Raw genomic sequence first — 113,090 nt, forward strand, 5'->3', positions numbered from 1 at the left:
CGGTTCACGAGCGCGGGGTCCTCGCCGCCCTTGATGGCGGCGAACTCGGCGTCGGTGAAGTGGACTGGACGGTGGTGATCGCGAGGCACCGCAGCAGTGTAGGCGTCGCCGGTGACACGCCCGCCGTTCCTGTGCCCCGAACACGGGCCGCCCCCGTCGGGTACCGTTCTCCGGCGAGGGAGGCACTCCTCCCGGACTTGAAGGAGAGGACCCTCATGAACGCCCTGCTCATCATCCTGGCCGTGATCGCCGTCATCCTGCTGTTCGTCGGCGGGTTCGCAGCGAGCCTGAAGTTCCTGCTCTGGGTCGGTGTCGTGCTGCTCGTCATCGCGATCATCGCCTGGCTGCTGCGGACACTGACCGGTCGCCGGAGCTGACGCACCGCACCTCGGTCTGACCTGGAGGCCCTCGCCCGCTAACCTTGCGGGTGAGGGCCTCTAGCTCAGTTGGTAGAGCACCGGACTTTTAATCCGAGGGTCGTGGGTTCGAGCCCCACGGGGCCCACCTTCGTCGCCGTCGTCGCCACCTCGGGGTACAAGTGCTCCTCAGGCTGCTCATGGCAAGCGCACTGCACAGTTCAGGTCCCGTTCAGCGGACTGTTGGGGTGCCGCCGATAGTGTCGTTCCCGGATCCACTCCTCGTGGGTCACGAGCACCACCTGGAACGACAACGAACGGGGTACACCGTGATCGAGCACATCGACGCCACGCAGACCAGCACCACCGGTGACGCGCGCCGCATCGTGGAGCTCGCCGCAGCGACCGGCACCACCATGAGCGACCAGCTGCTGCTGGACACGCTCCGCCGGAACGCGCAGGTCACGACCCGTCACATCCGCAAGGACTTCGCCGAGGTCGCCACCGGCTCGAGCGTGCTCGGCTACGTGTGCCGACAGCGCAAGCAGTTCATCGCCCTCCGCGGGGACGACCCGGCCTGGGCCCAGGAGATCGGCCGCTACGACTCCGAGTCGCTCGCGGTCGAAGCCCTGCGCATGCGCCGCGGCTGACGACCGGCCGGCTCAGGACCAGACACGGCGGATCCCCCACGAGCCCGTCCAGGTCTCGTCGGGCTCCAGCCAGCGGAGACCCTCGCCCGAGTTGAGGGCGTCGGCCGGCGCGGTCATCGGTTCGACCGCGACCGCCAGCCCCTTGCCGTCGCCACGGGGGAACTCCCGTGACGTGAACACCTGGACGTAGGGGAACGAGGCGTCCTGCCAGAGCTGGACACCATCGCCCTCCGGTCCGTGCATCGTCGTCCGGCGGATGCCCTCGGCGTCCGCCGCGACGTCCGTGTACGCGGTGTCGAGGTCCGAGTCGCCCGCCCGTCGCCCGGCCCGCAGATCGAGGTCCGTGCCGTCGACGGGCTCGGTGCCGTTCGGGATCTTCTTGTCGTCGACGGTGAACGCCGTGGCGGCGTCGAGCGTCACGACGAGGTCCTCAGCGGGGGTGTCGCCGGCGCGGAGGTAGGGATGGGCTCCGACCGCGAACGGGGCGCTGACGCCCGAACGGTTCGTGATCTCGTGGGTGATGCGGATCCCGTCGTCCACCAGCTCGTGGTGCACCCGGGTCTCGAGGGTGAACGGCCAGCCGTGCTGCGGGTGGATCGTGGCTTCCTGCAGCACGCTCGTCTCCGTCTGGGTCACGACGCGGTACGGCGAGAACCGGAGCAACCCGTGCGAGGCGTTGCCGTACTTCGGCTCCGAGATGTCGAGCTGCTGCCGCTTGCCCTCGTGCTCCCAGGCTCCCCCGGCGACGCGGTTCGGCCACGGGACGAGCACGATGCCGTTCGCGCCCGCAGGGGCCTCCGACGCCGGGAAGGGCTCGGTCAGGTCGAAGCCGGCGACGCGGAGTTCGCGGATGCCCGCGGCGACCTCGGTGACGATCGCCTCGACGACCCCGTCCGGGCCGGCGTGACGGAGGTGGTACTGGCCCCCGGTGGGTGCTGCGGTCATGCGCTGTGGTTCCTTCCCGATGTGGTGCCGTCGGCCACGACGACCTCGACCCCGGCGGCGCGAACCAGCTCGACGAGCTCGGGTGGCGCTTCCGCGGTCACGATGACGTCGATGTCCTCGAGGCCGCTGACGACCCCGATGTGGGCGCGCCCGAACTTCGAGCCGTCCGCCACCACGACGGTACGCCCGGCAGCGGCCCGGAGCATCCGCTTCGCCTCGGTCTCGGGCAGGTTGACGTTCGTCAGGCCGTGCTCGACGTCGACGCCCGTGCCGCCGAGGAACACCACGTCGGCGGCGATCATGGGCAGGACAGCGCCGTTGAACGGCGCGACGAGGGAGTGCTGCAGCGGCCGGAGCGTACCGCCGGTGACGATCACGGTGAAGCGGGGCACGGCCCGTTCGAGCGCGAGGGCGGTGGTGAGCGAGTTCGTGACAACGGTGACGCCCACCAGGTCGTCCCGAGCGACGAGGGCCTCGGCGACGGCGGCGGGTGTCGTGCCCACGTCGAGGACCACGCACTGTCCGGAGCGGACGAGCGCGGCCGCGGCGCGGCCGATGGCGGCCTTCGCCACCTGCTGCTCGACGGCGGTCTCCTCGAAGGGCCGCTCGGGCGAACCCGCACCGAGCCGGACGGCACCGCCGTGCACCCGCCTGAGCCGTGCCTCCCGGTCGAGGACCGCGAGGTCCTGTCGGACCGTCACCTCGCTCGTGCCGAGCGCGGCTGCCAAGGCGGCGGTGCGGACCATGCCGGGGGCGCCGTCGACGATCGTGACGATGCGGTCCTGCCGCAGCGGCGCCGGCATCGTGCCGGCGAGGAAGAGGTCGTCATCGCTCACCCGAGTAGTTTCGTCTGCTTCCGATCACTTTCGCAATGCTTCGTTCGCCCGCTACGATGGATCGGTGATCACCAAGCGCGCGACGAAGCTCGCGGACGGCCGCGACCTCATCTACTTCGACGATGCGGACACGCAGCTGCCCGCCGAGCGTCGCATCGACGAGCGCACGCTCGACCCGCGTCCAGAGACGGCACGGATGCGACAGGACGTCCTCACCGGCGAGTGGGTGTCGATCGCGAGCAGCCGTCAGAACCGTGTCTTCCTGCCCCCGGCCGACCAGGACCCGCTCGCGCCGCAGTCCGACGCGAACCCGTCGGAGATCCCGAGCCGGTACGACGTCGCCGTGTTCGAGAACCGGTCGCCGTCCTTCGGCCCCGCCCTGCAGGCGGACGACGCTCCGGGTTCGCTCGGCGACCTGACGGACGTCGGGCTCAACCGGACGTTCCGCTCGGTCGGCCGGTGCGAAGTCGTGTGCTTCTCACCGGAGACCTCCGGCTCGTTCGCGTCGATCTCCGAGTCGCGGGCGCGCACCGTCGTCGAAGCCTGGGCGGACCGCACCGCGGCGCTCTCCGCGATGCCCGGCATCCAGCAGGTGTTCCCGTTCGAGAACCGCGGCGAAGCGATCGGCGTGACGCTGCACCACCCGCACGGGCAGATCTACGCCTACCCCTACGTCACGCCGCGCACGCAGCGGCTGCTCGACTCGATCGAGCGTTTCGGGCCCGACCTGTTCGAGCAGCACCTGGCGAACGAGCGTGCCTCGGAGCGGGTGGTCCTCGCCGGCGAGCACTTCACCGCGTTCGTGCCGTTCGCCGCGCGCTGGCCGATCGAGATCCACATGCTGCCGCACCGTCACGTGCCGGACTTCGCCGGACTGACCGGCGCCGAGAAGGACGAGCTCGCGCACATGCACCTCCGCCTCACCCGCGGCATGGACCAGCTGTACGGGGACCCGACGCCCTACATCGCCGCGTGGCACCAGGCGCCCGTGCACACCGCACGCGACACCGTGCGGCTGATGCTGCAGATCACCTCGCCGCGTCGGGCGGCGGACAAGTTGAAGTTCCTGGCCGGCAGTGAAGCCGCCATGGGCGCCTGGATCGGGGACCTCGTGCCCGAGAAGGCGGCCGAGTTCATCCGAGGAGGGATCGAGCGCGCATGACGTTCCAGCAGGTGTTCGGGTACGAGCCGACGGTGCGGTACTCCGCGCCCGGCCGCGTGAACCTGATCGGCGAGCACACCGACTACAACGAGGGCTACGTCCTGCCGTTCGCGATCGACCGACGCACCACTGCGTCGATCGCACCGCGGGACGACCGGGTGCTACGCGTCGCGTCGGCGTTCGACCCGGATTCCGTCGCCTCCCTGTCCCTGGACGACCTCGAGCCCGCCGCGATGGACGGCTGGTCCGCGTACGTGTTCGGGATCGCGTGGGCGCTCCGCGAGCAGGGCGCCGACCTGACCGGCAAGACCGGCTTCGACCTCTTCATCGAGTCGGACGTCCCGGTCGGTGCCGGGCTGTCGTCGAGTGCCGCGATCGAGTGCGGTGTGGCGCTGGCCTTCAACGACCTGTGGGAGCTCGGGCTCGACCGCAAGCAGCTCGCCCGGGTCGGGCAGTACTCCGAGAACCACGCGGTCGGTGCCCCCACCGGGATCATGGACCAGTCGGCGTCGCTCCTCGGGGAACGGGACGCCGTGGTGTTCCTCGACTGCCGCACGCTCGACACCGCCGTGGTGGACATGGCACTCGAAGCGAACGGGCTCGAAGTCCTGGTGATGGACACCCGCGTCGAGCACGCCCACGCCACGGGCGGGTACAAGGCGCGGCGCGACTCCTGCGAGCGCGGGGCACAGGTGCTCGGCGTCGAGGCGCTGCGCGACGTGACCGTGGACGACCTCCCCCGTGCTGCGGAGCTGCTGGACGACGAGACCTTCCGCCGCGTGCGCCACATCGTGACCGAGGACCAGCGTGTCCTCGACACCGTGCGGACGCTCCGCGAGCAGGGACCGCGGGCGATCGGTGACCTGCTCGTCGCCTCGCACGAGTCGATGCGCGATGACTTCGAGATCTCCGTGCCGGAGCTCGACCTCGCGGTGGCCACGGCCATGGCGAACGGTGCCGTCGGGGCACGCATGACCGGTGGCGGGTTCGGCGGCGCGGCGATCGCGCTGGTCGACGCCTCCCAGCGGGAGGCGATCGGCGCTGCCGTCACGGCCGCGTTCGCTGACGCCGGGTACCGGGAGCCCGCCGTGTTCACCGTGCACGCTGCGCAGGGCGCACGGCGCGACGCCTGACACGGCGCGGCGCGGCGGCGCGGCGCGGCGGCGCGGCGGCGCGGCGGCGCGGCACGGCACGGCACGGCACGGCTGCGCAGCATGGCCACTCGGCCGCTGAACTGGTTCGCCAAAGCGACAGTGGTCGGCGGGGCACCCGCCGACCACTGTCGCTTTCGCGTACCGGTTCCGATCCGGCAGCGCGGTTCGGCCTGGCGGACCGCAGCCGGCGTCCGCGACACACGTGGTGCCCGCGACGCCGGCGCCCGCGGGCGGGAGCTGGCGTGGCGGGGGTGGGGCGAGCCTCCAGGCCGGGCGGGTGACGGGCACGCGACGGAAGCGACACGACGCGGCCGTTTGCGCGACGCTTTCGGCGGCGCATTGTCGCTCGATGCGCATGCATCCTCGGGCACGCGACGAAAGCGACAGCACCACGGCAGATGCGCCGCGCAGACCTGTACGTGCTGTCGCTTCCGTCGCGCCACCGCCACCGCCGCACCCGTCCGCCGCCGCCGCCGCCGCTGACCGCCGCCGCCACCGCTACCGCCGTCGCTGACCGCCGCCGACCGCCGCTACCGCCGCCGCTGACCGCCGCCGGCGACCGCCGCCGACCGCCGCCGCCCGCCCGGACCGCGCCCCGCAAGCGCACCTACTTCAGGTGGCGCTCCGCTGCCTCCACCACGTTCTTCATGAGCATCGCGCGCGTCATCGGCCCGACGCCGCCGGGCACCGGCGACATGAAGCCCGCGACGGACGCGACCTCCGGATCGACGTCGCCGCGGAGCCGCGCCTTCCCCGTCTCCGGGTCCACCACGCGGGTGATGCCCACGTCGATCACGGCAGCACCGGGCGCGACCCAGTCCGGCTTGACGAGCCCGGCAACGCCGGCCGCCGCGACGATGATGTCCGCGCGACGGCACTCCGCCGCGACGTCCGCCGTCAGCGAGTGCGTCAGGGTGGCGGTGGCCTCGAGGCGGGTGAGCAGCAGGCCGAGCGGACGCCCGACCGTCAGGCCCTGGCCGATGATCGTGACGTGCCGACCGCGGATCGGGATGTCGTACGCCTCGAGCATCGCGACGATGCCGCGCGGGGTGCACGGCAGCGGCGCGTCGATCGTGCCGGCGCCACCCGGGACGGCGAGCACGAGCTCACCGAGGTTGATCGGGTGCAGGCCGTCGGCGTCCTTCGACGGGTCCATCAGCTCGAGCATGGGGGTCGGGTCGATGCCGTCCGGCAGCGGGAGCTGCACGATGAACGCGGTGACCCGGGGGTCGTCGTTCATCTGCAGGATCGCTGCTCGGATGTCGGCGGCCGAAGCGGTCGCCGGCAGGTCGATGCGGTGCGAGTCGAGCCCGATCGACGCCGAGTCGCGGTGCTTGCCCGCGACGTACGACAGCGACCCGGGGTTCTCCCCGACGAGGATCGTGCCGAGCCCGGGACGGATCCCGTGCTCGTGCAGGCGGTCGATGCGGACGCGGAGCTCGTCGAGCGTGCGGGCGGCGAGGGCGGTGCCGTCGATGCGGACGGCAGAGCCCTCACCGGCCCAGAGAGCACGCGGAAGGACGTCGCTCACGCGTACAGCGGGAACGCGTCGGTCAGGGCCGTGACCCGGGCCGAGAGCGCGTCGATGTCCGGGTTCGGCATGAGGGTCAGCGCGATGATGTCCGCGACCTCGGTGAACTCGGCGTCGCCGAAGCCACGCGTCGCGAGCGCCGACGTGCCGATGCGGACACCGGAGGTGACCATCGGCGGACGCGGGTCGAACGGCACGGAGTTGCGGTTCACGGTGATGCCGACCTGGTGGAGGAGGTCCTCTGCCTGCTTGCCGTCCACTTCTGACGTGCGGAGGTCGACGAGCACCAGGTGCACGTCGGTGCCACCGGTCAGGACGTCGACGCCGGCACCGCGCGCATCCGGCTGCGTCAGGCGCGCGGCGAGCAGCTGCGCGCCACGGATCGTGCGCTCCTGGCGGTCCTTGAACTCCGGGGTGCCGGCGAGCAGGAACGCGGTGGCCTTCGCCGCGATCACGTGCATGAGCGGGCCGCCCTGCTGCCCCGGGAAGACCGCGGAGTTGAGCTTCTTGAACAGGGTCTCGTCGTTGGAGAGGATCAGACCCGAGCGCGGACCGGCGAGGGTCTTGTGCACCGTCGAGGAGACGACGTGCGCGTGCGGGACGGGCGACGGGTGCAGCCCGGCGGCGACGAGGCCGGCGAAGTGCGCCATGTCGACCCAGAGCTTCGCGCCGACCTCGTCCGCGATCTCGCGGAACTTCGCGAAGTCGAGCTGACGGGGGTAGGCGGACCAGCCGGCGATGATCACCTTGGGCTGGTGCTCGACGGCCTTCGCGCGGATGTCGTCGTAGTCGACCTCGAACGTGGTGGGGTCGACGCCGTACGACACGGCGTTGTAGATCCGGCCGGAGAAGTTGAGCTTCATGCCGTGGGTCAGGTGACCGCCGTGGGCGAGCTCGAGGCCGAGGATGGTGTCGCCCGCGGACGCGATGGCGTGCAGGACGGCGGCGTTGGCGGTGGCTCCCGAGTGCGGCTGGACGTTGGCGTACGAGGCGCCGAAGAGCTTCTTGGCGCGCTCGATGGCCAGCGACTCGGCGATGTCGACGTACTCGCAGCCGCCGTAGTAGCGCTTGCCCGGGTAGCCCTCGGCGTACTTGTTCGTCAGGACGGAGCCCTGCGACTCGAGGACGGCGCGGGGCACGAAGTTCTCGGAGGCGATCATCTCGAGGAAGTCGCGCTGGCGGCCGAGCTCCTGCTGGAGGACGGCGGCGATCTCGGGGTCGACCTCGCTGAGGGGGGCGTTGAACGCGGCGCGGGCAGCGGCACGGTCAGCGGCCTGGGTGGCGGCCTGGTCGGTCGCAGCGGGCGCGGGATCGGCCGGCTCGGACGCGACGAATGGGGGCAGATCGGTGATGGACACGGGACTCCTACGGTGCTCGGACGGTCGGTCGGCGCAGCCCAGGCGTACGGCCGCGCACCGTGTCAGGTGTCGCTCCCCGATGGTGACCCATCCAACGCCAGTCGCGACCTGATGATGGTACCGAGCCGCCGTCGCTGTGTCACCCTGGATGCATGACGATGCTGCACCCCGAACTCGACGAGCGCACCGACGTGCGCGCGGACGTTCCGTGGGTCACCGTCGTGTGGGACGACCCGGTGAACCTGATGTCCTACGTGACGTACGTGTTCCAGAGCTACTTCGGGTTCCCGCGGGACAAGGCGGAACGGCTGATGCACCAGGTGGACTCCGAGGGGCGCGCGATCGTCGCGACCGGGTACCGCGAGGAGATGGAGCGGCACGTCGAGGCGATGCACGGCTACGGGCTGCAGGCCACCGTCGACCGGGCCACCGAAGCGTGATCCCCTTCGTCCGTCGCGCCGACGGCATCCACCTCGGGCTGGCCTCCGGCGAGCGCTCGATGCTCACGAACCTCACCGACCAGCTCCGCCAGATCCTCGACGGGGACCTGGACTCCGACCCCGTGACGCTCCGGATGTTCCCGGACGCCTACCCCGGTGACCGCCAGGCCAGCTCCGAGTTCCGCCGCTACACGCGCGACGACCTCCGCACGGCGAAGTCGACGAACGCGGACACCGTGCACGCCTGGCTGACGGGCGAGCGCGACGGCGCGTTCACCGCCGCCGACGAACAGTCGTGGCTCCGGTGCCTCACCGACCTGCGGCTGACGATCGCGGACCGGCTGGGCATCGTGGACGCGGAGACCGAGGAGGCGACCCGGCTCGCCGCCGACGGCGTCGGCCTCCGGGACGTCTACGACTGGCTCGGGTACCTGCAGGAACACCTGGTCACGACGATGACCGGCCCGGCGTGACGGTCACCTTCTCGGCGTGCTCGGTTCCCGGCGACGGACTGGAGGCCGTGCTCGCCTTCACGACGGACGAACCCGTCGCGTGGATCGGTGCGGACCGGTACCGGCAGGAGTCGGCGGCGCACAACTACCGTCCGGAGTGGTCGTGGCTCGCGGTGCGCGACGGGCAGCCCGTGGGGCGGGCGCTCTGGTGGGGCGGCGCCGACGCTTCGATCCCGTCGACCCTGGACGACGTGGTGGTCGCGGTCTCGGACCCCGATGAGCGCGTGGCGATCGCCTCCGGCCTGATCACTGCCGGCGCCGAGTCGTTCGGCACGCTCCCCGAGTGGATCGTCGACGTCGCCGTGGACTGGGAGTCGGATCCGCGGGCGGTCGCGGCCGTGGGCTGGCGCGCGGACGCCGCCCGCGCGGCCGGGCTCACCCGGATGACCGAGCGGGTGAGTGTCGCGTGGACCCCGGCGTCCGACGTGCCGTCGCCCGCCGCGTCCTCGGGGCTGACCTTCCGCGGCGGTGCGGACGATGAGTTCCTGGACCTGTTCCGCCGGGTCACGGTCGGCAGCCTCGACGCACACACGCAGGCGACCGTCGCGCAGCTCGGCCCCAGCGGGACGGCGGCGGACGACCTCGCGTTCTACCGGTCGCTCCCCGGTTCCCGTGACGACTGGCGGATCGCGGCCGACCCGGACGGGCTGACCGTCGGCTTCGTGCTCGCGACCCGGACCGCGTACGACGCGGCGATCAGCTACATCGGCGTGCTGCCCCAGCACCGGGGCCGCGGGGTGGTCGACGCGCTGCTCGCCGAGGGGCTCCGGGTGCACGACGCCGCCGGGGAACCGCGGGTCGTCGCGACGACGGACGCCGCGAACACCCCGATGCGGCGGGCCTTCGAGCGCGCTGGCTTCACCGTGACGAAGCGGCGGATCGTCTTCGACAGCTGAACTTGCAAGGCAGACTTGCAAGGTGCCCTTCCGAAGTCGTAGCATCGAGGGCATGAGCGCGAGCACCGACACCACGGACGTCACCGCGGCCGAGCTCGCCGGCGAAGTCCTGGCGATGCACGGCCGGATGCGGCGAGCGCTGCTGGCCGGCAAGACCGACGACGTCACCGCGTCCCAGTCCGCTGCCCTCGGGCGGCTGCTCCGCGACGGCGAGACCACGATCGCCGACCTCGCACGTGCCGAGGGGGTGCGTCCGCAGTCGATGGGCGCAACCGTACAGGCACTCGTCGACCTCGAACTCGTGGAACGCCGCCCGGACCCCGCGGACGGCCGACGGGCACTCGTCCGCGCGACCCCCGCCGGTGCCGCGGCGCGTGAGGACTCCTGGGTCGCACGGACCCGCGTGCTCGCGGAACGACTCCAGGCCCTCCCGGAAGACGACCGCGTGACGGTCGCCCGGGCCATCGGCATCCTCGGCCCGCTCATCGAGCGCTGACCCACCACCAGGAAGAAGCACCCCGCCACGTCCACGTCCACCGCATCCGTCCCCGTCCAGTCCGGCGGCAGCACTCCCGGCAGCACCGGCAGCGGGTTCGGCCCGAAGCTCCTCATCCCGGTCCTCGTCGGGCCGCTGCTCAACCCGATCAACACGACGATGGTGTCGGTCGCGCTCGCGCCGATCTCCCGTGACCTCGGCATCGGCGCGTCCCAGGCGATCTGGCTCGTCGCCGCGCTCTACCTCGCGAGTGCGATCGCGCAGCCGACGATGGGCAAGCTCGCCGACCGGTTCGGCCCGAAGAAGGTCTTCATGGCCGGGCTGGTCATCGTCGGTGTCGCCGGCGTGGTGCCCGAGTTCCTCACCGGCTTCGGCGGCGCGGTGTTCGCCCGGGTGCTGATCGGCATCGGCACGTCGTCGGCCTACCCCGCCGCGCTGACCACCCTGCGGCAGCACTCGGCGCGCATCGGGAAGCCGACGCCGCCCCTCGTCCTCGGCGCCCTGTCGATCACGTCGCTGGTGTCCGCCGCTGCCGGGCCGCCCCTCGGTGGTGCGCTCATCGCCGGGTTCGGGTGGCACGCGATCTTCCTCGTGAACGTCCCGCTCGCCGCGTTCGGCCTCGTCGTCGCCGGGCTGTGGCTGCCGTCCGACCGGCTCCGCCCGCGCTACGACGCCGACGTGCCGGTGCTCACCGCGCTCGACCCGTTCGGCATGGTCCTGATGACCGGGACCGTCTCGGCGCTCCTGGTGTTCCTGCTCGACATCTCGGCGGGCCTCTGGTGGCTGCTCGGCGTCGCGATCGTGCTGCTCGTCGCCCTCGTGCTGTGGGAACTCCGCGCCACGAAGCCGTTCATCGACGTCCGGATGCTCGCCCGCAACGGTGCGCTCACCCGCACCTACGCCCGCCTGTTCCTCGTCTACATGCTCGCGTACACGATGACGTACGGGTTCTCGCAGTGGGTGCAGGACGTCGCGGGGTACTCCAGCGACCAGGCCGGGTACATCCAGCTCCCCGCCGCGATCATCGCGGGCGTGGTGTCGTTCTTCATCGCCCGGAAGACCACCGTCCGCGGCCCGCTCATCGTCGCCGCGACCGTGCCGATCGTCGGCGGGCTGCTGCTCCTCGGGCTGCACACGGGGTCGCCGCTCGTGCTCCTCGCCCTCGCGCCGGCACTGTTCGGCATCCCCCAGGCGCTGGCGTCCGTGTCGAACCAGGCGGCGCTGTACCGGATCGTGCCGCCGGAGTCGATCGGCACCGCAGCGGGGCTCTCCCGGACGAGCGTGTACATCGGGGCGATCGCCGCGTCGTCGCTCATCGGCGGGGTGTTCGGCCAGGCGCCCACCACGGCGGACCTGCACGTCCTCGGCTGGGTGATCGTCGGCATCGCGGTGCTGCTCAGTGCCCTGACGATCTCCGACCGAGCGCTGCGGACCACCTCGGCGCGCTGACGCGGCGCGCCGCCGCGGAGCCGCGCGGCGCCGCGGCGGCGCGCGGCGCCGCGGCGGCGCGCGGAGGCGCACCGCACAACCAAAAGCGGTCCGAACCACGCGATCGCGCGGTGCCGATTGCATTCGGTTGTGCGAACCCACCCTGCACCGCGGGGTTCGCAGGCACACGGCCCGCGGACGCACGCATCCCCGCGACCGCAGCCGCGTGACGGGGCCGAACCGGGCCTCCCGGCCGGTAGCCTGAAGCCGTGACCGACCCGACCGACGCGACTGCGACGCCGCCCACGCACTGGACCCTGACCCTGGTCTGCGACGACCAGCCCGGGATCGTGCACGCCGTCTCCGGAGCCGTCGTCCAGGCCCAGGGCAACATCACCGAGTCGCAACAGTTCTCGAGCCACGACACGGACACGTTCTTCATGCGCCTGCAGGTCATGGCGCCGGTGGACCGCGCGACGTTCGAAGCGGCCCTCGCACCCGTGGTCGACCGCTACGGCATGCGCGTCCAGCTCGACGTCGTCGGCCGGCCGCTCCGCACGCTGGTGCTCGTGTCGAAGGCGGGACACTGCCTCAACGACCTGCTGTACCGGCAGCGCAGCGGGCAGCTCCCGATCGACGTGCCACTGGTGCTCTCGAACCACACCGAGCTGTCCGAGCTGGCGTCGTTCTACTCCGTCCCGTTCGAGCACCGTCCCGTGACGGACGCCGACAGCAAGGCGGCGATGGAGCGGCGCATCCTCGACGCGGTGGAGGAGCACGACATCGAGCTCGTCGTCCTCGCCCGCTACATGCAGATCCTCTCCCCCGAGCTCTGCGCCGCGCTGCAGGGCCGGGCGGTCAACATCCACCACTCGTTCCTGCCGGGCTTCAAGGGTGCGAACCCCTACCGTCAGGCGCACGCCCGCGGCGTGAAGCTCATCGGTGCGACGGCGCACTTCGTCACGAGCGACCTCGACGAGGGCCCGATCATCGAGCAGAACGTCGTCCGCGTCGACCACACCAAGGACCCGTCCGAGCTGGTCTCCATCGGGCAGGACGAGGAGTCCCGCACCCTCACCCAGGCGGTGCGCTGGATCGCGGAGGACCGGGTCCTCCTCGACGGCGCACGCACGATCATCTTCAAGTAGGCAGCACCATGAGCAACGCCCCGCGATCCCCGATGGACTGGGGAGACACCCCCGACCCGAGTGCGATCGGCAAGCCGCGGCGAGAGTTCGACGGCTGGAAGGTCCTCCGGGTCGTCGTCGCGGTGTTCGGTCTGCTGTCCTTGGCCTTCTGGGGCTACCTCGCGTGGCCGTTCCCGATGCCGGGCATCCTGTTCATGGTCGGCGCCCCGGCGTTCGCCGCGCTGGTCTGGTACCTCTTCCGGTCCGGCAAGTCACCGATCGAGACCGACGTCGTCGGCAAGACCATCGTCGAGGTCGCCCTGATCGTCGCTGCCGGTGGCGCGTGGATCTCGATCGGGCACCCCGTGGTCGGCCTGGTCTTCATCCTGGTCGCGGCGCTGTCCGGCGTGGTCGCGTTCCGACGCGAGTCCCGATGAGCGCACGGCTCGGTGACACCGGACGGGAGGCCCGGCGCACGCTGGTCCGCGCCGCCCACCTCGTCGACGCGGCCGGCTCCACCGCCGACGGCTGGGTCCTGCTCGCCGGCGACACGATCGCCGCGGTCGGCTCCGGTCCCGACGTCCCGGCGGCGGACGAGGTGCTCGACCTCGGCGACGCGACGCTGACCCCCGGGTTCGTGGACCTGCACGGGCACGGCGGCGCGACCGAGTCCCACGAGGACGACTCCTTCGCCGGGTCCCTCGCGATGCACCGGGCGCACGGCACGACCCGCTCGGTCCTGTCGCTCGTCGCGAACCCCGTGCGCACGCTGGCCGCGTCCCTCGAGCGGATCCGCGGCGTGATGACCACCGACCCGCTCGTGCTCGGCGTGCACCTCGAGGGGCCGTTCCTGTCCCCGGACAACAAGGGTGCCCACAACGAGCACTACCTCGTCGCACCCACTCCCGCGTCGGTCGATGCCCTGCTCGAAGCCGGCGACGGCGTTCTCCGCCAGGTCACCATCGCGCCCGAGCTGCCCGGCGCACTCGACGCGGTCCGCCGGTTCGTGGACGCCGGGGTCCGGGTCGCCGTCGGCCACACCGTCGGCACGTTCGACCAGGCACGCGCGGCCTTCGACGCCGGCGCCACGATCCTCACCCACGCGTTCAACGCGATGCCCGGCCTCCACCACCGCGCACCCGGGCCGATCGGTGCGGCCGTGGCCGACGACCGCGTGACGCTCGAACTCATCCTTGACGGCGTCCACGTGCACCCCGTCGTCGCGGACACGCTGTTCCGCGCAGCCCCTGGCCGGGTCGCGCTGATCACCGACGCGATGGGGGCGGCCGGTGCTGCCGACGGCTCGTACCGGCTGGGGTCGCTCGACGTGACCGTGACCGACGGGGTCGCGCACGTCGCCGGGACGGACACGATCGCGGGGTCGACACTCACGCAGGACGTCGCACTGCGGAACGCGGTCGAGCGAGCCGGGCGGACGCTCCCGGAGGCCGTGGCGGCGCTGACGAGCGTTCCCGCCGCCGCGCTGGGGCTCGGGGACCGGCTCGGGCGTCTCGCCCCGGGGTTCGCGGCCGACCTCGTCGCGCTGTCGCCGTCGCTCCGGGTGCAGCGGGTCTGGGCCGGCGGTCACGCGGTTTCCTGAGGTCGACACACGGCATCGACGATGGTGCTTGACTGGCGCCACGGGCGATGGTGCCGAGGAGGCCCTCATGTGTCGGTGGCTGGGGTACGTCGGAGATCCGATCGAGCCGCGTGAGCTGCTCTACGACACGGAACGGTCGCTCATCGAGCAGAGCCGCTTCCACTCGCCCGAGACACCCGCGCCGAACGGCGACGGGACCGGCCTCGGCTGGTACGGACGCCGGGAGCAGCCGACCCTGTTCCGGAGCGCGGCGCCGGCCTGGGGTGACGAGAACCTCCGGGAACTCGCGTCCGAGGTCGCCAGCGGGCTGTTCCTCGCACACGTCCGGGCCGCGACGGGGACACCGGTGCAGGAGACGAACAGCCACCCCTTCCGGTACGGCCGCTGGTTGTTCGTCCACAACGGGTTCATCAAGGAATTCGCCGTGCTCCGACGGGAGCTGCTCATGGCCGTCAGGGCGGACCTGTTCCCGTGCATCCTCGGTTCCACGGACTCCGAGCTGATGTTCTTCCTCGCGCTGACGTTCGGGCTCGAGGAGGACCCGATCGGCGGGCTCGAGCGGATGGCCGGGTTCGTCGAGTCGGTCGCCGCCGACGCCGGGATCGACGGTGCGCTCCAGATGACGATCGGACTCACCGACGGCCGGACCCTGACGGCCGTCCGGTACGCGAGTGCCGGGCCGGCGAACACGCTGTTCGTCAGTTCCGACGTGGGATCGGTCCGGCAGCTGTACCCGGAGGTCGAACGACTGTCCCATCTCCCGGAGAACGCGCGCGTCGTGGTCTCGGAGCCGCTGGTCGCCCTCCCCGGGCTCTGGCGAGAAGTCCCCGCCGGCTCCGCGGTCACGATCGGCGAGCACACCGACGAGCGCCCGTTCGTTCCGACCCCACCGCGCTGACCACACCACCGGACGAGGAGCCCACCATGTCGACCACGCCGACGTTCGAGCAGCGCGCCGCGACCAGCTGCGCGGTGATCAGTGCCGAGGTGACGATGGCGTCGATCGCCGACGATCTCCCACCGCTCATCGGGCGTGTGGCGGGCTTCCTGGCGGAGCACGGACGAGCATCCTCGGGCCCGCCGTTCTGGCGGTACCGCGTCATCGACATGTCCGGAGTCCTCACCGTCGAGGTCGGGTTCCCGGTGGCGGAGACGCTCGACGTACCGACGGGGACGCCGGGAGACGTGGTGCCCGGTGTCCTCCCGGCGGGGACCTACGCGACCATGGTCCACGTCGGACACCCCGACGGGTTGCTCGACGCGACGAGCGCCCTGCTGGCGTGGGCGGACGGTGCCGGCGTGGCGTGGGACCGGACCCTCGGCTCCGACGGTGAGCACTGGGCGTGCCGCCTCGAGGAGTACCTCTCGGACCCCGCCGAGGAGCCGGACCTCACGAAGTGGCGTACTCGCCTGGCGTTCAAGACCGCCGACTGACCCCCGTGGCCGTTCCGCCATCCGTCCTGCGGGACAGCCGAGCGAGGATCGCGCCGTGCGGTGGGTGTCTCAGTCCGCGCTGCGAGCGGGCTGCTCGGCGGCCGTGTCGCCGTGCGCCGCCGCGTCGTCACGGCGCAGGCGCACGACGCTCGCGAGCGTCGACACCGCCATCGCCACGACGATCACCACGAGGGACACCCAGGTCGGGATCTCCGGCGCCCAGGCGATGTGGTCCCCGCCGTTGAGGAACGGCAGCTCGTTGCCGTGGAGTGCGTGCAGCACGAGCTTCACGCCGATGAAGGCGAGGATGAACGCGATCCCGTACTTGAGGTAGACGAGCCGCTCGAGGAGTCCGCCGAGCAGGAAGTAGAGCTGCCGCAGGCCCATCAGGGCGAACACGTTCGCGGTGAACACGATGAACGCGCTCTCCGTGATGCCGAAGATCGCGGGGATGGAGTCGAGCGCGAAGAGCAGGTCCGTCGTGCCGATCGCGATCAGGACGATGACGAGCGGCGTGAAGTGCTTCACGCCGTCGTGCGTGGTGCGCAGCTTCATGCCGTCGAACGTGTCGGTGAGACGCACCCGTCGGCGCAGCACCCGCACGATGAGGCTGTCCTTCTGGTCGTCGTCGTGGTCGTTGCGGAGCTGCTGGATCGCGGTCCAGACGAGCCAGGCGCCGAAGATGTAGAAGATCCAGGAGAAGTCCTCGATGAGCTGGGCGCCGACGAGGATGAAGACGCCGCGGAGCACGAGGGCGATGATGATGCCCAGCATCAGCACTTCTTGCTGGATCTTCTTCGGGACGGCGAACCGCGCCATGATGATCACGAACACGAAGAGGTTGTCGATGCTGAGGCTGTACTCCGTCAGCCACCCGGCGAGGAACTGACCGGCCGGCTCACCGCCGGCGAACGCCAGCATCGCGAGCGCGAAGACGAGCGCGAGGCCGACGTAGACGCCGACCCAGATCGCGGATTCGCGGAGCGTCGGCACGTGCGGACGACGCGCGACGATGATGAGGTCGGCCAGCAGGATCGCGACGAGGGCGATGATCGAGCCGACTTCGAACACGACGGGGAGCTCGGGCATGCCTCCAGTCTGAGGCACCGCTCAGGCCCTGGCGACCACCGGACCGCTTGCCGGCTAGACCCCGGGGTGCACCCGGATCTCGGAGACGAAGGCACGGACCCGGGCGCGGAACGCCGGGTCCGCCGCCGCGCCGGCGACCGGGACGGGGTGCAGGCGACGGTCGCCGCGACGGAGCGCCGGACCGACGAACACGCCCTCCGGCACGTCGTCGGCTGTCGCGGCCCAGAGGGTCGACCGGGCACCGTCCTCGGCGGTCCGGGCAGCGAGCCGCGCGATCCGACCGGCGACCCGCGCCAGGGCCGTCTCGGCCTGCCCGTTCATCCCCGTCGCGGCGATCCCCGGATGCGCGATGACCGAGCGGACCGGCGAGCCGGATGCACGCAGTCGGAGCCCGAGGTCCACCGCGAGGGCGGCCGCCGCGGTCTTCGAGTCGGTGTACGTGGCGAACTGCCGGTAGCCCGCCGCCCGGTTGACGGCGTCGAGGTCGGGCACGCGCGACGTCCGCTGCGACAGGTTCGACCCCACGAGGACCACACGGGGTGCTGGCCCGCCGAGCACCGGCAGCATCGCGTCGGCGAGCACGGCGGGGCCGACCACGTTCGTCGCCCACGTGCGCTCGACGCCGTCGACGCCGAGCGCGAAGCGGGCGGCGGAGACGCCGGCGTTGTTCACGAGCGCGTCGACGACGACGCCGTCGTCAGCGAGGCCCTGGGCGAAGGCCGTGACGGAGGCGACGGACGCGGTGTCGACGAGCCGGGCCTCCAGACCGTCGCCCACGGGGAGGACGCGAGCCGCCTTGTCGAGGTCACGGACCCCGGCGACGACGCGGGCGCCGGCTGCGGCGAGCCGTGTCGCGACGACGAGTCCCAGACCGCCGGTCGCGCCGGTGACCACGACGGTCTTGCCGTGCTGGTCGGGCATCTGGTCGAGTTCCCACGGGAAGGGTTGCATGACGACTCCAGGCTCAAACGGATGATTCATCCGGAACGCTAGCACAACCGGATAGACTCTCCGCATGACCGACCTCGCCCGACCGGACTCGCTGCGCTCGGACGCGCTCCGGAACCGTTCCGCGCTGCTCGGCGTCGCGCGCGAGCACCTCGACCGGGGCGAGCCCGCCCAGCTCAACACGGTCGCGCGCGAGGCCGGCGTCGGGGTCGGCACCGCCTACCGGCACTTCCCGACCCAGCAGCACCTGCTCGAAGCGCTCGCGATCGACGCGTTCGAGGCGATGCTCGACCGTGTCCGGGTCGCCGTCGCCCTCCCCGATCCCGACGCGGCGTTCCGCGGTGTCGTGACGGAGGCGTTCCGTGGCCTCGTGGACGACCCGGCGCTCGGCGACCTCCTCACCGGCGGCGGGTTCTCCTGCTCGGACACGATGGAGCTCGCCGGGGACCTCGTGGACACCGTCGGTGCCCTGCTCGATCGTGCCGCGGACGCCGGGGTGGTACGAGCGGACGTCACGCCGGACGACCTCCGACGGCTGGTCTGCGGGATGCGCTCCGCCGCGACGGCCGGTGGTGTCCCCGTGACCGATCCTGAGCGGTACGTCGAGATCTTGCTCGGAGGGCTCCGACCACTGCGAGGATGAGGCCATGAGCGTCATGGTCTCCCTCTTCGATGCACACCGCAGCCGCACCAGCGAGAAGTACACGGCGTACCCGCCGGAGGTGCTGCCGATGTTCGTCGCGGAGATGGACAGCATGCTCGCCGAACCGGTGCGCGACGCCCTCGTCACCGCCGTCACCGCGGGCGACACCGGGTACGTCGGGCACGGTCGAGCGCTGCCGGAGGCCTTCGCGGACTTCGCCCTCGACCGATGGGGCTGGCAGGTGGACCCCGACCTCGTCCGCACCACCACGGACGTGTCGGTCGCGGCGGTCGAGACGCTCCGCCGGGTGATCGAACCCGGCGACCAGGTCGTCATCATGCCCCCCGTCTACCCACCGTTCTGGGAGTACGTGACCGAGGCCGGCGGCTCCGTGACCGAGGTGCCGCTCATCGCCCCGTCCGGCGAAGCAGACCCGTTCGACACGACGGCCGGGTGGCGGATGGACCTCGAGGGCATCGCCCGGGCCTTCGCCGACGGGGCACGGACCGTCCTGCTCTGCAACCCGCACAACCCACTCGGACTCGTGCACGACCGCGCGGCGCTCTCCGCGCTCGCCCGCCTCGCCGCGGAGTGGGACGCCGTGGTGATCGCGGACGAGATCCACGCACCGCTCGTGCACTCCGACGCGGCCTTCACGCCCTTCCTCGACTCCTGCGCCGAGGCCGCAGCGGTCGGGGTCGCCCTGACGAGCGCGAGCAAGGCGTGGAACCTCGCCGGCACCAAGTGCGCGCTGATGATCGGCGCGTCCGACCGCGCTCGCGGATGGTTCGACGGGATGCCCCGCGAGGTCGTCGAGCGCACCGGGATCCTCGGGTACACCGCGAGCGTCGCGGCGTTCAGCGAGGGCGGCCCCTGGCTGGCGACGCTGCTCGCCGAGCTCGCGGCGAACCGGCGGATCCTCGCGGAGGAGCTCGGCGACGCCCTGCCCGGCGCGGTGTTCCGGCAGCCGCAGGCCTCGTACCTGGCGTGGGTGGACCTGCGCGCGCTGCCGTGGGGCGACGACCCCGCGGCGATGCTCGTCGACGAGGCGCTGGTCGCACTGGGCAGCGGGCCGGACTTCGGCCGTCAGGGGCGTGGCTTCGCGCGACTCAACTTCGGGTGCTCGGCGGAGACGCTCCGTGAGGGGCTGTCCCGGTTGCACGGTGCGTACACCGCGCGCGCCTGAGGTGCGGGGCTACTCGAAGCGCTGCCAGGACGGCTTGTTGGCGTAGGTGTACCGGTAGTAGTCGGCGAGCTCGAGCCCAGCCGCCGCTTCCTCGTCCACGACGACGGTCGCGTGCTGGTGCAGCTGCAACGCGCTCCCGGGGACGAAGGAGGACAACGGTCCCTCGACCGCAGCCGCCACCGCATCCGCCTTCGCCGAGCCCTGCGCCACGAGGACGAGCTGCTCGGCTTCGAGGATGGTGCCGAGCCCCTGCGTCATGCAGTGCGTCGGGACCTGCTCCGGGGTGTCGAAGAAGCGGGCGTTCGCCTCACGCGTCGACGGCGCGAGGGTCTTGATCCGTGTCCGGGACGCGAACGAGGACGTCGGCTCGTTGAACCCGATGTGCCCGTTCGCCCCGATCCCCAGGATCTGCACGTCGATGCCACCGGCGGCACGGATCGCCGCGTCGTACTCCTTCGCCGCGAACTCGATGTCCTGCGCGCGGCCGTCGGGGACCCGGACCCGCGACGCGTCGAACCCGAGCGGCCCGATGACGTCACGTGCGATGACGGATGCGTAGGACTCGGGGTGCTCCAGCGGGATGCCGACGTACTCGTCGAGGGCGAACCCGCGCGCCTGGGCGAAGGAGATCTCCCCCGCCTCGACACGACGCCGCAGATCCGCGTAGATGCCCTGCGGACTCGACCCCGTCGCGAGGCCGATCACCGCGGACGGCTTCACGGCGACCACGGACGCGATCTTCGCAGCGGCGACCCGACCGACCTCGGCGGGCGTGGGCAGGATGATGATCTCCACGGATCACAGCCTACTGGTCATGACCAGTCTCCGACAGGGCGACGAGCTCCGGCGTCGACCCGAGCGCCCGGAGCGCGCCGCGGAGCGACCACGCGGACACCGCGACGATGAGCACGGCGAGCACCACGACGACGATGCCGGCCGAGCCGGCGAACGCCTCGAGCGCCCCGAGCAGCACCCCCACGCTGACGCCGAGGACGTGCACGAGGACCGTGGCCGGCAGCGCCTTCTGCTGCACGCGGGCGAACCGCACGAGCGCACGACGGTCGGTCGGGTCCACGCTCGACGAGTGCCCGGCGGCGATCGCCTGCTGCACGCGCCCGAGTCGCTCCGGATCGACGTCGGAGGCCGCGATGCGACGTCGGTCCGCCATCGTCCAGAGCACGAGTTCGACCGCGACGACGAGGTACGCCAGGAGCGCGGCGGTCCCGACGAGCACCACGACCGAGAGCACCGGCGTGGTGCCGCCGCGCACCAGTCCGACGACGACGGCGACGACGAGCCCGAGCGCGACGACCCCGAGCGACACGAAGAGGACCCGACGCCGCACGGGCGTCACGGCGCGCACCACCCCGGCGAGCGCGAGTCGCCACCCTGCGGCCCAGACACCGTGGTCCGCCCGCACCTCCAGCGCCCTGTCGCCGCGTGCCATGCCCCGAGCGTACCGACCCGTCGGTAGCGTGGCCGCATGCCCACTCCCGACTTCGTCCTGGCCCTCCGCGAGCGGATCGGGACGGCGCCGCTCTGGCTGACCGGTGTCACCGCCGTCGTCACCCGGGGTGAGGGCGATGCGCAGGAGCTGCTCGTCGTCCGGCGTGCGGACAACGGTGCACTGACGCCGGTGACCGGGATCGTGGACCCCGGTGAGGAACCAGCGGTCGCCGCCGAGCGCGAGGTGCTCGAGGAAGCCGGCGTGGTCGCCGTCGCGGAGCGCCTGGTCTGGGTGCAGACCCTGCCCGAGACGACGTACGCGAACGGCGACCGGGCCCAGTACCTCGACCTGGTCTTCGCGTGCCGGTGGGAGTCCGGCGATCCCCACCCCGCCGACGGCGAGAACACCGAGGCGTTCTGGGCGCCGCTCACGGCACTGCCGCCGATGTCGGAGAACATGCGGGAGCGCGTTCGGGTCGCGCTCGCAGGCGCACCGGAGGCGCGGTTCCAGCGCTGAGGGTCCCGTGGACGGTACCGACCACCGGCCTGGAGGCTCGGTGCGGGTCCGCCACGGGCCTCCCGTCCGGTGCACGGTCCGGACCAGGGCCCCGCTAGAGCTCCGCGACCGCGACCGGGGCGCCGAGCAGGCGGACGGCGACGGCGTCGCCGGTGACGCGGCGGTCACCGACGTCGTGCTGCACCGTGACGATCGTGTCGTCGTCGAGGCGGACCGTGGTCCGCCGGATCGATCCGAGGAAGCTCGACGAGACGACGGTGCCGGTGACCCCGTCGTCGGCGAAGGCGACGTCCTCGGGTCGGACGTAGGCGAGCACCGGACCGTCCGACGCCGCACGGTCGAGCGCGGGGACGCGGAACCCGTACACGAACACGTCCCCGCCACGCAGGTCCCCGCGGAGCCGGTTCGACTGCCCGACGAAGTCCGCCGTGAACGCGGAGGACGGCGAGCGGTAGAGCTCCTCGGGCGTCCCGATCTGCTCGACGTTCCCCGCGTTCATCACGGCGATCCGGTCGGAGACGGCGAGCGCTTCCTCCTGGTCGTGGGTGACGAACACCGTGGTGATCCCGAGGTCCGACTGGATGCGGCGGATCTCCTCCCGGAGGGACACCCGCACCTTCGCGTCGAGGGCGGAGAGCGGCTCGTCGAGCAGCAGGACGCGCGGGCGGGTCACGAGCGCCCGGGCGAGGGCGACGCGCTGCTGCTGGCCACCGGAGAGCTGGTGCGGGAACCGGTCGGCGAAGTCGGCGAGGTGCACCAGGTCGAGCGCGTCGACGACACGGGTCTTCCGTTCGGCTGCCGGCACGCGGCGCATCTCGAGGCCGAACGCGACGTTCTGCCGCACCGTCATGTGCGGGAAGAGCGAGTACTGCTGGAACACCATCCCCATGTCCCGCTTGTTCGCGGGGACGCTCGCGACGTCGACCCCGTCGATGCGGATGGCGCCGGTGTCGACGGCCTCGAGCCCGGCGAGCGCCCGGAGCGCGGTCGTCTTGCCGCAGCCGGACGGGCCGAGGAGCGAGAGGAACTCGCCGGGTTCGATGCGGAGCGAGAGGCCGGTCAGGGCGCGGTGGGTTCCGTAGCGCTTCTCGACGGCCTCGAGTTCGACGGTGGTGGTCATGCGGACTCCTTGGGGTGCCGGCGGGTACCGATCCGGCCGATGGCGACGAGCAGCAGGAAGCCGAACGCCAGTGCGCCGAGCGAGAAGACCGCCGCGACGTAGGGGTCGGTCTGCTGGACGAGCACGAGTGCCGTCTGGAACGTCGTGCGGGAGAGGAACGATGCGAGGGTGTACTCGCCGAGGACGACCGTGATGGTGAGGAAGCAGGCGGCGGTGATCCCACGGCGGAGGTTCGGGAGCAGCACCCGCCAGGTGAGCGTCCACCACGACGCTCCGAGCGACCGGGCGGCCTCGGACAGCGTGGTCATGTCGGTCGCGGTGATGGCCGCGGCGATGGGCCGGAAGGCGAAGGGGAGCGCCACGATCCCGACGGCGAACGCGAGGGTCCAGGCGCCGGAGCCGAGGAGCCGCGACACCACCTGGTACACGGGGACGAAGCCGACGACGAGCACCACGGCGGGGACGGTGATCGGCACGATGCAGACGAACTCCAGGAGTCGCCGGAGCCTCGGGTACCGCAGCGCCGTGATGACCTGCGCGGGGAGCAGCACCAGCAGGACGATCCCCACGGTGATCAGGGCGATCACGAGCGAGGCGCCGAGACCGTCGAAGACCGGCTGGTACGTCGCCCGGTTGACGGGATCGGCGATCGCCGCGTAGTGCGCCGTGGTGAGCGTCCCCGACGTCCCCTGGCGGAACGTGAACTGCAGGAGCGCGGCGATCGGGACCGCGAACACCACGCCGACCACGACGAGGACGACGGCGGCCGTGCCCCGGGACGGGGCGGCGCCGAAGCGTGCTGCGGTGGGCCGGGCCGGACGTGGGCCGACCTGCGGGTGGCGGGTCGAGCCTCCCGTCCCGCTCATCGCTGCCACCTGGCGGCGCGACGCTGCAGCAGTGAGTACGCACCCATCACGACCGCCATCACGACGACCATGCCGAGGGCGAGCACCCCGGCGACGTTCTGCAGTCCGATGATCGTCTCGCTGGTCAGCTGCGCGCGGATCGTCAGCGGGACGATGCCGCCCTGCGAGATGAGGGCGGCGGCGGTCGCGAAGGACGAGAACCCGTTCGCGAACAACAGGAGCAGCGAGCCCCAGAACGCCGGCGCGAGCACGGGGAGCGCGACCCGGCGCCAGTACGTCGCACGACTCGCGCCGAGGGTCGCGGCGGCCTCACCCCACTGGGTCTTCACGCCCTCGAACGCGGGCATGAACGTCAGCACCATGAGGGGCACCTGGAAGTAGACGTACGGGATCACGAGGCCGGGGACCGTGTAGAGGAACGCCCCTCCGGCGTTGATGTCCCAGTGGAAGGTCGCGGCGAGCCAGGCGGTGACGAGCCCCTGCGCGCCGATCGTGGCGATGAAGGCGAAGGCGAGCATCACACCGCCGAACTGCGCGAGGACACTGGCGGCGGAGTCGATCATCGAGCGCACGAACCCATCGGGTCGCAGCGCGGAGAGCGCCCAGCACACGAGCGCTCCGACGACCGCGCCGATCACGGCCGACCCGGCGGAGAGCCCGAACGACGCTCCGAACGCCCGGAGGACGCTCGGGTCCGCGAAGGCCGCGAGGTTCGCGAGCGTCGGGTGTCCGGCCGCGTCGAAGAAGCCACTCCCGACCGCGATCGCGGCGGGGACCGCGAGGAACAGGAGCACGTACGCGGCGAACGGGGTGAGCCCGAGCCACGCGACGCCGCCGCGGCGCCGGACACGGGGTCCGGCGCCGCGACGGGTGGTGGCATCGGTCTGCCCGGCCACGCGCTCCGCGGACTGCTCGCTGGTGACGAGCGTCGCGCCGGGGAGCGTCGCGCCGGCGGTGGTCGCGCCGGGAGCCGATGCGGTGGTCATGCCGGTCAGGAACCCATCGTGGCGGACCACTTGGCGGCGAGCACCTTCGCGGCGGCCGTCACCTGGTCGTCCGAGAGCTCGACGTAGTCCTTCGGTGCACCGCCGGCGGCGTCGAGCGCGTCCTGGTCGACCTTGCCGGACTTCTCCAGCGCTGCCAGCGTCGACGGGAAGGCGCCGGCCTGCAGGTACAGGTTCTGCGCGTCGGCGCCGGCGATGTACTCCTGCCACAGGCGAGCCGCGGCGGGGTGCGGTGCGTCGGCGTTGACGGCCTGCGAGTAGTACGAGCCGAGGGCCTGCCCCTCGGGGACGACCGTCTTCCAGTTCGCGTTCCCGCTGGCGCCGGCTGCCGGGCCCCAGGCGAGGTTGTTGTACGACCACTGGATGACCACCGGGGTCTCACCCGAGGCCACCGTGGCCTGCGTGGGCAGGACGTTCTGGAAGTTGCCGGCCTGCTTGAGCTTGCCGAAGTAGTCGACGCCCTTGGTGATGTCGTCCGCCGAGCCGCCGTTCTCGAGCGCCGCGAGGTACACCGCGGACGCGGCCTGGTTCGCCTGCGTCGGGTCGCCCGCGATCGAGACCTTGCCCTTGTACTCCGAGCCGAGGAGGTCGTTCAGGTCCTTCGGCGCCTTCGTGATCTTCGACGAGTCGTACCCGATCGACATCAGGCCGGTGTAGTCACGCGTCCACGCGCCGTCCGCGTCCTTGAGGTTCGTCGGGATGTCTGCCCAGTTCGCCACCTTGTAGTCCGTCAGCAGGTCGAGGTTCTGCTGCAGCACCGCGTTGCCGAGGTCGAGCACGTCGGGGGCGGTCGACTGGCCCTTCTGCGACTTCACGGCCGCGACCTCGTCCGCGCTCGACCCGTTCGGGTTCGCGGAGTTGACCTTGATGCCGTACTCCTTGGTGAAGCCGTCGATGATCTTGCCGTAGTTGGCCCACGACGGCGGCAGCGCGATGACGTTGAGCTGTCCCTCGGCCTTCGCGGCCTTCACGAGGGCGTCCATGCCGCCGGCGCTCTCGGCGCTCGTCGCGGTCTTCCAGTCGGTGTCGCTGCCGGAGCCGGCGGACGCGGAGCTGGCCGTGGAGCATCCGGCGAGGGTGACGACGGCTGCGGCGGCAAGGGCGAGGCCGGCCAGGGTGCGCTTGTACTGCACGGGGAGGTGCCTTTCGGGTGGCGTTCGGTGTGTGCGGTTCGTGGTGGTGTGCGGTTCGCGGTGGTGTGCGGTTCGCGGTGGTGTGCGGTTCGTGGTGCGGTTCCCGTTCTCGGCGACCGGGCACGGGACGATCGTGGCGGCGGGCGGTATCCGGCTCGTGCTGCGCCGGTGAACGCTGGCGGAACGTCGGGTGCGGTTGTACGTTCGGCTCGTGGAGTTCACGACGACGGTGCTGCAGGCGCGCAAGACCGCGACGGGTCTGCCCGTCCCCGCCGAGGTCATCGACGCGCTCGGCTCCGGCAAGCGCCCGCCCGTCGTGGTGACGCTGAACGGCGGGCACACCTACCGGTCGACGGTCGGGGTCATGAACGAGCAGTTCCTCATCCCGCTGTCCGCCGAGCAGCGCGCCGCGTCCGGGATCGGTGCCGGGGACATCGTCGAGGTCAGGCTCGAGCTCGACACGATGCCGCGGACCGTGGACCTGCCGGAGGACCTGGCGGCAGCGCTGACCGAGGCGGGCGTCCGTGCGGCGTTCGACACGCTCTCGAACTCCCGGCAGCGGGCGCTGGTCGACCCGGTGCTGCAGGCGAAGGCCCCGGAGACCCGGCTCCGTCGCGTCGAGAAGGCCGTGGCGTCCCTGCGCTGAGCGCGCGTGGTGGGTCCTGTGCCGCGTGGTGGGTCCGGTGCCGCGTGGTGGGTCGTGTGGTGCCGCGCGCCGCGTGGTGGGTCGTTTCGCGCGTGGGAAGTGGAATCGCGCGTAGGCAGTCGAGAGTTCCGACCCCCTACGCGCGAAAGCACTTCCCATCGCGCGCGTGATGGGAAGGAAGGCGCTGGCGGGTCAGGCGCCGAACTCGACCAGGACCCTCGGGATCTCCGCGAGGAGCTCGCTCGCCAGGTACCCCATCGGCCCGACCTGCACCGCGAGCCGGTCCCCCGCGGCGGCGTGCACCTGGGTTGCCCAGACCGCTGCCTGTGCGACGTCGGCCCCGCGCGCGAGCAGCCCGGTGATCGCACCCGAGAGCACGTCACCGCTCCCGCTGGTCCCGAGCCCGCCCGCTCCGGTGCCCTTCGCCCACGCCCGCCCGTCCGGCGCGGCGACGACTCCGCCGAGCGACACGACGGCACCGTAGCGCTCGGCGATCTCCGCGGCGTCGGTCAGGTCGTCCGAGCACTCGTGCCCGAGGAGCCGTTCGGCCTCCCCGGAGTTCGGCGTCATCACGAGCCGACCGCGGAGCGGCGCGAGTTCATCGCCCAGGTCGGCAGCGACCCCGAGCGCGAACGCGTCGAGGACCACCAGCGTCTCGTCGCCCACCGCGTCCGCGAGTCCGGCGACGAGGTCCCGGCTGCCCTCCGGCTCGTCGAGCCCGGGCCCGACGAGCACGGCGTCCGCGCTGCCGAGGTCGTCGATCACGGACCGGATCGCGCCGACCGCGACGTGTCCGTCGGCGTCGTCGTCGAGCGGCTGGACGCCGGACTCCGGCAGCGCGACCGCAACGTGCAGGGCGACGCTCCGTGCGACCGCGAGCGTCAACCGTCCCCCGCCGACACGGAGCGCCGCGGTCGCGGAGAGCATCGCCGCTCCAGGGGTCTTGGCCGCGCCGCCGACGACGAGCACCTGGCCGCGGCCGTACTTGCTGCCGCCGACCTCGGGGAGCGCCCACTCGCGCAGCAGGTTCGGCGTGATCATGGTGGGCTCAGCCGGCACGGACGTCGTCCTTCCGTCCGGAGTGCTCGGTGACCGCGGCCTCGGCGTCGTCCTCGAGGTGCTCGACAGCGGAGAACTCGTCGAGCGTCCACGGAGCGCCGACGGCGTCGCGACTGAGTCGCGTGAGCGAGGCGTTGGCGACGGTGTGCTTGCCCGCGAAGTCCATCAGCGCCGGCTCGTCGAGGTCGAGGCACACCGCGACCGCCAGCATCACGACGGCGTCGTGCGCCGCGATCACCAACCGCTGGGGGCCGTCGAGCCGGTCGACGTCAGCGAGCAGCGACCGCAGGCGGAACATCACGTCGACCCAGGACTCACCGCCCGCCGGCCGGTGGTAGTACTTGCCGAGCCACTGCCGCCGGCGTTCCTCGTCCGGGTGGCGGTTCTTGACGCCGGTGAGGGTCAGCAGGTCGAGCACGCCGAGCTCTCGGTCGCGCAGCCGTTCGTCGACACGCTTCGGTGGTTCCGCGAGCCCGCCGGCCTCGAGCGCGATGCCGATCGTCTGCTGCGCCCGGAGGTAGGGGGACACCCACAGGGCGACGGGCACGTCGTCGACCCCGCGGTCCGCGAGCTCCTGCCCGAGCGCGCGTGACTGCGCTTCCCCGAGCGGGCTCAACGGGACGTCGGCATCGCGGTGATCGACCTCGATCACGTCGGCACCGGCTTCGTGGGCCCGGGCGGCGGCGACGTTCGCGGTGGACTCCCCGTGGCGGACGAGCCAGATCTCGGTGACTGCCATGCCGCCACGCTATGCCGCGGCCGCTGTGCCCGTTCGTCGGCTCCGTCACGCGACGGCGAGCCGGGCGCTCGGACCCGGGCGGACCGCGCACGGGAGGCCCGCAGCGCGAAGTCGGTGTGCGAGTGGGGCGGGAGCAAGCAGATCGCGCCACTCCACCCGGACCACCCTTCGGACGCTCGGCACGGTGAGCAGGGCTTCCTGTCGGCGCTTCTCGTCGACGAACGCGTCCGTGGGAGACCGGCCGCCGAGGTAGCGGGGCTGCGAGTACTTCGCGCGACCGTCCATCTCGACGACCACCCCCTGCTCCGGGAACCAGAAGTCCACGAAGAGCCGTCGGCCGTCGACGACGAACTCCTGCTGCAGAACGGCTTCCGGCAGGCCGAGTTCCCGGAACACCACGCGTGCGAACGACTCGGCAGCGGACCCCGACCGGGCATCAGCCAACTCGAGGACGAGTTCAGCGACCCGCCGCCCTCGAGTTCCCGGCGATGACCGGAGCCCTGCTTCGAGTGCCGCGATCGGCGTCCCGAGCCGGAGGGCCGAATCAGCCAGCACCACTCCGGCCCGGACGTTCCCGGTGAGCGCGACGTCGATCACCGTTCGCGGGATGCTCGTCGCAGCGAGTGGGCCGTCCCGGGCGACGTCTTCGGCGCTCAATGGTCTGGTGTGCAGGACCAGGCCGTTGCTCGAGCTGCGGTACCGCGACTTCGGCACGGTCACGTGGACCTGCTCCGGCCACCCGTACAGCGACGACAGCCCGTGCAGCGCCGCCGCGGACGCATGGGACGCGACCGCCGGTTCGCCCAGGCGCGCGAGTCTCGCCCACACGCGGGTGACGTACCGCGTGCGTGGTCCGGCCGCATCCCAGTCGACAGCGCGGACGAAGGCGTTCGGCCCGACCCGGACGAGTCGGTCGGGACCGGGGTGTGTGGTCCGGCGACGCATGGCGGAGCCGGTGCGACCGGCTTCTCGAGCGGGCGTCGCTCTGTGGATCGGGAGTGGCGTTTCCATGTCTCCGAGCGTGCCGAGCCGACCACGCGGACGGCGACCGAACAGCATGTCTGGGGACGAGCCTCCAGCCCGGCGCCCTGTGGAGGACTACCCGTTCGTTCCCATCCCGCCTGTGTTGGAAAGACGAATCGCGCGTAGGCGGTCAGAACTTCCGACCACCTACGCGCGATTCGACCCCCTACGCGCGAAACGACCCACCGAGCCCAGGCCAGCCACCCTGCCCAGCCCTGCCCAGCCCAGCCCACCTCGCGCGATCGCTGCGGCGCCGCACCCACTGCAGGCGACACCGCACCGCGGCACGCGGAGCTGCCACCCCGCGCAACACGACGCCGGACGAGCGCACCCGTGCCCGCCCGGCGTCGCGGTCTATGCCCGCCGCACCCGCAGCGTGACGATCTCGAACGGCCGGAGCGTCAGGACGACGGGTTCCCCCGCGTCCCACGACGCGCCGAGCGGCCGCTCGAGCAGGTCAACCTGCGCGACCGACGCCACGTCGAACCCGAAGTCCACGCCGACGTCGCTCGCGCGACCGCCGAGTCCCTCGTAGAGGCGCACGACGACGTCACCCGAGCGGTCCTCGGCGAGCTTCACGGCCTCGACGAACACCTGCGGCGACGAGACGATCACCAGCGGCGCGACCTCGGTCGACCCGGCCACCGTGCGCACCGGCAGGTTCAGCCGGTACCCGGAGTCGGCCGCGTCGAGCACGGACGCACCGACGCGCAGCACCGTCCGGAACACGTGGTGCCCCTGGTCGGCGTGCGGGTCCGGGAACGTCGGCCCGCGGAGCAGCGACTCGCGGACGAGCGTCGTCGTCCCGCCGTCGGCGCGTGTCGACCGGGTGATGTCGTGGCCGTACGTGGAGTCGTTCGCGACGGCGACACCGAACCCGGGTTCGGCGACGTGCACCCAGCGGTGCGCCGAGGTCTCGAAGCGGGCGAAGTCCCACGAGGTGTTCTGGTGGGTGGGCCGGTCGATGTGGCCGAACTGGATCTCGCTCGAGGCCTGGTCGGCCTTGAGGTCGAGCGGGAACGCCAGCTTGAGCAGCTTCTGCTGTTCGTGCCAGTCCACCTCGGTCTCGACGACGAGCTCCGGCTCCCCCTCGACGGCGGAGTAGCGCGTCGTGACGGTCGAGGATCCGACCGGACGGACGACGACGAGCGCGGAACCCTCGATCGTCACCGAGGTCGCCGACAGCGGGTTCCCGTTCCGCTGGTAGGCGCGGTCGATGTCCCACGCCTCCCACTGGTTCGGGGTGTCCCGGAAGACGGTGTACTCAGCGGCAGCGGCGCCGGGCGCGATCGCGTCGCGGCCGGAGGCCTGCTCCACGAACGACACGACGTGGCCGGCTGCGTCGATGGTCGCGACGACGGCGCCGGTGTCGAACACGAAGTCGTCGCCGTGGCGGACGGGAGGCACGGGTTGCGCCGACGGACCGAGCGAACCACCCATGGGGGTTGCGCCGCCAGCCGTGACCGGCGAGGCGTTGAAGCGCACGACGGTCCCGACCGAGGCGCTCCCGCCGACGGCATCGGACGACGGCGCGTCGAGCACGGACGAGCCAGAGCCCGAGCCCGACCCGGAGCCGGACCCCGAGGCGACCGACGACGACGAGACCCCGGCGAGCGCCGCAGCGCCACCGTTGGCGAGCGCGGTCGTCGCGTTGCCGATGAGCCCCTCGAGGGTGTCCGCGACGAGCCGGTAGTTCTCCTCGGCGTTCTCGTAGACCCAGGCGATCGAGGACCCGGGCAGGATGTCGTGGAACTGCTGCAGGAGGACGGTGTGCCAGGTCTCCTCGAGCTCCTCGTACGGGTAGTCGAGTCCGAGCCGCACAGCAGCGGTCGCCGCCCAGAGCTCGGCCTCGCGGAGCAGGTGCTCGGAGCGACGGTTGCCCTGCTTCGTGCGGATCTGGGACGTGTAGGTCCCGCGGTGGAACTCGAGGTACATCTCCCCGGACCAGACGCCGGGGACGGGGAGCTCCTGCTCGAGCTGTTCGAAGACCTGCGCCGGCGTCCCGAGGTCGACACGCGGGGAGCCGTCGAGGTCGTGCTGCCGGTGCGCCGCGGCGACCATCTCGCGCGTGGGTCCGCCACCGCCGTCGCCGAAACCGTAGAGCAGCATCGAGGTGTTGGCGGTGCCGCGCTCCTTGTTCTGCCGTTCCCCGCGGTGCAGGTCGGCGGGCGAGACGTCGGAGTTGTACGTGTCCGCCGGCGGCAGGTGCGTCAGGATGCGCGAGCCGTCGATGCCCTCCCAGTCGAAGGAGGTGTGCGGGATGACGTTCGTCTCGTTCCACGAGGGCTTCTGCGTGACGAACCACTTCGAGCCGGCGGCCCGGATGATCTGCGGCAGCGCCCCGGTGTAGCCGAACGAGTCGGGGAGCCATGCCTCGGGGGTGTCGATGCCGAACTCCTCGAGGAAGAACCGCTTGCCGGCGACGAACTGCCGCGCCAGGGCTTCACCACCGGGCAGGTTCGTGTCGGACTCCACCCACATGCCACCGACGGGGATCCAGCGCCCCTCGGCGACGCGCTCCTTGATCCGGGCGAAGATCGAGGGGTACTCGTCCCGGATCCACGCGTACTGCTGCGCGGAGGAGCATGCGAAGGTGAAGTCCGGGTCGCGGTCCATCAGGTCGAGGACGTTGGAGAACGTCCGCGCGCACTTCCGCTTCGTCTCACGCACCGGCCAGAGCCACGCGGAGTCGATGTGCGCGTGCCCGACCGCGATCGCCCGGTGCGCTGCACCCGACGCGGGCACGGCGAGCACGGGTCCCAGCACGGAACGGGCGGACGCGGCCGTGCCGGCGACGTCGTCCGGGTCGAGAGCATCCGCGGCGCGCTCGAGCGCCCGCAGGATGTCCGCGCCCCGGGTGCCGTCGGTCGGCAGCTCCGCCATCAGCCCGCGGAGCACCCAGACGTCCTGCTGGAGCTCCCAGACGGTGTCGTCGCGCTCGACGACCTCGAGCGCCGCGAGCTTGTAGATCGGTTCGTCCCCGGCCGTCGAGCGCGACCCGAGCGGCGTCGCGCCCTGGAAGGTGTCCCCACCGATGTCCGGGTTCGCCCCGGCCTCGACGTAGAGCTCGAACGACTCCCCCGGCCCGACGGCGAGCGGCACGCTGTTGTTCCGCGGCTCGATCGCCTTGATCGTGGTGCCGTCCGGCCGGTACGCCAGCCCCTCGGCCTGGAATCCCGGGTGCCGCTTCGTGAACCCGAGGTCGACGAGCAGCTCCGCGGTCGTGCCGTCGGCCGTGCCGAAGTCCTCCGGCACGGTCCCGGTGACCTTGAACCAGGTCGTGCCCCACGGCCGTCCACCCCAGGCGGAGCCGACCGTGAAGGGCGAGAACGTCTGGGTGACGGCGACGTCGAACGGCACCGGTTCGTCCGGGACCTCCCACGCCGACACGGTGACCGGTGCGGAGCGACGGTGCACTGCCGGGTCGATTCGGTCGCGGACGAGGCGGGCGATGCGGGCCTCGACGAGCGGTTCGTCCTGGTGCATGGATTTCCTTTCGAACGGGGTGGAGCTCGGTCAGCCCTTGATGCCACCGGCGAGGGCACTGCCCCCGCCGAGGCCACGGGACACGACCACGTAGAGCGCGATGACGGGCACGGAGTAGAGGATCGAGAAGGCGGCGAGCTGCCCGTAGGCAACGGCGCCGTACTGCCCGAAGAAGTTGAAGATGCTCACCGCGGCGGGCACCTTGTCGGGCGAGAGCAGCAGCACGAAGGGGACGAAGAAGTTCCCCCACGCCTGGATGAACACGAAGATGAACACCACGGCGATGCCCGGACGCATCAGCGGCACGACGATGCGTGTCAGCGTGGTCATCATCGAGGCACCGTCGGTCCACGCCGCTTCCTCGAGGGAGATCGGCACGGAGTCCATGAAGTTCTTCGCCATCCAGATCGCCATCGGCAGCGACGTCGCGGCGAGGAAGAAGATGCAGCCCCACACGTTGTCGATGAGGTTGAGCGAGACGAACAGGCTGTAGACCGGCACCATCATCGCGGTGATCGGCAGGCAGGTCCCGAACAGGATCCCGTACAGGAACGGCTTGTTGACGCGCATCTTGTAGCGGGACAGCGGGTACGCGGCGAGCAGGGCGACGACCACGGTGATGAGCGCGCAGCCGCCGGAGAGCAGCAGGCTGTTCGCGAGCGGGATGAACGCCAGCTCCGGCGTGAGCACCTTCGTGAAGTTGTCGAGCGTGAAGTGCGTCGGCACCTTCACCGACAGCGAGGCGTTCGAGTCGACCGAGGCGAGCACGAGCCACAGCAGCGGCACGGCGAAGCAGATCGCCACGATGAGCAGCACGATGTTCGACACCCAGCGCATGGTCCGCCCGCGGGGGGAGGTCATGTGCAGCGAGCCGGGTGCGGTCACGGAGCGGGTGGTCGTCGTGTCGGGTCGAGCAGCGGTGATCGCCATCAGTCCACCTCCGGCTTGAGCGCCCGGATGTAGACGATCGAGAAGAGCGCCCCCACCACGAGCAGGATGGTCGCGATCGCCGTCCCGAAGCCGAGCTGCGAGAACTTGAACGCCTCCTGGTACGCCAGGATCGGCAGGGTCGACGAGTCCGTTCCCGGACCGCCGGCCGTCATCACGTAGATGAGCGTGAACACCGACAGCGTCTGCAGCGTCGTCAGCATCAGGTTGGTGGAGATGGAGCGGCGGATCACCGGCAGCGTGATGTACACGAGTCGCTGCCATCCGGTGGCACCGTCGACCTCCGCCGATTCGGTGATCTCCTCCGGGACCTCTTGTACGGCGGCGGAGTACACGAGCATCGAGAACGCGGTACCGCGCCAGATGTTCGCCATGATGATGCTCAGCATCGGGAGCGCGTAGAGCCAGTTCGGCCCGCTGATCCCGATGAGTCCGAGGAACGAGTTCAGCGTCCCCTTGTCGTTGAAGAAGGCGTACGCGGCGAACGCGGCGACGATCTCCGGCAGGACCCAGGCGGCGACGACGAAGGTGCCGACGAGCCCGCGGATGACCCGGTTCGCGTTCCGCATGAGGAGCGCGAGCCCGAGGCCGACGACGTTCTGTCCGACGACGGCCGAGGCGATGAGGAAGACGAGCGTCAGCACGACGGACTTCGGGAAGTCCTTGTCCTGGAACAGGTCGACGTAGTTCTTGAAGCCGATGAACTCCTGGTTCGCGGCTCCGGCGCCGGTCAGCGCCGAGTTCGTGAACGACCCGTAGAAGGACGAGATCACGGGGCCGAGCAGGAAGATGACGAGGAGGACCACCGCGGGGAGGAGCGGGACCGCTCGTCCCATGTTCCGCAGCGGACGCCGCTTGCGCGGCACGGGTGGGTCGGTGCGCTTGGGCGCACCGGGCGCCGACAGCGTCGGCGCGATCGGGGTGCTGGTCATGCGGGTGCCGCCTTCATGGGGTGCTGACGGATCTGAACAGGGGAAGGGCGGACGGGAGGCTCGGCGCACGACGTGTGTCGAGCCTCCCGTCCGTCATGTGGTCACGTCAGCGGACGTTGACCGTCTTGTCCTTGCCGACCACCCCGATGAGGGATTGGTCGTACGTCGCAGCCGCCTGTTTCGGCGTCTGCTGTCCGGTCATCACCGATTCCATGGCGACCTGGATGGCGTTCGAGATCTGCGAGTAGTCACTCGTCGCCGGGCGGAAGTTCGTGTGTTCCACGAGCCCGGAGAAGAACTTGAACGTCGGGTTGGAGGCGTCGTACTTCGGGTCCTCGGAGACGTCCTTGCGGACCGCGATCTGCGAGTTCTCGATGTCGTACTTCATCGAGCCGTCCTTGTTCAGGAACGTCGAGATGAAGTCGAACGCGGCCTGCGGGTTCTTCGAGTTCTTGCCCACCGCGAGCGTCCAGCCACCGGACATGCTGTTGTAGCCGGGAGCCTGGCCGTTCTGCGTCGGCATCGGTGCCTGGCCCATCACCTTGGACCAGTCGGCCCACGGCGCGGTGCCGGACTTCAGCCACGTCCCGGACTGCCACGATCCGTCGAGGTCGATCGCGAGCTGCCCCTTCGGGAGCCAGGTCTGCGCGATCGTCGTGCCGACGTTGGTGTCCAGCGCCTGCTGCGGTGTCGGGCCGAGACCGCCCTGGTACACGTCCTTGACGAACTGCAGCGAGTCCTGGAACTGCTTCGAACCGGTGACCCACTTGCCGTTCTTGTAGAGCGTGTTGCCCTTGCCGTCCGCCCCGTAGAGGAGCATCTCGAAGCCCTGCATCGTCGAGGCTTCACCCTGCGGCTTGCCCGAGTAGACGTTGAACGGGATCACGTCGGGCTTCTTCGCCTTGATGGTCTTCGCCGCGGCGAGGACGTCGTCCCAGGTCTTCGGCTGCCACGGGACGGGCAGGCCGACCTCCTTGAAGATGTCCTTGTTGTACCAGAGGGCACGGGTGTCGGTGCCCATCGGGACGCCGTAGATCTTGCCGTCGTCGCCCTGACCCGCCTGCTTGGCGTTGTCGTAGAACTGGTTCCACTCCTTCCACTTCGCCGTGTACTTGTCGAGCGGCAGGAGGTAGCCGGCCTCGGCATCCGCCTTCACGAGGAAGGTGTCTTCGTACATGACGTCGGGAGCGGTCGCGGGCGCCTTGTTCATCAGCGCGAGCTTCGTGTAGTAGTCGTTCTCCTGCGCCTGGATCGGCACGAGGGTGACCTTGACGCCCGGGTGTTCCTTCTCGTAGGTCTTCTTGACGACCTTCATCTGGGCGTCGAGCTGCTGGAAGGATCCGAACTTCTGGTACGCGATCTTGATCGTGTCACTCGAGGCGGACCCCGAGCTCGAGCAGCCTGCCAGACCGAGTGCAGCCACTGCGACGGCTGCGAGTCCGGCGATGATTCGGGTGCGTTTCATCGGTGCTCCTTTGCACGGGTGATGTCGCGGGCTTCATCGCTCGCGGCGCGCAGTTAGTCCACCGTATTGACTTAATTCTTGTCAAGAGGATCTCCTGGATTGACCACGAGTTCGTGATGCGAGATCCGGGAGACGCTAGATGCGGGTCGCGCCACCCCGCACGGTGATGCCGCCGGAGGCCGGGACGTCGACGAGCAGGATGCTCGGACGGCCGACGTGGCGACCCTGCCGGATCACGATGCGGTCCCCGTCGTGGGCGCGCCCGATCGCACGGAGGTATGCGCCCGTCGACGCCGCTGCGGACCCGGTCGCGGGGTCCTCGGTGATGCGGCCGGCCGGGAAGAGGTTGCGCGCCTCGTACTCCCCCGGCGCCGTCGGGTGCAGGACGGTGACGGTCCCGGCCCAGCCCCGCTCACGCTTGAGTTCGGCGAGCGCCGACGGGTCGAACCGGAACTGGTGGAAGAGGTCCTCGTCCGCCAGCACCAGCACCGGGTGCCAGTTGCCCGCGAACGACTCCAGCACCGGGTACCCCTCGGCGATGTCGTCGGTGGTCAGTCCGAGGAGCGCGAACAGCCGGGTCGCGTCGAACTCCCGCGAGTCCGGTTCGACGCTCGTCATCGCCACCTGCACGGCTCCGTCCGCGCCGACGGTCGCGTCGAGGGCGATGTCCCCGGCGGCCGTCGCGAAGGTGCGCGCGCCCGGGCCGTCACGCTCGGCGAGCACCACCGCGAGGGCGATCGTCGCGTGCCCGCAGAACGGGACTTCGGCGGCCGGGGAGAAGTACCGCACGCTGGTCGTCCGGTCGGTCGTGCCGGTGACGAAGGCGGTCTCGGGGTAGCCGACCTCCCGTGCGATGCGGAGCATCTCCGCGTCGCTCAGCGTCGACGCGTCGAGCACGATCCCGGCGGGGTTGCCGCCACCCGGCTCGGCAGCGAACGCGGTGTACCGGAGGACCTCGACCATGCTCCCGACGCTACCGGAGTGCGCGTCGCCGCTTCGCGGGCCAGTCCGCTGCAGGTGGCTCGCCTACGGGTCGTACCGCGCCCCGCGCTCGTCCGAGGGCAGCACGACGAACACCAGCAGGACGAAGTTCCCGAAGGGGACGAGGTACAGCAGGACCCACCATCCGGACCGGTTCGTGTCGTGGAGCCGCCTGGCAGCGATCGCGATCCAGGGCAGCAGCGCCGCGAGGCCGATCACCGCGAACACCCCGAGGGCGATCTGCGCGATCGGCGGCAGTGACGTGAACAACCACACCCACACCGGGAAGGGGTCGAAGTGCTCCAGGGCGTGTTCGACCGAGGGCGGCGGCAGCGGCGGCGTGGACAGGACCATCGAGAAGAGCCCGATGGCGTAGACCACGTTCACCGCACCGGCGATGACCACCCACCAGAGCGCCCACCACCAGAACTCGGCGCGGGCCGCCCGTCCGCGGAAGGTGGTGTACCCGCGCCAGAAGCGCGGGAACGAGGCGGGGAAGGTGGCCTGGTGCCAGGGTGTCCCGACCGGTGGTTCCGTCGTGCTCATGCTCCCCTGCTACCGGTCGCACCTGAGCGATCGTCGGGCTGGCGGGCTTGAGGACCCGGCCCGGAGGGCGGGGTCGGGGCAGGGGCCGAGCCGCGGTCGAGTGCGCAGACGTTGCGCGCGAAGGGCCGCCAGAGGACGTCTACTGCGCACTCGTCGCGGCCGTGGGCCGGCGGACGGCGGACGGGCGGACCGGCGGACCGGCGGACCGGCGGACGGGAGGCTCGGTGCCAGCCGGCACCGCGCCTCCCGTCCGCCGACTGCCTACGCGGCGCTGACGCGGCGGCGGCGTGCGACGAGGACGCCGGCGCCGGATGCGAGCAGCAGCAGCGCGGCGGCGATGCCGCCGGACAGGTCGGCGCCCGTGAAGGCGAGCTCGTCCGTCGCCGGGTCGATCGTGATCGTCGTCCAGCCGATGACGCTGCCGTCCGCCGCCGTGACCACGAGTCGGTGCGAGCCGGCCGGAGCCTCCGCGGGGATCGTCGCGCGGACCGTGCCGTCGGCGGCGACCGTCACCGTGCCGAACAGCGTCGGGGTGGAGAACAGCCACACGTGCACCCGGTCGCCGGCGTGCTGCGTGCCGACGCCGATCGTGATCGTCGCACCCGCTCGGGCGCTCGACGGGGCCGTGAGCGAGCCGCGGTTCGCGTCGGTCAGGGACGACTCCGTCGGCGCGATCGGTGCGCTGTCACCGACCGGAGCCGGGGCCGGTGTCGGCGTCGTTGACGGCGTCGGCGTCGTTCCGGTTCCCGGCGTCGTGCCCGGGTCCGTCGGCGTGGTGCTGCCGTCGCCCGGGGTCGTCCCGGGATCCGTCGGGTCGGTGCCCGGGTCGGTCGGGTCCGTCGGGTCCGTGCCGGGATCGGTGGGGTCCGTGGGGTCGGTGGGGCCCGTGCCGGGGTCGGTCGGGTCGGTGCCGCCGTCGTCCGTGCCCGGGTACGTGCCCGTCCGCAGGGAGAAGCCGTCGGTGTCGTTGTCGTCCGCGTAGAACGTCGCACGAACGCCGTCGACGCTGGCGTCCGCGATCGCGAAGCCCTCGTTGGCGAGGGCTCGGTCGGCGTTCGCCGGAGCCTCGTAGACGGTGTCGAGCGTGAACACGCCGTCCGTGATCGTGTACAGCGCGGTGCGGCCGGCGCAGGCGTCGTCGCAGACGACCCAGAGCGCGTCGAGGGTCGGGTCGAACTGCAGGTCCGCGACCACCGCGAACGGCGAGGCGATCGTCGCGATGCGCTGGAACGAGCCGTCGTCCATGAGGGCGTACGCGTACGTGCTCGCGGTGCCCTCGACCCCGACGAAGAACAGTCCGGCGCCGTGTCCGGCGTAGCGCGACGGCGTGTACGCAGCGCCGGTGTGCTGGTCCGTGAAGCCGTGGGCGGTGAGCCACGCGTCCGGGATCCAGGTCACGCCCTCGAGCCCGGAGTTCGCGCCGAGGCCGGGGAAGTCCGCCGCGAGGTTCCACTCGTCCGTGGCGTTCAGCGTCCGCTCCGAGCCGTCCGTCGTCGCGAAGCGCAGGACCGATGGGCGGCTCGTCGACGAGACGTCGTTGTTCCGCTCCGTGGAGACGTAGACCGTTCCGGGGTCGTCGGAGGTCACGGTGACGCCCTCGGCGTCGGGCGTGCCCGCCCCGTCCGCGTAGTGCAGCGTCGTCCCGGCGGCGTTGGAGGGCGCCCACCCGCCCGTGCCGTCGGACACCATGCGGTACAGCAGACCGTCACCGTTCTGGACGCCCCAGAGCACGCCGCCGCCGACCGCGGTGGAGGACGACTGCCAGTCCAGGCCACTGAGGTCCCCGGAGAAGGTGTCCTCGTCGTCGAGCACGGTCTCGTCGGGGCTGCCCGGCCACGCCTCGGCCGTGACGACGCCGGCGAAGGTGTTCGCCGCACCCTTCGTGGGCGCGGAGGTCTCGGCGAAGTCACCGGTGCCGTCGGGGTTCCGCCCGTACGTGGTCGCCGCGTGCGCGGTCCACGAGTACGCGTCGACCGCGGTGCCGTTCGGGTCGTACAGGCGAACGGAGTCCGCCTTGCCGAGCCCGAAGCCGAGCGCGGCCTCCTCGATGACGGAGAACCCGCCCGCGCCGACCGTCGTCCCGGCCGGGATGGCGTACGCGTGGTCGTCCTCGCTGTCCTTCACGACGTAGCCGCCGAGGTCCACCGCGGTGCTGCCCGTGTTCACGAGCTCCACCCAGTCGCCGGGGACACCGTCCTGCGACTCGACCTCGTTGATGCGGATCGGTGAGGAGCAGTCGTTCGCGGCGCCCTTGGTCGAGCCCGTGGTGTCGACCAGCGGGCCGGTGCCGTCCGGGCAGCGCCCCCAGGTGACGTCGGCCTTCGTGGTCCAGTCGTACTGCAGGACGAGCGCGCCCGAGGCGTCGTACACGCGCGCGGAGTCGGCGTCACCGAGACCGAAGTCGAAGCCGGGCTTGCCGTCCTCGGGCTGGTCGATGACGAAGTACCCGCCGGCAGCGATGGTCGAACCGGCCGGCAGGACGTACTGCGCGTGGGTGTCGTCGCTGTCCAGGAACCGGTAACCGCTCAGGTCGATCGCCGTGGCGGACGTGTTCTCGAGCTCGACCCAGTCGGTGTCGTCGCCGTTCGTCTCGACCTCGTTGATGACGAGGCCGTCCGGGGCGGCAGCCGTGACGACAGCGGTGGTCGCGGCGGCAGCGGTGCTGCCGGTCGTCGCGGCGACCGCGGGGGTGCTGGCGAGCACGCCGGCGGCGAGCACGGCACACGTCGCGGCGACGGCGCCGAGGCGCAGGGCTGGGGAGGGCATGCAGGTTCCTTCGAGCAGGACGGCGGGGACCTGCACGACTGTTCAGCACCCGGGCGTCCGGCTGGTGACCCCTCGGTGAACGACCGGTGTCGTCAGCGCTGCAGCAGCTGGTCAGCGCCGGATCAGCAGCGCGCTCGCCCGCGGGGACAGTGCCGCGTCGAGCACGAGGCACGCCGCCCCGACCGCCGCCACGTCGGCCCCACGGTCGCTCTCGACCACGGTCACCGGGTGCTTCGGCACGAGGATCGGCGACCCGGTGATCGCCGTGCGCGCCGCAGGGAGCGCAGCCGCCGCGATCCGCGACCAGAACGGACCGCCGAACACCACGCGGTCGATGTCGAGCAGGTTCACGATGACGACGGCCGCGCGGCCCATCACGGTCCCGGCGTCCGCCGCGAGCTCGTGAGCGGTGGCGTCCCCCGCGTCGATCGCCGCGCCGAGGGCGTCCCAGGCGCGGTCGACGTCGGCCGCGTCGCCCTGGCCCCCGTCGGCACCGCCGAGGTCGAGCCCCCGCGAGACGGCGAGCCGGACGATGCGCTCCGGCGCCACGGCCGCACCGACCTCGCCCCGGTCGGAGACCCCGTCGGGTGTGCCGGCGAGTGCCCCCTGTTCGACCATGATGTGGCCTGCGTCCCCGGCGTTCCCGCCCGTCCCGCGCACGGGTTCGTGGTCGACGACGAGGCCGACACCGAACCCGGTGCCGAAGTACACGAACGCGAAGTTCCGCGCCGAGGACTCCCCCGCCAGGAACATCTCGCCGACGGCGGCCGCGGTGACGTCCTTCTCGAGGAGCACCGGGTGCCCGGTCGCCTCGGCGATGGCGTCCCGGAGCGGCACGTCCCGCCACCGCGGCAGGAACGGCGGGTCGACGACGATGCCGGCGTCGACGTCGATCGGCCCCGGGCTCGCGATCCCGACACCGAGCACGGCGTCGGAGTCCACCTCGGCGGTCGCGACGAGGTCGTGGATCGCGGACGCCATCGTCCGGATCACCTGGTCGGGGTCGTCCGCGGTCGGGGTCGACGTGGTGGTGGACGCGACGACGGTGCCGGCGAGGTCGAGCAGCACGTACGTGACGACCGCCGGGTCGACGTGCACCCCGACGGCGAAGCGGCTGCCCGGTTCGAGCCGCAGGATGGTGCGCGGCTTGCCACGGCCGGAGACGATCGTGCCGGACTCGACGATCATACCCGCCTCGATGAGGAAGCGGGTGACGTTCGACACCGTCTGGGCGCTCAGACCGGTGCGACCGGCGAGCTCGACACGGCTCAGACCGTCGGGCGACCGGCGCACGGCGTCGAGCACGACCGTGCGGTTGAAGCCGCCGATCGACGGCAGGTTCGCGCCGCGCCGGTGTTCCGCCATGCCTGGACCATATCGCGACCGTGCGGCTCACCCGCGAGGATGACTTCTCCACCGACAGTCGCCGACGGCTGGCCCCCACAGGGGTAGCACCGTTACCCTGACCGCATGACGGACCTCCGCCTCGAAGAACTCTCCGCTGCGACCGCCGCCGCGGCCAACTCGCTGACGCTCAAGCCCGGGCAGGAGCAGTTCGTCCAACCGACGACCTACGGGGTGGCCGAGTCCGACGTCAAGCCGAGCGCGTCGTGGCCCCGCGTGGTCCTCGACGGCGACGAGGTGGTGGGACTCATCATCGGCAGCTTCGACGCCGAGAACCCGCAGGAAGAACTGCAGGCCTGCATCTGGCGCGTCAACGTCTCCGGCACCGCACAGGGCCGCGGTGTCGGGCGCTTCGCCGTGCACGGGCTCGCCGACGAAGCCCGCAAGCGCGGGTTCGAGCGCCTGACCGTCGTGTACGAACCGGGTGAGGGCTCCCCCGAGGACTTCTTCAAGGCGGTCGGCTTCGACGTCGTCCGCGAGACCCAGTACGGCGACCACTTCGCGGTGCTGTCCCTGTAGTGCCTCCCGGAGCGCCCGACCCGCACCCGGGAGCACCTGACCCCGACGACTTCGGGGCTGCGGTCGCCGCTGTCGTCCGGTCGATCCCGCCCGGACGCGCGATGACCTACGGTGACGTCGCGGCAGCACTCGGGTCCCGCGCGTCGCGCGCCGTCGGGAAGGTGATGGCGCACGAGGGCTCCGACCTGCCGTGGTGGCGCGTGGTCCGGTCCGGCGGGCTGCCTCCGGTCCACCACGAGGCACGTGCGCTGGAGCACTACCGGGTCGAGGGCACGCCGCTCACGTGGGGCCGGACGACCTGGAGGCTCGACATGCGTCGCGCGCGCTGGTCGCCCGAGCCGGACGGCGAAGCAGACCCCTTTTGATCACGAACCGGTAACGGGCGAGAACTGACCCAAACCACTCCGGCGGGGGTGCCGAATCACTGTCACAAGCCGGGAAACACCCGGAGCGCTCACCAGCCGCAGGTAGCTGGTTCTCCACCCTCAAGCGGGGTGTGTTCGGCGTGCACACAGCAAAGGACTCACTCATGCGCAAGTTCACCAAGACCACGGTCTCCCTCGCCGCTGCCGGCGCGATCATCCTCGGCGGCGCCGGGTTCGGCGTCTCGGCCGCGAATGCCTCGACCCCCACCATCCACACGGTCGCGTCGTCGTCCTCGAAGATCCCGGCCCCGGTCGCATCGGTGCCCGAGGTCCTCGGCGGCAACACCTCCGTCGCCCTCGACTCCGGCTTCACCGACGCCCTCACCGCGCTGAAGCTCACCCCCGGCGTGTCCGGCTCCGCCAAGCTCGCCGACGGCGCCGTGTCCTTCCCGATCACCGCCGGCTCGGTCACGTACTGGAACCCGAAGGGTGACTACCGTCCCTACGTGCAGGGCCTGCTGGACCACAACGGTTCGGGTCTGACCCTCAAGGCCGGTGACACCACCGTCACGCTGGAGAACTTCGTCGTCAACCCGGGCTCCTCCAAGCTCTCCGGCGACGTCCTCGTCAACGGCAAGATCGCCGCGCAGGACGCCTACCTGTTCTCCCTCCACGGCGGCACCCTGAAGCCCCTCCAGCTCGAGGGCGACAACGCGATCCTGACCGGCACCACCGTGCACGTCTCCGCCGACGCCGCGAAGCTGCTCAACAGCACCTTCAAGACCGACGCCGTCAAGGCCGGCCTCCTCGTCGGAACCGCCACGATCACCGCCCAGATCAAGTAACACCCAGCACCACCACCACACACGAGAACGCCGCCCCCACCAGGGGACGGCGTTCTCGTCGTTGCGGTACCGGTCAGGCGTCGTGCCGGGAGGCTCGGGCCGGTCAGGCGTCGTGCCGGTCAGACGTCGAAGCGCGTGCCCTTCGGGTTCGGCGGCAGCAGGAACATCACGAAGAGCACGAGCGACCCGATGCCGACGAGCACGTGCAGGAACTGCCAGAAGCCGGACAGGTTCGCGTCGTGCAGACGACGGGCCCCGAGGGCGAGCGAGCCGATCAGGGTCACGAGCGCCCAGAGCACGAACAGGTACGAGCCGACCGGGTTCTCGAGCATCGGGGTGTCCGGCGTGAAGATCTGCGGGACGAGCTGCAGCACCAGGCCGATGGCGAGCGACGTGATCCACCACCACCAGAACTCGGCACGCGAGGCCCGGCCGGTGAACACCGTGTACTTCCGCCAGAACCGCCGGACGGCCTCGGTGAACGGGGCGCCGTAGAAGGGGTCCCGGAGGGCCACACCGCCGGGCTGGGGGCTGTCGTCGCTCATGCCCCAAGCCAACCACGTGCAGGGGCGGGTACGGGTACAGCAGAGCCGCGAACGAGTGGGGCACGCCGTACAGGCGCGCCCCACCCCATGTCACGCGCAGGCCCAGAAGCTCGCGGAGCTCTCCTTGTGCCCGTTCGCACAGCCGAAGAGGCTGATGGTGCTGGCGAGCGGAGTGACGTCAGCGCGCGCTGCGCGGCCCTGCATCTCGATGATCGATCCCATTGGTTCACCTCCTCTCACCGCTGGTTCCGACCGGCGCAGTCCGCGCCGGAATCCATGCCAGAGGATCAGCGACCGACGGCAGGCTGAGGAGCACCCCAGCGCTGCCGGTCCCGAGGTCGCTCGACAAGCGGATACAGCCGTCTCCCGCCATCTGGGTCGTGCCTCGCCACTGGAACGACCGGCGGCTCAGCCGGTGTACGAGTTCGTCGATCTGCCCGGCGACGTCCGGGCAGTAGTGCGCCGCGCTGCGCAACGCGACCAGCAGCCCGGCCGCACCGTGGAAGAGCCCGTCGAACACGTGCGCACCACCCGAGCAGGACCCGACGAGATCGCTGAAGTGTTGATCCCACAGCGGGTCGTCACTCGTGATGAGTCCTTCCCTGCGCATCGTCGTCATGGCGACGAGCAGCCCGGCCGTGCCGTTCGCCAGGTAGGGGAACACCCTGGTGCCGCCGGGCTCTTCCAAGCCGAGCGTCCCGGCGGAAGACCGGCTGATCGACCGGCAGTCTCGTTCGAGCGCTGCGCGTGCAACGTCGCGCAGCTCGTCGGAACGGGCATGACGCGACACCAGCGCGAGTGCGAGTGCGATGCCAGACCACCCGTTGAGCAGCCCTGGGTGCGCATCGAGCCGTCTCGCGCTGGCCCCGTTCGGGTTCCGCACGCGGCGTGCAAGGGTCTTCGAGAGCTCGACGGCGGCGGCGCTGTCGAACCCGACGGCAGACACCGCAACACCCGCGATCCCCGTCGCGAGGGAACAGTCGTCAGTGCTCGAGCTCAAGGACCGGGCCTGCTGGAAGGCCGCCTGTGCGGCTGTTGATCGCCCCCCTCGTTCCAGGACGTCAGCGAGACCCGCCATCCCGTCGAACAGACCCATGCGGTCACCGAACGGGATCGCCCCACCGACGTGGTCCAGATCGGCTCCCTCGGGGTCCTCTCCGACACTGAGCTGCGCGTGCAGGACGCCGCCCAGCCCGTAGCCGCACGCGACCGTTGCGAACCCCGTCGTCCCGCGGGGGTCTCCTGGGAAGCGTCGCGGTTCTCCTGGGCGGCGGGCGGCCCGGAGCCCGATGCGGAGCTCGGCTGCCAGATCCACGGGGTGATGTACCGACGTCACGCCCGATGCTGCGAAGGCTCGTCGGCGCCCCAGGGTCCCAGCGCGCTTGGCGGCTTCGTCCATCAGCTCGGACGTGCTCGCGGTCGCAGCTCGATCGATGTGCTCACGGGTCCGATCCCAGTGGTCCGGGGCCAGCAGGTCGCGCGCGAAACTCGGATCGAACATCGAAGCGACGCAGCGGGAGAACGCGAACCAGTCGGCCTGGCCCGCATCGAGGCCCTCGTGTGCTCGGTAGCCCAGCGCGTTGAACGGGGCTGTCCCCGCGTCCGATGGCAGCCGACCGTCCTCCAGGTCGATGAGCGTGACGCGCAGGTCAGGTCCGACCATGACGTTGCCAGGGTGGAGGTCTCCGATCACGACCCCGTGCTGATGCGCGACCGTGATGGCTTCGAAGAGCGACCGCGCCACCGCTTCGCTCTCTTCGCCGTACCGGGTACTGACCTCCGCCGACACCTGCCCCCGGAGCGCCGGGAGCTCAGTGACAGTCCGGTCGGCGAGCGTCTGCCCGTCGATCGACTCCATCTCGAGGAAGGTGTGCTCGAGGACGTCGAACAGTCGCAACGCTTCCGGTGCGACCCCGGTGCCGCTCAGTCGTGTGAGGTTCCGGTGTTCAGTCTGCAGCCGGTGAGCGGCATGCCGACCGTTCGCATCGATGCCAGCGCCGCGTCGAGCTTCCTTGACCACGGTCACCGAACCGCCGCGGTCGGCTGCTCGGTACACACCGCCGGCATTGGAGAACTGGATCGGTTCGAGTGATCGGTACCCGGCGAGCGGGTTCTCCGGAGGTAGCGTGCGGTACTCGTGGATGGCTCCAGCGACCACCCCTGGCACGACCGCACCCACGGGCTCGACGAAGTAGGGCACTCGTCGATCCTCGACCAGCGTCCCGTCAGCGGAGGGTCGTGCAGCGAGACGGCGGCCGTCATGCTCGAGGAAGAGCGGTTCGAAGCCTCCGTACCGGAAGTGGACGGGCCCTCCTCGGAATCGCACGTCGCTGAGGATGTAGGGGCCAGCGTCTGCGTCGAGTGCCTCGTCGAGTCCGATGGCGAGAGCCTCCAGTTGATCGTCCGAGTCGGGGTAGACGGTCACTGCCTTGCCGGATGCAGCGCGGTCGGCGTTCTTGGCGTTCCGGCCGGTCAACGCGTGCGTGCTGGGAACGTACTTGAAGGCGACGGCGTGGTCGACGCAGATCTGCGCCGCCCGCCGCAACGACCGGTGGTAGGTCGCTTCCCGCAGCGAGAGATGGATCTTCCAGCCGTGCGTCCTGCGTCGGACGTCGACAGGCCACGCTCCGACCCACGCATCCGAACCAGCAGTCAGCCAGTCATCCGGCAGGACCAGTCGCAGTGCCGGCGGGTTCGGCTGAGGCTCGTAGAACGGGCTGCTGCCGAGTGAGAACGCGCTGAAGTCCACAGAGATCCTCCTGTCGCGGTCGCCGATGAACTGATGGGTAACATACTGCATGGAGGACTTCATGAGCGAACCAGCAGCAGTCCAGGCGGGGGTCCACGTCGAAGCCGTCAGCCTCGGCGTCCGACGGTCACGTCAGACGAAGTACCTCGTGCGGAACGCGACCTTCACCGCCGCACCTGCCTCGACGACGGCGATCATCGGTCGGTCCGGTGCCGGCAAATCCACTCTGCTGGCATGTCTGGCAGGAGACGTCCCACCGGTCAGCGGACGAGTGCGGCTCGCAGGGGTCGACGTGTGGCCGAGACCACTCCGCCGTCGAATGCTGAGGAACCCCGCCAGAGTCGGGCTCATGTTCCAGTCCGGGAACCTGGTCACGTCGCTCTCTGTGCTGCAGAACGTGGCGTTGCCCGATCGTCTGCGCCGGGAGCGGGACTGGGTGTCGAGGGCGCACCATGCCCTCGACCTGGTGGGACTCGCCGACACCGGGTCGCGACGCCCCGCGTCGCTCTCGGGCGGCGAGCAGCAGCGCGTGGCGATCGCTCGGCTCATCGCCACGCGTCCGGAGGTCGCCCTGGTCGACGAACCGACGTCGTCCCTCGACGAGGTGACCGCCGAGACCGTCTCCGACGCGCTCGTCCAGCTCGCGGCGACCGGGACCTCGGTCATCGTCGTGACACACGACCTCCGCCTCGCAGCTCGGGCAGGCCAGACGCTGTCCATCACGAACGCCGTCGTCCATCAGCACAGCGGTGCAGACGTCGCCATGCTCCGGCAGGTGCTGGAGCACGAACGATGCTGATCCGTCTGCGGTTCGTCCTCGCAGAGGCGTTCGGCAGTCCGACATCGCTCCGAATCTGGGGCGCACATGCCGCCCAGGTGGTCGTGACCGGCGCGGTGATCGCCGTGATGTGCAGCCTGGTCGAGACGGCGAGTCGTCTGGGTGGCCAGACCGGCGGCGCGCTCCGCTCCTTCACGACCCCGGGTACCGTGGCCGCCGCCATCTGCGCGATGATCGTCACGGGGAGCGCGTCGAGAGCCACGCACGACGCGCTCCGCTCCCTCCGCACTCCGTGGGCGGCCTCCGGGGTCGCCCCCTCCCTCGCGACGGGAGCGATCGCGGCCCAGGTCGCGGTCGTCAACGCGGTGTCGATGCTCGCTGGCCTGCTCATCGCACGCGCGGCCGTCGCCACCGCCTCGAACACACCGATCCCGGACGCGGAGGTCCCACTCCGGTTCGGCAGCGCCACCGTCGTCGGCGCCCTCGTCATCGTGGGGGCAGCGCTCGCGCCCAGCACCGTGAACGCGGTCCGCACGCCCTACCGCGCCCGCACGCCGGAACGGGGGACGACGTCAGCGGTGCTCCTCGCGATCGGAGGAGCACTGTGGACCGGCTTGGCGACCTGGGTGGCGATCCTCCCGGTGATGACCACGGCGGACGTCGAACGGGGTGCGGGCCTCTCTCTGCTCACGCTGGTCGGTGCGATCGTCCTCGCTTCTGCGACGCTGACCCGCACACGCCGCTCCGTCGCCACCGCCGTCGTCCGCTTCGTTCCTGACCGGGCACCGACGTGGTTGCTGCTCGGCACACGGTCGGCGGCGGACACGCTGCGGCGATCGACGGCACCGGTCGCTCCTGTCCTGGTCTCCGTGTCACTCGCCGGCGGCACGGTGGCCGTGTTCGCCGTTGGCGACGCCGCGTCCGACCACGTCACCGGAGCCGCCCTCGGCTCGACGGTGAACATCGCCGCGATCATGCTGACCCTCGCCCCGGTCCTGGTGATCAGCACCGCGGCCAGCGTCATCGCCTTCGTCAGCACGCGTCCGTCGAGGGCGTCCGACGGCCGTCTCCTGCGTGCGGTGGGAACCCCCCTCGCCACGATCATCGGCGCCGCGGTCGCAGAGGCGACGATCACGGTGGTCGTCGCCGCTTCGACGAGCGCCGTGGTCGTGTCGGCTGCGTGCATCCCGTTGACGATGGCAGCGGACGTCTCCGCCGGAGAGCTCCTCGACGCGGTGGCCAACCCCGTCCAGGTACTGGTGCTGGGCGGCGTCGCCGCACTCCTGGTCACGTCCTCGGTCGTGACGGGACTCCTGAACAGTCGTCGCCGACGGACGTCTCGCGCGATCGTCGAGACCACGGCGCCCCCACGGAGTTGACCATCGCACCCCCGGACGCACATCGCGCTCCGTCAGGACGGGGCGCGATGTGCGATCCGGGGCGCGATCCACGAGGGACCGCCGTGGGCCCTACACGAGCGAGTCGCGCCAGGCCGCGTGCAGCTGGGCGAAGCGCCCGGTGCCCGCGATCAGGTCGTCGGGGGTGCCGTCCTCGACGATCTTGCCGTACTCCATCACGAGCACCCGGTGGGCGATCGCGACGGTGGACAGACGGTGCGCGATGATCACGGCCGTGCGGTCGGCGAGGAGGGTCTCCAGGCCTTCCTGCACGAGCCGCTCGGACGGGATGTCGAGCGATGCCGTCGCCTCGTCGAGGATGAGCACCTTCGGGTCCGCGATGAACGCCCGGGCGAACGAGAGCAGCTGTCGCTGCCCCGCCGAGACACGGCCACCGCGCTTGTTCACGTCGGTGTCGTACCCGTCGGGCAGCGCCATGATGAACTCGTGCGCGCCGACCGCCTTCGCCGACGCCTCGATCTCGGCGCGGGAGGCCCCGGGCTTCCCGAGGGCGATGTTGTCCGCGACGGTCCCGGAGAACAGGTAGGCCTCTTGCGTGACCATGACGATCGCGCGGCGCATGTCCTTCGTGTCGAGGTCCCGCAGGTCCACGCCGTCGAGCTTCACGGAGCCCTCGGTCGGGTCGTAGAAGCGCGCCATCAGCTTGGCGAGCGTCGACTTCCCCGCACCGGTCGATCCCACCAGGGCGATGGTCTGCCCCGCCGGGATGTGCAGGTCGAACGCCGGCAGCACGACCTTGCCCGCGTTGTAGGCGAACACGACGTCGTCGAAGTCCATCTTGCCGTGGGCGTCGGCGAGCTTCGTCGGCTTCACGGGGTCCGGCACGCTCGGCCGTTCCTCGAGGACGCCGGAGATCTTCTCCATCGCCGCCGAGGCCGACTGGTACCCGTTGTAGAACATCGCGAGTTCCTGCGCCGGGTCGAAGAAGCGCTTGGCGTACAGCGCGACCGCGAGCAGCGCGCCGACCTCCATCGAGCCGCCGATCACCCGGTAGCCGCCGACGATGACGACCGCCGCGAGCGTGGCGTTGCCGATGAGCACGAGCACCGGGTCGAAGGTCCCGAACAGGTTGAACACCTTCGTGTTCGCCAGCCGGTAGTCCTCGACGAAGCCGCCGTACTCGTCCTTGTTGCGGGACTCCTTGCGGAAGGCCTGCACCGCGCGGATGCCCGTCATGGTCTCCACGAAGTGCACGATCACGCGGGCCGAGGTGACACGCGTCGCGCGGAACAACGTCTGCGAGTTCGTCTGGAACCAGCGGATCAGGAACCACAGCGGCACGAGCGACACCGCGAGCACGAGCCCGGACGTCGGGTCGAGCGACACGAGCGCCACCGCGGTGAACACCATGTAGAGCACGCCCTGGATGAGCTGGTTCAGCCCCGAGTCGAGGAGCTCGCGGATGGAGTCGAGGTCACTCGTCTGGCGGGAGATGATCCGGCCGGACGTGTAGGTCTCGTGGAACTCGAGCGACAGCCGCTGCGTGTGCAGGAACACCCGCTTGCGGAGGTCGAACAGGATGGCCTGGCTGATCCGCGCGGCGAGCACGGTGTACCAGGCGGTGAGGACCGCGCCGAGGACGGCGACGACGATGTACGTCGCGACGACCCCGAACGCCGGCACCCAGTCGTTCCGGTCGAGCACGTCGGGCAGGGCGTTGTCGATGCCCCACGCGATGAGCGCCGGGCCGGCGACGGTTCCCGCCGTGGAGACGACCACGACGATCCCGAGCAGCACGAGGCGCAGCTTCAGCGGCGCCGCGAGCGAGCCGAGCAGGGCGAGGGAGCGGCGCCGCAGGCGCTTGCTCTCCGCCTTGGTGAAGTCCTCGCGCTCCTCGCCACGGACTCCGAGGGTGGTGATCGAGGCAGTGATCGGCGCGGCAGTCTGCTTGTCCGCAGCGTCGTCGCTGACCGGTGCCGTGCCTCCCGGCAGGTTCTGGTCGGTCTGCTGGCTCATGCCATCGCCTCCTCTCGTGCGGTCGCGTCGTCGTCGTCCAGGGACGAGATGACGTAGCGGTAGTGGTCGTTCGTGGCCATCAGCTCCGAGTGGGTGCCGACGGCGGTGACGACGCCGTTCTCCATGAGTGCGACGCGGTCCGCGAGCGTCACCGTCGAGGGACGGTGCGCCACGATGAGCGACGTGGTCTCGGCGAGCACGCGCCGGAGCCCGGCCTCGACCCGCGCCTCGGTGTCGACGTCGAGCGCCGACAGCGGGTCGTCGAGCACCAGCACGGACGGACGGGCCGCGATCGCACGGGCGAGCGCCAAGCGTTGCCGCTGGCCGCCGGAGAGGGACAGGCCCTCTTCCCCGACCCGGGTGTCGACGCCGTCCGGCAGGTCGTCCACGAAGGACGCCTGCGCGATGTCGAGCGCCTCGCGCATCAGGGCCTCTGCCTCGTCACCCGTGACGTCCGGGCGACCGAGCAGCACGTTCTGCCGCACGGTCGTCGAGAACAGGGTGGCGTCCTCGAACGCGACGCCGACGTGGCGACGCAGCTCTTCGCGGGTGAGGTCCCGGATGTCGACCCCGTCGATCGTCACCGAACCGCCGGTCACGTCGTAGAGCCGCGGGACCAGGGACAGCAGCGTCGTCTTGCCGCACCCGGTGAGCCCGACGAGCGCCATGGTCTCGCCCGGCTCGAGCCGCAGCTCGACCCCGTTGATGAGGTCCGGGAACTGCGGGGGCGAGTCCTGGTACCGGAAGTGGACCCCGTTGAAGGACAGCGCCCCGTGCGGCTCCGCGATCGTCTTCGGGTGTTCCGGGTCCGTGATCGTGTTCTCGGAGTCCATCACCTCGAAGAAGCGGTCGACCGCGGTGCGCGTGTCGAACGTCATCGAGAGCAGGAAGCCGATCGACTCGATCGGGAACCGGAGCACCGTCGCCGTCGCGAAGAACGCGAACAGCTGCCCGACGGTGAGCTGGTCCTGGCTGGCCAGGTAGATCCCGGCGAGCAGGCACAGCGCGAACGCGACGTCCGGCACGAGCAGCAGCCACAGCCAGATGCTCGCGATGGCCTTCGCCTTCTTGATCTCGGTGCCACGGAGTGCCTCGGCCTGCTCGCTGAACTCCTCGAGCTTGTAGCCGCCGCGTCCGAACGCCTTGAGCACGCGGATGCCGTGCACCGACTGCTCGACACTCGTCGCGAGGTCACCGACCTGGTCCTGGCTGCGGCGCGCGACGACGGAGTACCGGCGTTCGAACAGCAGCCCGTTGATCCACAGCGGGATCGACGCGATCAGGAAGATCAGCCCGAGCAGCCACCCGAAGGTGAACAGCACGACGAATCCGACCACGATCGTGACGATGTTGACGACGAGCAGCACGACGCCGAACGCCAGCCAGCGGCGGATCAGGGACAGGTCGGAGACCGAACGGGACAGCAGCTGCCCCGACTCCCACCGGTCGTGGAACGCGACGGGCAGGTCCTGCAGCTTCGCGTAGAGCGAGTTCCGCATGCTCGCCTCGATGCGGGTCGACGGGCGCATCACCATCCGGCGGCGCGAGGCGATGAAGAACGCCTCGAGCACACCGAGGGCGAGCACGCCCAGACCGGCGGGCCAGATCTGTGCGGAGTCCTTCGACGACAGCGGGCCGTCGACCAGCCACTGCAGGACGTAGGGGATTGCGAGCGCCACCAGGGAGGCACCCATCGCCGCGGCCATGCCGGCGATGAGGCGGCCCTGGAAGGGCTTCACGTAGGGGTAGATCCGCGCGATCGCGCGGAAGGTGGACGGGCGCGCCGTGGTGGGCGACTTGGACATGCGTTGCGTCCTCATGCGTCTGCCGTGTCCCCGGGTCGCGTCACGCGGCGTGCGTCGCGCGTCGACGGCCTGGAGGCTCGGTGTTGCGTTGCGTGGTCATCATCAGCCGGGCGCGTGGTCGCGCGCCACCGCCGTCACTTCCGTGACGTCGGTCGGGCCGGTAGGCACCGGGAGACACTCGTCCCCCGGGTTCAGGCGGGTGGTTCGCGGTCGCCGTGGTGGTGCGACGCCGCGAGGCCGTGGGAGACGGCCTGGCTAGGCGGCGGCCGCGGCCCGGCGGGGTCGCGGAGCGGGAGCGGTCCCCACGACGGACACGAGACCTGCGCGGGCGGCCGTCGCCACGGTTCCGGTCATGTTGTCCATCGTCACTCCAGTCGTCGTCTTCGTCACCGTTGTGTCCGCGGTGCCGCCGACCCCGGAGAGTCGTCGGCTGCCTGTCGCGGAGCCTTACAGACTATTCACAGCACGTCACAGGGCGCAACAGGTTTCCGGCAATTGCTCGAATCAGTGGAAGAAGTGACGCTCGCCCGTGAAGTACATCGTGACGCCGGCGGCCTTCGCCGCGGCGATCACCTCGTCGTCACGGACGCTGCCGCCGGGCTGCGCCACCGCGCGGACACCGGCGTCGAGCAGCACCTGCAGGCCGTCGGCGAACGGGAAGAACGCGTCCGACGCGGCGACCGAACCGGCCGCACGCTCGCCGGCCCGGTTCACCGCGAGGTGGCACGAGTCGACGCGGTTGACCTGGCCCATGCCGACACCGACGCTCGCGCCGCCGTTCGCCAGCAGGATGGCGTTCGACTTCACGGCGCGGGACGCCTTCCACGCGAACGCGAGGTCGGCGAGGGTGGCGTCGTCCGCGGGCTCGCCCGAGACGAGGCTCCACGTGGACTGGTCGAAGCCGGTGAAGCGGTCGGCGTCCTGCACGAGGAAGCCGCCGGAGATCTGCTTGACCTCACGCGGGGCGAGCGCGAAGTCCGCCGGGAGCGTGAGCAGGCGGATGTTCTTCTTGCGGGAGAGGATCTCCAGCGCCTCGGGGTCGAAGCCCGGTGCGACGACGACCTCGGTGAAGATGTCCTTCACGGTCTCGGCCATCGCCACCGTCACGGGACGGTTCGCGGCGATGACCCCACCGAACGCGGACAGCGGGTCGCAGGCGTGCGCGGCGGCGTGCGCGGAGGCGATCGGGTCGGCGGCGTCCGCTGCACCGACCGCGATGCCGCAGGGGTTGGCGTGCTTGATGATCGCGACGGCCGGCTCGGCGAAGTCGAACGCGGCGCGGACCGCTGCGTCGGCATCGACGTAGTTGTTGTACGACATCTCCTTGCCGTGCAGCTGCGTCGCCTGGGCGATGCCGGTGCCCTCGGCGGACGTGTACAGCGCCGCGGCCTGGTGCGCGTTCTCGCCGTAGCGGAGGGTCGCGGCCAGGTCGGCGCCGAACGACAGGTGCTCGTCGAAGGTGCCGGGGGTCGCGATGTCGCCCGCCGCGCTCGGGGCTGCCGCGGCCGCGGCCACGTCGCTCGCGAAGTACGACGCCACCGCGGTGTCGTACGCGGCGGTGTGCGCGAAGGCCTGTGCGGCGAGGCGCTTCCGGAGCTCGAGCGTGGTGCCACCGGCACGGACCGCCTCGACGACCTCGGCGTAGGAGCCCGGGGACACGACGATCGCCACGTTCGGGTGGTTCTTCGCGGAGGCACGGACCATCGCCGGGCCGCCGATGTCGACGTTCTCGACGACGGTCGCGGTGTCGGCGCCCGAGGCCACGGTCTCGACGAACGGGTAGAGGTTCACGACGACGAGCTCGAACGGCTCGATGCCGAGGCCCGCGAGCTGCTGCTCGTGCGACTCGAGGCGGAGGTCGGCGAGGAGCCCCGCGTGCACGGACGGGTGCAGCGTCTTCACGCGGCCGTCGAGCGACTCCGGGAAGCCCGTGACGCTCGACACGTCGGTCACCGCGTACCCGGCGTCGCGGATGGTCTGGGCCGTGGAGCCGGTCGACACGACCTCGACACCGGCGTCGGCGAGGGCACCGGCGAGCTCGAGCAGGCCGGACTTGTCGCTCACCGAGATGAGGGCGCGGCGCACGGGCACGACGTCCCGGTCGCGGTAGAGGCTGGGGTCGGCGGCGTGGACGCTCATGCGCTCGTGGTGCCCTTCAGGTCGGTGTGTCCGTTGGCGATGTCGAGGATGGTCTGGATGAGCAGGCGCCGCTCGACGGGCTTGATGCGGTCGTGCAGCGTCGACTCGGAGTCGCCGGGCAGGACGGGGACCCGCTCCTGCGCCAGGATCGGGCCGCTGTCGACGCCGTCGTCGACCTTGATGACGCTCGCGCCGGTCTGCTCGACCCCGGCGGCGAGGGCGTCGCGGACACCGTGCGCGCCCGGGAACTCGGGCAGGTACGCGGGGTGGGTGTTGATGATCGCGGGACCGAACTCGGAGACGACGGCCGGGGGCAGCAGGCGCATCAGGCCGGACAACACCAGCAGGTCGGGCGACCAGGGCCGGATCTGCTCGGCGAGCGCCTGACCCCACTCGGCGCGGGAGTCGAAGCGGGAGAACGGGACCGTGAAGGTCGGGATCGAGTACTCCTCGCCGAGACCGAGGCCCTCGGCGTCACGGTCGGCACCGATGGCGACGACACGGGCGGGGTACTCGGCGTCACGGGTCGCTTCGAGCAGGGCTCGGAGGTTCGAGCCGGTACCGGAGATCAGGACGACCAGTTCGAGCACGGGTCAAGCCTAGCGGCGGTCGAGCGGTGCGACGCCCGTCACCGGTCGCCCTTGGGACGGCGCCACCAGGGCAGCTCCTCCTCGGGGATCTGGTCGGTGGCGTCCCAGCGCTTCCCGGCGGGTGCGGCGGGCGGGGTGACGACGGGTTCGTCGTCGACGTCGTCGCGGCCGGCCACGAACTCCTCCGTGCTCCAGGGGAAGGCGGGCTGTTCGTCGATCCGGGCACCCGCGACGTCGGGGCGCTCCGGGCGGTGCCGGTCCGGGCGGTCGTCGGGCGCGGCGTCCGGGCGCTCGGCGTCGGAACCCGTGACCCGCTCGCGGAGGCTCTCCGCGCGGTTCTTCAGGCCGTCGGCCCGGCTCTTGAGGCCGTCGGCGCGGTCTCGGACGCCGTCGCGCACGCCGTCCGCCGCCCCACGGAGTCGTTCGCGGATGCTCCCGACCCGGCCGGCGGTCTCCGGGGTGCGGGAGGCGTCCGCGTTCGCCGGCACCGCGGGAGCGCCGGTCCGCGCCCAGTCCGGCAGCCGTACGTCGTGGTCGGTGTCGACCGCGTCCGGTGCGTCGTCGGTCTCGTCCGCGTCCGGTGCGTGGTCGGTCTCGTCCGCGTCCGGTGTGTGGTCGTCGGCGCGGGTGACGGGGTGGTGCGCCTCGTCGACGACGAAGCGGTGCACGTCGGTGGTGCGCCCGGCGCCGGCGCGGTCGAGCGCGTCGAGGAGGGACCCCTCGGCCTCGACGGACGCCGCGGCCGCTGCGGTCTCGGTGTCCTCGGTCTCGTGCCAGCGTTCACGCGTCCAGGACCGCTCGGGCATCCGCACGAGGTCCTGCCCGATCGCGAGCGCCACGATCGCGGGCACACCGACCTCGAGCGCGGCGAGCGACCCGACGACCAGGGCGTGCGGCCCGACGTCGGCGAGACGCCCCGGCCCGAAGGACCCCGACGACAGCCACGCGACACCGCCGGTGAGCACGCCGGCGACGATGCCGGTCGCGAGTCCGGCGGACGCACGGAGGAGCGCGCTGTCAGCAGCGCCGAGCACCCGCACGAGCCGCGGTCGCAGCAGCCCGCCGGCCGCGAACCCGGCGAGCACCGGGACGAGGATCCACAGCAGGCCGAAGGTGTGACCGGAGGACGGCAGCGCGCCGAACACCGGGATGCCGGGGATCGGGCCGAGCGTCGTGCCGATCGGCGAGACGCTCGATCCCGTCCCGATCGCGAACCCGGGGCCGACGAGCCACGCGGTGGCCCAGCCGACGAAGTCGGGCAGGAACGCCAGCTGCCCGATCGTCAGCGAGATCCCGCCGACGACCCCGGCGTGCGAGCGCTCGTACAGGGTGATCACCTCGGCGAAGGACCCGAGCAGCAGGAACCCGACGACGATCCCCGCGACGGCGACGACCATCGCGGTCGCGGCGGTCCCGGCGCGGAGCCCGAAGCCGACGACGGCGCGCCAGACCTCGGGGATGCGGTGCACCTGGTCGAGCACGCGACCGGTCACCGCGTCCGCGGGCATCGAACGTCGACGGCGGCAGACCTCGGCGGCGACGAGTGCGGGGACGCCGAACCAGAGCGCGGGGAACACGATCGCCTGCCAGAGCGTGGGGTGCAACGCGGAGGACGTGGCGGACAGGCCGAGGCCGAGCCCGAGGAGCGCGACGGCGGCGGTGCCGACGAGGATCCCGGTGACGCGGTGCTCCGTCTCGGCGAAGCGGCGCCCGGCTCGTGCGCCGAGCCAGGCCGTCACGACGGCGAACCCGAGCGCTGCGAGCGTGATCGAGATCGGGGCGGCAGCGCCACTGACACCCGATGCCTTCGCGGCGGCGGCGCTCAGCACGAACGTGACGTCGACCCCGTGGCCGACGAGCCAGATGTTGCCGGCGGCCTTCCAGAAGACGTCCCAGTCGACCTGCAGCCCGTACTCGAAGCCCCAGAGGAGCGTCAGCGGGACCAGCACGAGGCCGACACCGACGCCGACCGTCACCACCGCCTCGATCGCGGCGAGCAGAGCGGTTCCCAGGCGGTTCATCGCAGCGAGGATACGGGGCGAATCCACGAGACCGGCGTTGCCGCGCGGCTCCTGTGGAGAGTCAGCGCCGTCCGGAGAGCGACCAGACCTGGGCCGTCACCACGGCGACGATCAGTGCGAAGCCGTACGCGACCACCCGGCCGATGTCGAAGGCTCCGCACACGAAGACCGTCGCGAAGCCGGCGACGACGGCGACCACGACCGAGATCGGCGTCGTGTTCGTCCGCCCGGAGACGTCCGTGACGTAGCCGGCGCGTGGCTCATAGTCCGCCGGATCGTAGATCGCCGGGTCCCTGGGCATGGTCGTCGCCTCACGGTCGAGCGACACGTCCCCGTCATGACGAGGTCGAGCGAGCACGGCGTAGACGACGAACCACGCCCCCGTGGCCAGCAGCACGAGGGCGAGGACCCACACCGGCACACCGTCGCCGGTCACGGCGGAACGAAGCGGTGAGACGAGCGCTCCGAGCGCGATGGCCACGAGCGCGGCTCCGGCCACGATCCACGGTCGGGACGCCGGCGGCCTGGTCGTGCTCGTACCGGTGGATGGTGCGCTGCGCATGTCGCGATCGTACCGACGCGACGCAGGCGAGCCGTCAGATCCGCCCGGCACCGCGAACGACGGGAGGCTCGGCGCGGAACCCGCACCGAGCCTCCCGGCTGGCTCCTGTGGAGCCGTGATCCGCTCAGCGAGCGGCGACCACCTCGCGCAGCAGCGCCGCCGTCTCGGACGGCGTCTTGCCGACCTTGACACCGGCCGCCTCGAGCGCCTGCTTCTTCGCCTCGGCGGTGCCGGCCGAGCCGGACACGATCGCGCCCGCGTGGCCCATCGTCTTGCCCTCGGGGGCGGTGAAGCCCGCGACGTACCCGACGACCGGCTTCGTGACGTGCGCCTTGATGTAGTCGGCTGCACGCTCCTCGGCGTCGCCACCGATCTCACCGATCATCACGATGGCCTCGGTCTCGGGGTCGGCCTCGAACGCGGCGAGCGCGTCGATGTGCGTGGTGCCGATGACCGGGTCGCCGCCGATGCCGATGGCGGTGGAGAAGCCCAGGTCACGGAGCTCGTACATCATCTGGTAGGTCAGGGTGCCCGACTTGGAGACGAGGCCGATCGGGCCCTTGCCGGTGATCGTCGCCGGGGTGATGCCGACGAGCGACTCCCCCGGGGTGATGATGCCGGGGCAGTTCGGCCCGATGATGCGGGTCTTCTCGCCGAGCGCCTTCGCGTGCGCCCAGAACTCCGCGGAGTCCTGCACCGGGATGCCCTCGGTGATGACGACGACGAGCGGGATCTCGGCGTCGATGGCCTCCATCACGGCGTCCTTCGCGAAGGCCGGCGGGACGAAGACGATCGAGACGTCGGCACCGGTGGTGTCGATGGCCTCGCGCACCGAGCCGAAGACGGGCAGCTCGACGTCGCCGTGGGTGACGGTCGTGCCGGCCTTGCGGGCGTTCACGCCACCGACCACCTGCGTGCCGGCCTTGAGCATGAGCGCGGTGTGCTTGGTGCCCTCGCCGCCGGTGATGCCCTGGACGATGACCTTGGAGTCCTTGTTGAGGAAGATCGACATGGTCAGTCCCTTCAGGCCGCTGCGGCGGCGAGTTCGGCGGCCTGCTCGGCCGCGTCGTCCATGGTCGCGGCGACGGTGACGAGCGGGTGCGCTGCCTCCGCCAGGATCCGGCGACCTTCTTCCACGTTGTTGCCGTCCAGGCGCACGACGAGCGGCTTGGTGGCCGCGTCGCCGAGGATGCCGAGCGCGGCGACGATGCCGTTCGCGACGGCGTCGCAGGCGGTGATGCCGCCGAACACGTTCACGAAAACGCTCTTGACCTGCGGGTCGCCGAGGATGACGTCGAGGCCGTTGGCCATGACCTCGGCCGAGGCGCCGCCGCCGATGTCGAGGAAGTTCGCGGGCTTGACGCCGCCGTGGCGCTCACCGGCGTAGGCGACGACGTCGAGCGTCGACATCACGAGCCCCGCGCCGTTGCCGATGACGCCGACCTGGCCGTCGAGCTTGACGTAGTTCAGGCCGTGCGCCTTCGCCTTGGCTTCGAGCGGGTCCTCGCTGGCGGTGTCCTCGAGCTGCTTGTGGGCGTCGTGGCGGAAGTCGGCGTTCTCGTCGAGGGAGACCTTGCCGTCGAGCGCCAGGATCTGACCGTCGCCCGTGCGGACGAGGGGGTTCACTTCGACCAGCGTGGCGTCCTCGCCGGCGAACACGTCGTAGAGCTTCACGAAGACACCGGCGACCTGCTCGACGAGTTCGTCCGGGAACCCGGCCTGGCGAGCGATCTCCTCGCCGGCCTCCTGGTTGATCCCGGTCAACGGGTTCACCTCGACGCGGGCGAGCGCCTCGGGCTTCTCGACCGCGAGCTGCTCGATCTCCATGCCGCCCTCGACGCTGACGAGCGACAGGTAGGAGCGGTTGGCGCGGTCGAGCAGCACGGAGAAGTAGAACTCCTCGGCGATGTCGGCCCCCTGCGCCACCATCACGCGCTGCACGGTGTGGCCCTTGATGTCGAGGCCGAGGATCGCCTGCGCGTGCTCGAACGCCTCGTCCGGGGTCTTCGCGACCTTGACGCCGCCGGCCTTGCCGCGGCCGCCGACCTTCACCTGCGCCTTGACGACGACCACCCCACCGATCTTCTCGGCGGCGGCCTTCGCCTCCTCGGGGGTGTCGGCGATGATCCCCTGGAGGACGGGGACGCCGTAGGACTCGAAGAGGTCCCTGGCCTGATACTCGAAAAGATCCACGCTGTTCTTCTTCCCGCACGGTGTCGTGCGTCGGCATCGGTTTCGCAGGTCGCAGCGCTCGACGTCGAGGGTCGCTCGATGTCGAGACAACGGCCGCCGACCACCCTAGCGCCGACACATGGACGTCGAGACAAGACGGACGGCTGAGGAGCCACCGACCGCTGCGGCGTACACAGGAACCACCCCACGGAAGGAGCGCACATGACGGCGTCAGAGAACCAGCAGGCACAGGAACGTCTCGGCGAACTCCTCGAGCAGCGAGCGTTCGACCGCTTCGGCGAGGTCTGGGCCGAGGACGTGGTGGACCACGACCCGGCACCGGACCAGGCTCCCGGACTCGCCGGCATCGTCGACTTCTGGACGCAGTTCACGACCGCGTTCCCGGACCTCACGCTCGAGCCGGACCCGCTCGTCGTGACCGACGACTTCATCACCGCGGTCTTCACGATCCGCGGTACGCACACAGGCCCGTTCCAGGGGCACCAGCCGACCGGGCGCACGTTCACCGTCCGCGGCATCCAGGTCTCGAAGTTCCGCGACGGCAAGATCGCCGAGCGCTGGGGCGCCACCGACGAGAAGGGCCTGGCCGAGCAACTCCAGCTCGACCGGTCCGACGTGCACTTCGTCAGCGCCTGACCACCCGTACCCCCGACACCACGACCACCAGGAGGAACACCATGTCCGATCCCGGCATCAGCCCCGTCGACGACTTCGACTCCCAGGAGCGCCGCGACGACGACATCGACCGCGAGCACGTCGGTCCCTACGAGGTCAACGAGGCCGAGGAGTCACTCGAGACCGTCACCAACGACGCGGTCGCCGGCGAGACCGTCGAGCCGCAGGTCGGTGACGGCACCGACGACGGCCCCACCGGTGGCGCCCCGCGCGAGGGCAGCGCCGACCTCTGGGAACACGACGACGACACCGAACGCCCCGACCTCGGCGGCGACCTCGGGACCAAGCCGCTCTGAACGGCGGTCCGGTCCGGCACACTGGTGCCGTGACCAACGGACGGACTGGAGGCTCGGCGCCGGACGTGCGCCGAGCCTCCAGTCCGTCGTCGGGTCGGGAAACCGACCTCGCGCACTTCCTCGCGGACAGCACGCCCGTCATCTCCGGTGGGCGTGCCATCCTGCTGCAGATCGCGGACCCGGTGGTCGCCGCCGGCGTGCGACGGCACTCCGACTTCGCCCGGCGGCCACAGCAACGGCTCGCCCACACGCTCATGTACGTGTACGCCGTCGTGGTCGGGACGCCGTCGGACGCGGCGATCGCGACGTCCTTCGTGAACCGCGCGCACACGGCCGTCGCCGGCGCGGACGACGTCGACCGTCAGCTCTGGGTCGCGGCGACCCTCTACGACTCCGCGCTCCGGGCGCACGAGGAGTTCGGCGACCCCGTCCCGCCCGGACTGGCGCAGCGGGTGCTCGATGCGTACGCGCCGCTCGGTGTCGCGCTCCGGGTCCCCGCCTCCCGGTGGCCCTCGACCGTCCCGGCGTTCGACGCGTACTGGACCGCGACGCTCGGGACGCTCCGGGTCACCGACGACGCGCGCGGAGTCGTCCGCGACCTCCTGCACCCCCGGTTCGCTCCCCTGTGGGTGCGGACGGCGATGCCGCTCGTGCGCATCGTGACGGTGGGCATGCTGCCGGACGTCGTGCGCGCGCAGTACGGGTTCGCGTGGGGCCCGCGCGAGCAGGCGCGGTACGCCCGCACCGTCCGGTTCGTGCGTCGGATCCGGGCCGTCGTGCCGGGCGCGTTGCTCCGGCTCCCCGGTCCGCTGCTGCTCCGCGCGATGCGTCGGTACGCCACCAGGCGCTAGGGGTTGGCTGGGGGCATGGCTTCCGCTCCGCTCTCCGGCGACTCCTCGTTCGCGTTCCCCGAGCTCGACGACCCGCCCGCCTCGCCGCTCGACGTGGCGCGCACCTGGGTCGCGAACGCTCGGGACGTGTCCGAGCCGATGTCGATGACCCTGGCCACCGCGGCCGACGGAGCCGTGAGTGCCCGCACCGTCGACGTGAAGTCGATCGATGACCGCGGACTGGTGTTCGGGTCGTCGACCCAGAGCCCGAAGGGACAGCAACTCACCGCGAACCCGGCCGCCGCACTCCAGGTCTACTGGCGGGAGACCATGCAGCAGCTGCGGTTCGAGGGCGTCGTCGTGCAGCTCTCCGACCAGGAGTCCGACGAGCTGTTCAGCGCCCGGTCGCCCAAGTCGCGCGCGGCCACCGCGGTCGCCGCCCAGTCGGCGCCGCTCGAGGGCTCGTTCCAGGACCTCATCGACGATGCGAACGCACTGCTCGAGGAGTCGGAGGACGTGCCGCGTCCGGCGTCGTGGAGGGCGTGGCGGCTCGAGCCGACGTCCGTGGAGTTCTGGCACGGCAGCCGCGACCGCATGCACCGACGCCTGCAGTACCGCCGGACCGCCGACGGCTGGACGTCCGCGGTGCTGCAGCCGTAGCGGGCGCGTCCCGGCGCGGGGCGAGCTCCGCGCGATCGGCCAGCTCGACCATCGGCGGCGGTGCGGCGGCGGCGGTGCGGCGGCGGCGGTGCGGCACCGGCGTCGGTGCGGCGCCGGCGGTGCGGCGCCGGCGGTGCGGCGCCGGCGGTGCGTTTCGGCGTCGCACTACCAATCCCCGCTCGAACCACGGACGACCGTGGTTCGAGCGGGGATTGGTTGTGCGCCGTCGGTCAGAACCGCGGCGTCGCATCACCGAAACGCGAGAGGATGAGCGGGTGAAGCGAGGGAACGGACCCGCAGTGCGTCGGGCGACCAGTGCCGACGCCGCGGCGATCGCCCACGTGCACGTCACCGCGTGGCGCGAGGCGTACGCGCACCTGCTGCCCCCGTCGTTCCTGGCAGCCCTGGACGTCGACGCCCGGGCCGAACGATGGCGGGGCATCATCGCGGACCCGCAGACCGACGTGCTCATCGCCACGATCGGCGATGCCGTCATCGGGTGGGCATCCGCCGGCAGCGGGCGCGACACGACTGCACCCCGCGACCGCGAGCTCGAGGGCATCTACGTCCTGGCAGCGGCGTACGGCTCGGGTGCCGGCCAAGCACTGCTCGACGGAGCAGTCGGCGACGCTCCCGCGTACCTCTGGATGGCGGACGACAACCCCCGCGCCGAGGCGTTCTACCGGCGCAACGGGTTCCGTCGCGACGGCGCGGCCAAGCGTGAGCACCTCGGGCCGCACCCGATGGAGGCCGTGCGACTGGTCCGGTGAGGTCGGCTAGAGCTTCTCGATCGGAGCGATCTTGATGAGGAGCTTCTTGCGGCCCGCCGAGTCGAACGCGATCTCCGCGATGCGCTTGGCGCCCTGACCGGTCACCGCCGAGACGGTGCCCTCGCCGAAGTCGACGTGCTTGATGCGGTCGCCCGGTGCGAGCTCCATGTCGCCGTTGTCGCGGACCTGCCCGGACACCCGGTTCGCCCACTCGGTCTTCGGACGGGTCTTCGCCGCAGCGGCCGCGCGGTCGTACGAGCCGCCGCCCCAGCCGCCACCACCGCGGTAGCCACCACCGCCACCGCCACCGCCGTACCCACCACCGGCGCCGTCGCGCTTGGCGTTGAGCGCCCGGGGCTGCGTGCCGCCGCGGCTGTTCGCCATGCCCGGAGACTGCTTCCACTCGATGAGGCCCTCGGGGATCTCCTGCAGGAAGCGTGACGGCATCGCCACGTTGACGTCGCCGAACTGGGCGCGGGTCATCGCCAGCGACAGGAAGAGCGACTTCTTCGCTCGGGTGATGCCGACGTAGAAGAGCCGGCGTTCCTCGGCGGGGCCGCCCGGCTCGTTCGCCGACATGCGGTGCGGCAGGAGGTCTTCTTCGACGCCGGTGAGGAACACCGCGTCGTACTCCAGGCCCTTCGCGGTGTGCAGCGTCATGAGCGACACCGTGCCGGACGAGTCGTCGAGCTCGTCCGCCGCAGCGACCAGCGAGACTTCGGTCAGGAAGTCGCTGAGGGTGCCGTCGGGGTTGTTCTTCTGGAACTCGCGCGTCACCGCGACGAGTTCGTCGATGTTGTCCGCGCGGGCGGCGTCCTGCGCGTCGGGCGACTTCCGGAGCTGCTCGAGGAGCCCGGAGCCGTCGAGCAGCTGCGTCAGGGTGTCCACGACCGGCTGGTCGGCGGCCTTCGCCGAGACCTCGTCGAGGAGCGCCGCGAACGAGGTGATCGCGTTCCGCACCTTCGGCCCGAAACCGAGCTCGTCGGCGTGCCGCAGGGACTCGCGCATCGTGACGTCGTGGTCGTCGGCGTAGCGCTGCAGCGTCGTCTCGGTGACGGCACCGATCCCGCGCTTCGGCACGTTCAGCACGCGACGGAGCGCCATCGGGTCCGCGGGGTTCGCGACGGTGATCAGGTACGCCATCGCGTCCTTGATCTCCGCACGCTCGTAGAACTTCGTGCCGCCGAGCACCCGGTACGGGATCGCCGCACGGATGAAGATCTCCTCCAGCGCACGGGTCTGCGAGTTGGTGCGGTAGAACACCGCCATGTCGCGGTAGTCCATGCCGTCCTCGTGCAGGCGCTGGATCTCGTCCGCGACGAACTGGGCTTCGTCGTGGCCGGTGTAGCCCGTGAACCCGACGATCTTGTCGCCCGCGCCGACCTCGGTGAAGAGGTTCTTCACCTGCCGGTCGAAGTTGTTCGCGATGACGGCGTTCGCCGCGTCGAGGATGTTCTGCGTCGAGCGGTAGTTCTGCTCGAGGAGGACCACCTTCGAGTTCGGGAAGTCCCGCTCGAACTCGACGATGTTCCGGATGTCCGCGCCACGGAAGGCGTAGATCGACTGGTCCGAGTCACCGACGACCGTCAGCGAGGCACCCGCGATCGATCCGTCGGCTTCGCGCATGCGGGCGACGTGCTGCCCTTCGTCCTCGAGCCGGTCCACCTGCTCAACCGGCACCGGACGAGTGAGCTCGCGGATCAGGGAGTACTGCGCGTGGTTGGTGTCCTGGTACTCGTCGACCAGGATGAAGCGGAAGCGCCGCTGGTAGAGCGCTGCGACTTCCGGGAACGCCCGGAACAGGAACACCGTCTGACCGATGAGGTCGTCGAAGTCGAACGCGTTGGCCCGGCGGAGCTCGTTCGTGTAGCGCCGGAAGACCTCGGTGAACATGACTTCCTGCGGATCGTTCGCGTTGATGTTCCGCGCGTACGAGTCGATGTCCTGCAGCTCGTTCTTGAGCTTCGAGATCTTGGACGCCGCGGCGCCGACGGTCAACCCGAGGGTGTCCGCTTCGAGGTCCTTGATGATCCGCTTCAGGAGCGCACGCGAGTCCGCGGAGTCGTAGATGGTGAACGACTGCGGGAACCCGAACCGCTCGGCTTCGCGTCGGAGGATCCGCACGCACGCCGAGTGGAACGTGGAGATCCACATGCCTTCCGACGCCTGCCCGACGAGGGCACGGACGCGCTCGCGCATCTCGGCGGCGGCCTTGTTCGTGAACGTGATCGCGAGGATCTGCGACGGCCAGGCTTCACGGTTCGCCAGGAGCAGCGCGATGCGGCGCGTGAGCACGCTCGTCTTGCCGGAACCGGCGCCGGCGACGATCAGCAGGGATTCGCCGCGGTACTCGACCGCTTCCTTCTGCTGGGGGTTCAGACCGGCGGTGAACGGGTCTTCGTAGGGGCGGTCCCCGGCACCCGGCTCGGGCGTCGAGTCGAATGGGTCGAGCACGATCGTCATGTCCGGGACAGTCTAGGCCGGGCCCCCGACACCGGCGATCCCGTCCTCGACGAGCGAACGTGCGCGGACCGCGAGGTCGGCGTGGTCGGCGAACACCCCGTCCACACCGGTCCGGATGATCGACGTGAACCACCGCTCCCAGTCCCCGTGCCCCGCAACCTCGCCGCCACGACGGAGCGGCGCCGGCAGGAACCGGTTCTCCGGACGGAGTGTCCAGGTGAAGACGTCCAGCCCGGCGGCGTGCGCACGATCGACGACGTCCGACCGGACCGGCCGCGGATCGTCCACGCGGACCGGATCGGTCCCCGCCATCACCGTGCCGACGGGGAGGCTGATCCCGTCGAACTCCGCGGCGAGCGTCGCCAGCGCCGGGTCGGTGCGTTCGGCGGCGTAGCTCGGAGCTGCGGACCCGTGGGCGGCGACCTCGTCCGCGGCGCTGCCACGGGCCTCCTGGAGGTAGACGAGCCGGCCACCCGCACCACGCGCGCGGAGGTCGCGGAGCACCCCCTTCTCGAAGCACTCGAACGTCAGTTGGTCGTCGTCGCGCCAACCCGCGTCCCCGACGGCGGCGTCGACGAGCGCTCCCATCGGGTACCCGATCCCGTCGAAGTACGTCGCGTGCTTCACCTCGGCCACGAGGCCGACCGGGCGCGGAGCGGCGTCGAGGATCGCGAGCAGGTCCTCCAGCCGCAGGATCGGGTCCTCGCCGTCGTGCGAAGCGGACCGCGGACGCAGCTCCGGCAGTCGCTCGCGGGTCCGGAGCGTGCTGAGCTCGTCCCACGTGAAGTCCTCGGTGAACCAGCCGGTCAGCTGGGCGCCGTCGATCCGCTTGGTCGTGCGGCGATCGCGGAACTCGGGGTGGTCGGCGACGTCGGTCGTGCCCGAGATCTCGTTCTCGTGCCGGAGCACCAGGACGCCGTCCTTCGTGGGGACGAGGTCCGGTTCGATCGCATCGGCGCCCAGGTCGATCGCGAGTTCGTACGCACTGCGGGAGTGCTCGGGCCGGTACCCGGAGGCACCTCGGTGGGCGATCACCAGGGTCATGCGGCCGACCCTACTGGGGTGGGGTGTCGTGCCGGCCGCACGAGGCTCGGACGACGAGTTCCGGCGGGAACTCCTCGTGGTCCGGTGCGGTGCCGTCGAGCACACGCCGGACCGCTGCTTCCGCCATGGACTCGATGGGCTGCCGGACGGTCGTGAGGGGCGGCCACGTGTACTCGGCTTCCCACGAGCCGTCGAACGCGACCACGGCGACGTCCTCGGGGACACGGACCCCGCGCTCGTGGAAGGCGCGGAGCAGGCCGACCGCGGTGCGGTCGGAGGCCGCGAAGACCGCGTCCGGCCGATCCGCCTCGTCGGCGCCGTCGCCGCTGGCCGTGCCGTCGCCCTCGTCGGCGATCTGCAGGCCCGCCACGTAGCCGCCTTCCCGGGTGTAGCCGCCGTCGTACACCCGGCCCGGAGGCACGCCCTGACCCGCACACGCATCTCGCCATCCACGGTGGCGGGCTTCTCCCGCGTCGGGCTGGCCGACGAACGCGATCCGGTTCCGTCCGTGGGCCAGCAGGTGCCGGGTTGCCAGCTCCGCCCCGGAGCGGAGGTCGGTGCCGACGCTCGCGACACCCCCACGTGCCGCGGAGACGTTGAGGTCGACCCACGGGAGCCCTACCGGGTCGATCGCGGACCGGTCGACCGCGCCGCTCGAGAGCACGAGCACGCCGTCGACCATCCGGGCGGCGAACTCCTCGAACCGGGCGCGGATGCCGTCCGGCTCGAAGCTCGTCGCAGTCGAGTACAGGGCGTAGCCACGCTCGCGCGCTGCCGACTCGATCGCCGCCGCGTACTCGGCGAAGAACGGGTTGGCGAACACCGGGTCTTCTCGGTCGGGGACGGCGAGCACGAGTGTGCGCGCCGATCCCGACCGGAGTGCCCGTGCGGCCTGGTTGGGGCGGTACCCGAGTTCGGCCACCGCGGCGAGGACGCGCCGCCTGGTCTCCGGGGCGACCGGCGCGCCGCCGTTCAGGGCGTAGCTGACGACCGCGTCGGACACCCCGGCGAGCCGAGCGACGTCCCGCCGGGTGGGTTTACGTGCTCGTTCACCCGTCGGTGCCTCGTTCGGTCGCCCGCTCGGCTCCTCGTTCGGTCGCCCGCTCGCTCGATCGGTCACCGGTCGATCATGACACCCGGTCGGCGACGGGCAGGCGCTCCCCGACGGCCACGGGCGCATCGCCCTGGTCCGGGATCGGCAGGCGCTCGCCGTCCCGACGAGCGGACTCGAACGCGATCAGGCCGGGCAGCGTGTACCGCGCGGCCTGCCAGGCGTTGACCGGGGGCAGGACGCCGTCGTTCACCGCGGTGACGAAGTCGTCCACCAGGAGCTGGTGCGAGCCTTCGTGCCCGTTGGGTGCGAAGTCGAACTCCGCGGGCAGGCGACCCGTCAGGGAGTCGTGGACCGGGGCGTGCCCGGAGACGAAGGAGCTGCGGAGCGCGGGCGAGACGTCGGCGAGGCGCGGGTCGTCTTCGTCCATGGTCGGACGAGTGGCGATCTCCTCGGAGACGTCCGTGACGCCGTCGCGGTCCTGCCAGACGGAGTTCGTGACGAGCTGCTCGAAGCTGCCGTCGGTGCCGAACCAGCGGAACCGGCTCTCACGGATGTACGACGGGAACCCGACACGGCGGAACTCGTTGATGCGCATCGATCCGCCGCCGTCGAGCTCGAACAGCGCGGTCATGTTCGAGTAGTCGTTGTCGAACATGCTGACGTCGGTGTCGAACACCCCGTCGCCGCGGTCGTCGTGCACGCCGATGCAGCTGACGCTCGTCGCGTGCCGCGGGACGGCTCCGAGGACGCCGCCGATGGCATGCGTCGGGTACCACATGGGCGGGTAGCTCGCGGTGGCCTTCCAGTCGTCGCCGCCGCTGTACTTGTAGGCGTCGTAGAACCCGAGGTCCATGTCGTGGACGTAGTCGCCCTCGGCGTAGAACACCCGGCCGAAGGCGCCCTGCTCGGCCTTCTGCCGCGCGAAGACCGTCGCGGGGTTGTACTGGCTGGTCTCCCCCATCATGTAGGTGAGGCCGGTCTCCTGCACCGCCGCGATGATCGCTTCGATCTCGGTGACGGCGACGGCCATCGGGACCGCGGAGTACACGTGCTTGCCCGCGCGGAGCGCCTGCAGCACGAGCGGCCCGTGGGTCCAGCGCTGGGTGAAGATCGCGACCGCGTCGACGTCGGGGCTCGCGAGCATCGCGTCGAGGCTCGGGAAGGTCCCCGCGAGGGCGAGTTCGTCGACGAGCTGGTCGGCGCGTTCCGGGATGACGTCCGTGGCGTACACCGCCGAGATGCCGGGGTGCTTGTCGAACAGGGTCGCGAAGTGGCTGGCGAACTGGCCTGCTCCGACCATGCCGAGGGTGAACGTCATGCTGGCTCCTTCTGCCGGGGTGCGTCGTTGCTGTCCCATTGTGCTGACGCGGGTTTACTCGTGTCAACCCTCGGTTCCGGGTGTGGAGGGGCGTGTGTCCGAGGGCACATGTGGAGGACTGAGCGACTCCGGTCCCAGGTCCCGGCGCGAGCATCCCGTCATGGCCGACCGATCCCTCTCCACCGCCGTCGAGTACCGCATCGAGCGTGCGGCTCGCCGGGTCCTCGACGCCGGCCGGCAGCCGCGCAGCCCGGCCCGGGTGTTCGTGACGGAGTTCCTCGTGTTCGGGGCGAAGCAGGCGTGGGCGTGCACGTTCGGCGCCGCACTGCTCCTCGTCATCGCGACCGCACGGCTCGCGTGGCCGGAGGACGCACCGCTCGCCCGGAACGACGCCCTGACGATCGCCGCGGTCCTGATCCAGGTCGGGATGCTGGCGTTCGGGCTGGAGACGGTCCGTGAGCTCCGCGTCGTCCTGCTCTTCCACGTGGTCGGCACCGTGATGGAGGTCTTCAAGACCGACGTCGGCTCCTGGTCCTACGACGGCGGCGGTGTGCTCCACATCGCCGGGGTACCGCTGTTCTCCGGGTTCATGTACGGCGCCGTGGGGTCGTACATGGTCCGCGTGTACCGCCTGTTCGACCTGCGCTTCGAGCGGTACCCGCGGCAGTGGTGGACCGCGGTCGTCGCCGGCGGGGTCTACGGGAACTTCTTCGCGCACCACTTCGTGTGGGACGCCCGGTACCTGCTGCTCGGCGCGGTCGTGCTCCTCTTCGCCCGGACCACCCTGCACGCCCGGGTGCACCGCGCCACGCTCCGGATGCCACTGCTCGTCGCGATGACCCTCGTCGCGGTGTTCATCTGGATCGCGGAGAACGTCGCGACCTGGGCCGGCGCGTGGACCTACCCGGCCCAGGAGGCCGCGTGGCACCCCGTCGCCCCGACGAAGATCGTCGCATGGCTGCTCCTCATGACGATCTCGGTCGTGCTCGTCACCTGGCTCTACCGCCCGAAGCCGCCCGACGTGCCCTCGGCGAACTCCCGACGCCCGCCGATCCGCCGCGCAGCGCGTGCCCGTAGAGTGCAGGCACCGGTGGCAGCACCGGCGTCCGCTCGCCGCGAATCCTCAGCCTTCCGGCGCGATGCCCACCTAGGCTGAGAGGACGCGAAGGAACGGTCCACGTTCCCGCTCGACGACCCGAATCCAGAGGAATCACGAGGACACCATGGCTTTCAAGCCCGGTTTCGATCAGTCCCCCGCCTTCAACGACGCGGGCCGGAACGCTTGGGGCGCCGGCGCCAATTCGCAGCAGCGGACCGGATGGGGCCAGACCCCCCAGCAGTCGGCGGGCATGACACCCGAGCAGCTGCAGCACATGTACGACCGTCCGTCGGCGAACACCGTCGACACGGACCGCATGTCGTACGAAGACACCATCATCAAGACGCTCGTGGCGTTCGGCGTGCTGGTCGTCGGTGCGGTGGCCGGCTGGAACCTCCCTCCGGTCGTGTGGATCGCCGGCGCGCTCATCGGTTTCGTGCTGGCGCTCGTGAACACCTTCAAGAAGAAGCCGTCCGCGGGCCTCGTGCTGGCGTACGCGTTCTTCGAAGGACTCTTCGTCGGCGGCATCTCCGGCTACTACAACAGCGCGTTCGAAGGCATCGTCACGCAGGCGGTCTTCGGCACCCTCGGCGTGTTCTTCGTGACGCTCCTGCTGTTCACGTCGGGCAAGGTCCGCGCGACCCCGAAGGCGACCAAGTTCTTCCTCGTCGCGATCGTCGGGTACATGGCGTTCTCGCTCGTGAACCTCGTCCTCATGTGGACGGGCGTCACCAGCACCGCGTTCGGACTCCTCGGCACGACGATCTTCGGCATCCCGCTCGGCGTCGTCATCGGCATCTTCGTGGTCATCATGGCCGCGTACTCGCTCATCCTCGACTTCGACCAGATCAAGACCGGCGTCCAGCGCGGCGCACCGCGCATCTACGGGTGGACGGCAGCGTTCGGCCTCATCGTGACGCTCGTCTGGCTCTACCTCGAGATCCTGCGCATCCTCGCCATCATCGCGAGCAGCCAGCGCAACTAGGACGCGCAGCGCCCGCACGAACGCGAAGGGCCCCGGCGAGTACGCCGGGGCCCTTCGTCATTCCCGCGCTGCCCCACCCGGACGCGCACGGACGGACGCACGAAGGCCCGCCGAGCGCAGCTCGACGGGCCTCCGGGAGCGTCAGGCGCTCACTCCCACTCGATCGTCCCCGGCGGCTTCGACGTGACGTCGAGCACGACGCGGTTGACGTCCTTGACCTCGTTCGTGATGCGGTTCGAGATCTTCGCGAGCACGTCGTACGGCAGGCGCGTCCAGTCCGCGGTCATGGCGTCCTCGGACGAGACCGGACGGAGCACGATGGGGTGCCCGTACGTCCGGCCGTCACCCTGGACGCCCACGGAGCGGACGTCGGCGAGCAGGACGACCGGGCACTGCCAGATCTCCTGGTCGAGGCCGGCGGCGGTGAGCTCGGCGCGCACGATGGCGTCGGCCTCACGCAGCAGCGACAGCCGCTCGGCGGTGACCTCTCCCACGATGCGGATCCCGAGTCCGGGGCCGGGGAACGGCTGGCGCCCGACGATGACCTCGGGCAGGCCGAGCTCGCGGCCGACGGCGCGGACCTCGTCCTTGAACAGGGTGCGGAGCGGCTCCACGAGTTCGAACGTCATGTCCTCGGGGAGGCCACCGACGTTGTGGTGCGACTTGATGTTCGCGGTACCGGCACCACCGCCGGACTCGACGACGTCCGGGTAGAGGGTGCCCTGCACGAGGAACTTGACCTCGCCCTCGTCGCCGTCCGCGCGGGCCTCGAGGACGAGTGCCTCGGCCGCCGCTTCGAACGTGCGGATGAACTCGCGCCCGATGATCTTGCGCTTCTGTTCCGGGTCGCTCACGCCGGCGAGGGCGTCGAGGAACTGCTGCTCGGCGTCGACCGTGACGAGGCGGACACCGGTCGAGGCGACGTAGTCCTCTTCGACCTGCTTGCGCTCGTCGGCGCGGAGGAGCCCGTGGTCGACGAAGACGCAGGTGAGCTGGTCGCCGACGGCCTTGTGCACGATCGCGGCGGCGACGGCGGAGTCGACGCCACCGGAGAGCCCGGCGATCACGCGTGAGGAGCCGACCTGCGCCTGGATCCGGGCGACCTGCTCCTCGATCACGTTCGCCGAGTTCCAGTCGCCGGGGAGCCCGGCAGCACGGTGCAGGAAGTTCTCGAGCACGGCCTGGCCGAACGCGGAGTGCTTGACCTCGGGGTGCCACTGCACGCCGTAGAGCTTGCGCTCGTCGGAGGCGAAGGCAGCGACGGGGGTCGACGAGCTGGACGCCAGGACCTCGAAGCCCGCCGGGGCCTCGGACACGGAGTCGCCGTGCGACATCCACGTGGTCTGGGACGCCGGCTGTCCACCGAGCAGGACGCTGTCGGTCCCCGTCACGGAGACGTCGGTCGCGCCGTACTCCCGGAGCCCGGTGTTCGCGACGGTGCCGCCGAGTGCGGTGGCCATGGCCTGGAAGCCGTAGCAGATGCCGAGGACGGGGACGCCGAGCTCGAGGATCTCGCCGTCGAGGGCCGGTGCCCCCTGCTCGTAGACGGACGACGGGCCACCGGACAGCACGATGGCTGCGGGGTCCTTCGCGCGGATCTCCTCCGCGGAGATCGAGTGCGGGACGATCTCGCTGTAGACGTTCGCTTCACGGACGCGGCGAGCGATGAGCTGCGCGTACTGTGCTCCGAAGTCGACGACCAGGACGGGGCGCTGTTCGGTCTCGCTCACCGAGCGGCCTCCTTCTCACGCGCCTGTTGCGCGGTCAGCTCGTGGTAGGTGTCCATGGCGATCTTCTGCATGCGGTGCTCGACCACGAACGACATGAACGGGATGATGCCCCCGAGGGCGATGAGCAGGAAGCGGATCGGCTTCCAGCGCATGATGCTCCACAGACGGAAGTCGGTGAACAGGTACAGCACGTACAGCCAGCCGTGGGCGATGAGGATGCCGATCGACAGGTTGAACGTGCCCGGGTCCTTGCCCGCCGTGCCTTCCGGCACGAAGAACGCGCCCCCGCCGAGCTGCATCTCGAGGTGCAGCGGCGTGTACTTGATGACCATCTCGATCACCAGGGCGAGCAGGAGCACACCGGTGATGTACGCCGAGACGCGGTACCACTTCACCGCGCCCGGGATCTTCGGGATGTCGCGGGTTCGGACGGTCAGAGCCATATCGGCCATCCTACCGTCGCGTGAGGAGGACCTCTTCGTCCTCGTTCTCGCGCTCCCAGGCGTCCTTCACGAAGCGCCACCAGAGGAACACGGCGAACCCGGCGAAGACGACCCACTCGACCGCGTAGAAGAGGTTGAGCCAGTCGAACTGGACGTCCCGGGTGGGGGCACGGTCGGCCACGGTGCCGAGGTCGGCTGCCGACGCAGTGGTGCCGTCGGCGACGACGTACCCGCCGTACATCCGGTCGTCGAAGGCCGTCCAGGTGTTCACGAAGCGTGCGGGTGCGACGGCCGAGTACTGGTCCTGTGTGAAGGAGTCCTGGTCCGGCGACTCCGACGGGTAGTAGCGGCCCTCCACCGTGACGGTCGCGCCGTCGGCCAGGCGGTCACCACCGGCGACGGCGGCCGAGCGCTGGTCGGACCATCCGAGGACGACCGGGAGGCTCGCTCCGGTGACCGTGTCGACCATGTGTCCCACGGTCTGGTAGCGCCCACCGCCGCTGCGCCCGGTCAGCACGGTCGTGTCCCCCGCGACGAACCGGCCGGTGACGGTCACCTTCTGACCGGCGAGGCTGTCACCGACCCCGCGCTCGGGCTTCGAGACGTCCGAGAGCACGTGGCGCGTCTCGGTGGTGGCCGGCAGTGGCTTGCCGTTCTCGATGCTCCGTTCGAGCTGCCACTTGCCGAGGAAAGCGAACACCGCAGCGAGGACCAGCGCCAGCAACAGCAGGGCGATCCACCTCGGTCGTCGGGCAACGGCCCACATGCGTTTCAGTACTCCGGATCGCGTTGGCGTGCCGGGCGTTCGGGGCGCTCGGCGGGGATCTCGACCGACGACGTCCCGCTGCTCACCGTCTCCGGTTCTGGCGTGGGCGTCGTCTCCGGTTCCACATTCTCCCGCTCGTCCCTGCCAGCAGCCTCCACGAGGGCGATCTCCTCGGCGAACCGGGCGTCCCGCTCGGCCTTCCGCGCTGCCGCCGCCTCGGCGGCGGCGCGCTCGCGCCCACGCAGCTTGCGCACCCGGGCGGGACGCAGCACGAGGCGGCCGATCCGGTCCGAGTTCGACGCGAGCACGGGGCCCAGAACAGCCATGATGAGGACGTAGAGGCCCGCGAACGCGGTGATCCGAGCCTCCAGACCGGCGGCGGCCGAGAGCGTCGCGAGGATCAGCGCGAACTCACCACGGTTCACCAGGATGACGGCGGTGTTGATGCCCTGCTGGGCGTTGAAGCCGTTCATCCGGGCGACCAGCTGACCTGCGACGGCGTTCAGCACCACGGTCATGCCGATGGCCGCGAGGACCGGCCAGACGACCTCACCGAAGGTGGAGATGTCGAGGCCGAGGCCGAAGTTGACGAAGAAGAACGCGGCGAAGACGTCGCGCATCGGCAGAGCGAGCTGCTCGATCCGGTCGCGGTACCGGGTGGCGCCGCAGAGCAGCCCGATGACGAAGGCGCCGATCGCGTCGGTCACGCCGAGCAGGTCGCCGATGCCACCGAACATCACTGCGAGGCCGAAGAACAGGATCGTGAACAGCTCGTCGTCACGGGTCGCGAAGATCCGCGAGACCTGCTTCCCGCCCCACCGCGCCAGGCTGAACATCACGATCAGGAAGCCGAACGCCAACGCGAGCTTGCCGATCACGCCCCAGATGTTCGTGTCGCCGGAGAGCACGACGGACACGATCGCGAGGTAGATCGCGATGAAGACGTCCTCGATCACCGTGACGCCGAGGATCATCGGGGTCTCGTCGTTCGCGAGTCGTCGGAGTTCGATGAGGAGCTTCGTGACGATGGCGCTCGACGAGGTCGCGGTCATGCCCGCGATGACGAGCGCTTCTCGCGTGCCCCAGCCGAGGGAGAACCCGAACGCGAACCCGGCGGCCATGTTGATCGCGACGTACGTGCCGCCGGAGATCAGGAGCTTGCCGGCGTTGCCGTAGAACTCCTCCTGGTCGAACTCCAGCCCGAGGTTGAACAGGAGCAGGATCAGCCCGAAGGTGGCGATCAGCTCGATGGTGTGGGACTCGACGCTCAGCCCGATCCACGGCGTGTGCGGACTCGCGATGAGCCCCACGATCATGTAGATCGGGATGGCGGGCAGGCCGATGAGCTTGCCGAGTCGTCCGAGGACGTAGGCGATGAGGAACAGGCCGCCGATGGTCAGCAGCTCACCACCGAGGTCCATCCGCGTTACCTTCCGGGCGGGGCCTCGGCAGCAGCTGCCGCCGCGAGCTCACCGCTGCGGTAGAACGAGAAGGCCTTCGCGACCTTCTCGGGGGAGCCGGCCACGACGATGGTGTCGCCGGGGAAGACCACGAAGTCGGGCGAGGGCGCCGGGTTGGCGCTGTCACCGCGGACCACGGCCACGACGGTCAGGCCGATGAAGCCGGAGTCGTGGAGGTCGCCGAGGGGCTTGCCCGCGATCGCGTCGTCGTAGTCGACGGAGAACCAGTCGATGGAGAGGCCGGGGATCTCGTCGAGCTTGTCGAGGCCCTCGGTGATCCGGGTACCGCCGAGGAGCTCGGCGAGCGTGTGCGCTTCGTCCTCGCTGAGACGGAGCGAGACCTTCTCGGACTTGTCCGCGCCGTCCGAGACGTCGGCGAACGAGATGAGGTCGGAGTGCCCCGACCGGTGCGTGATGACACCACACTTGCCACCGTCGTCGGTGTAGAAGCTGTGCAGCACGCCGACTCCGGGGAGTTTGACGCGATGAACGTCGACCATGATGGCTCCCTTTTCGAGTACGCCCATGCTAACCACCGTGGAGTCCCGAGCATTCCATCTGTGGAAACTCGGTCAGCGCAGGATCCCGAGGCTCCGGGCTGTGGAGACGGCCGCCGTTCGCGACGTCACCCCGAGCTTCGAGAACACGTGCACCAGGTGCGACTTCACGGTCGCGTCACTGATGTGGAGCGCCGCGGCGACGTCACCGTTCGAGGCACCGTCGGCGACGAGTCGGAGGACCTCGAGCTCTCGGCCGGAGAGGCTCACCTGCGGCGACCGCATCCGCTCCATCAGCCGTCCGGCGATCGCCGGGGCGAGTGCGCTCTCGCCCGCCGCGGCGGCGCGGACCGCAGCCACGAGCTCCGCCGGCGGCGCGTCCTTGAGGAGGTACCCGCTCGCGCCCGCTTCGACCGCGCTCAGGATGTCGCCGTCGGTGTCGTAGTTCGTCAGCACGAGGACGTACGGCGGGGCATCGAGGGCGCGGATGCGTCGCGTGGCATCGGCACCGGTGAGCGACTGCCCGAACTGCAGGTCCATGAGCACGAGCTCGGGGCTGAACGCATCGGCGTACTCGACCGCTTCGTCGGGATCACCGGCTTCGCCGACCACCTGGATGCCCTCGGCCGCGTCGAGCAGGGCACGGAGCCCGGCCCGGACGACCGGGTGGTCGTCCGCGATGACGATCCGGATCACCTCCCCACCTCCAGCACCGCCACCAGCGTCGTCCCCCGGCCGAGAGCGGTGTCGACGTCGAGTGTGCCGCCGAACTGGGCGACGCGCTCTCGCATCGCCCGCAGACCGAACGAGTCCGTCCGCCCGGCGCCGGACTGCACGGTGACCGGATCGAACCCGGACCCGTCGTCCGCGACGGTGAGACGGGCTTCGTGCTCATCGGTGGTGAGCACGATGCGGACGATCGTCGCCCCGGCGTGCTGGACGACGTTGGCCACGGCACCCTGGGCGATGCGCAGGAGTGCGCTCTGTGCCGTCATCGGCAGGTCGATGGCATCCGGGACGCTGACCCGCACGGCGAGGCCGTCACGCGTCGAGGACTCGGCGAGACGGCGGAGCGCGGCGGCCAGACCCTGGTCGAGCGACGGCGGGGAGAGCTCGCGGATGAACCGTCTGGTGTCGGCGAGGCCCTCGGCCGCGGTCGCACGGGCGAGTCGGATGTGCTCGATCCCCGGGCGCTCCCCGTCGGCCAGTTCGGCGGCGTGCAGGAGCATCTGGATGCTCGAGAGGCCCTGCGCGACGGTGTCGTGGATCTCGCGTGCGAGCCGCGACCGCTCGGCGAGGACGCCCTGTTCGTGCTGGGTCGCCGCGAGCTCGCCCTGGGTGGCGATGAGTCGCGCGACGATCTCTTCGCGTTCGACGGCTTCACGGGCGAGCGCACGGTACCCGAGCCCGATCAGCAGCGCCACGCCGGCACCGACGAGCGGCCCGACGACACCGCCCACGGTGAACCCGCCGTGGACCCCGAGCGCCACGATCGCGACCCCGGTCGCCACGACCACCGCCGCGGGGCCGACGACGCCCGGGAGTACGTGGAGGTACAGGAAGAAGAGCGGGAAGACCAGGTAGGCGGCCTCGGGCACGAGGACGAGGAGCGCGATCCAGACCACCGTGAGTGCACCGATCCAGCTCGCGCTCGCAACGGTGCGCCAGCGTGGTCCCGCACGCGCCACGCGGCCACCGGCGACGTAGACCGCGGCGAAGACCACGGTGAGCGTGAGGGCGATCCACATCGACGGGCCACGATCGACGAGGACCCGCACCACGGCCAGGACGGTAAGCACGGAGAAGAGCACGTGCAGCCCCGTCCGGAGCCCCACGAAGACCGGGGTGAGCGTGCTGTGTGCCATGGCACCACCAGCGTACGGAGCAGGCATCCGGAGGAGATCAACCGAAAGTTCGATCCCAGGACCAACCCGGACGACGATGCTCCGCGACCCCCCTCCGGCGAGGCTGATGGAGACGTCGCAGAGGGTCTGCGACGCAGAAGGGAGACACCGTGTTCGTCGCCTGGCGCGACCTGCGACATGCCCGCGGACGCTTCGTCCTCATCGCCGCGGTGGTCGCGTTGATCACGTTGCTCGTCGGCTTCCTCGCGGGGCTCACCGGGGGCCTCGCCGCCCAGAACGTCTCGGCGGTGCTCGGCCTCCCCGGCAGCCGGCTCGTCCTCCAGCAACCGTCGAGCGGCCAGCCCTCGTTCTCCGAGTCCACGGTCAATGCGGACACCGTCGCCGCCTGGCGTGCCACGGGCGGCGTCGACGGGGTGGTCCCGATCGGGATCGTCCAGGGCCGCGCGCAGGGGGTCGAGACCAGCAGCGCGGCCACGGGCACCCCCGTCGGCGTCGCGCTGTTCGGGCTCCCGCACGACGCGCCCCGTTCGGCGGTCTCGGACCTGGCACCGGCCCGCGACGACCAGGTGGGGCTCTCCGCCGGCGCGGCCGAAGACCTGGGCGTCTCGGCCGGTGGCCACGTCACGATCACGGGCAGCACCTACCGCGTCGCCAGCGTGGGCGTCGACGCCTGGTACAGCCACACGCCCGTCGTCGCGATGACCCCGAACGCCTGGGCAGCGGCCGACCAGCGACTCGGCGGCGACGGTGAGGCCACCGTGCTGGCCGTGCGCGGGGACCCCGACTGGGACGCCGCCGCCGATCGCACCCACACCGCCGCCGATGCACCACTGCTGAGCCTCGGCGCCCTCGAGACCTTCAAGTCCGAGGTCGGGTCCCTCGCGCTGATGATCGCGATGCTGTTCGGCGTCTCGGCACTCGTCGTCGGGGCGTTCTTCACCGTGTGGACGATGCAACGCGCGGGAGACGTCGCCGTGCTCAAGGCACTCGGGGCGAGCACGGGCTCGCTCGTCCGCGACGCACTCGGTCAGGCTCTGGTCGTACTCGTAACGGGGATCGGCGTCGGCATGCTCGCGGTCGTCGGCCTGGGCGCACTCGCCGGTGGCGCGTTGCCCTTCCTCCTCAGCCCGCTGACCACCCTCGTCCCGGCCCTCGCGATGGCCGTGCTCGGTCTCGCCGGGGCAGCGGTCGCCCTCCGGACCGTCACCGCGACCGACCCCCTCACCGCCCTCGGGAGCAACCGATGATCACCCTCGACGACGTCATCCTCACCTTCCCGGACGGCGCATCCCGCGTCACCGCTGTCGACCACGTGACACTCCGAGCCGACGCGGGCGTGGTCACGGGCATCACCGGTCCGTCCGGCTCCGGCAAGTCCTCGCTGCTCGCGGTCGCGGCGACGCTCATCCGGCCAGACGCCGGCCGCGTGCTCATCGGCGACGTCGACGCGGCGGAACTCACCCGTGACGAGGCCACGACGATGCGGCGGGAACGGATCGGCATCGTCTTCCAGCAGTCCAACCTGCTGCCATCGCTCACCGCCCGGGAGCAATTACTCGTGATGGCCGAACTCGGCGGGACACCTCGAGCGCAACGCCACCGGATCGCTGAACGCGCCGACGAACTCCTCGACGCCGTCGGCCTGTCCGGTCAGGCGGGCAAACGCCCGGCGCAGCTCTCCGGCGGGCAACGGCAGCGGGTCGCCATCGCCCGGGCGCTCGTCCACGAACCGGACGTGCTGCTCGTGGACGAACCCACGAGCGCGCTCGATCAGGAACGCGGGTGGGCGATCATGGACCTCGTCGCACGCCTCACGCACGAACGTCGGACGGCCACCCTGCTCGTCACCCACGATCTCGTCCACCGGGACGCGCTCGACGACCTCGTCACCATCGTGGACGGTGCGAACGCTACCAGTGCTCTCTCGATGGCCCGCGGGGGCTGAACGATGCGGACGAGCACAAGCCGCCGGTCTCCCGGTCTCCTACTCGGGTTCGGTCGTCTTCTCGCCGACCACCTGCTCGTCGGACGCCTTCGCCCCGTCGGTCGTCCCCGAGTCGGCGGCGCCGGGCACCTTGACGTCGTCCTCCTCGAAGCCGAACGCGATGTCCGGCGCCTCGAGACGCACGCGGTCCGCCGACTCGTCGTCGGGCTGCAGCTGCGACTCGCGTTCGGCCGCGACGCGCTTGAGGTAGTTCGCGACCTCCGCCTCGGTCTGCTCCTGGTCCCAGCCGAGGACACCGGCCATGAGCCTGGCCGCGACCGGGGCCGCCGACTCGCCACGGTCCCACGCCTCGATCGAGATGCGGGTGCGGCGGGCGAGGACGTCCTCCAGGTGCAGGGCACCCTCGTGCGAGGCCGCGTACACGACCTCCGCGCCGATGTAGTCGTCCGCGCCGGGCAGGGCCTCGGCGAGCGCCGGGTCCTCCTTCACCAGCTGGAGCACCTCGGTCGTCAGCGTGCCGTAGCGGTTCAGGAGGTGCTCGATCCGCACCTTGTGCACCCCGAACGACTTCGCGGTGCGGCCGCGCTTGTTCCACGCGGCCGGGTAGCCCTCGGCGCCGAGCAGCGGGATGTCCTCCGTCGTCGAGGCGGGGATCTTGCCGTCCATCGCCGCGACGGCCTCGTCGATGGCGTCCTTGCCCATCACGCGGTACGTCGTCCACTTGCCGCCCGCCACGACGACCAGGCCGGGGGCAGTGTGCGCGACCACGTGCTCGCGGCTGAGCTTCGACGTCTGGTCGGACTCGCCTGCAAGGAGCGGACGGAGTCCGGCGTAGACGCCCTCCACGTCCTCGCGGGTGAGCGGGACACGGAGCACCTTGTTGACGTGCTCGAGGATGTAGTCGATGTCCGCCGCGGTCGCCGCCGGGTGCGCCTTGTCGAGGTACCAGTCGGTGTCGGTCGTGCCGACGAGCCAGTGCCGCCCCCACGGGATGACGAACAGCACGCTCTTCTCGGTGCGGAGGATCATGCCCATGTTCGACTGGAAGCGGTCGCGCGGGATGACCAGGTGCACGCCCTTGGACGCCCGGACCTTGAACTGCCCGCGGGTCCCCACCATCGCCTGGGTGTCGTCGGTCCAGACGCCCGTCGCGTTGACGACCTGCTTGGCCCGGATGTCGAACTTCTCGCCCGTCTGGATGTCGTGCGCGTGCGCACCGACGACCCGCTCGCCCACCTTGATGAAGCCCTCGATCCGGACCCGAGCGGCAGCGTGCGCGCCGTACGACGCCGCGGTGCGGACCAGGGAGGAGACGTAGCGCGCGTCGTCGACCTGCGCGTCGTAGTAGGTCATGCCGCCGACGAAGGCGTCCTTCTTCAGGGACGGCATCGAGCGCAGCACCTGCGTGCGGCTGAGGTGCCGGTGGTGCGGGACGCCGGGCGGACGACCGCCGGACCAGCTGAAGGCGTCGTACATCGCCATGCCGATCCCGATGTAGAAGCGCTCCCACACGCGGTGGTTGAGCGGGAAGAGGAAGCGGACCGGCTTCACCAGGTGCGGAGCGATGCGCTGCAGGAGCAGGCCGCGCTCGATGAGGGCTTCACGGACGAGCGCGAAGTTGAGCTGCTCGAGGTACCGGATGCCACCGTGCACGAGCTTCGAGGATCGGCTCGAGGTCCCAGAGCCCCAGTCCCGCGCCTCGACGATGCCGACGCTCAGGCCGCGGGTCACGGCGTCGAGCGCACTGCCACCGCCCACGATGCCGCCGCCGACGACCAGGACGTCGAGCTCCTTGGTCTTCAGCGCCTCGATCGCTGCGGCCCGTTCGTCCGGGCCGAGCTTCGCCCCGGGGTCGAACCCCGCCGTGCCGAACGCTCCGGTGGGTGCCTTCTTGCCCGAGACCGTCGCTGCCATGGTCGCCTCCGCGCTGCCGAGCACGTCGTGCGTGCTTCTCGTCGAGCGCCGTGGCGTCACCCGCGCTGTACGGGTGCCACCGTCACTGCTGGTGGTACGGCGCCACGACCACTTCTACTCGCTGGAACTCCTTGGCGTCGGAGTATCCGGTCGTGGCCATCGAGCGACGCAGCGCGCCGACGATGTTCGCGCGGCCGTCCCACGTCGGGGTCGGGCCGTTCAGGACGTTCTCGAGCGGGGCGATCGTGCCGACCTCCACCCGGCGGCCACGGGGCAGCTCCGGGTGGTGTGCCTCGGCACCCCAGTGGAAACCGCCACCGGGCGCTTCGGTCGCGCGGGCCAGCGCGGTGCCGAGCATGACCGCGTCGGCGCCCATCGCGATCGCCTTGACCACGTCGCCCGCGGTGTCGAGGCCGCCGTCGGCGATGACGTGCACGTACCGGCCACCGGACTCGTCCATGTAGTCACGCCGGGCACCGGCGATGTCGGCCACCGCGGTCGCCATCGGGGCGTGGATGCCGAGCGCCGCGCGCGTGGTCGACGCGGCACCGCCACCGAACCCGACGAGGACACCGGCCGCACCGGTGCGCATCAGGTGCAGCGCCGCCGTGTAGGTGGAGGCGCCGCCGACGATCACCGGGACGTCGAGCTCGTAGATGAACTTCTTGAGGTTGAGGGGCTCGGTGCTCTGCGAGACGTGCTCGGCGGAGACCGTGGTGCCGCGGATGACGAAGAGGTCGACACCGGCGTCGACGACCGTCTGGGAGAACTCCTGCGTGCGCTGCGGGCTCAGGGAACCGGCGACCGGGACCCCGGCGGCGCGGATCTCAGCGAGACGCGCGGTGATCAGCTCGGCCTTGACGGGCTCGGCGTAGATCTCCTGCATGCGCTTCGTGACGTTGCCGTCGGTGAGCGCGCGGATCTCGGCGTAGTAGGGCTCCGGGTCTTCGTACCGGGTCCAGAGGCCTTCGAGGTCGAGCACACCGAGGATCCCGAGCCGGCCCATCTGGATGACCGTGGCGGGCGAGGACACCGAGTCCATCGGCGCCGCGAGGATCGGTGCTTCGAACGTGAAGGCGTCGATCGACCACTGGACGTTCACGTCACGCGGGTCACGGGTGCGCCGCGACGGAACCACCGCGATGTCGTCGAACGCGTACGCCCGTCGTCCGCGCTTGCCTGCACCGATCTCGACTTCACTCACCCGGCAAGCCTACCGGGCGGGGTTCTCGCGCCGCACGGTCCAGGCGGACGGGTCGGGTCGCGCGCGCGGCGGGACGGGCGTCGGCGGGCGCGGCGGGACGGGCGTCGGCGGGCGCGGCGGGACGGGCGTCGGCGGGGCGGGGCGGGACGGGCGTCGGCGGGGCGGGGCGTTTGGCGGGCGCGGCGTTGGCGGGCGCCGCGTCAGCGCGCGCGGCGTCGACGCAGCACGCGGAGCGTCAGGCCGAGGCCGAGCGCCAGGACGATCAGCACGACGAGCAGTGCGGCCGCGACCTTGACCAGGAGCGCGGCACCGACGAAGAGCACGGCGAACACGATCCAGACCAGGACGTCCATCGCGACGCTCGACACTCGTTGCACGCCGAGAACCTACCCCGTCGGGCGTCTGGCCGCGTCCGCTCCGGGGAAAGCGACACGGTGCGGCGTTGTGCGCGGCGCATTGCCCTGCGCGCTGTCGCTTCCGTCGCGTCGACCCCGAGCGCACCGCATCGACGCGGCCGAGTGACCCCGGGCGTGGGAGAGGGGCCGTGCGGCGCTGACGCGACTTCGCACGACCCCTCTCGGTGCCGGTACCGCCCCCACAGCGGCACCGGCGGGTCGACCCCGCTCAGCGATTGCTCGCTACCGAGCGGCGTCGACGTCCTTGGCGAGCGTCCCGAGGTAGAGCTCGATGACCTTGGGGTCGTCGGCGAGCTCACGTCCGGTGCCCGAGTAGGCGTTCCTCCCCTGGTCCAGCACGTACCCACGATCGCAGATCTGCAGACAGCGTCGCGCGTTCTGCTCGACCATGATGATCGACACTCCGGCCTTGTTGATCCGGCGGGTGCGGATGAAGGTCTCGTCCTGGCGCACCGGGGACAGGCCGGCGCTCGGCTCGTCGAGCAGCAGCACCTTCGGGTCCATCATCAGCGCACGGGCCATCGCGACCGACTGCCGCTCACCGCCGGAGAGCGATCCGGCCCGCTGCCCCTTGCGCTGACCGAGCACCGGGAACAGGTCGTAGATGACCTCGAGGCGCTCGGCGAACTTCCGCGGCCGCAGGTACAACCCCATCTGCAGGTTCTCCTCGATGGAGAGCGAGGGGAACACGTTGTTCGTCTGCGGCACGAAGCCGACACCCGCCTGCACGAGCTTGTTCGCCTTCATGTTGGTGATGTCCTCGCCCTGCAGGGTCACCGTCCCCTCACGCACGGAGACCAGGCCGAACAGTGCCTTGAGGAGCGTCGACTTGCCGGCGCCGTTCGGACCGATGATGCCGATGAGCTCGCCGGGGTAGCAGTCCAGGTCGCAGCCGTTGAGGATGTTCACGCCCGGCAGGTAGCCGGCGACGAGGCCACTGGCGCGCATCACCGGTTCGAGCGTCGCCGTGGCGGTGCCGCCACCGGTCACGTCGGTCGCGCCGGTCGGGTCGGCCGCACTGGAGGCCCTGTTCGGGTCCACGGGGTTCGTCGCGTCGGTCATCGGGTCGCCTTCCCGTCGTCGGCGGCGGTCTCCGCCGTGCCGTCTTCTGCCTGGTCTTCCTCAGCGACCTCTTCCGCGAGTTCCTCGTAGGTCTCCTCGGTGAGGAGCGAGTCGTCACCGAGGTCGGTGTCGTGGTGCGCGCCGAGGTACGCGTCGATGACGGCCTGGTCGTCCATCACGGTGCCCGCCGGCCCCTCGGCGACGACCTTGCCCTCCGCCATCACGACGACCCAGTCCGAGATGTGCCGGACCATGTGCATGTCGTGCTCGACGAACAGCACCGTCATGCCGTCGTCGCGCAGGGACTGGATGTGCCCGAGGAGCGACTGGGTCAGCGCCGGGTTCACGCCGGCCATCGGCTCGTCGAGCATGATCATCGTCGGGTCGGACATCAGCGCCCGCGCCATCTCGAGGAGCTTCCGCTGGCCGCCCGAGAGCGAGCCGGCGTAGTCGTCCTTCTTCTCGAGGAGCTTGAAGCGCTCGAGGAGGTCCTCGGCCTTCGCGGTGATCTCGCGCTCACGCTTGGACCACACCGGCTTGATCAGCGCGGCGAAGAAGTTCTCGCCGGGCTGGTCCTTCGCGCCGAGCAGCATGTTCTGCATCACGGTGAGCCGGGACAGCGCCTTGGTGAGCTGGAAGGTGCGGACCATGCCGGCGCGCGCCACCTTCGCGGCGCCGGTGTTGCCGAGGGTCTTCCCGTTGAAGACCCAGCGCGCGTCCTTGCCGCTCGAGGGCTTGTCGAAGCCCGTGAGCAGGTTGAAGAACGTGGTCTTGCCCGCGCCGTTCGGGCCGATGAGCGCGGTGATCGAGCCCCGCTGGACCTCGAGGTGGTCCACGTCCACCGCCGTCATGCCGCCGAAGTGACGGGTGATGGCGTCGACCGTGAGGATCGGGTCCGGCTTCGCGGAGCCAGGGGTGTGCGCGACCGTGGTCGTCGATGGTTCAGACACTGAACGTCAGCTCCTTCTTGTTCCCGAGGAGTCCCTGTGGGCGGAAGACGATGAGCAGCATGAGCGCGACGCCGACGAGCACGTAGGAGAACTGCTCCGCCTGCTGCGCGTTCATGATCGAGTTGGGGATGAAGTCGCCCGCGAGCGTGCGGATCGCGAGCCGGAGGACGAAGAACAGCACCGAGCCGAGTACCGGGCCGAACACCGTCGCAGCACCGCCGAGGATGAGCGCCGTCCAGATGAAGAAGGTCATCGAGCGGCCCATCGCGTCCGGTTGCACCGAACTCGGCAGCACGTAGATGATGCCGGCCAGAGCGCCGAGCGCACCGCCGAACACGAGCGCCTGCATCTTGTAGGAGTACACGCTCTTGCCGAGGGAACGGACCGCGTCCTCGTCTTCGCGGATGGCCTTCACGACGCGGCCCCACGGGCTCCGCATCAGGAGGAACAGCACGAAGGTGAACAGGGCGACGAGGCCCCAGCCCACGATGCGGATCCACCAGCCGTTGACCCCGTTGTTCGAGTACGTGAACCACAGGATGGTGGTGGTGCCGTCCGGCAGGAAGCTCAGCGCGTTGAACGCGTCGCGGTAGCTCGACCCGGTGATGCCGTTCGATCCACCGGTCGTGGTGGTCAGCAGACTCGACCTGCCGACCATGCGGATGATCTCCGCGCCGGAGATCGTCACGATCGCCAGGTAGTCGCCACGGAGCCGCAGTGTCGGGATGCCGAGGATGATCGCGAACACGATCGCGACGAGCAGGGCGATCAGGACGGCCATCCCGAACGGCAGCCCGTTCGTGATCGAGATCGCGAAGCCGTAGGCGCCGAGCAGCAGGAACGCCGCCTGGCCCATGTTCACCAGACCGGTGAGCCCGAAGTGCACGTTCAGCCCGATCGCGGCGAGCGCGAACGCCGCCGTGGTGGGCGCGAGGGCCTCCTGCGTCAGCGCGCTGAGGAGGTTGACGATGTAGTCCATGGCTGCCCCTTAGCCGATCCGCTCGGCACGGCCGAAGATGCCCTGCGGCCGGAACAGCAGGATGAGGATGAGGATGACGAGTGCGGTGGCGTACTTGAAGTCGCCCGGCAGCACCAGGTTCGTGAGCTCGACGACGACGCCGATGATCATCGAACCGACGAGTGCGCCGTACGCGGTACCGAGACCACCGAGGGTCACGGACGCGAACATGAGCAGGAGCAGCTGCAGACCGGTCTGCCAGTTCACGCCGTTGAGCACGAGGCCGAGCATCACGCCGGAGAGACCGGCGAGACCCGCGGCGAGCGTCCACACGAACCGGATCACCCGGTCGACGTCGATGCCGGACGCCGACGCGAGCGCCGGGTTGTCCGAGACCGCACGCGTCGCCCGGCCGAATCGGGTCTTCGCGAGGAAGAGCCCGGTCGCGATCAACACGACGAGGGCGATGCCCATCGCCACGTAGGACTGCACGGTCAGGGTGACCCCGGCGAACGTGACCGTCGACGGGTTGCTCTGCTGGATGCGGACGGTCGAGGCACCGAAGAAGTACTGGAACGCGTACTGCGCCGCGATCGACAGCCCGATCGTCACGATCATGAGCTGCGTCAGGCTGATCCGTCGGCGGCGCAGCGGTTTCCAGATGATCATGTCCTGGAAGTAGCCGCTCGCCGCGCAGAGGACGACGACGATCACCCCGGAGAGCCAGATGTTCCAGCCGAGCTGGTTCGCGAACACGTACGCCAGCAGACCGCCGAGCGTCACCTGCTCACCGTGGGAGAAGCTCGACAGCCCGGTCGTGCCGTAGATCAGCGACAGTCCGATCGAGGCGAGGGCGATGAGCAGTCCGAGCCGGATGCCGGACACGAACTGCTGCCAGGCCCGTGCGGCGGTGACGCTCGTCGTGGCGTCGCTCGTCGTCGCGCCCTGCTGGTCGGACAGCTGGAAGATCTGTCCCGCGTTGGCGTTGAGGTTCGCCTGCACCGTGCGCTTCGCGTCGGCGGCGTTCGTCAGGTACTGCCCCTTCGGGAGGGTGTCCTGGTCCACGGTCACGGTGTACTGACCGGAGGCCGGGACGCTCACCGACCAGCGGCCGGCGTCCGTCGTGGTCGACGTCGCCGTGAAGCCGGACGGGCCCGCGACGTCGACGTCCACGCCGGACGCGGGCTTCCGCGCGGAGTCGAGGATCGTGCCCTGGATGCACCCGTTCGTCGGGCTGACGGTGCAGGGCTGGGTGCTGGACGGTGCGGTGCTCGCGCTCGCGCTGGCACTCGCCGTCGCGGTGGTGGTCGCGCCCTGGGCGGGGAGCGTCACCGCCCAGTCGATGAGGAAGGTCGCCAGGAACGCCGCGACGAGCACGACGACGAGCACCAGTCGGCGACGGCCTGGCGCACCGGGGCGGAATCGGCGCAGCAGCGCCGATCCCGCAGGAGTGATGGATCCCACGGAAGAGCCTCTCGTTCGGATGACGAGGAACCTATGGTGATTTTGTGTCACCCGTGTTTCCAAAAGATTCCCTGTGGAATTCGTGGCGCAACTGTGACGATGTGGAGGAACCGTCCGTTGCGGAGCCGACCCCAGCCTCCAGGCCGGTTCCGGAGCCGCTCCCCACCGGGCACCCGCCGGAATGCGCGACCCGCCGCGCGCGTTAGCATGGTCTATCCGGAACCCGACGCTGCGTCCGGTGTCTCACCACTTCACCTCGCCCACGAAGGGGACCCATGGACCAGCCGGATCCGTTCGGATTCATCGGACTCACGTACGACGACGTCATGCTCCTGCCGGGGTACACCGACGTCATCCCGAGCGAGGCGTCGACGACGTCCCGGCTCACCAAGCGGATCTCCGTCAACGTCCCGCTGCTCTCCGCGGCGATGGACACCGTCACCGAAGCCCGCATGGCCATCGCCATGGCGCGCCAAGGCGGCATCGGGATCCTGCACCGCAACATGTCGATCGCCGACCAGGCGGCAGCTGTGGACAAGGTCAAGCGTTCCGAGTCGGGCATGATCACCAACCCGGTGACCACGACCCCGGACGCGACCGTCGCCGAGGTGGACGCGCTCTGCGGCCAGTTCCGCGTCTCCGGGCTGCCGGTCGTCGAGGGCGACGGCACGCTCGTCGGCATCATCACCAACCGCGACATGCGGTTCGTGGCGCCGTTCGAGCAGCAGACCACGCTCGTCCGCGACGTCATGACGAAGGCGCCGCTCATCACGGCACCGGTCGGCATCGACCCGGACGACGCCGTCGCGATCTTCGCCGAGCACAAGATCGAGAAGCTGCCGCTCATCGACGAGGCCGGCAAGCTCCGCGGCCTCATCACCGTCAAGGACTTCGACAAGAGCGAGAAGTACCCCGACGCCACCAAGGACGACGCCGGCCGACTCCGTGTCGGTGCCGCGATCGGGTTCTTCGGCGACGCGTGGCAGCGCGCGACCGCCCTGCTCGAAGCCGGTGTGGACGTCCTCGTCGTGGACACCGCCAACGGCCACAGCGCCGGCGTGCTCGACATGGTCCGTCGTCTGAAGGCCGACCCGGCGTTCGCCGGCGTCGACGTCATCGGCGGCCAGGCGGCCACCCGCGAAGGCGCACAGGCGCTCATCGACGCGGGCGTGGACGCGGTCAAGGTCGGCGTCGGCCCCGGGTCGATCTGCACCACCCGCGTCGTCGCCGGCGTCGGTGTGCCGCAGGTCACCGCCGTGTACGAAGCCTCGCTCGCCGCGCGTGAAGCCGGCGTGCCGGTCATCGCCGACGGTGGCCTGCAGTACTCGGGCGACATCGCGAAGGCCCTCGTCGCCGGCGCGGACACCGTGATGCTCGGATCGCTCCTCGCGGGCACCGACGAGTCCCCCGGGGACCTGGTCTTCGTCAACGGCAAGCAGTTCAAGGCGTACCGCGGGATGGGCTCCCTCGGTGCACTGCAGACCCGTGGCAAGAAGACCTCGTACTCGAAGGACCGCTACTTCCAGGCGGACGTCCCCTCGGACGACAAGCTCGTCCCCGAGGGCATCGAGGGCCAGGTGCCGTACCGCGGCTCCGTGGCGAACGTCGTGTACCAGCTCGTCGGTGGGCTGCGGCAGTCGATGTTCTACGTCGGCGGCCGGACCATCCCGGAGCTCAAGGCCCGCGGCAGGTTCGTCCGGATCACCCCGGCGGGGCTGAAGGAGTCGCACCCGCACGACGTGCAGATGGTCGTCGAAGCGCCGAACTACAGCCGGTAGCCAGAACTCCTGCTCGAAAGCGACAGTCCCCGGTGGGTAGCCCACCGGGGACTGTCGCTTTGCGGCACCACACCGCCCGCAGCGCCACCCGCGCGGTGCCCGGGCGCGCGCAGCGCCCGCCCCCGCGGGCCACCCGCGAACCGGAGTACCCGCACAGGTTTCGTCACGGCTCGGTAACGAAACACTTTCCGTACCGCCCCGTCACACGGGCGAAACACCCGGACCCTACTTTTGCTCGCATCCCCACACGGAGGCGTCGCACTCGACCCGATGCGACAACAGCCCCCGTGCCGAGAAAGGGTTCCACGGATGATCAGAACCACCCGCGCCACCACGGCGCTGGCACTGGCGGGAGTCGCGGCGGTGCTGCTCGCGGCGTGCTCGACCTCCGGCAGCGCCGACCCGTCGTCGTCCGCCTCCGCGTCCAAGAAGGACCCGGCGGCCAGCTGCCAGGCCCCGTCGTCGCCCGGCACCGACGCGCTGAAGATCGGCACGATCCTGCCCCTCACGGGCTCGCTCGCCTACCTGAACCCGCCGGCCGAGGCCGGTGTGGGCCTCGCGGTCGACGACATCAACGCGGCCGGCGGTGTGCTCGACAAGGACGTCTCCATCGACCCGCAGACGGACTCCGGCGACAGCACGGACATGACGGTCTCGAGCTCGGCGGCGTCCAAGCTCGTGAACGCGAAGGTCCCGGTCGCGATCGGCGCGGAGTCCTCGTCCGTGACGCTCAACGTCATCGACCAGCTCACCAGCAACTGCATCGTGGAGATCTCCCCCGCGAACACCGCGTCCGACCTCTCGGGCTACTCGTCGTACTACTACCGGACCGCTCCGCCGGACTCGGTGCAGGGTTCGGCGCTCGGCCAGCTCGTCACGGGTGACGGCAACGCCAAGGTCGCGTTCCTCGTCTTCAACGACACGTACGGCACGGGTCTCCGCAACTCCGTCCAGGAGGCCGTCGAGTCCTCCGGTGGCCAGGTCGTCTACGGCGGCAAGGGCAAGGGCCAGGAGTTCCCGCCCGGACAGACCACGTTCTCGTCCGAGGTCACGGCGGCCCTCGCCGCCAAGCCCGACGCGATCGTCGTGCTGGCGTTCGACGAGACGAAGTCGATCATCCCCGAGCTCGTCTCGCAGGGCTGGGACATGTCGAAGGTCTACATGTCGGACGGCAACACCGCCGACTACTCGAAGGACTTCGACAAGGGCACCCTGAACGGTGCGCAGGGCACGATCCCCGGCGCCTCGCCGAAGGACGACCTGAAGCAGCGTCTCGCCGCCTACTACAAGAAGTCGTCGGGCAAGGACCTCGCCGACTACTCGTACGCGGCTGAGTCCTACGACGCCACCACCCTCGCCGCACTCGCTGCGGTGAAGGGCAAGGGCACCGACTCCGGCACGATCCAGGCCAACATGGACAAGGTGTCCGGGGCCGACGGTGGCACCGAGTGCTCGACGTTCAAGGACTGCAAGGCCCTGCTGGACGACGGCAAGGACATCCACTACACGGGTCCGTCGGGCATCGGTCCGTTCGACTCGAACAACGACCCGTCGAGCGCCTACATCGGCATCTACAAGTTCGACGGCGACAACAAGCCGGTGTACCAGAGCGCCATCCAGGGCTCGGTCAAGAAGTAGCACCGCAACGAAAGCGACAGTCCCCGGGAGGGTTCCTCCCGGGGACTGTCGCTTTCCGCGATCGGTCGCGTCCGGCCCGGCAGCTGGTCGCCACCACGGCGGACGGGAAGCTCGGTTCGGCCCCGTCAGGCCGCCACGGCTGGCACCGCGGTGCGGCGGGCGCGGCGCGCAGCCACGAACGAGTCCGTGGACAGGATCAGCAGCGCGATCCACACGATGCCGAACCCGATCCACCGCGAGGTCGACATCGCCTCGTGCTGGATCGTCACCCCCACGATCAGCTGCATCACCGGCGTCAGGTACTGGGTCAGCCCGAGCGTGGACAGCGAGAGGCGCCGCGCCGACGACGCGAAGAGGAGCAGCGGCACCGCCGTCGCCGGGCCCGCGCCGATCATGATGAGCGCGTGCACCCAGCCCTGGTTGCCGAAGGTGATGCCGCCGCCGATGCCGGTCACGCCGAGCACCACGAGCGTGACGACGGCGACGGGGGTCAGCCACATCGTCTCGATCGTCAGCCCGGACAGCGCGTCGACGGTCCCGCCGACGCGCTTCTTCACGAGCCCGTACAGCCCGAACGAGAACGCCAGCGCGAGGGAGATCCACGGCATCTGCCCGTAGCCGACCGCGATGACGACGACCGCGACGATGCTGATGCCGACGGCGGTCCACTGCGCCGGGCGCAGCCGTTCCCGGAGGAGCACGACGCCGAGCGCGATCGTGACGAGCGGGTTGATGAAGTACCCGAGCGCTGCCTCGACGGTGTGGCCCGTCGTCGTCGCGATGACGTACACGGTCCAGTTCACGACGATGAGCACCGCGGCGATCGCCATCACACCCATCACCCGACGCTGGGCGATGAGGGAGCGCGTGCGCAGCCACGACCGCGTGACGAGGATGGCGACCAGGCAGAACCCCAGCCCGAAGACGATCCGCCACGCGACGATCTCGAACGCGCCCGCCGGCGCCATCGCGACGAACAGCAGCGGCATCAGCCCCCAGAGCCCGTACGCGACGATCGCCTGCACGACGCCGACCGATGCCTCGCTCCGAACCGCCCGCTCTGTCACGGACCAATGCTACGGAAACGGCGAACGCCCCGGCAGCACGAGGCTGCCGAGGCGTTCGCCGGGTGGAGCAGGTGTCAGTGCTCGATGACCGCGAGGACGTCGCGAGCGGAGAGGACCAGCAGGTCCTCGCCCGAGTACTTGACCTCGGTGCCGCCGTACTTCGAGTAGATGACCTTGTCGCCGACGGCGACGTCGAGCGGGACGCGGTTGCCGTTGTCGTCGATGCGACCCGGGCCCACGGCCACGACCTCGCCCTCCTGCGGCTTCTCCTTCGCGGTGTCCGGGATGACGAGACCGGAAGCAGTGGTCTGCTCCGCCTCGACCTGACGGATGACGATGCGATCTTCGAGCGGCTTGATGGTGACGGCCACGGTGACCTCTTCTTTCTCGGTACTGACTCGGTACAGATGAAAACCGGTTGGCACTACGCACACGAGAGTGCCAGATCCAACTGTAGGGGGCCTCTGGCACTCGGTCAATCCGAGTGCCAGTCCTCCTGGTGATGACAGGATCGTCTCATGGACGCCACCGAACTCGCTCAGCTCCTGACCCCGGACGGGATGGCGCTCCTCGACCGGACGCCGGCGGTCTCCGACGACGGCGAGATCGTCCGCGTCGTCTCCCGTCTCCGGGCCGAGGGACACGATCCCCGACTCGTCGCCGCGGTGCTCACGCAGGCGAAGCTCCGGCAGAAGGCCCGCGGCAAGTTCGGCGACTTCGCGAGCCGGATGCTGTTCACCGAGGCGGGCCTCGAGCAGGCGACGCGGCTCTCCGTCGCCGCCCAGCACGCCGGGCGGTTCGCCGCGGCCGGGCTGCACCGGGTGGCCGACCTCGGTTGCGGCATCGGCGGTGACGCACTCGCGATGGCTGCGCTCGACCTCGACGTCACCGCCGTCGACCAGGACGAGGTGACGGCGGCGGTGGCGACGCACAACCTCGCACCGTGGCCGGACGCCCGTGTGCTGCTCGGTGACGCGGCGACGTTCGACGTGTCGAGCGTCGACGGGGTCTGGATGGACCCGGCACGACGGACCGCCGGACACACCAACACCCGTCGGCTCGCCGACCCGGACGACTGGTCGCCCTCGCTCGACACCGTGTTCGCCGCCGCCACCACGACCCCGACCGGCGTGAAGCTCGGACCGGGCATCGACCGCGACCTCATCCCGGACACCGCCGAGGCGCAGTGGACCTCCGTCGACCGGGAGGTCGTGGAGCTCGCACTGTGGTTCGGCCCGCTCGCCCGACCCGGCATCCGGCGCGCCGCGACCGTCATCGGTACGCACGGCATCGCCGAGCTGACCGGGGCGGAGGACGCCGAGGACGTCGAGGTCGGCCCGGTCGGCGAGTACCTCCACGAACCCGACGGCGCGGTCATCCGGGCGCGGCTCATCGGTGACCTGGCCCGGTCGATGGACGGCCGGATGCTCTCCGAGGGGATCGCCTACGTGACGTCGGACAGCCCGGTGACGACCCCGTTCGCGCAGACCTTCCGTGTGCTCGACACGATGCCGCTCGACGTCAAGCAGCTCGCCGCACGACTGGCCGCGGACGGGGTCGGCACGGTCGAGATCAAGAAGCGCGGCGTCGACGTCGACCCGGCGCAGTTCCGGAAGCGTCTGCGACTGCGCGGCGGTTCACGCCGGATGACGCTCGTCCTCACCCGCGTGGCGGGACGGCACACCGCGCTGCTGTGCGAGCGCCTCAGCTGACGAAGGCGCCGGAGTCCGAGCCGTAGTCGGTGCCGTAGTCCGAGTAGCCACCGGAGTGGCCGATCGCGAAGACCACCAGGGCGATCCAGAGGATCCAGATGCCGGTCATCACCCAGCCGGCGATGATGCCGGTCAGCGCGAGACCGCGGCCCTGCTCGCCGCTCTGCCGGATCTTGCCGAGCGCCACGTGCCCGAGGATCGCGCCGGCGGGGCCGAGCAGGATCGCGATGAAGAAGAACGGGACCGCGCCGAGGCCGAAGACGATCGACAGGATCGCGAGGATGTTCGTCTTCGGGCGCTGCGCGTACGGCTGGTACCCGGTGTTGGCGTAGGCGCTGCCGGGGGCGGCGTACGGGTTCTGCTGCTGCGCGTACGGGTTCTGCTGGGCGTACGGGTTCTGCGGCTGCTGCGCGTACGGGTTCTGCTGCTGGCCGGGCTGCGCGTACGGGTTCTGCTGCTGGCCGGGCTGCGCGTACGGGTTCTGCGGCTGCTGACCGTACGGGTCCTGCTGCTGACCGGGCTGCGCGTACGGGTTCTGGGGAGCGCCGTACTGCGGCGGCTGCGGTGCGCTGTACGGGTTCTGCGGCTGCTGCTCGTCCGGCTTCGGCCGCTCGTTCTGATCGGACACGGTGCACCCCTCCCGACGGCCCGTGCGGCCGTCCGTTCGATCCTCCCACACCGGCGGGGACCGGACCTCAGACCTGGACGGTGGTGACGGGGAGCGTCGAGTCCGCGGCGATCCCGAGGTCGCTCGGCGCGTGTCCCTCGGCGACGAGCCGGGCACCGACCGCCGCGATCATCGCGCCGTTGTCGGTGCAGAGGTCGAGCGGGGGGATCCGCAGCGCGACCCCCGCCTCCGCGCAGCGCGCCTCGGCGACCGCACGGAGCCGGGCGTTCGCGACGACGCCGCCGCCGAGCAGCAGCCGGGGCACCCCGGTGTCCCGGCAGGCGTTCAGCGCCTTGGTCACGAGGACGTCGACCACGGCTTCCCGGAACGACGCTGCGACGTCCGCCACGGGGACCTCACGCCCCTCGTCGCGGCAGCGCTCGACCCACCGGGCGACGGCGGTCTTCAGCCCGGAGAACGAGAAGTCGTAGCGGTGCGCGGCCATGTCCTTCGGCAGGGTGAGCCCGCGCGGGAACCGGATCGCCTTCGGGTCCCCGTCGGCCGCGGCGCGGTCGATCTGCGGCCCGCCCGGGTACGGCAGCCCGAGGAGTCGCGCGACCTTGTCGAACGCTTCTCCCGCGGCGTCGTCGATGGTCTCGCCGAGGAGTTCCACGTCGTCGACGAGGTCCCGCACGAGGAGCAGCGACGTGTGCCCACCGGACACCAGGAGCGCCACGGTCGGCAGCTCGAGTTCGCTGCCGTCGGCGCGGAGGACGTCCGCCCCGACGTGTCCGACGAGGTGGTTCACCCCGTACAGCGGCTTGCCGGTGGCCACGGCGAGCGCCTTCGCCGCCCCGACACCGACCATCAGGGCACCGGCGAGCCCGGGGCCGGCGGTGACGGCGACCGCGTCGAGCTCGTCGAGGGTCACGCCGGCGCGCTGCAGCGCCTCGGACAGGGTCGGGGTCATCGCCTCCAGGTGCGCGCGTGCGGCGACCTCGGGCACGACGCCGCCGTAGCGCGCGTGCTCTTCCATGCTCGACGCGATGACGTTCGCCAGGAGCGTGCTCCCCCGGACGATGCCGACGCCGGTCTCGTCGCACGAGGTCTCGATGCCGAGCACCAGTGGTTCACGCATCGAGTGCCTCCTGTCCGACGGGGCCGAGCCCCGGCGTCTGCGCGGGTGCGAGCGCGGCCCGCATCACCCACGCGTCGACGCCGTCCGGCTGGTAGTAGCGCGGCCGGGTGGCGATGTGCTCGAACCCGAACGCGGTGTACATCGCCTGGGCGACCGGGTTGTCGGCGCGGACCTCGAGGAAGACCTCTCCCACGCCACGGCGACGGGCTTCGTCGAGGAGCTCGGTGAACAGCACGCGGCCGATGCCCTCCCCGCGGTGCTCCGCCGACACCGCGATCGTCTGGACGTCGGCGACCGGGTTGCCCGCGAGCGAGGACAGGCCCGCGTACCCGACGATCGTCGGCGCACCGTCGTCGGTGGTCTCGACGACGACGTAGTACCCGTGGGGCGAGTACAGCTCGCCGGACATCTGCGACGCCGACCAGGCGTCGGTGGGGAACGAGGCGTGCTCCAGCCACATCACGTCGTCGAGGTCCTGCGGGTGCGCGCGCCGCAGGCGCAGCCCGGCGGGCAGGGTCACCGGCCCACCCGCTTGGGTGCGCCGGGCATCGTGACGTCGGGATCGCGGAGGTACAGGGGGGCGTCCTCGGCGAAGGAACCGCCGGACGCGAGCCGGTCCGCGGCGAGCGCCCCGAGCCTCCCGGCGGGGATGGTGGTCGCGGTGACCCGCGGGACCTGCCTGGAGGCTCCCAGCACGTCGTCGAGGTCCGCCGGCCTGGCCAGACCAGGGCCCGCAGTGCGCGTGCCGGTCTGGTCGTGGACGCTCCAGTAGACCTCGCGCCGTCGGGCGTCCGTCAGGACGACGACGGGGCCGTCGGCTTCCGACGTCGCCTCGGCTGCGACCGCGTCGTGGCTGACCAGCGGCAGGAACGGGACGTCGCGTGCCGCGGCGAAGGTGCGTGCGGCCGCGATGCCGACGCGGAGGCCGGTGAACGGGCCGGGGCCCATGCCCGCGACGACGCCGGTGACGTCCGCGGCGGTGATGCCGGCGTCGTCGAGCACACCCTGCAGGAACGGACCGATCACCTCGGCATGGCGGCGGGAGTCCTCGGTGGACCGTTCCGCGAGGACCGTCCGGGTCTCGGGGTCGACGACGGCGACGGAGGTTCCGGCGGAGGTGTCGATCGCGAGCAGCACCCGTCCATCGTAGGCGGACAGAACCGGTGGTTCGCCCTCCCTCTGGGGGCAGGACGGCGCTGTCGGGCCGGTCGCCGCGACCGACAGTTCCGGGTACGAGCCCGCCGGGAGGGCTCGATCCCAGGGAGAGCTCATGCACAAGCGCTTCACCACGGCCGCCGTCGCCGCCGTGATCCTCACCGCCGCACTGGTCGCTGCACCGCTCGGAGGCGGAGGCACCGCCGAGGCTGCCGTGCCGGTGGGCAACATCGGGAAGTTCAAGCAGACCTTCCGCGAGGACTTCAAGACCGCTGCTCCCGCGAAGGGCAAGTTCGCGAAGACCTACGCGAAGTCGTGGCAGCCGTACCCGGACGGGATGTCCGGCATGTACTACTCGGGCTCGCAGATCAGTGCGCACGACGGCTCGATGGACGTCGTCCTGGACGGCAAGCACGGCGCTGCCGGGACCTTCGGGACGCCGACCGGCGCCTGGGGGCACGTCGGCGGGAAGTTCTCCATCCGCGCTCGGGCGCTCGGCGGCAAGGCCAACGGTGCGGCGTTCATGCTCTGGCCGACGTCGAACGTGTGGTCCGACGGGGAGATCGACTTCCCGGAGAGCAACTTCGAGGCGACGCCGATGGTCCACCACCACTCGATGGTGAAGGGCAAGGAGGTCAACGCGATCAGCACCTCGACGGGCGTCAAGTGGAAGGACTGGCACGTCTACTCGGTCGAGTGGATCCCCGGGAAGTCCGTCACCTACTTCGTCGACAACCGGGTGATCAGCAAGGTCACGAAGGACGTCCCGAAGACCGCGCACCGGTACATGTTCCAGGTCGGGAACTGGGGCGCTGCCGGACACCTGTACATCGACTGGGTCACGACCTACGACTACAAGCCCTGACCGGGTGTCCCCTACTCGGGGGACTTTTCGGCTGTCCAATCCTTGTGATACGTCATCGAATCTGCTTAGAGTGCTCGCCGTGCCGAGATCCGGCTGTGCGGCACTCGTGGGGACGGGCGCTGCGCTCACGTCAGGGAAATGACATCCATGCAGACACGTACCAAGCGAGCGGCACTCACTGCGGCACTGCTCGGCGCCACACTCGTCGCCGTCCCGTTCGGAGGGGCGTCGGCCGCATCCGCAGCGACGACCTCCGTCACCGGAGCCCAGTTCGAACAGACCTACGGCGAGGACTTCGCCACCGATGCGGCGGCCGGCGGACAGTTCGCGCGGCAGTACGCGAACTCCTGGCAGCCGTACCCGGACGGGACCGGCGGGATGTGGTATTCCGGCTCGCAGATCAGCGCGCACGACGGGTACATGGACGTCGCGCTCGACGGGCGGCACGGCGCAGCCGGGACCTTCGGCACCCCGTCCGGAGCCTGGAGCCACCAGGGCGGCAAGTTCACCGTCCGGGCGATGGCGACCGGCGGTGACCGGAACGGCGCGGCGTTCATCCTCTACCCGACGTCGAACCGCTGGGCCGACGGGGAGATCGACTTCCCGGAGAGCAACTTCGAAGCGACGCCGATGGCGTACCAGCACCTGATGACCCCGGGACTCGAGGGCCTCTCGCACAGCGCCAGCACCGGCGTCTCGTGGCGGGACTGGCACACCTACTCGGTCGAGTGGATCCCGGGGCAGTCCGTGACGTACCTCGTCGACGACCGGGTGGTCCAGCGGATCACCTCGGACGTCCCGACCACGCCGCACCGCTACATGTTCCAGGTCGGCAACTGGGGCGCTTCCGGGCACCTCTACATCAACTGGGTCAGCATGGCCGAGTACGTGGGCTGACCCGATGGCCGAGGAGCAGACGCTGGACGACGGGCCGTTCTTCCACGGGACGAAGGCCGACCTCCGGGTGGGTGACCTGCTGACCGCGGGGTTCCGGTCGAACTACCGTCCGGAGATCGTGATGAACCACGTCTACTTCACGGCCGTCGGTGCCGGTGCCGGGCTCGCAGCGGAACTCGCTGCGGGTCCCGGCGAGCCGCGCGTGTACATCGTCGAGCCGACGGGTGCGTTCGAGGACGACCCGAACGTGACCGACCGGAAGTTCCCGGGCAACCCGACGCGGTCCTACCGCAGCACGTCGCCCATCCGGGTGGTCGGCGAGGTGACGGACTGGACCCGGCTCACGCCCGAGGCGCTGCAGACCTGGCGGGACCGGCTCGCGGTACTCCGGACCGAGGAACGCGGCGCCATCATCAACTGACGCCGCACCACCTGACGGTCGGCGTCAGAGCGTGACGCCGGCCCAGCGCGGACCGGTCGCGGTGACGACCACGCGGCGGGGTTCGTCGGGGACGTCGTCCGGGTCGAGGTCGTCCGGCGCGGCATCGGTCGCGTCGGCTCCGGTCGCACGGACGATCTCGACGTCGAGCACGCTGTCGGTGATGCCCTCGACGAAGCCCCGCCCCCACTCGACGACGACGATCGAGGCGTCCCAGTCGAGGTCGAGGTCGTCGAGCTCCACCGGGTCGGACAGCCGGTACGCGTCCACGTGCACGAGGTCCGGGCCGGACGTCGTGGGATGGGTCCGCGCGAGCACGAACGTCGGGCTCGACACCTGACCGCGGGCGCCGAGCGCCGCCCCGAGACCCCGGGTCAACGTGGTCTTGCCGGCACCGAGCGGCCCGGTCAGCACGACCAGGTCGCCGGCGCGGAGGACCGCGGCGAGCCGGGCACCGAGCGCACCCATCTCCTCGGTGCTCGCGACCGTGGTGTCCAGGAGGACGGTCACGGGTTCTCGCCCCGGAGGTACTCGCCCACCCGGCCCTCGACGGAGTGCCCCGCGTAGACGCGCGGCACGCGGGAACCGATCCGGCAGACGATCTCCTCGCCGATGGTGCCGAGCGCCTCGCCCCACTCCAGGACGGTCATCTCGTCGCGCTCCCCCGTGCCGAACAGCACCACGGTGTCACCGACCTGGACGTCGTCGTCGCCGACGTCCACCAGGAACTGGTCCATCGCGACCCGCCCGGCGATCGGGTACCGCTTGCCGCGGATCGTCACCTCGAGCCGGCCCTGCGCGGACCGCGGGACCCCGTCCGCGTAGCCGAGCGGGACGAGCGCCAGCGTGGTCTCGCGGTCGGTGCGGTACGTGTAGTCGTACGACACCCCGGTGTCGACGGGGACCCGCTTGGTCTTCGCGACCGACGCCGTCAGGGTCATCACGGGTTCGAGGCCGAGGTCCGCCGCGGAGACGCCGTCCGCGCCGGGGATGCCGAACAGGTTCGCCCCCATCCGGACCATGTCCTTCCGGAACTCCTTGCGCTCGAGGCCGGCGAGCGACGCGGCGACGTGCTCGAACGGCAGGTCGAGGCCGAGGTCCTCCGCCCGCTCGATCGCGTCCTCGAACAGCGACACGGCGGCGCGGTCGTCGTCGTCCGAGGACTCCGCCAGGTGCGTGTACGCGGCGACGACCTCGATGCGTCCGGCACGCTCGGCGTCCCGGGCCGTCTCGACCAGGGCGGGCCAGTCGTCGACGGCGGAACCGTCCCGGTGGAGGCCGGTGTCGACGCCGAGGTGCACCCGCGCCGGGCGCTGGTCCACCGCGTCGACCACGCGTTGCAGCTCGGCGACGTTCGAGACGCCGAGGTCCACCGCGGAGTCGATCGCGTCACGGAAGTCGAGGGCCGGGTCGTGCTGCCACGTGAAGAGGTGGACGTCCTCGCCGACGCCGATCGACCGCAGCCGGAGCGCGGCCGGGACGGTGAGGACGCCGATCCAGCGGATGCCGGCATCGACGGCCGCGAGGGCGATGGGCTCGAGACCGTGCCCGTACGCGTCGGCCTTCATGATGGCCATCACCTCGACCGGGTCCATCCACCCACGGACCCGCTCGAGGTTCGCGCGGTACGCGTCGAGGTCGATCTCGGCCTGGCGCAGGGGCGCGCTCACGTCGTCCTCCGTTCGATGCTCCGGCCGAGCCGGGCCACCACCTCGTAGTTGATCGTGTCGACGGCGGCCGCCCAGTCCTCGACGGCGGGGTCGCCGTTCGCCGGGTCGCCCCAGAGGACGACCTCGTCGCCGGCGGCCACCTCGGCGTCGCCGATGTCGATGTGCATGGCGTTCATCGCCACCCGGCCGACGACCGGGAAGCGTCGGTCGCCGATGCGGACCGAGACGTGGTTGCCGAACGCACGGTCGAAGCCGTCCGCGTACCCGAGTCCGATCACGGCGAGCCGGGTGTCCGACTCCGCACGCCACGTGTAGCCGTAGCTGACGCCGTCCCCAGCGGGCACGACGACCGTGCGGAGGACCGCCGCCGTCACACGCATCGCCGGGCGGAGGCCCAGCTCGGCGGACGTCCGGTCCGCGAACGGGCTCAGCCCGTAGAGCGCGATCCCGATGCGGGCCAGGTCACGGCGGGTCTCCGGGACCGCGATGCTCGCGGCGCTGGCGGCCAGGTGCACCACGTCCGGCACGATCCCCCGCGACGACAGGCCGTCGAGCGCCCGCTGCAGTGCGGCGTCCTGGTCGAGGTCGTCGGTGCGTGAGGCGTTCGACAGGTGCGACATCAGTCCCTCGACGCGGGTCCGGGCACCGCCGCGGGCGAGCGACGCCGCACGGTCGAAGAGCTCCGACCACTCGGACTCCACCGCGCCGTTCCGGCTGAGGCCCGTGTCCACGCAGATGTGCACGGCGCGGACCTCGGCGTCGGCGGCGCTGGAGAGCTGCTCGACGCTGGAGACGGCCGGGGTGATCCCGAACTGGGCGGCACGACGGAAGTCCTCGTCCGGGGCGTGCAGCCACGCGAGGATGCGGACCCCCTCGTCGATGCCGGCCTGCCGGAGCGCGATGCCCTCGTCGATGTCCGCGACGCCGAGCCACTCCGCACCGGCGTCCACGAACGCCTGCGCGGCCGCAGCCGCGCCGTGGCCGTACGCGTTCGCCTTGACGACGGCGATGACGCCGGACGGGGCCACCTGTTCGGCGACCGTCGCGTAGTTGGCGATCAGGGCCTCCCGGTCGACCGTGATCCCGGTGAACGCACTCAAGCCGTGTCCTCTGTCCCCTCGATGACCACGAAGGCCGTGGCGATCCCCCCATCATGGGAGAGCGACAGGTGCACCGCCGTGACGCCACGCGCGTCGGCCACCCGCCGGGCACCCTCGTGGAGCGTCAGCGACGGGTTCCGCTGGTCGTCCGAGACCACCTCGAGCTCCTGCCAGCTGAGCCCAGCACTCGACCCGAACGCCTTGATCAGCGCTTCCTTCGCGGCGAACCGCGCCGCGAGGGACGCGATCGGTCGGGGCTCGCCGTCACGGACGAGCTCCGACGTCGTGAACAGGCGCGTCCGCATCGCGGGCGTCCGTGTCAGGACCCGCTCGAACCGCTCCAGGTCGACCACGTCGACCCCGATGCCGATGATCACGCGCGACTACTCGACGGTGACCGACTTCGCGAGGTTGCGCGGCTGGTCGACGTCGAGGCCCTTCGCGGCCGCGAGCTCCATGCCGAACATGTGCAGCGGTGCCACGGCGAGCAGCGGCTCGAAGAGCGGCGTCGCGAGCGGGATCCGGAGGACCTCGTCGGCGAAGGGCAGCACCGCGGCGTCGCCCTCTTCGGCGATGGCGATCACCCGGGCGCCGCGAGCGCGGATCTCCTGGATGTTCGACACCACCTTCGGGTGCAGCGAACGGGCGTCACGCGGCGACGGCACGATGACGAAGACGATCTGCCCCGGCTCGATGAGCGCGATCGGACCGTGCTTCAGCTCACCGGCGGCGAAGCCCTCGGCGTGGATGTACGCGAGCTCCTTGAGCTTCAGCGCGCCCTCGAGTGCGATCGGGTACCCGACGTGGCGGCCGAGGAACAGCACACTGCGGGTGTCCGCCATCCACTTCGCGAGCTCGGCGACACCGGAGGCGTCCTCGATGGTCTGCTGCAGCTTCGCCGGCAGCGCTTCGAGCTCGGCGACCTGCACGGCGACCTGCTCCGCCGTCAGGGTGCCGCGGATCGTGGCGAGGTGCAGCCCGAGCAGGTACAGCGCGACACCCTGCGCGAGGAACGCCTTCGTCGACGCGACGGCGACCTCCGGCCCGGCGTGCGTGTAGATCACGGCGTCGGACTCGCGCGGGATCGTGGCGCCCTGGGTGTTGCAGATCGAGAGGACCTGCGCGCCCTGCTCCCGCGCGTACTTCACGGCCATCAGCGTGTCCATGGTCTCGCCGGACTGGCTGATCGACACGACGAGGGTGTTCTCGTCGAGCACCGGGTCTCGGTAGCGGAACTCGTGGGCGAGCTCCACCTCCACCGGGACGCGTGCCCACTGCTCGATGGCGTACTTGCCGAGGATGCCGGCGTACGCCGCGGTGCCGCAGGCGATGACGATGACGCGGTCGACCTGCTGCAGGCGCTCCGCGATCGGGTCGAGGTCGTGCAGGGTGACCGCGCCGTCGTGCACGCGGCCGAGGATCGTCTTCGCGACGGCCTCGGGCTCCTCGCTGATCTCCTTCGCCATGAAGGAGGACCAGCCGCCCTTGTCCGCGGCGGACGCGTCCCAGTTCACCTCGAACTCGTTCGCCTCGGCGGGGGTGCCGTCGAAGTGGATGACGTCGACGCCGTCCGGGCGGATCGTGACGATCTCGTCCTGACCGATCGACAGGGCACGCTGCGTGTACGCGACGAACGCGGCGACGTCCGAGCCCATGAAGTTCTCGCCGTCGCCGAGCCCCACCACGAGGGGCGAGTTGCGACGGGCGCCGACGACCACGCCCGGCTGGTCGGCGTGCACGACGAGGAGCGTGAACGCGCCCTCGAGCCGCTGCACGGTCTGCTGCATGGCGCTCGTCAGGTCGCCGGTGGCACGGAAGGCGCGGGCGACGAGGTGCGCCGCGACCTCGGAGTCGGTCTCGCTGAGGAACTCGACGCCCTCGGCGACGAGTTCGGCACGCAGCTCGGAGAAGTTCTCGATGATGCCGTTGTGGATGAGCGCCAGCTTGCCGCCGTCCGCGAGGTGCGGGTGCGCGTTCTCGTCCGTCGGGCCGCCGTGGGTCGCCCAGCGGGTGTGCCCGATGCCGGTCCCACCGTCGGCGATGGGGTGCGATTCGAGCTCGTCCACGAGGGCCTGGAGCTTGCCGGCCTTCTTGGCCGAGGTCAGGTCACCGGACGGGTCGATGACCGCGATGCCGGCCGAGTCGTACCCGCGGTACTCGAGCCGACGGAGACCACCGAGGAGCACGTCCGTGCTGCTGTTGCTGCCGACGTAGCCGACGATTCCACACATGGTCCCGATCCTACGATGTGCCGGGGACTGCTCCCTGCGAGGAGACCTGATCGATACTGATCTGGCGGTCTGCCGCTTTCTGGCAGAGTCTCATCGAAACGACAGACAGCACTAGAATCTGTCAGATGCACGCCGAACTGAACCCCTATGCGCCTGGCGCCGGTCTGCGCCCACCGGAGCTCGTCGGGCGTCAGGCCGAAGTGGACGCGTTCGACCTCCTCGTGGCCAGGTCTCGACGGGGGCAGACCTCCCGGAGCCTCGTGCTGCACGGACTGCGCGGCGTTGGGAAGACGGTGCTGCTGAACCAGTTCCGAGCACAAGCCGACAGCGCTGGATGGCTCGTCGTCGACGTCGAGGGGCAGACCTCGGACTCCGGGCAGCAGAACACACGCCGACGTCTCGCGCGCGAGATCGCGCTCGCCGCCCGCCGCCTCCACCGCGGGCGGACTGTCACCTCCGCAGTGCGGAATGCGCTCGCGACCGTGAAGGCGTTCAGCGTCCAGTTCGGTGGACTCGGGTTCTCGATCGACATCGATGCTTCTGTCGGACGGGCCGACACCGGAGTGATCGAGATCGACCTCGAGGAACTCGTCGAGGACCTCGCCCCGGCGCTCCGCGAGCAGCAACGTGTCCTGGCCCTGTTCATCGACGAGCTGCAGGACCTGGAACCTGCACTCCTTGCAGCACTGATCTCCGTGCAGCATCGCGCCGGACAGCGAGACTGGCCCTTCGTCGTCGTCGGCGCAGGGCTGCCGAGCGTGCCGGGGACCCTGACGGCCGCCAAGTCGTACGCGGAGCGGCTCTTCGACTACCGAGAGATCGGATCGCTGCCGTCCGGCGCCGCGGCCGATGCTCTCGTCCTGCCAGCGCGACGCTCCGGCGTGTCCTTCGATGCGCCCGCGCTCGACATCCTCGTGGACGCAGCGGGCGGCTATCCGTACTTCCTGCAGACGTACGGGTCCGCCGCCTGGGACCTGGCCGCCGACAAGCGGATCACCGAAGCTGACGCGATCGGGGCAATCGACCGGGGCAATGCCGAGCTCGACAGCGGATTCTTCCCCGGCAGATGGGCCAGCGCCACTCCTTCAGAGCGGCAGTACCTCGTCGCCATGGCCGAGGACGCCACTGGGGAATCGTCGACCGGTGAAGTCGCATCTCGGCTCGGCGTGCCCGCCAAGGCAACGAGCCAAGCGCGTCACGCACTCATCGGGAAGGGCATCGTGTTCTCACCGCAGCGCGGCCGCATCGCCTTCACAGTGCCGAACATGTGCGAGTTCGTCCGCCGTCAGGCCGATCTCGACCTCGACGACTAGCGTCCGGGCCATGGGACGTTTCGACGAGATCGACATCACGACGCTGCACGGTGAGCACACCACGTTCGGCGCGTACGCGGACAAGGCGGTGCTCGTGGTGAACGTGGCGTCGCGCTGCGGGCTCGCACCGCAGTACGAGCAGCTCGAGGAGCTGCAGAAGACCTACGGACCGCGCGGCTTCACGGTCCTCGGGTTCCCGAGCAACCAGTTCCTGCAGGAGCTCGGTTCGTCGGAGGCCATCGACGAGTACTGCTCCACCACGTGGGGTGTGACGTTCCCGATGTCCGAGAAGGTGAAGGTGAACGGCGGCGGTGCGCACCCGCTCTACAAGGAGCTGAAGCAGACCCCGGACGCGACCGGCAAGGCCGGCCGGGTGATCTGGAACTTCGAGAAGTTCCTCGTCGCACCGGACGGCACCGTGTCCCGCTTCCGTCCGACGACGAAACCCGACGCACCCGAGGTGATCGCGGCCATCGAGGCGGCCCTGCCGACGACGTGACCGGCGTGCGCGACGCACCACGGGCCTCCCGTCTGGTTACGCTCGATCCCATGCCGATCCCGGAGACCGCCGTCGCGCACCCCACCCCCTTCGTGGAGATCCCGCGCGCGGAGTGGTCGCAGCTCGCCCCCAAGGAGCACCTCTCCCTGACCGAGACGGAGATCGTCCAGCTCCGCGGGCTCGGCGACCGCCTCGACATGCAGGAGGTGCAGGAGGTCTACCTCCCGCTCTCGCGACTCCTGACGCTGTACGCGGCGGGGGCGAAGCACCTGCACGCGGAGACGAGCCGGTTCCTCGGCGACCGAGCCGGACGCACCCCGTTCGTCATCGGCGTCGCGGGCTCCGTCGCCGTCGGCAAGTCCACCGTCGCCCGCCTGCTCCGCGAACTCACGAAGCGCTGGCCGGACACCCCGCGTGTGGAACTCGTCACCACCGACGGCTTCCTGTACCCGAACGCCGAGCTCGAGCGCCGCGGGATCATGGACCGCAAGGGCTTCCCCGAGTCGTACGACCGCCGGTCCCTGCTGCGCTTCGTCAGCCAGGTGAAGAGCGGCGCGACCGAGGTGCGTGCGCCGTTCTACTCGCACCTGGTCTACGACATCGTGCCGGACGCCGAGATCGTCGTGCGCCAGCCCGACATCCTCATCGTCGAGGGCCTCAACGTGCTCGCGCCGCCGATGCACGGACGCCTGGCACTGTCCGACCTGTTCGACTTCACCATCTACGTCGACGCGAAGACCCGGGACATCGAGTCCTGGTACGTCGACCGCTTCCTGGCCCTGCAGGAAGAGGCGTTCTCCAGCCCCGACTCGTTCTTCCACCGGTTCGCGTCGCTCTCGCGTGAGGACGCCGTGGCGACCGCGACGCAGGTCTGGCGCGCGATCAACGAGCCGAACCTCGTCGAGAACGTGCTGCCGACCCGTTCCCGGGCGACCCTCGTGCTGAAGAAGGCCGCCGACCACAAGGTGTCGTCGGTCCTGCTCCGCAAGATCTAGCGCGCGGCGGACGCGCGGCGCGGCGCCCGCGGCCGCGGACAGGCGCCCGTGGCCGCGGTGCGGACCGGCGGCGCACAACGAAAACCCGCTCGAACCACGGACGGCCGTGGTGCGAACGGGTTTCGGTTGCTCAAGGACAGACAGCACCGCACGCGGCACGGCAGCGGCACCGCACGCGGCGGCACCGCGCCGCCGCGCTACGCCGCGTCGAGCGCCAGGCGCTCCTCGACGACCGCCGCGAGCTCCTCGGCGACCCGCTGCGCGGTCTCCTGCGACGCGGCCTCGACCATCACGCGCACGACGGGCTCGGTGCCCGACGGACGCAGCAGCACGCGGCCGGTGTCGCCGAGCGACTCGGACGCCGCGGCGACGGCGTCCTGCACGCCCTGGTCAGCGAGTCCGTGCCGGTCGACACCGCGGACGTTCAGCAGCACCTGCGGGAACACCGTCATGCACGATGCGAGCTCCTCGAGGGACTTGCCCGTCCGCGCCATCTCGGCGACGAGGTGCAGGCCGGTGAGGATGCCGTCGCCCGTGGTGGCGTACTCCTGGAAGATGATGTGGCCGGACTGCTCGCCGCCGAGCGAGTACCCGCCCTCGTTCATCTTCTCCAGGACGTAGCGGTCGCCCACCCCGGCCTCGATCACGGTGATGCCCGCGTCGGACATCGCACGCTTGAGCCCGAGGTTCGACATCACCGTCGCGACGAGGGTGTCGGACACCAGGTGCCCACGCTCCTTGAGGGACAGCGCGAGGATCGCCATGATCTGGTCGCCGTCGATCGCGTTGCCCGCGGCGTCGACCGCCAGGCAGCGGTCCGCGTCGCCGTCGTGCGCGATGCCGACGTCGGCGCCGGCTTCGAGCACCGCACGGGCGAGGTTGTCGATGTGCGTGGACCCGACACCGTCGTTGATGTTCCAGCCGTCCGGCTCGGCACCGATCAGGGTGACCTTCGCGCCGGCGTTGACGAACACCTCGGGCGAGACACCGGCGGCGGCACCGTTCGCGCAGTCCAGCACGACGTGGATGCCGTCGAGCCGGTGCGGCAGCGTGCCGAGCAGGTGCACGACGTAGCGGTCCTCCGCGTCGGCGAACCGGGTGATCCGGCCGACGCCGATGCCGGTGGGCGTAGGCGCAGACTGGTCGTGCATCGCGGCTTCGATGCGGTCCTCGACCTCGTCGGGCAGCTTCTTGCCGCCCGTCGCGAAGAACTTGATCCCGTTGTCCGGGGCCGGGTTGTGCGATGCGGAGATCATCACGCCGAAGTCAGCGTCGATGTCCGCGACCAGGAACGCGGCAGCGGGAGTGGGGATGACCCCGGCGTCGAGGACGTCGACGCCGGCGGAGGCGAGCCCGGCCGCGACCGCGGCACCCAGGAACTCACCGGAGACGCGCGGGTCGCGCGCCAGGACCGCGCGGGGGCGCGGTCGGCCGGACGCCCGACGGGCGTCCGCATGGTGTCCGTGCGTGAGCACGGCCGCGCTCGCCTGGGCAAGACCCAGTGCGAGCGCGGCCGTCAACTCGCCGTTGGCGAGGCCACGAACGCCGTCGGTACCGAACAGACGCGGCATTGCATCCTCCGCCGTCAGGCGATCAGCGCTTCGAGAACTGCGACGCCTTGCGGGCCTTCTTGAGACCGGCCTTCTTGCGCTCGATGACGCGAGCGTCACGGGTGAGGAAGCCAGCCTTCTTGAGGATCGCGCGGTTGTTCTCGCGGTCGATCTCGTTCAGCGTGCGCGCGATGGCGAGGCGGAGTGCGCCGGCCTGGCCGGAGGGGCCGCCACCCGTGATGCGGGCGGTCACGTCGTAGGAGCCGAGGAGCTCGAGCACCTTGAACGGGTCGTTGATGAGCTGCTGGTGCAGCTTGTTCGGGAAGTAGTCCTCGAGCGAACGGCCGTTCACCACGAAGGTGCCGGAGCCCGGGACGAGGCGCACGCGGGCGATGGCCTCCTTGCGGCGCCCGACGGCACCGCCGGAGACGTTGAGGATCTGACGGGGAGCTGCCTCGGTAGCGGCGGGTGCGCTCTCCGTGGTGAAGCTCTCCGGGGTCTGGTCGAGGGAGTCAGCGATCTGAGCCATGAGTTTTCTCTAGTCCTTGGAAGTCGTCGTGGCCGCTGTTACTGCGAGACCTGGTCGAAGGTGTACGTCTTGGGCTGCTGCGCGGCGTGGGGGTGCTCGGCACCCGCGTACACCTTGAGCTTCTTGAGCTGCTCGCGGCCCAGCGTGTTCTTCGGGAGCATGCCGCGGATCGCCTTCTCGACGGCGCGGGTGGGGTGCTTCTCGAGCATCTCCGGGTAGGAGGTCGCCGTGAGGCCGCCCGGGTAACCCGAGTGGCGGTAGTAGACCTTCTTCGCGAGCTTGGAGCCGGTGAGGGCGACCTTGTCCGCGTTCACGATGATGACGTAGTCACCCATGTCCATGTGCTGGGCGAAGGTGGCCTTGTGCTTACCGCGGAGGAGCGCGGCGACGTGCGAGGCGAGACGGCCGAGGACGACGTCGGTCGCGTCGATGACGATCCAGTCGTGCTGGACGTCTGCCGGCTTCGGTGAGAACGTGCGAGTCACAGGAGTGCTGCTTTCGTGTCGAGGTGAGGAGTCCGTGAATCCCGCTCCGGTGGGGGTTCTGCGAGGCGGATGCCCGGCGAACGTCCCGGTGGAGGGCTCATCTGACTGTCTGGCGCACGTGGCGCGCAGACCAAGGTGAGAGCCTACCGGACGCGACTCACGTCGGTCAAACGCGGGCGCGTGGGCGTGCGCTGGGGTCGACCGCGCAGACGTTGCGATGCACGGTCCGCCACGGGCCGTGTCCTGCGCACTCGTCGCGGTCGTGGACGCGACCAGCAGACGGACGGGAGGCCCGGTGCCAGCCGGCACCGAGCCTCCCGTCCGTCATCTGCCTACGCGGCGCGACGACGGCGCACGACGAGCACACCGGCTCCGGCTGCGAGCAGCAGCAGCGCGGCGGCGATGCCGCCACCGAGCTCCGCACCCGTGAAGGCGAGCGCGCCGACCGAGGCCGCACCCGTCGCCGGGTCGATCGTGACCCGCAGGGTCACCGTGCCCGTGGTCGGACCGGTCACGACGATCGTGTGCGTCCCGGCCGAGACCGACGCGGGGATGGTCAGCCGGCCGGACAGGTCGCCGTCGTCGTCCGCGACCACCGATCCGAGGAGGACCGGGTCCGAGTGCAGTTCGACACGGGTCCGCTCGTCGGCCGCGAAGCCCGAACCGGCCAGCGTGAAGGTGCCGCCGACGCGCAGGTCGCCCGAGACGGAGAGGGTCGCCGGCGACGTGCCGGGCTCCGACGGGTCGGCGCCCGGGTCGGTCGGGTCGGTCGGGTCGGTTCCCGGGTCGGTCGGGTCGGTCGGGTCGGTCGGGTCGGTCGGGTCGGTCGAGCCGTCGGCCAGGTCGAAGCCGACCAGGATCGGGTCGTGGTCGCTCGCCCGGTACACGTCGTCCCTGTACAGGTTCGACGCGTTGTAGTTGAAGCGGCTGTACTCCAGGGCCACCGACTCGGTCGAGTTGATGTTCCAGATGTCCACGCCCGTCACGCTCGCCAGTGCGGCCGGGGATGCGAGCACGTGGTCGAGCGAACCGCTCAGCCCGCTGAAGACGTACGACCACTCCGAGGAGTCCAGCGCCGGACCGAGGTCCGTGTAGCCGGCGTCGCCGAGGACGACCATCGGGTCCTCCTGGCTGTACGCGTTGAAGTCGCCGAGCATGAACACCTTGTCGGTGCCGTACTGCTGCTGCATCGTCGTCGAGAAGGCGGCGAGCGCCGTGGCCTGCCGCACGCGGTCGGCGTTCGAGGCGCCCTGACCGTCGCCCTGGTCGGCGTTCTCGCCGGTGCCGGAGCCCTTCGACTTGAAGTGGTTCGCGATCACCAGGAACTCGTCGTCCGCGCTGCCGCCGACCGGACGGAAGGCGTCGGCGACGGGCTGCCGTGCGTTCGTGAACGCGTCGTCGAGCAGGATCGTCGACGCACCCGTCGGCGCGACGCGGGCCTGCTTGTAGATGAGCGCGAGGCGGATGACGTCCTCACTGGCGGGGACGACCGCGGGGGACTTCACGTACGCCCAGGTGTCCGTGCCGGTCGCGGCGTTCAGGGCACCGACGAGGGTGGCGACCGCGGCGTCCCGGTCCTCGCCGAAGCGGGCCGAGTTCTCGATCTCCTCGAGGGAGACGACGTCGGCGCCGAGGCCGTTGATCGCCGTGACGATCTTCGCCTGCTGGCGCTGGAAGTCCTCTTCCTCCGCGGCACCGCGGGCGTCGCAGCCGGAGTTCACCGTGACGGGGTCGCCCGCGCGGTCGGTGTAGTACGTGCAGCCGGTGAGCTGGTCGCCGGTGGTCGGGAAGTAGTTCAGCACGTTGAACCCGGCGAGCTTGAGGTCACCGCCGACGTCAGCGGGCTCCGCGGTGCGCACGTTCGAGAACGTGGCGGGCAGGTCGGTCGTCGCGGTGGCGCCGGTGATCGGTGCCGTGGGCTGGAAGGCCCAGCCGCCGTTGCGGTAGTCCAGGACCACGGGCTTCGTGAAGGTCGTGGCGGCGCCCACCGTGACCGGGGCGTCGTTCGTCAGCCACGGTACCGGGATGTTGCGGGCCGACTGGTCCGAGCCGTCGTACGGCAGGAAGTTCGTGCTCGCGCCGTCGTCGAGCGTGACCTTGCGGGCGGCGTTGTCCGCTTCGACGGCCTTCGCCGCGGCGCTCCCGGGGCGGGCGACCTCGGTCGGCTGGAGGAGCCGCTTCGTGCCGCTCGCCAGGACGACCTCGCCGTACTGGTTCGTCGTGTAGTTGTCGGCGACCGTGTAGTCGCCCTGCGGTGCGACGAGCATGCTCTCGAGGGACTCGCGCTGCGCATCGGTCGACGGGAACGCGACGGCGGCTGGCTGCGGCGCCGGCACGGCCCCCGCGAGCGTCGTCACGTCGGCGGCGCTCGTGACCGTGAGCTCGGTGAGGCCCTTGTACTCCGAGACCGCGCCGGTCAGCTCGAGGTGGTCACCCTCGTGCACCGAGGCGACGGTGGCGGGCGAGTACACGAAGACCGCGTCCGACGCCGTGTGCGCGGCGAGGTCGAGCGCGCCGCCGGTGCCGGGAGTCTGCACGGTGTAGCCGTTGAACCCACCGGTCGCGTACACCGCGGTGACGACGCCCGTCGTGACGACGTTCTTCCCCGCGTACGGCGAGGTGTCCGTCGTGCCCTGCAGCTGCGCGATGGTGACGGGCTCGGCGGGGCCGGCGGGCTCGGTCGGCTCCGTCGGGGTGGTCTCGATCGGCGTCGCGGTCTCGCCCGCGGCGTTCGTCGGCGTCAGCTCCTGCGTCTTCGTGAAGTCCGCCGCGTTGTCGTCGGTGTCGGTCGAGCCCGCGCGGACGAAGGCGTCCGGCACCGAGTTCGCGGTCCCGGCGACGGCGACGTCCGACTCGAACGTGGTCGCGGTGCCCCAGCCGAGCAGGTCGACGACACCCTCGGTGGTGTCCGTGACCGACCCTGCCGGGAGCGCCACCGCCGCGGTCTGGTCCGCGAGCACCAGCACCCCGCCGCCACCACCGGGGTTGAGGCCGAGCGTCGCGTCGGGCGTCGGCAGGTCGTAGCGGGCGTTCGCGCCGTTGCTGCCGAGCTGCACCAGGTACGTGCCGTGCGCCGGGACCGTGCCGCTCAGCGGCGCTGCCGAGACGTTCGAGCCGGTGGCCGGCGGACGGTACTGCAGGGACCACGTGCCGAGGTCGACCGGGGCGTCGGTCGGGTTGCCGATCTCGACGAACTT

Annotated in this window: 109 protein-coding genes, 1 tRNA gene and 1 riboswitch (2 of these 111 only partly in view); of the genes, 42 read left to right on the forward strand and 68 right to left on the reverse strand. The window is 70.8% G+C overall.

Annotated features, from left to right (window positions below; translation table 11 throughout):
• On the reverse strand, positions 1 to 89 hold the start of the coding sequence (locus EDF24_RS00735) for a DNA-directed RNA polymerase subunit beta (RefSeq protein WP_123656332.1). It extends 541 nt beyond the left edge of the window; 89 of the gene's 630 nt are visible here — the first part of the coding sequence; the start codon lies at positions 87 to 89; the stop codon falls past the left edge of the window.
• 126 nt (positions 90 to 215) lie between these two features.
• On the opposite strand from EDF24_RS00735, the gene EDF24_RS18965 reads away from it, so the two are divergent.
• The 3 genes from EDF24_RS18965 to EDF24_RS00745 all read left to right on the forward strand — a co-directional run bounded on the left by EDF24_RS18965 (position 216) and on the right by EDF24_RS00745 (position 1,006).
• Positions 216 to 377, forward strand: a complete 162-nt coding sequence (locus tag EDF24_RS18965; RefSeq protein WP_165931368.1) for a hypothetical protein — start codon at positions 216 to 218, stop codon at positions 375 to 377.
• A 54-nt stretch (positions 378 to 431) separates the two neighbouring features.
• Positions 432 to 504 (forward strand) — tRNA-Lys (locus tag EDF24_RS00740).
• A 181-nt stretch (positions 505 to 685) separates the two neighbouring features.
• Positions 686 to 1,006 carry a hypothetical protein gene (locus EDF24_RS00745; protein WP_123656333.1) on the forward strand — a complete coding sequence of 107 codons (321 nt, stop codon included), beginning with the start codon at positions 686 to 688 and terminating at the stop codon, positions 1,004 to 1,006.
• A gap of 12 nt (positions 1,007 to 1,018) precedes the next feature.
• Here the strand turns inward: EDF24_RS00745 and EDF24_RS00750 are convergent, their stop codons facing one another.
• Both EDF24_RS00750 and EDF24_RS00755 read right to left on the reverse strand, forming a co-directional pair.
• Positions 1,019 to 1,951 carry an aldose 1-epimerase family protein gene (locus EDF24_RS00750; protein WP_123656334.1) on the reverse strand — a complete coding sequence of 311 codons (933 nt, stop codon included), beginning with the start codon at positions 1,949 to 1,951 and terminating at the stop codon, positions 1,019 to 1,021.
• Positions 1,948 to 2,787, reverse strand: a complete 840-nt coding sequence (locus EDF24_RS00755) for a DeoR/GlpR family DNA-binding transcription regulator (protein ID WP_185017520.1) — start codon at positions 2,785 to 2,787, stop codon at positions 1,948 to 1,950. The genes EDF24_RS00750 and EDF24_RS00755 overlap by 4 nt, the downstream gene beginning before the upstream one ends.
• Positions 2,788 to 2,851: 64 nt before the next feature.
• Here EDF24_RS00755 and galT point away from each other — a divergent pair, with 64 nt between their 5' ends.
• Complete coding sequence (gene galT, locus EDF24_RS00760) at positions 2,852 to 3,949, forward strand: galactose-1-phosphate uridylyltransferase (RefSeq protein WP_123700816.1); 1,098 nt, start codon at positions 2,852 to 2,854, stop codon at positions 3,947 to 3,949.
• Complete coding sequence (galK, locus tag EDF24_RS00765) at positions 3,946 to 5,082, forward strand: galactokinase (RefSeq protein WP_123700817.1); 1,137 nt, start codon at positions 3,946 to 3,948, stop codon at positions 5,080 to 5,082. Before galT ends, galK begins: the two co-directional genes overlap by 4 nt.
• Positions 5,083 to 5,710: 628 nt before the next feature.
• Here the strand turns inward: galK and EDF24_RS00770 are convergent.
• The gene (locus EDF24_RS00770) at positions 5,711 to 6,634 is read right to left on the reverse strand and encodes a bifunctional 5,10-methylenetetrahydrofolate dehydrogenase/5,10-methenyltetrahydrofolate cyclohydrolase (RefSeq protein WP_123700818.1); all 924 of its coding nucleotides are present in this window, start codon (positions 6,632 to 6,634) and stop codon (positions 5,711 to 5,713) included.
• The gene (gene glyA, locus EDF24_RS00775; RefSeq protein WP_260233321.1) at positions 6,631 to 7,992 is read right to left on the reverse strand and encodes a serine hydroxymethyltransferase; all 1,362 of its coding nucleotides are present in this window, start codon (positions 7,990 to 7,992) and stop codon (positions 6,631 to 6,633) included. Before glyA ends, EDF24_RS00770 begins: the two co-directional genes overlap by 4 nt.
• 29 nt (positions 7,993 to 8,021) lie before the next feature.
• Positions 8,022 to 8,105: riboswitch (ZMP/ZTP riboswitch) on the reverse strand.
• Positions 8,106 to 8,144: 39 nt separating this feature from the next.
• Here glyA and clpS point away from each other — a divergent pair.
• The 10 genes from clpS (at position 8,145) to EDF24_RS00825 (ending at position 15,925) form a co-directional block, all read left to right on the forward strand.
• Complete coding sequence (gene clpS / locus EDF24_RS00780) at positions 8,145 to 8,432, forward strand: ATP-dependent Clp protease adapter ClpS (protein ID WP_123656338.1); 288 nt, start codon at positions 8,145 to 8,147, stop codon at positions 8,430 to 8,432.
• Positions 8,429 to 8,905, forward strand: a complete 477-nt coding sequence (locus EDF24_RS00785; RefSeq protein ID WP_123656339.1) for a DUF2017 family protein — start codon at positions 8,429 to 8,431, stop codon at positions 8,903 to 8,905. The genes clpS and EDF24_RS00785 overlap by 4 nt, the downstream gene beginning before the upstream one ends.
• Positions 8,902 to 9,840, forward strand: coding sequence for an N-acetyltransferase (locus EDF24_RS00790; protein WP_123700819.1), 939 nt, complete (start codon positions 8,902 to 8,904; stop codon positions 9,838 to 9,840). Before EDF24_RS00785 ends, EDF24_RS00790 begins: the two co-directional genes overlap by 4 nt.
• 52 nt (positions 9,841 to 9,892) lie before the next feature.
• Entirely contained in the window at positions 9,893 to 10,336 is a 444-nt protein-coding gene (locus EDF24_RS00795) for a MarR family winged helix-turn-helix transcriptional regulator (protein WP_123656341.1), read from the forward strand.
• Positions 10,337 to 10,471: 135 nt separating this feature from the next.
• On the forward strand, positions 10,472 to 11,785 hold the full coding sequence (locus EDF24_RS00800; protein ID WP_260233358.1) for an MFS transporter: 1,314 nt from the start codon (positions 10,472 to 10,474) through the stop codon (positions 11,783 to 11,785).
• A 248-nt stretch (positions 11,786 to 12,033) separates the two neighbouring features.
• Positions 12,034 to 12,912 carry a formyltetrahydrofolate deformylase gene (gene purU / locus EDF24_RS00805; RefSeq protein WP_123700821.1) on the forward strand — a complete coding sequence of 293 codons (879 nt, stop codon included), beginning with the start codon at positions 12,034 to 12,036 and terminating at the stop codon, positions 12,910 to 12,912.
• A gap of 8 nt (positions 12,913 to 12,920) precedes the next feature.
• Entirely contained in the window at positions 12,921 to 13,328 is a 408-nt protein-coding gene (locus EDF24_RS00810; protein WP_123656344.1) for a YrdB family protein, read from the forward strand.
• On the forward strand, positions 13,325 to 14,491 hold the full coding sequence (nagA, locus tag EDF24_RS00815) for an N-acetylglucosamine-6-phosphate deacetylase (RefSeq protein ID WP_123700822.1): 1,167 nt from the start codon (positions 13,325 to 13,327) through the stop codon (positions 14,489 to 14,491). The genes EDF24_RS00810 and nagA overlap by 4 nt, the downstream gene beginning before the upstream one ends.
• Before the next feature lie 67 nt (positions 14,492 to 14,558).
• Positions 14,559 to 15,389, forward strand: a complete 831-nt coding sequence (locus EDF24_RS00820) for a class II glutamine amidotransferase (RefSeq protein ID WP_123700823.1) — start codon at positions 14,559 to 14,561, stop codon at positions 15,387 to 15,389.
• Positions 15,390 to 15,415: 26 nt separating this feature from the next.
• The gene (locus EDF24_RS00825) at positions 15,416 to 15,925 is read left to right on the forward strand and encodes a GyrI-like domain-containing protein (protein WP_123700824.1); all 510 of its coding nucleotides are present in this window, start codon (positions 15,416 to 15,418) and stop codon (positions 15,923 to 15,925) included.
• 69 nt (positions 15,926 to 15,994) lie between these two features.
• Here the strand turns inward: EDF24_RS00825 and EDF24_RS00830 are convergent, their stop codons facing one another.
• Both EDF24_RS00830 and EDF24_RS00835 read right to left on the reverse strand, forming a co-directional pair.
• On the reverse strand, positions 15,995 to 17,014 hold the full coding sequence (locus EDF24_RS00830) for a TerC family protein (protein ID WP_123700825.1): 1,020 nt from the start codon (positions 17,012 to 17,014) through the stop codon (positions 15,995 to 15,997).
• 54 nt (positions 17,015 to 17,068) lie between these two features.
• Entirely contained in the window at positions 17,069 to 17,965 is an 897-nt protein-coding gene (locus tag EDF24_RS00835) for an SDR family NAD(P)-dependent oxidoreductase (protein ID WP_185021530.1), read from the reverse strand.
• Positions 17,966 to 18,029: 64 nt separating this feature from the next.
• Here EDF24_RS00835 and EDF24_RS00840 point away from each other — a divergent pair, with 64 nt between their 5' ends.
• Positions 18,030 to 18,605 carry a TetR/AcrR family transcriptional regulator gene (locus EDF24_RS00840; RefSeq protein ID WP_123656350.1) on the forward strand — a complete coding sequence of 192 codons (576 nt, stop codon included), beginning with the start codon at positions 18,030 to 18,032 and terminating at the stop codon, positions 18,603 to 18,605.
• Positions 18,606 to 18,609: 4 nt separating this feature from the next.
• Entirely contained in the window at positions 18,610 to 19,791 is a 1,182-nt protein-coding gene (locus tag EDF24_RS00845; RefSeq protein WP_123700827.1) for a MalY/PatB family protein, read from the forward strand.
• A gap of 9 nt (positions 19,792 to 19,800) precedes the next feature.
• Here EDF24_RS00845 and nagB read toward each other — a convergent pair whose 3' ends face one another.
• Both nagB and EDF24_RS00855 read right to left on the reverse strand, forming a co-directional pair.
• Entirely contained in the window at positions 19,801 to 20,586 is a 786-nt protein-coding gene (gene nagB, locus EDF24_RS00850; protein ID WP_123656352.1) for a glucosamine-6-phosphate deaminase, read from the reverse strand.
• A 10-nt stretch (positions 20,587 to 20,596) separates the two neighbouring features.
• On the reverse strand, positions 20,597 to 21,238 hold the full coding sequence (locus tag EDF24_RS00855) for a hypothetical protein (RefSeq protein ID WP_123700828.1): 642 nt from the start codon (positions 21,236 to 21,238) through the stop codon (positions 20,597 to 20,599).
• A gap of 36 nt (positions 21,239 to 21,274) precedes the next feature.
• On the opposite strand from EDF24_RS00855, the gene EDF24_RS00860 reads away from it, so the two are divergent.
• Entirely contained in the window at positions 21,275 to 21,754 is a 480-nt protein-coding gene (locus EDF24_RS00860; protein ID WP_123656354.1) for an NUDIX domain-containing protein, read from the forward strand.
• A gap of 94 nt (positions 21,755 to 21,848) precedes the next feature.
• Here EDF24_RS00860 and EDF24_RS00865 read toward each other — a convergent pair whose 3' ends face one another.
• Genes EDF24_RS00865 through EDF24_RS00880 form a run of 4 tightly spaced genes read right to left on the reverse strand, consistent with a single transcriptional unit; the run spans position 21,849 to position 25,877 of the window.
• The gene (locus EDF24_RS00865; RefSeq protein WP_123700829.1) at positions 21,849 to 22,874 is read right to left on the reverse strand and encodes an ABC transporter ATP-binding protein; all 1,026 of its coding nucleotides are present in this window, start codon (positions 22,872 to 22,874) and stop codon (positions 21,849 to 21,851) included.
• Positions 22,871 to 23,740, reverse strand: coding sequence for an ABC transporter permease (locus tag EDF24_RS00870; RefSeq protein ID WP_123700830.1), 870 nt, complete (start codon positions 23,738 to 23,740; stop codon positions 22,871 to 22,873). The genes EDF24_RS00865 and EDF24_RS00870 overlap by 4 nt, the downstream gene beginning before the upstream one ends.
• Positions 23,737 to 24,726: an ABC transporter permease subunit gene (locus EDF24_RS00875; RefSeq protein ID WP_123701407.1), complete on the reverse strand. Its 990-nt coding sequence runs from the start codon at positions 24,724 to 24,726 to the stop codon at positions 23,737 to 23,739. The genes EDF24_RS00870 and EDF24_RS00875 overlap by 4 nt, the downstream gene beginning before the upstream one ends.
• Positions 24,727 to 24,731: 5 nt before the next feature.
• Positions 24,732 to 25,877, reverse strand: coding sequence for an ABC transporter substrate-binding protein (locus EDF24_RS00880; protein WP_123656384.1), 1,146 nt, complete (start codon positions 25,875 to 25,877; stop codon positions 24,732 to 24,734).
• A 211-nt stretch (positions 25,878 to 26,088) separates the two neighbouring features.
• Between EDF24_RS00880 and EDF24_RS00885 the strand changes: the two genes are divergently transcribed.
• Positions 26,089 to 26,523 (forward strand): YdeI/OmpD-associated family protein, encoded by a 435-nt coding sequence (locus EDF24_RS00885; protein WP_123656358.1) that lies wholly within the window; start codon positions 26,089 to 26,091, stop codon positions 26,521 to 26,523.
• A 192-nt stretch (positions 26,524 to 26,715) separates the two neighbouring features.
• On the opposite strand, the gene EDF24_RS00890 is transcribed toward EDF24_RS00885, so the two are convergent.
• The 11 genes from EDF24_RS00890 to EDF24_RS00940 all read right to left on the reverse strand — a co-directional run bounded on the left by EDF24_RS00890 (position 26,716) and on the right by EDF24_RS00940 (position 41,833).
• Positions 26,716 to 27,564 carry an NAD(P)H-hydrate dehydratase gene (locus EDF24_RS00890; RefSeq protein WP_123700831.1) on the reverse strand — a complete coding sequence of 283 codons (849 nt, stop codon included), beginning with the start codon at positions 27,562 to 27,564 and terminating at the stop codon, positions 26,716 to 26,718.
• 7 nt (positions 27,565 to 27,571) lie between these two features.
• Positions 27,572 to 28,321, reverse strand: coding sequence for a histidine phosphatase family protein (locus tag EDF24_RS00895; RefSeq protein ID WP_123700832.1), 750 nt, complete (start codon positions 28,319 to 28,321; stop codon positions 27,572 to 27,574).
• Positions 28,322 to 28,366: 45 nt separating this feature from the next.
• Positions 28,367 to 29,332: a hypothetical protein gene (locus EDF24_RS00900; RefSeq protein ID WP_148070766.1), complete on the reverse strand. Its 966-nt coding sequence runs from the start codon at positions 29,330 to 29,332 to the stop codon at positions 28,367 to 28,369.
• A 366-nt stretch (positions 29,333 to 29,698) separates the two neighbouring features.
• Positions 29,699 to 32,830 (reverse strand): glycoside hydrolase family 38 C-terminal domain-containing protein, encoded by a 3,132-nt coding sequence (locus EDF24_RS00905; protein ID WP_123700834.1) that lies wholly within the window; start codon positions 32,828 to 32,830, stop codon positions 29,699 to 29,701.
• A 30-nt stretch (positions 32,831 to 32,860) separates the two neighbouring features.
• Positions 32,861 to 33,760 carry a carbohydrate ABC transporter permease gene (locus tag EDF24_RS00910; protein WP_123700835.1) on the reverse strand — a complete coding sequence of 300 codons (900 nt, stop codon included), beginning with the start codon at positions 33,758 to 33,760 and terminating at the stop codon, positions 32,861 to 32,863.
• Positions 33,760 to 34,710, reverse strand: a complete 951-nt coding sequence (locus EDF24_RS00915) for a carbohydrate ABC transporter permease (protein ID WP_123656364.1) — start codon at positions 34,708 to 34,710, stop codon at positions 33,760 to 33,762. The genes EDF24_RS00910 and EDF24_RS00915 overlap by 1 nt, the downstream gene beginning before the upstream one ends.
• A gap of 106 nt (positions 34,711 to 34,816) precedes the next feature.
• Entirely contained in the window at positions 34,817 to 36,175 is a 1,359-nt protein-coding gene (locus EDF24_RS00920; protein WP_123656365.1) for an extracellular solute-binding protein, read from the reverse strand.
• A 135-nt stretch (positions 36,176 to 36,310) separates the two neighbouring features.
• Positions 36,311 to 37,138, reverse strand: a complete 828-nt coding sequence (locus EDF24_RS00925; RefSeq protein WP_123700836.1) for a PhzF family phenazine biosynthesis protein — start codon at positions 37,136 to 37,138, stop codon at positions 36,311 to 36,313.
• Positions 37,139 to 37,201: 63 nt separating this feature from the next.
• Complete coding sequence (locus EDF24_RS00930; RefSeq protein ID WP_123700837.1) at positions 37,202 to 37,702, reverse strand: DUF805 domain-containing protein; 501 nt, start codon at positions 37,700 to 37,702, stop codon at positions 37,202 to 37,204.
• Positions 37,703 to 37,963: 261 nt separating this feature from the next.
• A complete protein-coding gene (locus EDF24_RS00935) occupies positions 37,964 to 40,468 on the reverse strand; it encodes a lamin tail domain-containing protein (RefSeq protein ID WP_123700838.1) in 2,505 nt (834 codons plus the stop codon).
• A gap of 111 nt (positions 40,469 to 40,579) precedes the next feature.
• Positions 40,580 to 41,833: an ROK family transcriptional regulator gene (locus tag EDF24_RS00940; RefSeq protein ID WP_123656368.1), complete on the reverse strand. Its 1,254-nt coding sequence runs from the start codon at positions 41,831 to 41,833 to the stop codon at positions 40,580 to 40,582.
• Positions 41,834 to 41,938: 105 nt separating this feature from the next.
• Here EDF24_RS00940 and EDF24_RS00945 point away from each other — a divergent pair, with 105 nt between their 5' ends.
• The 3 genes from EDF24_RS00945 to EDF24_RS00955 all read left to right on the forward strand — a co-directional run bounded on the left by EDF24_RS00945 (position 41,939) and on the right by EDF24_RS00955 (position 43,601).
• Positions 41,939 to 42,391 (forward strand): GNAT family N-acetyltransferase, encoded by a 453-nt coding sequence (locus EDF24_RS00945; RefSeq protein ID WP_123656369.1) that lies wholly within the window; start codon positions 41,939 to 41,941, stop codon positions 42,389 to 42,391.
• A complete protein-coding gene (locus EDF24_RS00950) occupies positions 42,391 to 42,756 on the forward strand; it encodes an MGMT family protein (protein ID WP_123700839.1) in 366 nt (121 codons plus the stop codon). The genes EDF24_RS00945 and EDF24_RS00950 overlap by 1 nt, the downstream gene beginning before the upstream one ends.
• Positions 42,757 to 42,920: 164 nt before the next feature.
• Positions 42,921 to 43,601, forward strand: a complete 681-nt coding sequence (locus tag EDF24_RS00955; RefSeq protein ID WP_123700840.1) for a hypothetical protein — start codon at positions 42,921 to 42,923, stop codon at positions 43,599 to 43,601.
• A 119-nt stretch (positions 43,602 to 43,720) separates the two neighbouring features.
• Here the strand turns inward: EDF24_RS00955 and EDF24_RS00960 are convergent, their stop codons facing one another.
• From EDF24_RS00960 to lanKC, 3 genes are all read right to left on the reverse strand, one after another.
• Positions 43,721 to 44,146: a DUF805 domain-containing protein gene (locus tag EDF24_RS00960; protein WP_123700841.1), complete on the reverse strand. Its 426-nt coding sequence runs from the start codon at positions 44,144 to 44,146 to the stop codon at positions 43,721 to 43,723.
• 90 nt (positions 44,147 to 44,236) lie between these two features.
• Positions 44,237 to 44,368: a hypothetical protein gene (locus EDF24_RS19425; RefSeq protein WP_260233322.1), complete on the reverse strand. Its 132-nt coding sequence runs from the start codon at positions 44,366 to 44,368 to the stop codon at positions 44,237 to 44,239.
• 4 nt (positions 44,369 to 44,372) lie between these two features.
• A complete protein-coding gene (lanKC, locus tag EDF24_RS00965; RefSeq protein WP_123700842.1) occupies positions 44,373 to 46,895 on the reverse strand; it encodes a class III lanthionine synthetase LanKC in 2,523 nt (840 codons plus the stop codon).
• Positions 46,896 to 46,956: 61 nt separating this feature from the next.
• Here lanKC and EDF24_RS00970 point away from each other — a divergent pair, with 61 nt between their 5' ends.
• Together EDF24_RS00970 and EDF24_RS00975 are read left to right on the forward strand one after the other, a co-directional pair.
• A complete protein-coding gene (locus tag EDF24_RS00970; protein ID WP_185021531.1) occupies positions 46,957 to 47,694 on the forward strand; it encodes an ATP-binding cassette domain-containing protein in 738 nt (245 codons plus the stop codon).
• A complete protein-coding gene (locus EDF24_RS00975) occupies positions 47,688 to 49,052 on the forward strand; it encodes a hypothetical protein (RefSeq protein WP_123700844.1) in 1,365 nt (454 codons plus the stop codon). Before EDF24_RS00970 ends, EDF24_RS00975 begins: the two co-directional genes overlap by 7 nt.
• A gap of 90 nt (positions 49,053 to 49,142) precedes the next feature.
• Here EDF24_RS00975 and EDF24_RS00980 read toward each other — a convergent pair whose 3' ends face one another.
• From EDF24_RS00980 to sucC, 8 genes are all read right to left on the reverse strand, one after another.
• Positions 49,143 to 50,951 carry an ABC transporter ATP-binding protein gene (locus EDF24_RS00980; RefSeq protein WP_123655412.1) on the reverse strand — a complete coding sequence of 603 codons (1,809 nt, stop codon included), beginning with the start codon at positions 50,949 to 50,951 and terminating at the stop codon, positions 49,143 to 49,145.
• A gap of 92 nt (positions 50,952 to 51,043) precedes the next feature.
• Positions 51,044 to 52,852, reverse strand: a complete 1,809-nt coding sequence (locus tag EDF24_RS00985; protein WP_123654753.1) for an ABC transporter ATP-binding protein — start codon at positions 52,850 to 52,852, stop codon at positions 51,044 to 51,046.
• A 504-nt stretch (positions 52,853 to 53,356) separates the two neighbouring features.
• Entirely contained in the window at positions 53,357 to 54,991 is a 1,635-nt protein-coding gene (gene purH, locus EDF24_RS00990) for a bifunctional phosphoribosylaminoimidazolecarboxamide formyltransferase/IMP cyclohydrolase (protein ID WP_123700845.1), read from the reverse strand.
• Positions 54,988 to 55,581, reverse strand: coding sequence for a phosphoribosylglycinamide formyltransferase (purN, locus tag EDF24_RS00995; RefSeq protein ID WP_123654755.1), 594 nt, complete (start codon positions 55,579 to 55,581; stop codon positions 54,988 to 54,990). Before purN ends, purH begins: the two co-directional genes overlap by 4 nt.
• Positions 55,582 to 55,619: 38 nt before the next feature.
• A complete protein-coding gene (locus EDF24_RS01000; RefSeq protein ID WP_123700846.1) occupies positions 55,620 to 57,602 on the reverse strand; it encodes a DUF6350 family protein in 1,983 nt (660 codons plus the stop codon).
• A gap of 61 nt (positions 57,603 to 57,663) precedes the next feature.
• Positions 57,664 to 58,164, reverse strand: a complete 501-nt coding sequence (locus EDF24_RS01005; protein ID WP_148070767.1) for a hypothetical protein — start codon at positions 58,162 to 58,164, stop codon at positions 57,664 to 57,666.
• A 124-nt stretch (positions 58,165 to 58,288) separates the two neighbouring features.
• A complete protein-coding gene (gene sucD, locus EDF24_RS01010) occupies positions 58,289 to 59,176 on the reverse strand; it encodes a succinate--CoA ligase subunit alpha (RefSeq protein WP_123700848.1) in 888 nt (295 codons plus the stop codon).
• Positions 59,177 to 59,187: 11 nt separating this feature from the next.
• Positions 59,188 to 60,357 carry an ADP-forming succinate--CoA ligase subunit beta gene (sucC, locus tag EDF24_RS01015; RefSeq protein ID WP_123700849.1) on the reverse strand — a complete coding sequence of 390 codons (1,170 nt, stop codon included), beginning with the start codon at positions 60,355 to 60,357 and terminating at the stop codon, positions 59,188 to 59,190.
• Between the two features lie 201 nt (positions 60,358 to 60,558).
• Between sucC and EDF24_RS01020 the strand changes: the two genes are divergently transcribed.
• From EDF24_RS01020 to EDF24_RS01040, 5 genes are all read left to right on the forward strand, one after another.
• Positions 60,559 to 60,993 (forward strand): ester cyclase, encoded by a 435-nt coding sequence (locus tag EDF24_RS01020; protein WP_123654759.1) that lies wholly within the window; start codon positions 60,559 to 60,561, stop codon positions 60,991 to 60,993.
• A gap of 41 nt (positions 60,994 to 61,034) precedes the next feature.
• Positions 61,035 to 61,328, forward strand: a complete 294-nt coding sequence (locus EDF24_RS18970) for a hypothetical protein (RefSeq protein WP_185021532.1) — start codon at positions 61,035 to 61,037, stop codon at positions 61,326 to 61,328.
• 29 nt (positions 61,329 to 61,357) lie between these two features.
• Complete coding sequence (locus tag EDF24_RS01030) at positions 61,358 to 62,179, forward strand: oxygenase MpaB family protein (protein WP_185021533.1); 822 nt, start codon at positions 61,358 to 61,360, stop codon at positions 62,177 to 62,179.
• A gap of 15 nt (positions 62,180 to 62,194) precedes the next feature.
• Positions 62,195 to 62,818, forward strand: a complete 624-nt coding sequence (locus EDF24_RS01035; protein WP_123654761.1) for a pyridoxal 5'-phosphate synthase — start codon at positions 62,195 to 62,197, stop codon at positions 62,816 to 62,818.
• Between the two features lie 275 nt (positions 62,819 to 63,093).
• Positions 63,094 to 63,588, forward strand: a complete 495-nt coding sequence (locus EDF24_RS01040) for a GNAT family N-acetyltransferase (protein WP_260233323.1) — start codon at positions 63,094 to 63,096, stop codon at positions 63,586 to 63,588.
• Positions 63,589 to 63,594: 6 nt separating this feature from the next.
• On the opposite strand, the gene EDF24_RS01045 is transcribed toward EDF24_RS01040, so the two are convergent.
• The 4 genes from EDF24_RS01045 to EDF24_RS01060 are packed head-to-tail and all read right to left on the reverse strand — an operon-like array spanning position 63,595 to position 69,467.
• A complete protein-coding gene (locus tag EDF24_RS01045) occupies positions 63,595 to 66,051 on the reverse strand; it encodes an ATP-dependent helicase (RefSeq protein WP_123700853.1) in 2,457 nt (818 codons plus the stop codon).
• A gap of 12 nt (positions 66,052 to 66,063) precedes the next feature.
• Entirely contained in the window at positions 66,064 to 67,095 is a 1,032-nt protein-coding gene (locus tag EDF24_RS01050) for a glycerophosphodiester phosphodiesterase family protein (protein WP_123700854.1), read from the reverse strand.
• A 10-nt stretch (positions 67,096 to 67,105) separates the two neighbouring features.
• Complete coding sequence (locus tag EDF24_RS01055) at positions 67,106 to 68,275, reverse strand: LacI family DNA-binding transcriptional regulator (RefSeq protein WP_123700855.1); 1,170 nt, start codon at positions 68,273 to 68,275, stop codon at positions 67,106 to 67,108.
• A complete protein-coding gene (locus tag EDF24_RS01060) occupies positions 68,223 to 69,467 on the reverse strand; it encodes a Gfo/Idh/MocA family protein (protein ID WP_123654764.1) in 1,245 nt (414 codons plus the stop codon). Before EDF24_RS01060 ends, EDF24_RS01055 begins: the two co-directional genes overlap by 53 nt.
• Before the next feature lie 160 nt (positions 69,468 to 69,627).
• On the opposite strand from EDF24_RS01060, the gene EDF24_RS01065 reads away from it, so the two are divergent.
• Both EDF24_RS01065 and EDF24_RS01070 read left to right on the forward strand, forming a co-directional pair.
• Positions 69,628 to 70,623, forward strand: coding sequence for a DUF817 domain-containing protein (locus EDF24_RS01065; protein WP_123700856.1), 996 nt, complete (start codon positions 69,628 to 69,630; stop codon positions 70,621 to 70,623).
• 193 nt (positions 70,624 to 70,816) lie between these two features.
• Positions 70,817 to 71,551, forward strand: coding sequence for a Bax inhibitor-1/YccA family protein (locus EDF24_RS01070; protein ID WP_260233324.1), 735 nt, complete (start codon positions 70,817 to 70,819; stop codon positions 71,549 to 71,551).
• A gap of 149 nt (positions 71,552 to 71,700) precedes the next feature.
• On the opposite strand, the gene guaA is transcribed toward EDF24_RS01070, so the two are convergent.
• Genes guaA through EDF24_RS01105 form a run of 7 tightly spaced genes read right to left on the reverse strand, consistent with a single transcriptional unit; the run spans position 71,701 to position 78,312 of the window.
• Positions 71,701 to 73,281 (reverse strand): glutamine-hydrolyzing GMP synthase, encoded by a 1,581-nt coding sequence (gene guaA / locus EDF24_RS01075; RefSeq protein ID WP_123654767.1) that lies wholly within the window; start codon positions 73,279 to 73,281, stop codon positions 71,701 to 71,703.
• Complete coding sequence (locus tag EDF24_RS01080; RefSeq protein ID WP_123654768.1) at positions 73,278 to 73,724, reverse strand: DUF3817 domain-containing protein; 447 nt, start codon at positions 73,722 to 73,724, stop codon at positions 73,278 to 73,280. The genes guaA and EDF24_RS01080 overlap by 4 nt, the downstream gene beginning before the upstream one ends.
• 10 nt (positions 73,725 to 73,734) lie before the next feature.
• Complete coding sequence (locus EDF24_RS01085; protein WP_123700858.1) at positions 73,735 to 74,490, reverse strand: SURF1 family cytochrome oxidase biogenesis protein; 756 nt, start codon at positions 74,488 to 74,490, stop codon at positions 73,735 to 73,737.
• Positions 74,491 to 74,495: 5 nt separating this feature from the next.
• Positions 74,496 to 75,911 (reverse strand): cation:proton antiporter, encoded by a 1,416-nt coding sequence (locus EDF24_RS01090; RefSeq protein ID WP_123654770.1) that lies wholly within the window; start codon positions 75,909 to 75,911, stop codon positions 74,496 to 74,498.
• A gap of 5 nt (positions 75,912 to 75,916) precedes the next feature.
• Entirely contained in the window at positions 75,917 to 76,477 is a 561-nt protein-coding gene (locus EDF24_RS01095) for a cation:proton antiporter regulatory subunit (RefSeq protein ID WP_243698202.1), read from the reverse strand.
• A gap of 45 nt (positions 76,478 to 76,522) precedes the next feature.
• Positions 76,523 to 77,143 (reverse strand): response regulator transcription factor, encoded by a 621-nt coding sequence (locus tag EDF24_RS01100; RefSeq protein WP_123654771.1) that lies wholly within the window; start codon positions 77,141 to 77,143, stop codon positions 76,523 to 76,525.
• Positions 77,140 to 78,312, reverse strand: coding sequence for a sensor histidine kinase (locus EDF24_RS01105; RefSeq protein WP_123700859.1), 1,173 nt, complete (start codon positions 78,310 to 78,312; stop codon positions 77,140 to 77,142). The genes EDF24_RS01100 and EDF24_RS01105 overlap by 4 nt, the downstream gene beginning before the upstream one ends.
• Positions 78,313 to 78,461: 149 nt before the next feature.
• Between EDF24_RS01105 and EDF24_RS01110 the strand changes: the two genes are divergently transcribed.
• Positions 78,462 to 79,559 (forward strand): ABC transporter permease, encoded by a 1,098-nt coding sequence (locus EDF24_RS01110; RefSeq protein ID WP_123654773.1) that lies wholly within the window; start codon positions 78,462 to 78,464, stop codon positions 79,557 to 79,559.
• On the forward strand, positions 79,556 to 80,257 hold the full coding sequence (locus EDF24_RS01115) for an ABC transporter ATP-binding protein (protein WP_123700860.1): 702 nt from the start codon (positions 79,556 to 79,558) through the stop codon (positions 80,255 to 80,257). The genes EDF24_RS01110 and EDF24_RS01115 overlap by 4 nt, the downstream gene beginning before the upstream one ends.
• Before the next feature lie 39 nt (positions 80,258 to 80,296).
• Here the strand turns inward: EDF24_RS01115 and EDF24_RS01120 are convergent, their stop codons facing one another.
• From EDF24_RS01120 to EDF24_RS01145, 7 genes are all read right to left on the reverse strand, one after another.
• Positions 80,297 to 82,171 (reverse strand): glycerol-3-phosphate dehydrogenase/oxidase, encoded by a 1,875-nt coding sequence (locus EDF24_RS01120; protein ID WP_123701408.1) that lies wholly within the window; start codon positions 82,169 to 82,171, stop codon positions 80,297 to 80,299.
• 82 nt (positions 82,172 to 82,253) lie between these two features.
• Positions 82,254 to 83,375 (reverse strand): GuaB3 family IMP dehydrogenase-related protein, encoded by a 1,122-nt coding sequence (locus EDF24_RS01125; RefSeq protein ID WP_123654776.1) that lies wholly within the window; start codon positions 83,373 to 83,375, stop codon positions 82,254 to 82,256.
• 200 nt (positions 83,376 to 83,575) lie between these two features.
• Entirely contained in the window at positions 83,576 to 83,752 is a 177-nt protein-coding gene (locus tag EDF24_RS18975; RefSeq protein ID WP_185017301.1) for a hypothetical protein, read from the reverse strand.
• A 261-nt stretch (positions 83,753 to 84,013) separates the two neighbouring features.
• Positions 84,014 to 84,739 (reverse strand): ABC transporter ATP-binding protein, encoded by a 726-nt coding sequence (locus tag EDF24_RS01130; RefSeq protein WP_243698229.1) that lies wholly within the window; start codon positions 84,737 to 84,739, stop codon positions 84,014 to 84,016.
• 110 nt (positions 84,740 to 84,849) lie between these two features.
• Positions 84,850 to 85,803, reverse strand: a complete 954-nt coding sequence (locus tag EDF24_RS19610; RefSeq protein WP_123654778.1) for an ABC transporter ATP-binding protein — start codon at positions 85,801 to 85,803, stop codon at positions 84,850 to 84,852.
• Entirely contained in the window at positions 85,796 to 86,782 is a 987-nt protein-coding gene (locus tag EDF24_RS01140; RefSeq protein WP_123654779.1) for a branched-chain amino acid ABC transporter permease, read from the reverse strand. The genes EDF24_RS19610 and EDF24_RS01140 overlap by 8 nt, the downstream gene beginning before the upstream one ends.
• 9 nt (positions 86,783 to 86,791) lie before the next feature.
• Positions 86,792 to 88,138 carry a branched-chain amino acid ABC transporter permease gene (locus EDF24_RS01145; protein WP_123701409.1) on the reverse strand — a complete coding sequence of 449 codons (1,347 nt, stop codon included), beginning with the start codon at positions 88,136 to 88,138 and terminating at the stop codon, positions 86,792 to 86,794.
• Between the two features lie 362 nt (positions 88,139 to 88,500).
• On the opposite strand from EDF24_RS01145, the gene guaB reads away from it, so the two are divergent.
• Together guaB and EDF24_RS01155 are read left to right on the forward strand one after the other, a co-directional pair.
• The gene (guaB, locus tag EDF24_RS01150) at positions 88,501 to 90,003 is read left to right on the forward strand and encodes an IMP dehydrogenase (RefSeq protein WP_123700862.1); all 1,503 of its coding nucleotides are present in this window, start codon (positions 88,501 to 88,503) and stop codon (positions 90,001 to 90,003) included.
• 309 nt (positions 90,004 to 90,312) lie between these two features.
• Positions 90,313 to 91,641, forward strand: coding sequence for an ABC transporter substrate-binding protein (locus EDF24_RS01155; RefSeq protein WP_123654781.1), 1,329 nt, complete (start codon positions 90,313 to 90,315; stop codon positions 91,639 to 91,641).
• A 125-nt stretch (positions 91,642 to 91,766) separates the two neighbouring features.
• On the opposite strand, the gene rarD is transcribed toward EDF24_RS01155, so the two are convergent.
• Both rarD and groES read right to left on the reverse strand, forming a co-directional pair.
• A complete protein-coding gene (gene rarD / locus EDF24_RS01160; protein ID WP_123654782.1) occupies positions 91,767 to 92,708 on the reverse strand; it encodes an EamA family transporter RarD in 942 nt (313 codons plus the stop codon).
• Positions 92,709 to 92,782: 74 nt separating this feature from the next.
• Positions 92,783 to 93,079 (reverse strand): co-chaperone GroES, encoded by a 297-nt coding sequence (gene groES, locus EDF24_RS01165; protein ID WP_056121496.1) that lies wholly within the window; start codon positions 93,077 to 93,079, stop codon positions 92,783 to 92,785.
• A gap of 147 nt (positions 93,080 to 93,226) precedes the next feature.
• On the opposite strand from groES, the gene EDF24_RS01170 reads away from it, so the two are divergent.
• Positions 93,227 to 94,420, forward strand: a complete 1,194-nt coding sequence (locus EDF24_RS01170; protein ID WP_123700863.1) for a class I SAM-dependent methyltransferase — start codon at positions 93,227 to 93,229, stop codon at positions 94,418 to 94,420.
• Here the strand turns inward: EDF24_RS01170 and EDF24_RS19615 are convergent.
• The 4 genes from EDF24_RS19615 to tsaB all read right to left on the reverse strand — a co-directional run bounded on the left by EDF24_RS19615 (position 94,413) and on the right by tsaB (position 97,302).
• Positions 94,413 to 95,048, reverse strand: coding sequence for a DUF4190 domain-containing protein (locus EDF24_RS19615; protein ID WP_221181330.1), 636 nt, complete (start codon positions 95,046 to 95,048; stop codon positions 94,413 to 94,415). The genes EDF24_RS01170 and EDF24_RS19615 overlap by 8 nt on opposite strands.
• A 67-nt stretch (positions 95,049 to 95,115) precedes the next feature.
• On the reverse strand, positions 95,116 to 96,165 hold the full coding sequence (gene tsaD / locus EDF24_RS01180) for a tRNA (adenosine(37)-N6)-threonylcarbamoyltransferase complex transferase subunit TsaD (RefSeq protein ID WP_123700864.1): 1,050 nt from the start codon (positions 96,163 to 96,165) through the stop codon (positions 95,116 to 95,118).
• Positions 96,158 to 96,685 (reverse strand): ribosomal protein S18-alanine N-acetyltransferase, encoded by a 528-nt coding sequence (rimI, locus tag EDF24_RS01185; protein WP_260233325.1) that lies wholly within the window; start codon positions 96,683 to 96,685, stop codon positions 96,158 to 96,160. Before rimI ends, tsaD begins: the two co-directional genes overlap by 8 nt.
• On the reverse strand, positions 96,682 to 97,302 hold the full coding sequence (gene tsaB / locus EDF24_RS01190; protein WP_123700865.1) for a tRNA (adenosine(37)-N6)-threonylcarbamoyltransferase complex dimerization subunit type 1 TsaB: 621 nt from the start codon (positions 97,300 to 97,302) through the stop codon (positions 96,682 to 96,684). Before tsaB ends, rimI begins: the two co-directional genes overlap by 4 nt.
• Positions 97,303 to 97,435: 133 nt before the next feature.
• Between tsaB and EDF24_RS01195 the strand changes: the two genes are divergently transcribed.
• The 3 genes from EDF24_RS01195 (at position 97,436) to arr (ending at position 99,503) form a co-directional block, all read left to right on the forward strand.
• Positions 97,436 to 98,185, forward strand: coding sequence for a glycoside hydrolase family 16 protein (locus EDF24_RS01195; protein ID WP_123654788.1), 750 nt, complete (start codon positions 97,436 to 97,438; stop codon positions 98,183 to 98,185).
• 147 nt (positions 98,186 to 98,332) lie between these two features.
• The gene (locus tag EDF24_RS01200) at positions 98,333 to 99,082 is read left to right on the forward strand and encodes a glycoside hydrolase family 16 protein (RefSeq protein WP_243698200.1); all 750 of its coding nucleotides are present in this window, start codon (positions 98,333 to 98,335) and stop codon (positions 99,080 to 99,082) included.
• A 4-nt stretch (positions 99,083 to 99,086) separates the two neighbouring features.
• Complete coding sequence (gene arr / locus EDF24_RS01205) at positions 99,087 to 99,503, forward strand: NAD(+)--rifampin ADP-ribosyltransferase (protein ID WP_123654790.1); 417 nt, start codon at positions 99,087 to 99,089, stop codon at positions 99,501 to 99,503.
• Positions 99,504 to 99,527: 24 nt separating this feature from the next.
• Here arr and tsaE read toward each other — a convergent pair whose 3' ends face one another.
• From tsaE to glmS, 5 genes are read right to left on the reverse strand one after another with little or no spacing between them, the layout of a single operon-like run.
• Positions 99,528 to 99,989, reverse strand: coding sequence for a tRNA (adenosine(37)-N6)-threonylcarbamoyltransferase complex ATPase subunit type 1 TsaE (tsaE, locus tag EDF24_RS01210; RefSeq protein ID WP_123701411.1), 462 nt, complete (start codon positions 99,987 to 99,989; stop codon positions 99,528 to 99,530).
• 38 nt (positions 99,990 to 100,027) lie between these two features.
• Positions 100,028 to 101,191 (reverse strand): alanine racemase, encoded by a 1,164-nt coding sequence (gene alr, locus EDF24_RS01215; protein ID WP_185021534.1) that lies wholly within the window; start codon positions 101,189 to 101,191, stop codon positions 100,028 to 100,030.
• The gene (alr, locus tag EDF24_RS01220; RefSeq protein WP_123654791.1) at positions 101,188 to 102,291 is read right to left on the reverse strand and encodes an alanine racemase; all 1,104 of its coding nucleotides are present in this window, start codon (positions 102,289 to 102,291) and stop codon (positions 101,188 to 101,190) included. Before alr (EDF24_RS01220) ends, alr (EDF24_RS01215) begins: the two co-directional genes overlap by 4 nt.
• Positions 102,288 to 102,668 (reverse strand): holo-ACP synthase, encoded by a 381-nt coding sequence (locus tag EDF24_RS01225; RefSeq protein ID WP_123700867.1) that lies wholly within the window; start codon positions 102,666 to 102,668, stop codon positions 102,288 to 102,290. The genes alr (EDF24_RS01220) and EDF24_RS01225 overlap by 4 nt, the downstream gene beginning before the upstream one ends.
• A gap of 6 nt (positions 102,669 to 102,674) precedes the next feature.
• Positions 102,675 to 104,522, reverse strand: coding sequence for a glutamine--fructose-6-phosphate transaminase (isomerizing) (gene glmS, locus EDF24_RS01230; RefSeq protein WP_123700868.1), 1,848 nt, complete (start codon positions 104,520 to 104,522; stop codon positions 102,675 to 102,677).
• A 125-nt stretch (positions 104,523 to 104,647) separates the two neighbouring features.
• On the opposite strand from glmS, the gene EDF24_RS01235 reads away from it, so the two are divergent.
• The 3 genes from EDF24_RS01235 to coaA are packed head-to-tail and all read left to right on the forward strand — an operon-like array spanning position 104,648 to position 107,329.
• Positions 104,648 to 105,835, forward strand: a complete 1,188-nt coding sequence (locus EDF24_RS01235) for an ATP-binding protein (protein WP_123700869.1) — start codon at positions 104,648 to 104,650, stop codon at positions 105,833 to 105,835.
• 10 nt (positions 105,836 to 105,845) lie between these two features.
• Positions 105,846 to 106,334, forward strand: a complete 489-nt coding sequence (locus tag EDF24_RS01240; RefSeq protein WP_123654795.1) for a glutathione peroxidase — start codon at positions 105,846 to 105,848, stop codon at positions 106,332 to 106,334.
• Between the two features lie 50 nt (positions 106,335 to 106,384).
• Complete coding sequence (gene coaA, locus EDF24_RS01245) at positions 106,385 to 107,329, forward strand: type I pantothenate kinase (RefSeq protein WP_123654796.1); 945 nt, start codon at positions 106,385 to 106,387, stop codon at positions 107,327 to 107,329.
• Positions 107,330 to 107,526: 197 nt separating this feature from the next.
• Here the strand turns inward: coaA and glmM are convergent, their stop codons facing one another.
• The 4 genes from glmM to EDF24_RS01265 all read right to left on the reverse strand — a co-directional run.
• Positions 107,527 to 108,900: a phosphoglucosamine mutase gene (gene glmM, locus EDF24_RS01250; protein WP_123654797.1), complete on the reverse strand. Its 1,374-nt coding sequence runs from the start codon at positions 108,898 to 108,900 to the stop codon at positions 107,527 to 107,529.
• Between the two features lie 22 nt (positions 108,901 to 108,922).
• Complete coding sequence (rpsI, locus tag EDF24_RS01255; RefSeq protein ID WP_123654798.1) at positions 108,923 to 109,408, reverse strand: 30S ribosomal protein S9; 486 nt, start codon at positions 109,406 to 109,408, stop codon at positions 108,923 to 108,925.
• A gap of 38 nt (positions 109,409 to 109,446) precedes the next feature.
• Entirely contained in the window at positions 109,447 to 109,893 is a 447-nt protein-coding gene (gene rplM, locus EDF24_RS01260) for a 50S ribosomal protein L13 (protein ID WP_071292521.1), read from the reverse strand.
• 332 nt (positions 109,894 to 110,225) lie between these two features.
• Positions 110,226 to 113,090: the 3' portion of an ExeM/NucH family extracellular endonuclease gene (locus tag EDF24_RS01265; RefSeq protein WP_123700870.1), read on the reverse strand. Its footprint extends 168 nt past the window's final position; the window shows 2,865 of its 3,033 coding nt (coding positions 169–3,033); its start codon lies off the right edge, out of view; its stop codon occupies positions 110,226 to 110,228.

Source organism: Curtobacterium sp. PhB130 (assembly GCF_003755165.1).
In the GTDB taxonomy this organism is placed as follows: Bacteria; Actinomycetota; Actinomycetes; order Actinomycetales; family Microbacteriaceae; genus Curtobacterium.

Coding starts and splice junctions, on each gene's coding strand:
- EDF24_RS00940 (WP_123656368.1), bottom strand. CDS start 41,833: ATGGCGGAACACCGGCGCGGCGCGAACCTGCCGTCGATCGGCGGCTTC.
- EDF24_RS01155 (WP_123654781.1), top strand. CDS start 90,313: ATGATCAGAACCACCCGCGCCACCACGGCGCTGGCACTGGCGGGAGTC.
- EDF24_RS00870 (WP_123700830.1), bottom strand. CDS start 23,740: ATGAGCGGGACGGGAGGCTCGACCCGCCACCCGCAGGTCGGCCCACGT.
- EDF24_RS00920 (WP_123656365.1), bottom strand. CDS start 36,175: ATGAAACGCACCCGAATCATCGCCGGACTCGCAGCCGTCGCAGTGGCT.
- EDF24_RS01055 (WP_123700855.1), bottom strand. CDS start 68,275: ATGCGCCCGTGGCCGTCGGGGAGCGCCTGCCCGTCGCCGACCGGGTGT.
- EDF24_RS01115 (WP_123700860.1), top strand. CDS start 79,556: ATGATCACCCTCGACGACGTCATCCTCACCTTCCCGGACGGCGCATCC.
- EDF24_RS01105 (WP_123700859.1), bottom strand. CDS start 78,312: ATGGCACACAGCACGCTCACCCCGGTCTTCGTGGGGCTCCGGACGGGG.
- glmM (WP_123654797.1), bottom strand. CDS start 108,900: ATGCCGCGTCTGTTCGGTACCGACGGCGTTCGTGGCCTCGCCAACGGC.
- EDF24_RS00900 (WP_148070766.1), bottom strand. CDS start 29,332: ATGGAAACGCCACTCCCGATCCACAGAGCGACGCCCGCTCGAGAAGCC.
- EDF24_RS00825 (WP_123700824.1), top strand. CDS start 15,416: ATGTCGACCACGCCGACGTTCGAGCAGCGCGCCGCGACCAGCTGCGCG.
- EDF24_RS00840 (WP_123656350.1), top strand. CDS start 18,030: ATGACCGACCTCGCCCGACCGGACTCGCTGCGCTCGGACGCGCTCCGG.
- EDF24_RS00905 (WP_123700834.1), bottom strand. CDS start 32,830: ATGCACCAGGACGAACCGCTCGTCGAGGCCCGCATCGCCCGCCTCGTC.
- EDF24_RS00820 (WP_123700823.1), top strand. CDS start 14,559: ATGTGTCGGTGGCTGGGGTACGTCGGAGATCCGATCGAGCCGCGTGAG.
- EDF24_RS01240 (WP_123654795.1), top strand. CDS start 105,846: ATGGGACGTTTCGACGAGATCGACATCACGACGCTGCACGGTGAGCAC.
- EDF24_RS00935 (WP_123700838.1), bottom strand. CDS start 40,468: ATGCCCTCCCCAGCCCTGCGCCTCGGCGCCGTCGCCGCGACGTGTGCC.
- EDF24_RS01080 (WP_123654768.1), bottom strand. CDS start 73,724: ATGGCTCTGACCGTCCGAACCCGCGACATCCCGAAGATCCCGGGCGCG.
- EDF24_RS00930 (WP_123700837.1), bottom strand. CDS start 37,702: ATGAGCACGACGGAACCACCGGTCGGGACACCCTGGCACCAGGCCACC.
- EDF24_RS01235 (WP_123700869.1), top strand. CDS start 104,648: ATGCACGCCGAACTGAACCCCTATGCGCCTGGCGCCGGTCTGCGCCCA.
- EDF24_RS01005 (WP_148070767.1), bottom strand. CDS start 58,164: ATGCGCAGCGCACCATCCACCGGTACGAGCACGACCAGGCCGCCGGCG.
- EDF24_RS19425 (WP_260233322.1), bottom strand. CDS start 44,368: ATGGGATCGATCATCGAGATGCAGGGCCGCGCAGCGCGCGCTGACGTC.
- EDF24_RS01070 (WP_260233324.1), top strand. CDS start 70,817: ATGACACCCGAGCAGCTGCAGCACATGTACGACCGTCCGTCGGCGAAC.
- EDF24_RS01060 (WP_123654764.1), bottom strand. CDS start 69,467: ATGACGTTCACCCTCGGCATGGTCGGAGCAGGCCAGTTCGCCAGCCAC.
- EDF24_RS01085 (WP_123700858.1), bottom strand. CDS start 74,490: ATGTGGGCCGTTGCCCGACGACCGAGGTGGATCGCCCTGCTGTTGCTG.
- EDF24_RS01130 (WP_243698229.1), bottom strand. CDS start 84,739: ATGCGCGCCAGTGGCCTCGTCGCCGGCTACCTGCCGGGCGTGAACATC.
- arr (WP_123654790.1), top strand. CDS start 99,087: ATGGCCGAGGAGCAGACGCTGGACGACGGGCCGTTCTTCCACGGGACG.
- rpsI (WP_123654798.1), bottom strand. CDS start 109,408: ATGGCTCAGATCGCTGACTCCCTCGACCAGACCCCGGAGAGCTTCACC.
- EDF24_RS00865 (WP_123700829.1), bottom strand. CDS start 22,874: ATGACCACCACCGTCGAACTCGAGGCCGTCGAGAAGCGCTACGGAACC.
- EDF24_RS00975 (WP_123700844.1), top strand. CDS start 47,688: ATGCTGATCCGTCTGCGGTTCGTCCTCGCAGAGGCGTTCGGCAGTCCG.
- EDF24_RS00925 (WP_123700836.1), bottom strand. CDS start 37,138: ATGGTCGAGGTCCTCCGGTACACCGCGTTCGCTGCCGAGCCGGGTGGC.
- EDF24_RS00890 (WP_123700831.1), bottom strand. CDS start 27,564: ATGATCACGCCGAACCTGCTGCGCGAGTGGGCGCTCCCCGAGGTCGGC.
- EDF24_RS00985 (WP_123654753.1), bottom strand. CDS start 52,852: ATGTCCAAGTCGCCCACCACGGCGCGCCCGTCCACCTTCCGCGCGATC.
- EDF24_RS01120 (WP_123701408.1), bottom strand. CDS start 82,171: ATGGCAGCGACGGTCTCGGGCAAGAAGGCACCCACCGGAGCGTTCGGC.
- EDF24_RS00835 (WP_185021530.1), bottom strand. CDS start 17,965: ATGCAACCCTTCCCGTGGGAACTCGACCAGATGCCCGACCAGCACGGC.
- EDF24_RS00970 (WP_185021531.1), top strand. CDS start 46,957: ATGAGCGAACCAGCAGCAGTCCAGGCGGGGGTCCACGTCGAAGCCGTC.
- EDF24_RS01020 (WP_123654759.1), top strand. CDS start 60,559: ATGACGGCGTCAGAGAACCAGCAGGCACAGGAACGTCTCGGCGAACTC.
- coaA (WP_123654796.1), top strand. CDS start 106,385: ATGCCGATCCCGGAGACCGCCGTCGCGCACCCCACCCCCTTCGTGGAG.
- EDF24_RS01140 (WP_123654779.1), bottom strand. CDS start 86,782: ATGGACTACATCGTCAACCTCCTCAGCGCGCTGACGCAGGAGGCCCTC.
- EDF24_RS00895 (WP_123700832.1), bottom strand. CDS start 28,321: ATGGCAGTCACCGAGATCTGGCTCGTCCGCCACGGGGAGTCCACCGCG.
- EDF24_RS01090 (WP_123654770.1), bottom strand. CDS start 75,911: ATGGACCTCGGTGGTGAGCTGCTGACCATCGGCGGCCTGTTCCTCATC.
- purH (WP_123700845.1), bottom strand. CDS start 54,991: ATGAGCGTCCACGCCGCCGACCCCAGCCTCTACCGCGACCGGGACGTC.
- EDF24_RS00955 (WP_123700840.1), top strand. CDS start 42,921: ATGCGCAAGTTCACCAAGACCACGGTCTCCCTCGCCGCTGCCGGCGCG.
- EDF24_RS00750 (WP_123656334.1), bottom strand. CDS start 1,951: ATGACCGCAGCACCCACCGGGGGCCAGTACCACCTCCGTCACGCCGGC.
- EDF24_RS01200 (WP_243698200.1), top strand. CDS start 98,333: ATGCAGACACGTACCAAGCGAGCGGCACTCACTGCGGCACTGCTCGGC.
- EDF24_RS01035 (WP_123654761.1), top strand. CDS start 62,195: ATGGCTTCCGCTCCGCTCTCCGGCGACTCCTCGTTCGCGTTCCCCGAG.
- EDF24_RS00855 (WP_123700828.1), bottom strand. CDS start 21,238: ATGGCACGCGGCGACAGGGCGCTGGAGGTGCGGGCGGACCACGGTGTC.
- EDF24_RS00875 (WP_123701407.1), bottom strand. CDS start 24,726: ATGACCACCGCATCGGCTCCCGGCGCGACCACCGCCGGCGCGACGCTC.
- EDF24_RS00915 (WP_123656364.1), bottom strand. CDS start 34,710: ATGACCAGCACCCCGATCGCGCCGACGCTGTCGGCGCCCGGTGCGCCC.
- galK (WP_123700817.1), top strand. CDS start 3,946: ATGACGTTCCAGCAGGTGTTCGGGTACGAGCCGACGGTGCGGTACTCC.
- EDF24_RS01065 (WP_123700856.1), top strand. CDS start 69,628: ATGGCCGACCGATCCCTCTCCACCGCCGTCGAGTACCGCATCGAGCGT.
- sucD (WP_123700848.1), bottom strand. CDS start 59,176: ATGTCGATCTTCCTCAACAAGGACTCCAAGGTCATCGTCCAGGGCATC.
- EDF24_RS01045 (WP_123700853.1), bottom strand. CDS start 66,051: ATGACGATCGTGCTCGACCCATTCGACTCGACGCCCGAGCCGGGTGCC.
- EDF24_RS00860 (WP_123656354.1), top strand. CDS start 21,275: ATGCCCACTCCCGACTTCGTCCTGGCCCTCCGCGAGCGGATCGGGACG.
- EDF24_RS00960 (WP_123700841.1), bottom strand. CDS start 44,146: ATGAGCGACGACAGCCCCCAGCCCGGCGGTGTGGCCCTCCGGGACCCC.
- EDF24_RS00795 (WP_123656341.1), top strand. CDS start 9,893: ATGAGCGCGAGCACCGACACCACGGACGTCACCGCGGCCGAGCTCGCC.
- EDF24_RS01095 (WP_243698202.1), bottom strand. CDS start 76,477: ATGGGCGTACTCGAAAAGGGAGCCATCATGGTCGACGTTCATCGCGTC.
- EDF24_RS18965 (WP_165931368.1), top strand. CDS start 216: ATGAACGCCCTGCTCATCATCCTGGCCGTGATCGCCGTCATCCTGCTG.
- EDF24_RS18970 (WP_185021532.1), top strand. CDS start 61,035: ATGTCCGATCCCGGCATCAGCCCCGTCGACGACTTCGACTCCCAGGAG.
- nagA (WP_123700822.1), top strand. CDS start 13,325: ATGAGCGCACGGCTCGGTGACACCGGACGGGAGGCCCGGCGCACGCTG.
- EDF24_RS00810 (WP_123656344.1), top strand. CDS start 12,921: ATGAGCAACGCCCCGCGATCCCCGATGGACTGGGGAGACACCCCCGAC.
- EDF24_RS01000 (WP_123700846.1), bottom strand. CDS start 57,602: ATGAACCGCCTGGGAACCGCTCTGCTCGCCGCGATCGAGGCGGTGGTG.
- EDF24_RS00945 (WP_123656369.1), top strand. CDS start 41,939: ATGACGGACCTCCGCCTCGAAGAACTCTCCGCTGCGACCGCCGCCGCG.
- EDF24_RS01195 (WP_123654788.1), top strand. CDS start 97,436: ATGCACAAGCGCTTCACCACGGCCGCCGTCGCCGCCGTGATCCTCACC.
- EDF24_RS01170 (WP_123700863.1), top strand. CDS start 93,227: ATGGACGCCACCGAACTCGCTCAGCTCCTGACCCCGGACGGGATGGCG.
- EDF24_RS00830 (WP_123700825.1), bottom strand. CDS start 17,014: ATGCCCGAGCTCCCCGTCGTGTTCGAAGTCGGCTCGATCATCGCCCTC.
- tsaE (WP_123701411.1), bottom strand. CDS start 99,989: ATGGGTGCGCTCGGTGCCCGGCTCGCCGCGGTCCTCCGCGCCGGCGAC.
- clpS (WP_123656338.1), top strand. CDS start 8,145: ATGACGATGCTGCACCCCGAACTCGACGAGCGCACCGACGTGCGCGCG.
- tsaD (WP_123700864.1), bottom strand. CDS start 96,165: ATGCGTGAACCACTGGTGCTCGGCATCGAGACCTCGTGCGACGAGACC.
- guaB (WP_123700862.1), top strand. CDS start 88,501: ATGGACCAGCCGGATCCGTTCGGATTCATCGGACTCACGTACGACGAC.
- glmS (WP_123700868.1), bottom strand. CDS start 104,522: ATGTGTGGAATCGTCGGCTACGTCGGCAGCAACAGCAGCACGGACGTG.
- EDF24_RS01050 (WP_123700854.1), bottom strand. CDS start 67,095: ATGACCCTGGTGATCGCCCACCGAGGTGCCTCCGGGTACCGGCCCGAG.
- EDF24_RS00910 (WP_123700835.1), bottom strand. CDS start 33,760: ATGGCGATCACCGCTGCTCGACCCGACACGACGACCACCCGCTCCGTG.
- EDF24_RS00845 (WP_123700827.1), top strand. CDS start 18,610: ATGAGCGTCATGGTCTCCCTCTTCGATGCACACCGCAGCCGCACCAGC.